Below are 108,769 nucleotides of genomic sequence, written 5' to 3'. Positions count from 1 at the left end.
CTCGCCGTCGGTGGTTCGGAGGGCGGCCCCGACGGTGTACTCGGAGTACGGAACGTGGGCGTTATCGAGTACGTCGCGGGCGAGTTCGATGAGAGAATCGGACATTGTATCCCAGATTCGGCTTCGGGTGTTTTGGTCGTTCCGTCTCTCATCGGACGGGGGAGTCCAATTCGACACCCCGGTGCGTGCCGCAAGCGACTATACGTCTCGGTCCTAACGCGCCGCTGTGAGCGATAGATTCGGTGGTCGGCGTATCCTCCTCCTCGTCGGTCTCAGCGTCGTAGCGATTTCCGGCATTCTGGGATTGTTTATCGGCGAGAACGGGAAGCAAGTCGCCACGTCGATAGACCTCTATGGAATCGTCTCCGTACCGACGACGCCGCTAGCGGTAAGCCTGTACGGAATCATTATCTCAGCCGTCGCACTCGGGGTTCTCTTCGGCCTCGTAGAGTTCGCCTCGCGCTGGGACGAAGCCTGACCAAAGACGGACTGTTTTTGCACATCGACGCCCGAGAAGAGATATGGACGCGTCTGCATCGTCGAACACGGCAACAGGAGACCCCACACCAGGGCCACTTCCAGAAGACGAGCAGAATAAGAACCGCAAGCGCGCCGCACTCGCGACAGCGCCGTTTCTTGCACTGGGGCTCGTGACCGTCGTACTCGTCTTGATGCAAGGGCTCGAACCGCTCTGGGGCTTTGCGATTCTCCCGCCGATTCTGTTCTGTAGCGTGCTGACCTACATCGTCTTCAGTACGGACTTTCTCGAAGGTCGGAGCTGAACGAGCCCGCCAGCGAACGCGGCTTCGACGCTCGAAACGCGCCCAGTCAGCGCCGTAGGTTGGTCGAGTACTTCGTCTTCGTACTCTCGTCGTAGCCGAAGTCTTCGGCGGTCAACTCTGGTTCTGCTGGCTCTCCCGATATGCTCGGCATCGCCGTCTTGAACCGTTCGCGGAGTCGTTCGGGCATCATGAAGTCGTCGGCGTCGAGACGAACTGCAATCGCATCGCCGTCGCCCTCGCGCACGCGTTCGAGGTGTTCTCGAATCCCCTCGGGGAGCGACGACGATTCGACCGGCTCGAAGCCGAACTGCCTGCAGTAGCGGTGGGCTGACGAGAAGCCGTAGACGGTGTCGAACCCTTCGATACGGGCGCGGTCGATGAGGCGTTCGATGACGTGGGCACCGACACCCTGCTTGCGCCACCGCTGTGGAACACCTACGCACGTGACTTCACAGAACGGGTCGTCACCTTTGTGGGCGCGAATGCGGCCCAATCCCGCTTTCTGGTTGGACTCCTCGTCGAGCGCGACGACGTAGTCGCGCGAACGGAACGCACCATCGTCGAATCCCAACTCCTCTAAGGTATCGAGTAACCAGACTTCGTCCCGGTTCTTAGCATCCCGGACGTACATACGATACTATACCAATTCGGGAGACAAAAACACCCCGGCGAATTGCAAGTGTACACGACTGGTCACAGTTTGGCGAGTTTGGGATGATAGAACGGTAAAGATTGATGTGTTCGGTCACGGTAGGTCGGTTATGGACGTACCCGACACCGACACCGTGGTCCACGAACCGGACCCGGCGTTCGTCGACGCCGCGAACGTCACGCAATTCATGCGCGAGTACGACATCGACACGTACGACGACCTCATCGATCGAACGACGAGCGACATTCCGGGCGTTGGAGCCTCCGGCGTCGAGTGGTTCTGGGACGAACTCGTCGAGTATCTCGGTATCGAATTCTACGAGGACTACGACAGCGTCCGCGACGACGAGCGCGGGCCACAATTTTCGGATTGGTACCCCGGCGGCGAGATTAACATCGCCCACAACGTGCTGGACCGACACGCAGCGGTCGATTCCCCCGACCGAAATCGCGTCGCGTGTATCTGGGAAGGCGAAGACGGCGAGGTCGTCGAGCAGACGTATCACGACCTGTATCGTGAAGCCAACCGCGTCGCCAACGTCCTCGAATCCTACGACGTCGAGACCGGTGATACGGTCGGTCTCTACATGCCGATGGTTCCCGAAGTTATCTCGATTCTCTACGGCTGTTTCAAGGTCGGTGCAATCGCCGTCCCCATCTTCTCCGGATTCGGCGTCGATGCGACCGCAACTCGCCTCGAAGACCCCGAATGCTCGGTTCTCTTCACTGCCGACGGCTTCTACCGCCGTGGCTCAGAACTCGGCCTGAAAGAGACGGCCGACGAAGCAATCGAACAGGCAGGATGCGTCGAGAACGTCGTCGTCTACCAGCGATTTGAAGAATCAGAAATTCCGTGGACAGACGGCCGCGACGAGTGGTGGGATGACGTTGTCGGCAACGCAAGCCCCGAGTACGAGACGAAGCACCTCCCGTCGGACGCCGAATCTATGCTTCTCTACTCGTCGGGGACGACCGGCAAGCCGAAAGGCATCGTCCACACCCACGCGGGCGTGCAGATGCAGACGGCCAAAGAGATTCACTTCGGCTTCGACCAGAAACCCTCGGACCGCTTCTTCTGGGTCTCCGATATCGGCTGGATGATGGGTCCGTGGACACTGATTGGAAACCACACCTTCGGCGGCACTATCTTCATGTACGAAGGCGCGCCAGACTACCCCGAGCCCGACCGGTTCTGGGAGATGATAGAGCGCCACAAAATAACTACCTTCGGCATCTCACCGACTGCCATTCGCGCACTCCGCAAGTACGGCGACGACTACGTGGACAAACACGACCTGTCGAGTCTTCGCCTCCTCGGCTCGACCGGCGAACCGTGGGACCCCGAATCGTGGCAATGGTTCTACGAACACGTCGGCGGGAGCGAGGCACCAATCATCAACATCTCCGGTGGCACCGAAATCTGTGGGTGCTTCCTCATGCCGATGCCGACCCAACCACTCAAACCGTGTTCGCTCGGCGGCCCCGGTCTGGGGATGGCTATCGACATCGTGGACCGAAATGGAGGCTCCATCGAAGACACCCACGAACGCGGCTTCCTCGTCGCCCGCGACTCCTGTCCGTCGATGACCAAGAGCCTCTGGTCCGGTGACGAGCGCTATCTCGACACCTACTGGTCCGAGTGGGACGACCTCTGGAACCACGGCGACTGGGCACAGAAGGATGAAGACGGCTTTTGGTTCCTCCACGGCCGCGCCGACGACGCGCTCAACGTGGCAGGCCGAAAAGTCGGCCCCGCGGAAGTCGAAGGCGCACTCATCGAACACGAGTCAGTGAATCAGGCCGCCGCGGTCGGCGTCCCCGACGACACCACGGGAACGGCCGTCGTCGCCTACGTCGTCCTCGAAGATACCGTCGAAGAGTCCGACGACCTCCGCGACCAACTCCGCGACGTGGTGGGCGAAGAACTCGGCAAACCCTTCCGCCCACGCGAGATTCTCTTCGTCGACGAGTTCCCGAAGACGCAATCGGGTAAAATCATCCGCCGCGCCATCTCCTCGATTTACGCGGGCGAAGACCTCGGTGACATGAGCAGTATCGAGAACCCCGAGGCGCTGGAGAAAATCAAGAACGCGTCGTAGAGCGGTTCGTCGTTTTTTATCTAGGCGATTCTGTTGAAATCACCAGTCGCCGATAGTTTTGTCGCGCCGTGCTGAATACAGGGCGTAAGTCGGAAGTATGTGTCAGCGATAATTCTTGAGACCCTTATCCATCAGCACACCCTATTCGCCGTACGGATGACTACCACCGAGCGCGACTACCACGGCTACACCCCGATGGACTACGATGCGGACAGCGAGGCAGACGAGGTGTACCAGATGTGTCTGTCGTCTCTCCTCGCACACGCGCCCATCGAACCCGACGACGTCGTCCTCGACATCGGTACGGGTACCGGACTCGTCGCTTTCGAGCTTGCGTCGAAGTGTGACCACGTGTTAGGACGGGACATCTACGACGAGTGGCTCCGATACGCCCGTGAGAAGGCTGAGAAACGCGGCATCGAAAACGTCTCGTTCGGCCACGGGTCGTTCCGTGAACCCAACGTTGACGAACCGATAGACGTCGTCGTCGTCAGCTATGCCCTCTACATGGCCTACGACGAAGGGGGCGAAGACGAATTACGCGCTGCTATCGATGGTCTCGCGTCGCTGAATTCGCGGTGTGTAGTGGTCGCCGACAAGATGCATTTCGGGCCGGTGCAGTCCCCAAGCGATTACGAGACACTGCCATCGATGGGGACCGTCGCAACTCTCCTCGTTGATGCAGGTTTCACGCTGACCGATATCGAGATCATCACTGAGTCAGTCGGCGTCATCATCGCCACCCGATAGCATCACGTCAGTAGCTTTCCATCCAAAGCTCAGCAGTGCGGGGGTTCTGAACCGTGAACGAATAGCATTCCATGAGTATGTGCTGAATCCATCCTCTGTCTGTTGCACGCGACTGCTGACAGTGTTTGGTGAATTTGCCACGGTCGTGCTGAATACTGTGTGTCAGAGAGTTGGAGAGTGTTTAATTACCCTCGTTCAAATTTTCTCTAAGTGATGAGCGAGGATGCGTCTACTGATGGTCTGCGCGAGATTTTCGTTCAAGAGGCGAGATACAGTTCCCCGTGGGCTGTCGTTTGTATCGTTGGCTGGGCGATAGTTGGAGCGAGTATCTCCTTGTTCAGACAACACCCCCTAATCACTGCTGGAGTTGCAATAGTTTCTTGGGGCATCCTTGTGGGCACAGTCGTCTCTGTGAGATGGGTTGTTGGGATAGATTGGGGGATTCTGAAAGCCAATCAGAGAATGGTCTGGCTGATTAGTGGGGAAATCATCATCGGCTTCGTAGTAATGCTCTCGGTACTATGGTTCGAGGTTCCCGTTTTGGTGCTGCTACTCTACGGCGTGGTCGCAGGGATTGGAAATTACTTCCTCAGCCGATGAACTAGACTTGCGACTCCTTACGTGCTGAACTCACCCTCCTATTCAGCCCGCGATACGCGTCAATCACAAAGACCATGGGCAGAGACATTCGGCTGGTTTTCAATTTCACACGGACTGCATCGCTTCCCACTCACGTCGAAGCAACCCGAAGTGGTGGGTATCGACGTACTCGCCGTCGATGAAGCGTGCCTCGCGGAACGTCCCTTCGTGCGTGAATCCGAGTTTCTCTAACACGCCGCGAGAGCCGTCGTTGAAGTCGAACAGTCGCGCGTAGAGGCCGCGGCACTCCACAGTCCGAAACAGATACTCGACCAAGCAACTCACTGCTTCCGACCCGTAGCCCTGGCCGTGATACTCGGGGATGAACCAGTAGACGAGTTCGGGGCGGGGCGGTTTGGTACTCTTGGCGGCGACGATGCCGATTCGCTCGTCGTCGGCTTCGACGATAAAGGAGACGCCGTCGCCATCTTCGATGATGTTCTCGATGAACTCCGTCGCTTGATGCGAGTTCATCGGGTCGTTGCTCCCGAGCGGGATGCGAATCTCGGGCTTGGTCATCGAAAGCTGGAGGAACTCGGCGTCGTCGCGCTCGACGGGACGAAGTGAGACACGCTCGCCAGTCACGACTGTCGTATCGACCATGGCGGAGGCGACGAAGCAGTCAGATAAATAACGACTGATTAGGTTTCCGAGAGAACGTCGTCGGGGGCGACGGTTTCGGTATCGTACTCTCCATCGCCAACGACGAGTACCGCGTCGTCTACGTTGGGGTCGCCTTCGGGAACGACGATTGTCCCACCGGCGAGGATGGGGGCGACAACTCCGGCGACGACTGCACCAGGGTGAGAAATCGGGGCGCAGAGCGCGACTTCGTCGTTCGGGCCGAGACCGAAATCGGTGACGACCTGATTGGCCGCGAAGAGGAGGTCACGGTGCGGATATTCGACTCCATCTGCGACGAGTGCCACGTCCTCTGGTGCGACGAGTTCTGGATGGACCGCCGGATTCTCGCTCCAGACTTCCTTCTCCCAGTGGGTCGTAGACGGCTGGTCCGGCGGGCCACCGTAGACGGCGAGTTTCTGTCCCGGCGGGAGGTCGAACTCGTCTTCCCGGGCGACATCAACGAGAGTGACGCGGGCCTCAGTGTTGGTGTCAAAACTCGTGACTGCCCCGAGTTGTGCGGCCCCGAAGAACGTCAACAACGTTTCGGGGAGTGCGACCGGTTCGAGCGCGACGCGGCCCGATTTTCGCACGCCGAGGTAGCGAAGGACGTTCCCGGCTTTGTACGAGGTGGTGATGAAATCGTGGTACGTGTAGGTGCGGTCTGTACTCTCGACGCGGAGCGCCAGTCTGCTGCTCCGCCGGTCGCGCGCCATGAGGTCCCCGAGTACGTCCATGTCGAGGGCTACGAAGTCGGGGTGAAAAAAGTCGCCGAGACTACAGCGAGTTCTTCAGTTTCTGGAGGAAACTCTCTTTGATTTCTTCGCCACCTGCTTCGGCGAAGTCCTTGAGCGCCTCTCGCTGTTCTTTGTTGAGGTTCTCGGGCGTGACGACGTGGACTTCGACGTGCAGTTTGCCGCTGCCCCGACCGTTGAGGTGCGGCATCCCCGCGCCCGAGAGTGTGAACGTCGAACCACTCTGGGTGCCTGCGGGAATCTCTAACTCCTCTTCACCGTCGATGGTCGGCACGTCGATTTTCGCCCCGAAGACGGCCTGCGGGAAGGAGATTGGGTGTGTGTAGAACAGGTCGTCACCCTCGCGCTCGAAGTCTTCGTGTTCACGGACGGAGACTTCGACGAACAGGTCGCCGTTCGGACCGCCGTTCTCGCCGGGTTCGCCCTCGCCACGGTAGCGGAGGCGCTGACCGTCACGGAAGCCTTCGGGGATGGTAATCGTCACTTCGCGGGTGCGTCGGACGCGACCCGACCCGCCACACTCCGAACAGTTCTCACTGTAGGTCTCGCCCTCACCGCTACAGGTGCGACACGTCGTCTGCTGTTGGATGCGACCGAACGGCGTCTGTTGAACAGACGTCTGTGCGCCACTGCCGTTACAGTCAGAACAGGTGTTCACGTCGGCGTCTTCGGGGTGGCCCTTACCGTCGCACTCGGGACACTCCTCGCGGCGACGGATTTTGACGTCGCGCTCGATGCCGTGATAGGCGTCTTCGAGGTCGATGTAGATGTGTTGGGATACGTCGCGGCCCTGCCGCGGACGGTTGCGCTGTTGGCCGCCAGCGCCACCGTTGAAGAGGTTATTGAAGAGGTCTTCGAAGCCACCGCCGCCACCGAACGGGTTGCCACCGCCGCCGAAGGGGTTTCCTCCGCCGCGGCCGCCACCCGTCGCGCCGTGTTTCTGGGCTTGTTGGAAGCGCTCGTGACCCATCTGGTCGTACATCTGACGCTTCTCGTCGTCAGTCAGCACTTCCTTGGCTTTTTGGACCTTCTTGAACTTCTCCTCCGCATCGTCTTCGTCGGAGACGTCGGGATGATACTGGGCCGCCTTCTTACGATAGGCGTTCTTGATGTCTTGCTCAGAGGCGTCCCGCGAGACCCCGAGTACGTCGTAGAAGTCCTCGCTCATCGGTTATTCACTGTTTGCCCGTCAAGGTATTTGAAAAGTGCGTCTCCGGCGGATGCTCTACAATCCAAAATGTATCCGCTCCAATCGCTGGAGGGCGTGGCGTCGCCGCCGAAAATGGAGGAAAAACTGCTCAGTAGATGTCGCTGAGCGTGTTATTCGTCGTCTTCGTCGAAGTCCGCGTCGGCATCGACGAAGTCGTCGCCGTCAGGGTCGGCACCTGCGCCTGCGCCTGGGCCTGCGCCGCCGCCCATGCCGCCTGCACCGCCCGCTTGGGCCTGTGCCTGCTGCTGGTACATGCGCTTGCCAATCTCTTGGAGTTCCTTCGAGAGGTTCTCGGTGACTTCTTCGAGTTCTTCGGTCGAAGCGTCCTCTTCGAGGGCGAGTTCGACGTCCTCGATGGCGATTTCGATGTCTTCGCGGAGTTCGTCGTCCACGTTCTCCTCGTTCTCTTCGAGGAGCGTCTCGGCGCGCTGAATTGCGCCTTCGGCCTCGTTGCGGGCCTCAACTGCGCGGCGACGTTCTTTGTCTTCTTCGGCGTGTTGCTCTGCTTCGCGCTGCATGCGGTCGATTTGGTCGTCCGAGAGACCAGCGCCACCTTCGATGGTGATGGACTCGGCGTTGCCGGAGCCTTTGTCCTCCGCAGAGACGTTCACGATACCGTTTTCGTCGATGTTGAAGCCGACTTCAATCTGCGGCGTTCCGGCAGGTGCCGGTGGGATGCCCGACAGCGTGAACTCGCCGAGGAGTTCGTTGTCGTTGGCCATCTCGCGCTCGCCCTGGAAGACGCGGACCTGCACCGTCGTCTGGTTGTCCGCGGCCGTCGTGAAGATTTTCGACTCTTCGGTCGGAATCGTCGTGTTCTTCTCGATGAGACGCTCGAAGAGACCACCCTTGACTTCGATACCGAGCGAGAGTGGCGTCACGTCGAGCAGAACGATGTCGTCTACTTCGCCGCCGAGGACGCCGCCCTGAATCGCTGCACCGAGTGCGACAGCCTCGTCGGGGTTGACCGATTTCTTGGGCTCTTCGCCGAGGATTTCGTCGACCTTCTCGACGACCTGTGGCATACGGGTCGAACCACCGACGAGGATGACTTCGTCGATGTCGTCCTTGCCGTAGCCTGCGTCTTCGAGTGCTTGCTCGGTCGGCTCGACCGTGCGCTCGATGAGGTCCTTCGTCAGCGACTCGAACTTCGCGCGGGTGAGGTCGTATTCGAGGTGGACCGGGCCGGAGTCCGTCGCCGTGATGAACGGGAGGTTGATGGTCGTCTCCTTGCGCGAGGAGAGTTCGATTTTCGCCTCTTCGGCGGCGTCCTTCAGGCGCTGGAGGGCCTGTCGGTCCTCGGTGAGGTCGATACCGTGGTCGTTCTTGAACTCCTGTGCGAGCCAGTCGATGATGGCTTCGTCCCAGTCGTCGCCACCGAGGCCGTTGTCACCGTTGGTTGCGACGACTTCGTAGACGCCGCCACCGAGGTCGAGGATGGAAACGTCGAAGGTGCCGCCACCAAGGTCGTAGACGAGAACGGTCTGGTTCGACTCGTCGTCGAGACCGTAGGCCATGGATGCGGCCGTCGGCTCGTTGACGATGCGCTCGACGTCGAGACCGGCGATTTCACCGGCGTCTTTCGTCGCCTGACGCTGTTTGTCGTTGAAGTACGCAGGGACCGTGATGACTGCTTTCTCCAGGTCGTCGCCGAGGTAGTCTTCGGCGTCGCGCTTGATTTTCTGGAGAATCATCGCCGAAATCTGCTCCGGCGTGTACTCGTCGTCGTCTACCGTAACCGTGTAACCATCTTCACCCATGTGGCGTTTGATCGAGCGAATCGTATGCTCGGGGTTCTGGATGGCCTGGTTCTTCGCCGGCTTGCCCACCAACCGCTCACCGTCGTCAGTGAACGCGACGACAGATGGGGTTGTTCGGTCGCCCTCTGCGTTCACGATAATCTCCGGGTCTCCCCCTTCCATGACCGCGAACGCGCTGTTCGTGGTACCGAGGTCGATACCCAGAATCTTGTTACTCGCCATCTTGCTCACAGATACCGCCCATTGCCGGTTAAAGGTTACTAGACAGTACAGCACACAGTAACAGCAGAAGTCTCCGCTGTCGTGCGATTTTTTGTTCAGGGTTCGAGACAGGTCGGTTGATTTATGTAGAACCGCAGAACTGGATTCGTGTCACGTTCCGAAGTGGAATTTTCGAGCGGTTACGCCCCGTCTCGTTTCGCACGTTTGAGCGAGCGAACGGCTTCGACACCGTCGTCGAGGGCGGCGAGAACTTCAGAGAGAATCGTCTCTCGTGATTCGCTTGCGAAGAACTCGTGACCGCCGTCGTACGGTCGGAGGTTCGCAGCTGGCGTTCGCGCCCCGATTGCGCGCGTGTCAACGACGCTGTCGGTCGGTGTGTAGAACACTACGTCGCGCGGACTGAACGGCGGCAACGTCTGCTGTGCGGAGTAAACCGCCTGCAAGAACGCAGGAGAGACGCGATTCGGACTGTCCTGCACCTCTGCGGCGAGTTTCAGGTCGCCAAGGTCTTCGCGCGAGATACCCGACGGAACGAGTAGATAGGTCGTCGGCAAGCGACGAATGATGGGCCACAGCAGTTTGTCGAGCGTCCCGAATCGAATACCCCACCACGGACTCAAAAAGACGTTTCGGACCGCGAGGTCGAGGTGTGCCGCCACGAGTCCGCCCGTGCTGTGACTGAGTACGAGGTCGATGTTGCGGTCGATTACGTACGCGCGAACCGGGTCAACGTACTGGCTATCGAAGTCCCACCCGTTGGTCGGCAGTTCGACCGCGTGAACGCGATAGCCCGCGTACGCGAGACGGTCGAGTAACCACTCGACACTCTTGTGTGCGGGCTTGTTTCCCCACCCGAGGACGAACAGCAAATCGTCGTCTCGGGGGTCGCCGTGTTGTGTGACTCGAACCGTCGGACGGCGGCGGCGGGGACGAAGTCGCATGTACTGGGTGACGACAGGCAAGAAGAAAAGTCCTCGCTGCAGAACGCCCGAGAGAAGGGTTATTCGTCTTTGCTGACGGTGACCTGTGCGGCGCGGATGACCTTATCGGCCATCTCGTAACCGGGTTGGAACACGTCGGCGATGGTGTCGGTGGGTTGGTCGCTCTCGACGCGCATCATGACCTCGTGACGGTTCGGGTCTACTTCCGTGCCCGGTTCGGGGTCGATGACTTCGACGTTCTCGGATTCGAGGATGCGGTCGAACTCTTTGAGCGTCGATTCGAGTCCGCCGCGGATGTCGGCGTCGTCGTCTTGGTCGAGCGCGCGAACGAGGTTGTCGCGGACGGTAACGACACGCTCGACGAAGTCCTCGGTGGCGCGGTCCTTAATCTGCTCTTGGCGCTTTTTCGCGCGCTTCTTGTAGTTCTGGAAGTCCGCTTGTGTGCGCTTGAGGCGGTTGACCAGTTCTTCGGCGGTTTCCTGTTTTTCGTCTCGCTCTGCTTCGAGTTCGGCGATGCGAGATTCGAGTGCTGCAACCTCGCTCGCAAGGTCGTCATCGTACGCCGCGACGCGGTCGGCGAGCGGTGGTTTGGCCTCTGACTCAGCCGATTCCTCCTCGCGGTCTACTGGGGTTGCGTCCTCGAAAACGTCCTCAGTTTCGACTTCTGCGGCGTCTTCAGCGGTCTCGGAGACTGTTTCGGCGTCGGCTTCTGCGTTCGGTTCCGTGACCGACTCGGCGGGGTCATCGCTCATGGACGGCAAAAGAGTCTGGTATGGCTTAAGAGTGTAGACTGCGGACGACCGATTTACTGGTACATCCGAAGTGGTCGTGCCTGCGTGCTATCTTCTTTCGATTGCTGCAACTGCTTTGCCAACTGCTCTTTCGCCTGTCTAATCTCCGCTGCGTGGTCTACGAGTTCGTCTACGGGCACGTCGATGCCAGTCAACGGCTCGATGCCCCGCTGGATGACGATACGCGCGGCTTCCGGGTCAGGGAACTGCTGGTACGACTCGACGATGAGACCGAGCGAAGAGAGTCCTGACTCGACTGCGTGGCTCAGCAACGCCCCCGTTGGCCCAGAGATGAGGCCTGCCTCGTCGGGCACGTCGATGCCTGCGTCCGCGAGACGCTTAGTGGCGTCACCGGTGCCGACACCGAACAAAGCGCGGTCGTCGTCTACCGATTCTGCCGAGATTCCAGAGAGGAAAATCGGCGTCACGTCGAAGTCTTCGAACCACGTTGCGAGACAGGTGGCGATGTCGGTTGCGGCGTCGGGTCGAACCGGAACGTCGCTCTGGAGGACGAGCAAGTCGTGGTCGGGGTCGGCGTAGAGTCGAACCGGTGAATGAAGCTCCGAATCACCGGTTAAATAGACCGCAACGTGCGGAACGCCCGTGCAGTGAACGTCACCGTAGTGGACCATGTCGAACGTCTCGATGAGGTGGTCGGCCGCAATTTTCCCGACGAGACCAACACCCGGAAACCCCTCGACCATCGTCGGCGACGATAGCTGCTCGGAGACGTCGGGGTCGAGGACGCGAATATGTGCCATGTGTGAACATATGGGACTCTCGTACCTAAATGCGCGGGGGCGTGTGTCGCTTCGGCAACTCGATTCTCTCCCCTCGCGGGCGCTCCGAAACCGACAAACGCACCGGGACAGAACCGACGAGCATGAACCCCCTAGAGCGGTATGCGCCGCTCGTGGACGACGAGGAGGCGTTCTTAGAAGCGTGTTCTCGACCGCTCCCGTCCGTCGTTCGCGTCAACACCATCAAGACGACAATCGAACGCGCCCGCGAGGCGCTCGACACCGAGGGTGTCGAATACGAACCGACCGACTGGCACCCGGGCATCCTCAAACTCGAAGATAGCACGCCGGGCACGAACTGGCCGTACTTCCACGGCTGGCTCCACGGCCAAGAAGAAGTCTCGGCGCTCCCCGCTATCGCACTCGACCCACAACCGGGCGAACGCGTCTGGGACACCTGCGCCGCACCGGGGTCGAAGACGACGCAAATCGCCGCCATGATGGAAGACAGAGGCGTCCTCGTCGGCAACGACAACAACCTCGGGCGACTCTCGGCACTTCGTCACAACGCCGAACGCCTGGGAGTAACGAACCTCGTCGTCGAAAATCAGGACGCGCGCAACTTCTCGATGAAACCCTACGGCGAGCGAACTCCCGAGAAGCCGGGAGCGTTCGAGAAGTTCGACCGCGTTCTCGTAGACGCTCCGTGTTCGTGCGAAGGCACCTGTCGAAAGAACCCGGACGTACTCGACGAGTGGACGATGAACCACGTCAGCAGCATCGCTGGCATCCAGAAGGGCATCCTTCGCCGCGCCGTGCAGGTGACCAAACCCGGTGGAACCGTCGTCTACTCCACCTGTACGTTCGCGCCCGAAGAGAACGAGGCCGTTCTCGACTTCGTACTCGAACGCGAAGAGTGCGAAGTGGTCGAGTGGGACGTGCCAGATAACTTCGAAACTGCACCCGGCGTCACCGAATGGGAAGGAGAAGAGTACGACCCATCGGTTGAAAAGGCACGACGCGTCTACCCACACCTCAACGACACGGGCGGCTTTTTCACCGCCAAATTGGAGGTCAAGGCATGAACGACGACACCGCACCCGACGAGAACTGGGGCCAGCAGTTCGACCGTCTTCCCCAATCAGCAGACGAGCGCGTCGTCGAAGGCCGACCGACCAGACAGGAACTCATCGACTGGTGGGAAGAGCGATTCGGCGTCGACCCGGAAATCTTCGAGAACTACACGTTCTGGGAGAAGGGCGCGGGGAAAATCTGGGCCTTTAGCGGCGAGGTTGTAGACCCAATCCAAGTCGAAGGCCTCGGCATGCGCATCCTCCGAACGCGCCAGCGACACTGGAAACCCTCCACGAACGCTGTCCAGCGATTCGGCCGCGAAGCGACGAAGAACGTCATCGAACTGAGTCCGGGTGAAGCGAAAGCCTTCGTCGCCGGACACGACCAGCAACTCGACTGGTGGGACGGCGACTGGGGCTACCTCATCGCCGCCCACGACATCGCAGACGAGCGTGAACCCCTCGGCGTCGGCCTGTACCTCCACGGCGAACTTCGGTCTACGGTTCCGAAAGGTCGGCAAGAAGACCTGAACAAGCGCGTCTAATCTGGCTCTCCATTTTTGTCCGAACTCACCGATTCGTCGGAATATTCACCTTATTTCAACCATATTACAATACAAGAACGATGTCCAGAGGCACCCGTTTCCTCGGTCGGTTCGACCCGGCGTGGAAGTACGCACTCGTCGGTGGTCTACTCTCGATTCCCTTCAGTCTCGGCGAGTACTGGCTTTCGGGCATGGGGACGAACTATCCGGCTGGAATGCTCGTCGTCGGAGCGGGTATCACGGGCTATCTCGCGCAACGAGGTGGCGTGGACACAGCAAAATCCGGCCTCGGTGCGGGGTTCATCGGTGGTCTGCCTGTCTATCTCGCGCTTTTCCCGCCACTGATTCAGTCGTTCGCCGCGTGGCCGTCACCACTCGGAGTGATTGTTCTTCCCTGCCTCGTAGTGGGCATCGTCGCGCTCCTCACGGTACTCGGCGGTATTGCCGGTCTCGTCGGTGGATGGGTTGCCAAGAAAGTCGGAGTACTCCAGCGACGGGCAGTCCACTCTTGAGATAGAAATCGAGTCCACTACTTGTCTCGAAGAACGCCGCCACTCAACCCTTCCCACGCGACTTCGTAGCCGCCTTTCGAGACCACTGAACTCACATCCGAGATACCTCGGTTCGACAGCATCTGAGTCGCCTCGTCGAGCGACATTCCCACTTCGAGTTGGTCGAGGAGTTCGTCCAACACGTCCGGTCGAATCAACGTCCGACCCACGAGTTCGTGGTCGGGAAACACCACGCCATCGAGTACCTCGACTGCGACGTCGTGTGCGTCTGCAACCTCACCTAAGCCAATCACGTCTTCGTCGGGCGAGAGTTCGTCAGGAACCGTCGCCGCCGATTCCGCGACGAGGTCAGCCTCGTACTCCCGAAGCAGGTCAACCACGTCTTTGACGCGAACCGAACCAGTGTACGGAATCACGCGGTGGTCGCGGGCGGCGATTTCCTCGCCGACGCCGAGCGATTCATCGACGGCTACGACGAGTTCGACATCCTCCACGTCGGCGAGTTGGCCTAGTTTCTTCTCGACGTATTCGGGCGTCCAGAAGCCCATGATTTCGAAGAAGATTCGAAAGTCGCTGTGGCGATAGTCGAAGGCAAAGTCGGGAATCATCACGCTCGTGCCCGTCTCCAACGGCTCCGGTTCTCGCACGAGTTCCCAATCCAAATCCAGTCCCCGAAACCGCGCCGCGAAGTCAGATTCGACTTCGCTGTCGAAGGCAGGTTCGGCCATCGGTTCGACGCCGGGAACGGCGATATCGTCGCTCGTGAGCGTCATCTCTCGTTCCGTTCCTCGGTCGTCGATCGTCGCCGTGAGTTGCCACTCTCCCGCCGTCGCAACCGACCGAAGGAGCCGGGCGAACGACGTTCCGTATCGTCGCGTCCGCTGAAACAGTGTATCGGGGCCGGTGACGACGAGTTCTCGGTCAGCGTCGGTCTTTCGAACCTCGTACATCAACCCGAGTCGCTTCGTCGCCGAGACGAGTGCCTTCGGGTCCGAACTTTGAATTCTGACTTCGATTGCGTCGAAGAGCGCGGTCTGGGCGAGCGAGAGATTGTACTGGCTCACGAGTTCGTCGGGTGTCCATCGTGGGTCGAATTTCGATAACACTTGCTCGATTTCACGGTCTGCCACGAGCGACGAATCGACTGCATCGGGTATCGAACCGAGCGACCTCGCGGCGTGTGTCAGTGCGTCTTGCCGCTCTTCGTCCGTCGTCACACCGCCGACCTCCATCGCCGCCTCAAATGCGGCACGGCGAGCGCGAGTCGGTGGAAGCGGTGCGTCGGTTTCGAACACAGCCTCGCGCTCGAGGAGCGACGCGAATCCGCGGGCGAGTTTGAAGTCGGCGGCGTCGGATTCAAGGTCCGACAGGGCCGCATCGAGGTCTGCACGTCGGATACCGACGTGACGTTGAAACACCCCAATCGCTTTCGCGGCGAGCGGTCGCGCCGCTCTGTCGGCGAACTTCGGTTGGTAGCGCCCGCCCGCCCGCGACACGCGAAGGAGGTCTTTCGTCAGCACACGAGAGACGACGCGTGGGTGAAACAAAAACGCCTCGTCGCGGGCGAACCGCGAGACGGCAAGGTTCATCACGTGGGAGACGGACCCAGAGCGTATGGAGCGACGTCGCCTCCTCGGGTTGGTCGCAGTCGGACTCTCGACTGGCTGTCTCGGGTCACTGCCGTCTGCCGACGGGCCGCGAAATCCGCCGAACCCACCTGCGGGTGAGCCACGCCAAACGCCCGACGTCCCTGACGTTCGGATTGCGACGTTCGACATCGAAGCGACCGACGACGACCGCCTTCGCGTCGTCGGCGAAGTCGTCAACGACGCTCCCTCAGAGCGAACGACGAACGTCCGCGTTCGCGTCGTCGTCGGAGGAGAAGAGTCCATCCAAACGGTCGAACTCACGATTCCAGCGGGAGGAACCGAACCCTTCGCAGTCGAGTTCGAGACGACCTTCGAGGCCTTCTCGAAGGGCGGTGACCTCGACGTGTCGCTCGTCTAACCGTCTCTCAGAAAATCCGCTATCGACGCCGATTTGCCACTCGTTCTTCCGCCGTTTCGACGCTCACGAGTTCGTAGAGAACTGCGGTCGAGCCGTCCGATTTCGGGCGAAGGACTCGTCCTAATCGCTGTGTGAACTCCCGTTCCGACCCTGACCCAGAGAGGAGAATCGCCACGTTCGCATCGGGCACGTCCACCCCTTCGTCGAGGACGTTTGCGGCCACCACCGTGTCGTAGGTGCCGTCGCGGAAGCGTTCGAGAATCTGCTTTCGCTCTTTCGTGCCGGTCTCGTTCGTGATTGGCGGGACTAAGTATCGAGTCGCGATTCGGTAGACGAGGTCCGTGGAGGCGGTGAAAATAATCACTCGGTCGTCGCGGTGGCGCGCGAGGAGACGCGAGAGATGGTCAATTTTCGCCTCCGACCCCATCATGATGTCCCGAGCGCGCTGTTTTGCGAGGAGTGCTTCCCGCGCTCGTGGGTCGTTACCCGAGCGCATCACGAGTTTCTGGTAATCGCTGCCCGACTGCATGGAGATACCAGACGTTCGCAGATACGAGACGAACGTCTCCTGGGCTGATTCGTACTCCTCGCGTTCTTCGGGCGTCAATTCGACTTCGAGTCGCCGAATCTCGTAGTCCGCGAGGTGGTCGCCCGCGAGGTCATCGACAGAGAGTTGGTAGATGCGTGGTCCGACTAATTCCTCGATTGCTTCGTGTGCGCCGTCGGGTCGCTCGAACGTCGCCGTGAGTCCAAGACGAGCAGGTGCGGCGAGCATGCGCGGAATGTCCTGATAGCCTTGGCCGCCGAGGTGGTGTACTTCGTCGAAGATGACGAGGCCGAAGTCGCCGCCCACGTCGTCGGCGCGGAGGTACGCCGAGTCGTACGTCGAGACGGTGATGGCTTCTTGGGTCTGTTCGCCGCCGCCGAAGCGACCGATTGGCACGTCGAACTCGGTTTCGAGTTCTCGAATCCACTGGTCTTGGAGGTCTATCGTCGGGACGACGACGAGCGTCGGAACCGAGAGCGCCGCCATCGCGCCGACTGCAAGCACGGTCTTTCCGGCCCCGGTCGGCAGTTCCACGACACCACGTGCGTCTGCATCGAGCCACGCATCGAGGGAGGCTTGCTGGTACTCACGGAGGTCGTACGTCGTCGAAAGCGAGAGGTCCGATTCGAGTGTGAGTGAGTCTTCGAACTCGATTCCCCGATTCGAAAGCTCGTCTCGAACCGCGGCATACTCCATCGCAGGGGCGCGATAGCCACCACTTCGGGGGTCGGCTTCGACGCCGGGAAGCGAGATATCGAGGTCGGTTTCGAGATGAATGGTTCCGTCCTCGAATCGGAGGGTCGTCACGACCACCGATTAGCGAGGCGTGTTCATAAATCGACGGTCGGCGAGGCGAAGATGAGTGAACCTCGAACAGTGAGTGCCGAAGGTTCAAATCGGATGGCGAGCCAACAAGCGGTATGAGCGACGAACTGGACGACGCCGTAGCGACGTTCTTGCAGAAGTACAACCAAGCGATGAAAGATTACGACCGAGGCTACGTTGACGCGGACGCGACGCTCTCGCTGATTGGGTCGCACGTCGAGAAGTTGCGAGAGGCGCGCGAGGAGTAGTTACTCGCCTATCAGGTCGCGAATCTGTTCGACGTACTCCGCAAATTCGCTCTCAGTGCGTCCGCGCGGACGGTCGATGTCGATAGAGACGATTTCGCGGACACGACCGGGGTCCGCAGCCATCACGACCACGCGGTCGGCGAGCGTGACTGCTTCCTCAACGTCGTGAGTGACGAAGAGGACGGTCTTGTCCGTCTCCGACCAGATGTCGAGGAGTTCGCCGTGGAGCATGTCTCGGGTCTGGGCGTCAACCGCGCCGAACGGTTCGTCCATGAGGAGGAGTTCGGGGTCCACGGCGAGCGCACGGGCGATGCCGACGCGCTGTTTCATCCCGCCGGAGAGTTCCTTCGGATAGGCATCCGAAAAGCCGTCGAGGCCGACGAGTTGGAGCATCTCGTCCACGCGTGCCGAGCGTGTGGGTTCTTCGATTCCCTGTTCTTCGAGGCCGAACGCGACGTTCTCGGCGACAGTTCGCCACGGGAACAAACCGTACTCTTGGAAGACCATCCCGCGGTCCGTGCCGGGTCCAGAGACGGGCGACCCGTCCAGTTTGACGACGCCTGCGGTTGCGTCTTCGAGTCCCGCGATGATGCGGAACAAGGTGGTCTTTCCACACCCGGAGGGACCGACGATACAGACAAATTCACCGTCTTCGACGGAGAAGTTCACGTCTGCGAGTGCGCGGACGGTTCGGCGGTCGGATTCGTAGGTCTTGCCGAGAGATTCGACCGAAACGACGTCGGAGAGAGTCTCATTTCGGCTCATGCGCGCCACTCCAAGACCCGCCGTTCGACCCGGCGGAAGAGGCCGTCACTCACGAGGAAAACGAGGCTGATAACGAGCATGTACGCCACAGACACGTCCATCGCGAGGTTCTGTGCGGTGTTGAGAATCTCGTAGCCGACGCCGACGCCGACGATGAGTTCGGCGGCGACAACAATCATCCAACATTGGCCGATACTCGTCCGAATGCCGGTCATAATCGACGGACTCGCCGCTGGGATGATGACCTTTCGAATCATCGTGATGTCGTCGTCGACGCCGAGTGTCGCGGCGACTTCTTTCAGGTTCTCGGAGACACCCTCGACGCCGCCGTAGGCGTTGTAGAAGTTAATCCAGAACGACCCGATAGCGACGATGAACGTCGCACCTTGGTGGTTGACGCCGAGCCAAATGACGGCAAATCCAATCCACGCGAGCGGAGGAATGGGTCGCAGAATGCGCGTGACAGGCGTGAAGACGCTATCGACACGGGAATTCCATCCCATGGCGACACCCATGACGATGCCGAGGGTTGTCCCGATGAGTAGCCCGGGGATGTAGTGGTAGAGACTCTGGATGAGTTTGACGAGCAGGCGCGTCGCCGGAATCTCGACCCCAGTAAACGGAATCGAGAGCATCGCGGGGGCGGTGAGTTCGGTGAGGAACGCGGCAAGCACTTCGACCGGCGACGGGAGGAGATAGGTCGGTTGGAAGAGCGCGGCGACGTACCAGACGACGAGGAAGCCGGCAAACCCACCGAACGCGAGCCACGTCGATTCCGAGGAGAAACCGAGAATTCGGTCGAGCAGTCGCTCGTCGGCGTCCAAGCGGGCGACGCTACTGCCGACTTCGTCGTTACTCATAGTGAGTCGTAGATACCGTAGTCGAACATCTCGTCGACTGAGAGCTGTGCTTCGGTCTTTCCGAGCGTCTGGGCGTACTCAGAGAAGATTTTCGCACCCGACTCGATTCGGTGCGGGTCGGTGATGAAGTCCGCAGCGCGTGAGTCGAGCGCGGCACGAGCGGTTTCGACCGGCAGGGCGCTCTCACCGATGACCGTACTCGCGTGTTCTGCGGCGGTGTCGGGGTTGTTTGCGACGAACTGGGTTGCTTCTTCGTGGAGTCGGATGAACTCGGAGGCGACCTCGCGGTTCTCCTCGCGGAGTCGGTCGTGCATGAGCGTGACCGCCGCGGGCTGGCCGGGCATGAAGTCACCCGCCCAGTCGATTGCCTGGAAGGGCGCGTCGTTCGCCTCGATGACGGTCGGAACGGGCTCCATGATACTCGTCCCGTCCACGTTGTTCGAGAGGAGTGCCTGCTGGACGGCGGCCGCACCGCCGAGACCCTTGATGTTCACGTCGTTCTCGGGGTCGAGGCCGAGCGTGTTCTGAATCCAGTAGCGGAGCAGAATATCGGGGACCGAACCTGGTGGGAAGGTACCGAAGGTGAACTTGCGGCCCTTCTCCTCTTCGAATCGTGCGAAGGCTTCCTTGCCGTGTTCGTCCCACATCGCGGCGAACTCGTCGGTGGCGAGAATCTCCATCGCGTTCTGGATGTTCGCCGCCGTAATCTTCGCTGGAATGCCCTTGTCCATGACAATCATCGCGGGGACGATGCCGAACATCATCACGTCGAAGTCGCCTTTCGCCGAGGCCTGGACGATGCTCGGCCCGTCAGAGAACTTCTTGCCCGAGACGGGCACAGAGAGTTCGTCGAACATGCCCTCTTCTTGCATCACGAAGTACTGCATGTCGGGGTAGATTGGCATGTACGCGACGTCGAGTTCGTCGAGGCCACTGCCGCCAGACCCGCCGAGACAGCCAGCGAGACCGGCGGTTGCCGCCAGTCCCGAGGCCTGAATGAATCGTCTTCGAGTCGTTGCTGTGCGTGATGGCTCAGTCATTACGTGTGCGTATGGAATACGGCCTTATTCGGCGCACGCACGCGGTAATCATGGGCGGCGAATCAGTCACCGCAATACTTGCACAGGCGGTGAAATAGCTCTTCTCGGAGACTGTACGTATTGATTACCAGAATATGACCCATCACAGATAGCGGAAATTATGACTGGTAATCGAGTGCTGAATCGTCAGTGGAGCAACTGTTCTCGCAAAATCGTGCGTGGGAAGAACTATCCCGAATGGCGACTCCGAGTAAAATATGACGCATTTCTCCGAACGGGTCGAGCGGATTTCCATCAGCGGTATTCGCAAGGTGTTCGAGGCGGCGAGCGAAGACGCCATCAACCTCGGACTCGGCCAACCGGACTTTCCGGCACCCGACCACGCGCGACAGGCCGCTATCGACGCCATCGAGTCGGGCGAAGCGGACGGATACACGGTGAACAAGGGCATCCTCAGTCTCCGCGAAGCTATCGCGGAAAAACACCAGCGTGACCAGGGAATCGACCTCTCGCCCGACGACATAATCGCTACCGCAGGCGGGAGCGAAGCACTTCACATCGCTATCGAGGCCCACGTCAACCAAGGCGACGAAGTCATCATTCCCGACCCTGGATTCGTCTCCTACGACGCTCTGACGAAACTCGCCGGGGGCGAACCCGTTCCCGTTCCCCTCCGCGACGACCTGACGCTCGACCCTGCCGCCGTCGAAGAAGCAATCACCGAGGACACGGCAGTCTTTATCGTCAACAGTCCCGGTAACCCGACCGGCGCAGTCTCTCCGCAGGAAGACATCGAGGAGTTCGCTCGCATCGCGGACGAACACGACATCCTCTGTATCTCCGACGAAGTCTACGAGTACACCGTCTTCGACGGCGACCACTACTCTCCAATCGAGTACGCCGAAACCGACAACGTCGTCGTCGTCAATTCGGCATCCAAACTCTTCTCGATGACTGGGTGGCGTCTCGGCTGGGTCTACGGGTCGTCCCGCCGCGTCGAGCGCATGGTTCGCGTCCATCAGTACGCGCAAGCCTGTGCATCTGCACCTGCACAGTTCGCCGCAGAAGCCGCGCTCACCGGCCCACAAGAGCGCATCGACGAGATGACCGACACCTTCCGCGAGCGCCGTGACCTCATCGTCGAGGGACTCGAAGATATCGGCCTGACCGTCCCGACGCCGAAAGGCGCATTCTACGCGATGCCCGAAGTCCCCGAAGGCTTCGTCGACGAGTGTATCGAACGCGGCGTCATCATCGTCCCCGGTGAAGCCTTCGGTGAACACGGCAACGGCTACGCTCGTCTGTCGTACGCGACGGACACCGACTCGCTGAAAGAAGCAATCGAAATCATGCGCGAGGCCTACGACGCCGTCGTCTGAAGAACAGGACTCGACTTTCTCGTTCGACTTATCCAGTTACGAATCCCGCAACCAACACTGTCGCGTATGCGAGCAAGAGCAACCCACCGAAGAGCGTCCCGGCGGTCGGTTCCATGTTCGGATAGACGACCGAAAACAGCGCCGTCGAGAGGGCGTCGATAATCATCCCCGGAACGACGAGTATCGCCGCGGCCTCGCGGCGCGCGCCACCAGTGTGACCACGCCATCGAAAGATAGCGACTGCTAACAGCCACATCGCCGGAATCGTGACGACGAACACCCCGGCGACGACGAGCGGTTGGGCCGGGTCGAGGACGAGTTGCCCGACGATTCGAAAGATGAGTCCCGCGATGAGAGCGACCGCGAGGCCGACACCGATGAGAAACCGCGACTCAGGAAAGGAGAGTCGAGGTGGTGTCAGCGAAGGTGACTCGATTGCCATAGCCACCATACGGTGGCCACCAGTATCATGTTACCTGCGAGACGTATTCCAGAATCGGGTTACGAGTCGAACACCGATGGGTCGATAGCGCGACCATCGTCCCAATACGATTCCACAGTTTGCATCGCTTGAGAGCGAACGTCGTCGTCGTCGGACTCTAAGAGTGCCCGCAAGATGCCGTCCTCGTCTCTGAGGAAGAAGTAGACCGTCTCGTCGGCGACGCCCATTGCGAAGGGAATCGGTTCGTCGGTGACGCGAAAGTCGGCAGCATCGGCACCGACCAGTTGCTCGAATCGTGTCCACGAGGTGTCGTCGCCGCGAACCATCTCGATTGTCTCCGGCGCGATGACCGCGCGAAACGACTGTGACCCCTCGACTGCCGCTTCGGAGAGCGTTTCGAGCATCTCGTAGTTGATGACGTACGAGACGATGCACTGGGTCTCAGCACGCGCGGAGAGGTCGAGTGCGCGCTTGAGCGGCCCGCTCGGGTCCGTTCGGGTTGGCCGCGTGATTCGTGCGTCGTCGAACCGACGAAGGTCCATATCGAGTTGGTCGGTCGGAAGCCATTCGGCGATTCCTCGCAGGCGCGTCTCGGTTTCGACGATAGAGATGAGGTCGGTAAAGCCGTCGGCGACGAGTTCACCGAGCGGTGTCGCCTCGTACTGGGACCCGCCTTTTTCGACCCACTGCCGCTCCTCGAAGTCACTCAAGATTCGCGCGAGCGTCGGTTGCGACGCCGCAGTCTTGGACTGCAAGTCGCGGCGAGAGTGTGGCTCGTCTGCGAGCGCCTCCAGCACACGAATCCGATTTGGCGAACGCGCGAGGAACTCGATTTCTTCGAGGGGTTCCGCCATGGCCGTACTTTTCCTAGCGGGCAGATAGTCTTTGAGGTGTTTTGTCAGAATTATTCATAGAGTGAATACTATTCACTCGTTGAAACCGGCGCACGATGTGATAGTTAGACACTGTTCGAATTATTTTCTGGACAGATATATACTATCCTGGCCATTGAGAGAAAATAATGGCAACTTCGTTTACGCAGACGGGAGATTCAACCACGGTTTCGACGACGACCGTCGCCAGCAGCCCGGCAGCGGAGACTGACAGTCCCTTCGACCGGGTTTTGCTGGCAGTTGGCGAAGAGGTGGACGAACACGTCGTCGAGGCAGGCGTTTCGCTGGCGGCCGCTCACGGCGTGCCTATCGATGTGCTGTCCATCGTCGAGATGAACTCGTCTATCGACCACTGGGATATGGTCGTCGAACAGCGCGAGTCCGAGGCCTCGTCCTCACTCGAAGCAGTCGAGACGATGGCAGACGACGCAGACGTCCGCGTCACGAAGCAACTCCGGTACGGGACTCCTGCCGAAGAGATTTCACTGTACGCCGAACACAACGACACCGACCTCATCGTCGTCGGCGAACCGAACCGCTCGGGGATTCGGAGGTTTTTCTCACCACAGAGCGTCGCCGATGGCGTAACTCAATCGGCGTCGGTTCCCGTGCTGACAGTTCCAGCACCATCCGAATAACGAATTTTCTCCCGTCTCCGTGAGAAAGGGCGAGAGCGTACGCGGCAATTACGATTCAGACTGGTTCATGGAAGTCCATTGGTCGAGACAGTCGTCGTCACAGAACGTGTACAAGATAACTGACTCTTCTTCGAGTTCCGTCACGATGGGAAACCACTGCGACGTGTCGATGTGTGAACCACAGTTCGTACAGCGTGTCGAAGTATCTACTTTGGGACCGCCGTCGTCCGGGCCGTTTCGATAGCTTTCGACCATTATGTCTGTTCAGTACAATGGGTGATCTCGACGTGTGCATCGCCGTCCTCGACAGTTACTTTGACCTCACAATCAGTCAGTTGAAACCGAACCGTCCCGCCTGGTCGGACAGACGAATCCAGTGTCGGCGCAAACAACATATCGAGTGCCTCTGGGTCGATTGCGTTGTACAATGGAGTGACTGATAGCGGGTCGGCGTCCCGCTTCGCTGCGAGTGCCTCGACGACAGCCTCACTGATTCTTGATGCCCGGGTTGTATGTGACGGCCTATTTTTCACAGGGGGAGTCATTCTCACTGGAAGATGGTGAAAACAGTGAAAAACAATTTAGCCTCAACTGGTTGGGAATCCAGTCACGCGACACTCACTATCTAGACTCTCCTGGCGATTCGTCGATGAGCATCCTGAGAAGCGTCCGTTCTCCTGCTCTGAGGTGGTAATTGAACGTTGGTTGGGTAATCGAGAGCAGCGACGCCACGTCTTGCCCATTTGTCGTTCGTGGAGAGTCGAAGTATCCAGCGAAGTACGCCGTTTCGAGGACCTCCAACTGCCGTGGCGTGATGGCCGATTTAAACGCCTCTGCGAACGACGCTTTCGTCTGTGGCGCGCGCTCGCGGTCACGTCGTGCTGTCAACTCGATATCGTTGAATCGTGGCCGAAGTGACTGGATAAACCCTCCGACGTCCGTGAGGTGCGGGAGTTCGACTATCGCAAGGGTTTCGTCCGGTGTGGACTCGACCGTCCGTGGAACCGCACCTCGGTCGGCGAGGACCGTAACGAACATCGAAGACGACGAGAGCATCTCGAAGGTGCCGCCGTCGTCCTGTTCGGAAATCACGCGAATGGATTCGATATCTGTACTCTCTTCGCCTCCAGCGACGATATCGTCCGCGCTGACGCCAGTCGCGGTGAAGAAGATACGTTGGTGTTCCGCGCCGTGGACGAGCCCATCGAATCGAATCGTCGCTCCCGTTCGCGTTGCGAGTCGTGCGAGGGGGTCGTTCGACCGTTTGGTGCGCAAGGCGAGTTCGACGACGCGGTCCGAGAGGAATCCGCGTTTCGTCTCGACGGAGTTGATAGCGTAGGCAATCGTCCCGCCGAGGTCTTCGATAACCGATCGGCTCATTCGGTCAAATGCGTCGTTGCCGGTCGCATAAACGGTCAAGACACCGTAGATTCGACCGTCGTAGACGAGTGGGACACTCATGACCGACTGATAGCCACTGGCGAGAGCCTCTTTTCGCCACGGTTCGTCTCGAATCCGGTCGGCAACTGACGAGATAACCACCGGTTCGAGTGTCTTCGCCGCAATCGTCGCGGGTTCGGTATCGTCGGCAAGCGTTTCGATAGCAGGGAGATAGCCACGCTCGGTCCCTGCCCACCGAGTCGGCGTAACCGTCCCACTATCGACCGTGCCGAACCACGCAAACGCGAATCGGTCGGGTTCGACGAAGCGTTGGCAGATGCCCTGTTCGATTTCGGTGCGGCCTTCGGCCATCACGAGGACGTGTTCGATGTTCCGCAGTTGCTCGTTGAGTTCGTGGAGGCGCTCGAGTCGCATGGCCTGCTCTTTGAGAACCGCTTCACGGTCGAGTAACGACTCCTCGCGTTCGACACGGTCCAGCGTTGCTTCGGCGGTCGTCGCGAGCAACTCGACCAATTCGACGATATCGTCGGGGTCTTGCTGCTGGTCGGCACTCTCGGCGACGAACAACCCGTGTGGGCCAAGTGGGATGCAAATTTCGTTCTCAGCGTTTTCGTCGCTCACGTCCACGGCGAAGAACTGTTTCCAGTACGACGAGTCAGGCCCGTAACTCACAGTATCTCCGTCAGTTGTCTGCGCAGAAGACGTACTGGCGGGTTTGAGACTATTCGACTGTTTGTCGAAGAGGAGAACCCTGACAGGGCTGAGGTCGAGTACATCAGTCGCGGTCTCGACGACGACGTTCGCAACTTCGGCTTTCGTCTCGGCGGTGAGGAACTGCCGACTCGAGCGGTGGAGTCCAGTGAGTGTCTGTTCGTACTGGAACCGGTCTGTGATATCGACAGAAAGTGTGATGACGTGCAGAAGAGTGCCATCATCGTCGAATATCGGTTCGAGCCACGTCTCGAAGTAGAAGTCGTCGTAGCTGAATATCGTATGGACGTGTTCACCGGCGAGTGCAGACTCTACCTGTTCGACGATGTCGGGGAAGTCGGCGTACACTTCGTACACAGACTGCCCCACGATACCACCTGGCTCTCGTCCAATGAGCGCGAGCCCTCGACCCTCGGAGAGTCTGTGTACGCCGTCAGCATCGATCATCGATTGAACGACAGGTGCGTTCTCGACGACACTCCGAAGTCGTATTTCGCTGTCTCGAAGCGCTTGTTCGCTCTGTATTCGGTCGGTGACATCGACCGAAAGGCCGATGATCTGTGTGAGCGAGCCATCGTCGTCGAACGTCGGTTCGAGCCACGTCTCGAAGTACAACTCGTCGAAATTGATGGTTGTATGTACACGCTCGCCGGAGAGGACACTCTCGATCTGTTCGAGGATATCTGGATAGTCGGCATACATATCGAACAGCGAAGAGCCAACTGCCTCACCTGGTTTTCGACCAAGCAATTCGAGCCCTCGACCCTCAGAGAGGGTGACAACTCCATCTGCATCGAACACCGTTTGCACGACAGGGGCGTTCTCGACGACACTTCGGAGACGCATTTCGCTGTCTCGAAGCGCTTGTTCGCGCGCTCGGCGTTCGGTGACATCTGTCGTGACACCAAGCATACTGACCGGTTCTCCTGTCTCGTCTGTGTAGAGTCGTGCACGAGACTCCGCCCATCGAATCTCGCCACTGGGTCGGATGAACCGGAATTCGACGATGTACGGCTTCGAATTGGATATCGAGTCAGTGATTTGTTGTTCGAGACCAGCCACATCATCGGGGTGAACTAATTCAATGAAATCGTCGAATGCTTCGCCGAACTCACCCGGTTCCAGACCAAAGACTTCGCTCGTTTTCCCATCCCAGACGACCCTCTCTTCGAGAATGTCCCACTCCCAGATGCCGGTGTTCGCGCCGTCCAGTGCGAGTTCGAGTCGAGTTTTCGTCTCTTCGAGTTCCTGTTCGTACTTCTTTCGCTCTGTGACGTTCGACGAATACACCGAGAGACCGGATTCGGAGGGATACAACGCTATTCCGTTCCAAACGTCTATCTCGTCGTGATAGATTTCGAACGTGGTGGGTTGCTGTGTCTCGAATGCGCGTTCGTATTCCGCTATCATCTCTTCTTTGAACACTTCCGGAAAGAGTTCGAGTATATTCTTCCCGAGAACCTCGTCTGCTGTGCGTCCAGTTCGCTGTTCCATCGCGGCGTTCCAGAAGACGACGCGCCACTCGTTGTCGAGAGCGTAGAATCCGTCGGTAATTCTGTCGAACATCTCGTCGAGCTCGGATTTGAGCAGTTTCTGCTCAGTCACATTTCGAACGTAGAACGTAATTCCTGATTCAGAGGGGTAGGCTCGAGTCTCGAACCAGAGGCCATCGACCAGCGAAAGTTCGAGCGATTCTGCAGACTCACGTGTCTCCATCGCTCGTTTCGCCATTGCACTGAACTCAGACTCTCTCGCTTCTGGGAATACGTCCCAGATGACCTCTCCAATGAGGTCTTCTCTGCTGCGGCCAGCGAACGCGAGCGCCGCCTCGTTAGCGAAGGCAAACTGCCAGTCGTTATCGACGCCCCACACCATATCTGACACCCTGTCGAGGACACGGTTCTTTTCGTCGTACTCTGCTTCGAGCGACACCTGTGTGGTGATGTCTCTCGCGTAGACGGTGACGCCGCTTTCAGAGGGATAGATAGTCGATTCGAACCACCGTTCGAGGTGAGGGGCGTACTCTCGGAGCGTCTGCAACTCTTGGGTTTCGAGCGCCGCGTGTGCTTTCTCGTAGAGTTCGCTCTCTTTTGCATCAGGAAACACGTCCCAAATCTGTTCACCGAGAAGTTGCATCTGCGGCGAGAAATGGTCTGGACTGAGTCGAGCCATCCGTCGCGTCACACGGTTTGCATAGGTGAATCGCCACTCTTCATCGAGCGAATAGATACTGTCGTCAACCCGGTCGAGGGCAACGTCGCGCTCTCGTTTCGTCTCCGTCGTCTCTGCTTCTAACTGCTTTCGCTGCGTCAGGTCGTGGACCACGCACACGGTACCAGTGTAGTCGTCGTCGATAGGTGACGACGAAACCAACACTTCGACTGGCATCGGAGCCTCTCGAATCTCGACAGTCGTCTCGAATCGGTGTGTCTCACCGTGGTCAAGCCCATCACGCGCTGTCATGGTCTGTTCGGCAATCTCCTCACCCAACACCAGCGACACACGTTTGTCGATGAGTGTCTCCGGTTCGGAGCCAACCATTCGGGCGAATGCATCGTTCACCAAAACGAGCGAGTTGGTCTCATCGAGAATGCAGACTCCATCCTGCATCGTCTTCGTAATCGTCTCGAATCGTTCGAGGTCTTCCCCCCGACGAACCTCTTCAGAGACGTTTCGTGAGTAGACGGTCACACTGTCTTCGGTCGGGTACACTCGTGTCTCGAACCACACGTCGAGTGGTTCGTAGTGTTCTCTGAACTCGACCGGTTCTTGGGCAGCGAGTGCTTGTGGGACTTCTGTGACGAGTTGCGATTCAGCGGCTCTCGGCGACGTGTCCCAGAAAATCTCGCCGACGAGTTCTCCGTCGTAGCCGAGCGTGCGACAGTTGTCGAGTGCGACATCGTTTGCGTAGACGACGCGAGCGTCCGTATCGAGAACCAGAACGGAGTCGCTAACGCGGTCGAGTGTCACCAACTCGTCGATGCCGGCATTTACCACACTGCCGCGCCGTCTGTTGTCTTCTCCACCAAAATTCTCAGTCGGCATACGTATTCACTTACAGACGTGTGGCGCTCAGCGGTATTGATGTGTGCTGTTGTCACTCTAGACTGTTAGTCTCCAAAACTGTCGAAACCTCACCTTTGAGTAACAGCCCATTTACCGATTCCAGTGGTGTCCGTATGTGTGGGATGAGCAACTAGCCGGATGTGGCTGTTTGGTATCCAATCACCGAGTCAGCATCAACCACCTGCTCAATTGGATGCACGCAGGAACGACTTGTTCAGGCCCACACATCGACTCAGAGGCACTCCAACCACTTTCGACTGGCACACACCGAGTCCTGTCGGAGGCACGCTGAACTATTCGGGCGGTTCAGCGATTCACACATTTTCGCGGAATTCGACCACTTCAGATGAGAGTCCTCACAACAGGTTTTGTATAGCAATATTTGGTTTATAAGTTCGAATTCAAACAGAGCTGGTCGTGCGTGAGCGATTCTCTCAGTGGGAAAAGCAGCCGAACCGGTGCTATTTCGCGGTCGAGACGATTTTCACGACGTCGCCTTCGCTGAGTTCGTGGTCTTCTGCGATTCGGCGCTTCGCTCTCGCATCGACAGCGTGGAGATAGCCATCGCCGATGTCGGAGTGAACAGCGTAGGCCAAATCGCGGGGTGTCGAGCCACGAGGGAGCAAAAAGGCGTCCGGAAGTACGTTTCCAGTCCCGTCGGTCCACTTCGACTCGTTCTGTACCGGATAGACGGTGATGTGGTCCAACAAGTCGTAGACCGCAGTGTTGAGCGCAGTCTGGATGCCGGTCCCTTCGAACTCGTCCATCAGTCCGCGAATTCGCTCCAAGCCCTTCTCTTGGGCACCGCTTACATCGCCCGTTATCTCGAAGTCGTCGTCGCCCGAGTGGTACGAGATAACTCCGGCATCCGCCGCCCGACGAAGCGCGAGTTCGCCGTCGGCAGTAGCCGAGATGACTGGCTTTCCGGTCGCTTCGAGACGTTCGAGGTTCTCGTCGGGTGCGATGTCCATCTTGTTGGCGACGAGGATGATTGGTTTCGTCCGCTGGCGAATCGCACGGGCGAGTGTCAATCGGTCGTCGTCCGTCCACTCCTGTGGGTTCGCGGAATACTCCAGTTGGCGAAGGACGACAGCGATATCGTATTCGCTCGCACCAACTCCCGTCAAGAGGTCAGAAAGCGCGTCGTCGAGGTCGAAATCCGGGGAGCGCGACTTTCGAATCACCGACTCCCAGTTGCGGTCGATGATGCCCGCAAGCCAGCGTTCGAGTTCGTCTTCGATGAAATCGACTTCTTCTACCGGGTCGAACGACCCAACTTCGACGGGTTCACCCTCGGCGTTGGTCCCGCCGGAGGCATCTACGACGTTGATGATGGCGTCGGCGTTCGTCAACTCGTCGAGAAACTGATTTCCCAGGCCTCGCCCTTCGTGTGCGCCGGGAACTAACCCCGCCACGTCCACGAGTTCGACGGCGACGTAACGAACACCACCTTCGCAGTTTTCACATCGCTCGTCGCGGTCGAGACACGGGCATCGGGTTCGAACGTAGGAGATACCGCGATTCGCGTCGATGGTCGTAAAGGGATAGTTGGCAACGTCGACGTCCGCGAGCGTCGCCGCCGTGTAGAACGTGGATTTACCGGCGTTCGGCTTACCGGCGAGTGCGAGAGAGAGCATAGCTTGACAGACGATTCGAAGGCGGAAAAACGCTCGCCGCGACGGAGAGAAAAAGTGCGACGCCGTTCAGGTGCGCAATCGACGGAGGGCGCGACGGCCAACGAAGACCACGCCACTGCCGAACAGTGCGAATAGGCCGCCGAAGACGACGAGATACGGCAAGGCGTAGGCGAGTGCGACGACGAGTGCGCGGAGGGTCACAAACACGCCGTCGATAGATTCGAGGAACGCCTGCAAGACGGGCACGTCGTACCACTGTGCCGGTCCGGGTGGTTGCTCAGAGAGGTGAACGCGAACGGTCGAGAGTGCGACACGGCTTTCGAGCGACGCCTGTTGGGCTTCGAGACGCTCGATTTCGGTCTGGACCTCCGTCAATCGCGCTTCGACTGCGAGGACGTCTTCGGTCGTATTCGCGTTCTCGTAGAGTTCGCGGAGGCGGTCACGCTGGACCCGAAGGTTGCTCAGACGCGCTTCGATATCGACCAACTGGTCGGTCACGTCTTGGGAGTTCGTCTCCACGTGTTCGACTTCGCCAACTTCCTTCATATCGGACATGAACGCTTCGAAATCCTCAGACGGAACGCGAACGGTGAGGGTTCCAGACCGGTAGGTACCGCCACTGCGTCGGTTGACGTTCTCGTTCGAGTCGCTGATGTATCCGCCGTAGGAGGAGGCAGTCGATTCGACATCAGTTTGTGACTGTGAGAAGTTCTCGACCGTCAAGTCGATAAAGCCGTTTTTGATGACCGCTCGTTGCTGTACTTGGAGGGAATCGACGCGCTCTTCTTCTGCATCGCCTCCGCTACCCGTCTCGACAGACACCGAGGTACCGTCATCGAAATCGGCGCTCTCTGCTCCCCCGCTTTGGGCGCTCCCACCGTCACCCGCACCGGCACCGGCACACCCGGCGAGAAGCACCATGAGGGCGACGAAAATAAGTTTCAATCGTTTGTCCATACATTCCTCTCTCCAAGTAAGAGATTAACCCTTGGGGAGACGCAAAAATCGATTTTCGTTATTCCTGAGTCCGCGAGAGATTCGAGCGATGGATGCGCATCTCGCCGCGAGCGCGCATCGTGCCGTCCACGAGCGCATCTTCGTCGAAGACGAGGTCTTTACACGACACGTCGCCGAGGACTCGCGCGCCGCGTTTGATGTGAACTTCGCCGTTTCGCGTCGTCACGTCGCCGTGAATCCGGGTTCCGGGGCCGACGACGATGTCGTCGCGGGCGCGGAGACTCCCGAAGACGTTGTTATCCTCGCCGAGGTCGATGCTCCGTGCGCGAACGTTCCCGTGAATCCGGCACTCGTCGCCGATAGTCGCAGGTGTCGAAACGCGCCACGAGTCGTCCGAGACGGTTGCGTTTCGCGGGATGACGAGCGGGTCGTGGGGAGATTCGCCCGACAGCGATTCTGCAAGGTCGTCTGCAGCATCCTGTTCGCCGAGACGAAGGAGCTGCGAGAGGACGATAAAGTAGAACACCAGTGTCGGAACAGGGTTCCGAATGACGATCCAGCCGTTGGCTTCGAAGCCTTCGGCGATATCCACGTCGTCACCGATATCGAGGTCGCCAGAGACCATGAGACGGCCGCCGATGCGGACGCGCTCACCGAGGTAGGCGTCTTCGCCGACGAGGACGTTTCCGGCCACGTCGTCGAGTAAGTCGAGTCGGCAGTCGCCCTCTGCTTCGATATCGCCGCCGAAGGTGACGCGCTCACCGGCGATGACGCTCCGACCGCGGACGCCAAATTCGACGGTGCTTTGTCCGCCGATTATAACATCTCCATCGGTCACGAGGTCGTGTTCTTCGACCGTCGTCCCGTCAGGGATTTCGAGCGTTTCGAGGGGGTCCGTGCCGAGTGACACGCTCCGAACCAATACGCGGGCACTAATAAACGGTCCGCAAGACACATGTCACACATGCACAGAGTTGAGTCGGGGCGACGACGTGAGTTTAAATACTCGGAGGAACGAGAGTGAGATATGACGGTTCTTTCTTTTGACGATGCAGGCGTCGATGTCGTGTACGAGGGTACCGAATTCCGTCTCGAAAAGAAACTCATCGAAGAGGCCACTGGCAAGGCCTACCCAGACGTGACGGACCACGAGGTGCTGAAAATCGTCGAGAAGAACCCCTCGCTCGGGGGAGAAGCTCGACGAATCAAAGACATTCTGAAGTCCTCGTAAGCCGAGCCTTCATAACAAATCGAATAAATGTTCGCGTAGTGACTGAGATAACGCACGTTCTTCTTACGGCGAGTACTGAGCACGAGGCAGACCAAGTTGTTCGAGCGTACGCCGTAGACGCGATTGAGAGACTTCCTCAACACGACGCTTGTGAAGGAGTCTCCTTTGCGTTCGACGACCATCCACAAACAGGAGAATCGAGCGTCGTTGCACTCGTTCTTCATGGAAATGCTGACCAGATTGTTGAGATTGAGCGAGACCGATGGGATTCACTAGTTGAGTGCGGCCGTATCGAATCGTGGGAGCAAGTTGCCGTTATCGACCTCGACGAAGCACGAGACGAGATGGGTACGGAGTACGTCGAACTGTCAACGACAGTTTCGGAACTCTCGGCGAAGATGAGCAAACACATCTACGAGACCTTTGAGACACATCTGAATGCAGTCGAGACCCTCCAAGAGACGGACGGCGACTTGCCACCTATCGGTTGGTGGTCGGTACTCCACCACCTCACGAACCAGCAGCACTACTCACTCGAAGAGGAATTACTGGCATACGAATACGGTATCGAGCATACACTTCGAAATATCGCCGAGTACGAGGGTCCAAACGAAGCAGAAGAACGGCTCCAAGATCACATCTCAACACTCGGTGCGAAGCAAGCCGAGATTCGTGACGGCCGGTTGGATTGACCGAGAGCAACTGGAGACGATAGCTCACTCCCCGTAAATCTCTGTCTCCGGATTGAAATCAGCCCACGCGAACCAGAACATCTGTGAGCGGTCGTTCGCACGCGCGAGTGTGACTCCTTCGTGAGCGCCATCGAGTGCCCGCCCGGTGAGTAAATCCCAGTTCGACCCGCCGCCGACCAATCGAGACTCGTCTCGTTCGAACTCGATATCTTCGCCATCGACGCGTCGTACGTAGGCGACGAGCGACCCGTCGGCAGATGCCGCGACGACGACCGGAAGGTCACCAACTCGGTCGTTGACGACACTTTCGTTCGAAACTGTATCGAGTGGGTACGCCCGTGCAACGCCATCGACCGAGATTCCGATGACAGACGTTTTCGGATGGAGTCGCTCGTCCACGTCGTCGTTGAATCCGATACCAATCGAACTCGATTGCTGATAGCTGGTGTAGGGATTGACTTCGTATCGCCGAGTCTGTCGCCCACGAATCGTGCCCGAGACTGGCGGCGGGACGAGAACTTCGGTATCTGGGTGTGAATCCTTCCACTCGCCCCACGTCGAGAGAGTCGCAGGTAAGAGCGACAGTCGGTCTCCGGTGCGTTCACCCCGGATTGCCGTGGCGAGAACCTGACTCCACAGTGAGTTCGTCCGGTCGTCGTACATCACGAGGTCGGACATCCACAGCAATCCAGAAACGCCGAAATAGACGGTATTGCCCGCGACGACTCTGTCGGCGACGACGGCACTGCCACAGAGCGGACAATACGTGACGACGACGGGACGGCCGTCGAAGGTGTCGTTGACGATTTCGTGCCAGTTCAGGACAGCGAGTGGGTACGCTCTGGCAATACCATCGAGTTCGACACCGACGACTTCGAACGAGTCTTCGAGTTCGACCGCAACCTCGTCGAATCCGGTCCAGTCGGTCGAAAAGGAAGGGGATGTAATCGCAGGAATCGCGTCTTTTGGGGCACCGCGTCGAAGTTCGTCTTCGGGGATTGGAAGGTCGAACGCACCCGCACGTGCGACCGATTCGTCGCCGGTCTTGCCGGTCGAACCGCCACCATTCGCCGTATTCTCTCCGGCGACTGGCGGGTCGCTCCCGAGGCACCCAGCGAGACCAGCGAGACACCCGCACGAGGCGAGAAAATGACGGCGGTGCATACAGAGAATTCGAGAGAATCACGCATGAATCGCGTGCAGTATGGTGACTCTATGCACGACCGCGAAAGTGACTGAACTTACCGGCGGGCACGCTCTTGGAGACAGACTTTGACGATGGACTTTGCAATCGCCGCGCCGCCGCTGAAGGGGTCGAGCTTCGTCTCACCGGCGCGTTCACGGTAGGGAATAGGAACCTCGGCGATTTTGTACCCGCGCATCGCGGGGCGAAGCAGAAGTTCTGCCGAGAGACCGGTATTTTCGGTCCACTCGATGTCGTGAAGAAGGTCACGGCGATAGGCACGCATGCCAGTCGTCGTATCGTGGACCGTCGCCCCCATCAGGAAACTCGCCAGTTTTGCAAAGCCGATATTGCCCCAGCGATTGAGCGTCGGCATCGTCTCGGCACCGGGCGAGATTCGGTCACCTGAGACAACGTCGTAGCCTTCGTTGAGGAGTTCGAGAAATCTCGGGAGGAACTCCATCGGGTAGGTATCGTCGCAGTCGGTCGTGACGACGACGGGGCGGTCGGGCGTCAAAACAGCCTCTTTGACCGCGACACCGTAGCCCTGTGGCTCTTGTTCGATGACGCGAGCGCCCATCTTTCGGGCGATTTCGGGTGTTCGGTCGTCAGAACCATCGACGCAAACGACTTCGGCACGGCCGTCGGTGATGCGGTCGATATCGGCGATGACCGAACCGATCGCTTGCTCTTCGTTGTAGGTCCCCATCACGACCGAGAGGTCGTCAAAGGTGTAAGCACTCATTAGGCGCGGTTATCGGCGATTACTCTTGAGCGTTTAGGTTTGCCAAAAACAAGAGAGAAACGTTAGCTCAACCCACGCGTGTCGGGGTCGTCTTCGAGTTGCTTGGCCTCCTGAATGAGAAATTCCATGAGCCCTTTCGCAGATGCTTCGACGTCGTCGAGCGAATCAGTCGATTGGCCGCTGACACGAACCGAAAGTTGGTACAAGTCGAGTTCGACGTGCGGAACCGTCTCGTCGCCGTTTGCGTCGGTATCCTCGTTCGCATCTCCACCGTCGGTCGCTTGATTGACTGCTGCGTCCTCGCCATCGACTGCCTCGACGTCCGCACCTGCAGCATCCGACGATTGTGCCGCGCCCGAAGTGGACGAAGCGGCGTCGTCGGACGCAGAATGAGTCCCCATGTGCGCCGCGATGGAGTGAAACAGCAAAAAGGCGGTGGTCCGCACTAAGTAGTTCAGTTTGAGTTAGAGGTCGGTTCCGAGGTCGCCCCACGCGCGGCGGTGCAGGCGGTCTGTCACCGTCTCCATGAGTCGCTGGAGGTTCACCGTGTCCTCGCGGTTGTAGGAAACCAGGGTTTCGAGCGACGATTCGTCGCCGCGTTCGTACTCTCGCCACAGACGAACCGCGTCACGCCCGGAGATATCTGGTCGGTCGCGTTCGATGCCGATGTCTTTCTCGATTTGCTTGAGTCCGCCGCTCAAATCAAGCGACTTGCACGGGTACATGAGGTCGATGTGCGGAATGTCGAGAGAGAGGTCGAACGACGTTTCGAGGAATGGCACGTCGAATCGCGCACCGTTGAACGTCGAGATGAGTGTCGCGTCCGCGAACTGCTCGCGGAGGGCGTCTGCAGTCAAGGTATCGCCGCGAACGAGCGTCGTCGTCTCGCCGTCTTGGTAGAACGAGACCGTCGTCACCTTGTCGCGGTCGGGCGAGAGGCCGGTAGTCTCGATGTCGAAAAAGCAGGTCTCGTCGCGGAAGTTTTCGTACAGACGCCAGCGCTCATTCGACGGAAACGACTCGCCGAAAAAGTGTGCATCACCGTCGTCGAGGTGGGTCTGTGCTTCGGCGATGTAGGATTCGATTCGGTCGCCGGTCTTCGCGCCGACGTGTCGAGGGTCGAACTCATCCCAGTGTGTCACCCCTGCTTTCCAGAGGTTTCGTTCCGTCCGCGCACCCACACCACGGACAGGGATGAAACTGTTCTCGATTCGCATATACCAGAACGCGGTCACGGCAGACCCTAAATCCGTCGCAGTCGGGCCACCTCGCGGGCGTTTATTGCCACCGAGAACCAATGTTGAGACATGTGTGGTCGCTATTCGTTGTTTACCTCTACCGGTGAACTCCGCGAACGGTTCGACGCCGAGACAACCCGCCCGATAGAGGCGCGATACAACTGCGCGCCAGGACAACACCTCCCCGTCATCACGAGCGCCGAGCCCAACAAATTCCAGTTCATGAAGTGGGGACTCGTTCCCCCGTGGTCGAACGACGCGAAAGTCGGGAGTAAACTCATCAACGCCCGCGCGGAGACGGTGCGGGAAAAGCGAAGTTTTGCAGACGCCTACGAATCGCGTCGCTGTCTGGTTCCCGCAGACGGGTTCTACGAGTGGGCCAAAGCAGGGAGTGGAAAACAACCGTATCGCGTCGCCTTCGAAGACGACCGTCCCTTCGCGATAGCAGGGTTGTGGGAGCGCTGGACACCGAGTACCAAACAGACAGGACTCAGCGAATTCGACGGTGGGAATCCCGCCCGTGAGGCGAAACCGCTGGAGACGTTTACCGTCATCACCACCGAACCGAACGACCTCATCTCAGAACTCCACAACCGAATGGCAGTCATCCTCGCGCCCGACGAGGAAGAGACGTGGCTCCACGGCGACGCCGACGACGCCCGGTCACTCCTCGATACGTATCCCGACGACGGGTTGACCGCCTATCCGGTTTCGACGCGGGTGAACAGTCCAGCGAACGACGCGCCGGACCTCGTCGAACCGGTGCATATCTAAGCGAAAGTTGGGCCGGACCTACTGCTGAACGAGCGCGTCGTCCGGGTACCCTACTCGTTTCCGTGCGGCCCGTCGCTCAGTCTGTGTCAACCGATACGGTTCGAGTTCGGCTTCGAGCGGGCCAAGTTGCTCTCGGCGTGCGTGGTGTGTGTCGAGGAAGTCGGCGATTTTCTCTGCCGCAATCTCTTTGAGTTCGCCACTCAGAAGTTCCCCGTCTCGGTACTCGCGTGCCAATCGTTCGACGCGCTCGTCGCTCTCCTCGAAGAAGTAGTACAGAAAGAGGTAGGAGACGTCGATTTCCGGATTTCCACCTTGTTCGCGATGTGCATCGAGACTGGTCTGGCCACCCGAGAAGGCGTGGGTTCGAATCTTCTCGAAGACTGTCTCGCGGTCGTCTGAGAGGAGAATGCTCGGTGCGTCGGCGGACGAACTCATCTTGCCCGGCCCAGCGAGACTGGGGAGGAATTTCGAGAGGAGAGCGCCGGGTTTGTTCACGTCGTACCGCTGTTTGGCCGCGATATCGCGGCAGACGCGAACGTGAGGGTCTTGGTCTACGGCAATCGGGACGAGCGTCGGGTGACGGCCCTCGACGAGTTGTGGGAGAAGGAGGTGGGTCGCCTGAACAGCGGGGTAGAACGAGAGGCCGATGTTCTCCGGTTCTCCGTACGTCGCGTCCACGGTGGATTGAGTCACCTCCTTCCCAAAGGCAGTTGCGAGCGGGTACACCACGTCGGCGTCCGCGGTGTCGATAACGATTCGAGTCTTTTCGGGGTCGAAGCCGACCGCAAGCACGTCCAAGAGGTTCTCGCGAGTGTAGTCGCTAACCTCCGCGATGGGCTTGTCTTTGAGGAAGTACTTCTCGTCGTCAGAGAACGGGATATAGACGAGTGCGTCGGTCTGGTCTTGGAGGTATTTTGCGAAGTAGAACGGGAAGACGTGGCCGATGTGCATCGGTCCCGATGGACCACGACCCGTGACGATAGAGTGTCGCAGTCCGTCGTTTGCGGCGTCGAGGAATGGGTCTACGTCCCGCTCTGCGTAGAACACGTCACGGCGAACGAGCGGGTGAGTAGGGGTGGGAAAGCGTGCTTTCTGTTCGGGCGTTAGGGCGTCGGCCCCGAACGTTTCGAGGAGTCGGTCGTAGTCGATGTCGCCTTCGACGGCGTAGGGTGTTACAGTGAAATCGTCTGCTGTTGGCATGGGTGTCGTTGATGGGGGTTGTCACTCGGAGGTCGGTGCAATCAGGAAAGCGAGTGAGCAACGCGGCAGAATCTGCGGGTGAGGCCCGTCACATTCTGAGCGCGAGACTGTCCACTTCCCGAGACACATGCCAACGCCAGCAAATGTGGAAAGTGGACTCCATACTGATTCAGACGGGCGTTCGCTATTTGTAGGTTCTGTTCACCTCGGTTACTTCCACCGCCACGTTGCAGTCCCTACGCATAACTCGCTCCAGGGGAAGACAGCGTCAACTCGAGGTAGCAACTATCGACTCTGACGGTCTCAGAACCACAAAATAAATTCGCTGCGTTAACCACATTCAATATAGCGACATGCAATATACAAGTCGCTGTTGCGACGAGAACAAAAACCGAAATTCTAGCGTTAGAGTAGTCATCGAGTCTGTTTTCAGCATTTAAGCAGAGATTTCTGGAGAAACCAACTCCAGAGATGAGCGCAGCGTCGAAGGCTCGATCACAGTAGTTGGAAAACCAGGTCGAGAAAAGGAGACCACCCTTTCGTCGGCAAAACCACAGGGATAGAGAGTGAGAGAACGGGCCTTCTGGAACTTGTTGTAGTGGTAGGTTCCCCAGCTGAGGTAAACTCGATAGTCCACGATTCGATACAGCAACGACAACTGCTGTTCGTGAGCAGACCCGTAGAAATCGAGATGCACAACAGGCGGCCGGAGGGGGAACCAAGCCCCAGAATGTGTATTGCTTCGCACTTCGAGGGGAGGCCGCTGAGGGCGCGCCTGAGCGCCTCTGAGCAGGGTTCGAAATACCCGCGCTGGGGCGGTGTTTTGAGTCAGATATTCCGAACCAACAGAGACCAAAATAGCGAATGAAGATTCGGCACGGTAGCACAAGTGCTGTGCAATACCGACGACAAAAATTAGCGAGAGGTTGGTTCACTCAACGATGGGTTCTGTCGAGAATACCGAGGTATTTTTTCAAGAGATTACATTCAGCATCATCCAATCTACTCTATGGAATCAATTTGATTAATTCAGCGTCGTTTATTCTAATTGAACAAGAAAATTTTACTGGATATAGTGGGCGAGAATTCGCATCGAAGCCAGACTATATTCCGCCACCTAAGAAGACGAATACATCTGCGATTATTTCGGCCAGTTTAGTACAGAATAGATTCGAGCCGAGAACTACATCACTCTCCCAAATAGTAATCATTCATACCTAAAATGAATGGAATAACGAACCCCGTGGAAGCCATTGTTGGGGCTGTTACTCCAAGGGTAATAGCCATGTAAATGACCATCTGATTACTGAGGTTGATTCCAAAAGTGAGAAGTATATGAGGCAAATGTGTCTTTTCGAAAACAACATAATTTCCAAATCTGCTCGAATCGCCACTATTCGGCACCGAGAGCGGCCAAATATATATTCTGAATTGTGCTATCAAATCTCCGATTTCACGACTGCATGTTTCCGAATAACTACCGAATTAGCATCTAAATCTGATTGTACATCTTCGTATAAGGTCACTTATCCCAAACAGTGCCAGTAGATTGAATATCGCCCCCCTTGATGCTCGACCATGAGCGACGAGGGCGACCGAACCGTGGTCCAGACCTACGTTCCCTCCTATCAGAAGGCACGTTGGAAGGAACACGCCGACCAATTGGGGATGAGCCAGAGTGAATTTGTCAGAACTATGGTACAGGCTGGTCGGAGCGAATTTACCATCCCTTCGAAGGGCGATGATGGGGCCGCAACTCCGGGGGTTGATGGGGGTGAAACAGGCCTCCAGAATGGCCGTTCAAATCAAGAAGAGAATGGGAGAAATAATGGCGAGCTTTCGTTTCGGGTTATCGACGCACTCGAAGACGAGCCTCACCTCTCGTGGGACGCCCTCGTCTCGGCGCTCACAGACGACATCGAAGACCGCCTCGAATCGACACTCCAAGAGCTGCAGTCGTCGGGGAGAGTTGTGTACAGTGGTCGCCATGGTGGGTACACCTTAGTCGGGGAAGATGGCCGCTGAACAACCCGCAGATATCGAGGATTCTGTAGGGTATTTTCTACAGGATATGACCTACCACGGGAAGTCAGACCGAACGCGGAGCGCCTACGAGCGAGTGCTTCGAGCGTTCGAATCGTTCGTCGAGAACCCCTCACAGAACCCCGCAGGGACGGCCAAATCCGTCGATGAAGCGGGCCACCGCGACTGTATGGCGTGGATTCACACCCTCCGAAACCGGGACGTTTCGTCCAGTACGATTGCGACCTACGCCTCCTATCTCCACCGGTTCTACGCCTACATGGCCCAAGTCGGCGCGTTCGACTCCAATCCGATGGCGCTCGTGATGGAAGAGATGGACGAGAAGATCGACTCCAACCCCGCACGGAGGGAGATTTCAGTCGCGCAAATGCGGGAGTTCGCCCGGCAGATACACCATCCACTGGACCACGCACTCGTTATCGCACTTCTCAAAACGGGGATGCGTGTCGGCGAACTGTGCAACCTCGACCTTCGTGACGTGTCGCTGAGCGAAGACCGAGCCCTCACTGGCGTTTCGAACAGACCGGCGCTGGATGGCCGCGGGCCGTCGATTTACGTCGATTCCGAGCCAAGCGTCGGGAGTATTTCCAACGGCGAGCAGCGAACCGCCTCGAACAAGCGAAAACGCTCGACGGTGGTTCCGGTAGACGACGAATTAGAGACTGTATTGCTCCGTTGGCTGGCGATTCGACCGGATACGACCTCTCCAGCGGACCCGCTCTTCGTCGGCACCGCATCCGGGTGGGGAGAGCGCCTCACCCCCGACGCTGTCCATCACATCGTGACTGGACACGCCGAATCAGCAGGCTGGTATCGTGCTGGTGGCGATAGAGAAGAGAACGTCACCCCGCACTACTTCCGGCACTTCTTCACGACTCACCTTCGGGACCGAACCGGTGACCGTGGTATCGTCAAGTATCTCCGTGGCGACGTCGGTGGCGACATCATCGACACCTATACCCACAATTGGGGGGATAGAGTGCGTGAAACCTACGAATCCAACATTTATTCGCTCATCTGAGACACGAAACCTGTGTTCGATGTCCAATCCATAAACTGAGTGTCGCTATATCCAATCAGTCGGCAGTGGCAAACGCTGAGCTTCCAGATTTACTGATTGCCTCAGAGAGACTCAAAGTCGTCTTTGACCCTTGCGCAGGTCTTTAGTGACTCAGACAGTAGTTCGCGCGAAGCCGTGAGTTCACTGCTCCCGTTGAAGCCAATTGCAGAATCGGTCGACGAACGCGCCCTCGACCCGCATCTCGTCGCGCTCGACGAGGCAGAGGCGGATACGCTCGTCGCAGTCTTATCCTCAGCAACAGCGAGGCAGTTGCTCTCCTCAGTCTACGACACGCCGCGTCCTGCGTCCGAATTAGCCGACGAACTAGAGACGACGCTCCAAACAGTTGGCTACCATATCGACCGGCTCACTGACGCGGGCCTTATCGAAGAAGTCACAACGTGGGTATCAGCGCAAGGCCGGGAGATGGCGGTCTACGGGCCGACGAGTTCGGCGGTCGTTCTCTTCGTCGGGGCCGAAGAAACGCAGTCGGGCCTCGAATCCGGGCTTCGAACGCTCCTCGGAGGGGTCGGGTTCGCTGCGATTGGAAGCGTCCTCGTCCAAGCACTGTGGACGAGGCGTGCGCCTCAGCCTGCGCAGTGGACAGCACCTCGGACAGTCGAACCCATCTGGCAGTCGCTCGTTTCGGGGTATCTCAACGGGCCGGGGTTGCTCGTCCTCGGTGTCGGTGTCGCACTGACGATAGCTCTCACGGCGGCCGTCGTATGGACTCAAAGAGCTGTCTGACTCTCACAGAGAGGTAAGTCAGCTTCACTGGTACGACGGATATGCACAGAAGAACCCTCCTGTCGAGTATCGGATTGGGACTGACTGCCACTCTCGCTGGTTGTACGGCGAGTGCGGGGACTGGCGACATCGATGACCCGACTACGACACCGACACCAGAGACGGTCGAGGCCGTTATCGTCGAGTCGGGAAAGCGATTGACGGCAGTCGTCGGCGGGGACGCACTCGAAGGTGACACCACACTGGGCACACACCACGTTCACCTCCAGAACGACGCCGAAACCCCCTGGGTCGTTGGTCTGGACGTGTCGCCGGAACTCGTCCCCGGCCACAGCGAAACGTACGAAATACAGGGTGATGCAGAGGTTGACCTCGTATTCCGGGTTCCTGCCGAGTACGATCTATCGGTAACCGACAGACAGTCTGGAGCCAGTACGAGAGAGACGATTACACCCGAGGATTTCGTCTGTAACCCACGGTGGACAGTGCCACAGTGGGAGACGACGATTACACCAGATGATGGCGGAATTACAGTCACAAAAGGTCCAAACGAGGAGTTCGCGTGTTCGTCTCTCATCACAGAAGAGAGACCATCGCTCGTAACACTTGGCAACGGTTCGCTGCCAGACTCTGAGGGGACGAAACCACACGCCGTGACAGTCGCGAATGTGACAGAATCGACAGCAGAGGTAGCGTTCAACCTCACGACAGAGGAGGGAACGGTGGTCTTTGGTGGCGACTACCGTATCGAGCCGAATGCACGCTTACAGGTGGTGTTGACCGAACCGCACCACGTTATCGCCGAACTCACACGCGAATCCGGTGACGGTGCATCAGTTACGATTGCCGAATCACGATTCGACTGCAACAATTCGACGACGGTGCTTGCGCTCACGGAAGACGGAATTCAGGCGCGAACGCTCTCGACGCTGGTGTTCTGCGGAACGTCGGAAGAATAAGTCTGGAGAGACCGAGCAGTTAGATTTTGAGCGCCGTCTCTAACTCCGGCCCGGCGACGATTTCCTTGACGGCTTCGGCGGCCTCTGTCGCCTCCGCGACGTTCTCCATCAGCACCGTCTCGCTCGGGAAGAGGTGTTCGCCGAGGACGAGACCGAAATCGCGCGCCGTCGAACCGGTCATCGTGAGATAGACACCGAGGCCGGTGTCCGCAATCGACGCTTCCTCTTCCGGTCCCTCTTCGGGGTAGACGAAAGAGACGTCATCGAGACAGCGCGTGCCGAGGACGGCCTCTACGAGGCGTTCGTAGCGTGGGGAGATACAGAGGTCACCCGCGTAGTCGGCGACGAAATCGCGGTCGAGATTCGACTTCGGTGGGAGAATCTCAGGGTCGGCCATCAGCGTGTGATAGACCGTATCGCCGAGACCGGAGACGACCCGGACGTCGGTGTCCATCGGGTCGATTCGGGCGTTGATGTCGGCGATACTTTCGAGTCCCTCTGGTTGGAGTTTGACGACCTCTTCGAGAACGAGGTCTGCGCTGTCGAACCCGAGGCCGAATTCATGGGTTCGAAGCGCGCGAAACGGCTCTTCGCGGCCGACGAGATGAATCGTCACCTCGTCGTATTCGAGTTCGACACTGTCGAAGACGATGCGACGTGGCATCCCCTCACGGTCGTCTCTGAGGAGTGTGTACTCCGGAGCCGCGGGGTCTGAGAGGTCACTGTATTCGGACAGACGCTGGTAGACGTCTGCGTCTGGATGGGTATGGCCCTTCGTGACGGATTTCTCGAACCGGAGTGTCGAGGTGATTTCGTCCGCCACCTCTGCGGCCTCGTCGGTCGTGGCGAACCGTTCGAGAACCGCTTCGAGGGGGCGTCCCTTACGTGGAACAGCGACGCGCACCGTCTCTGTCATCATCGGATGGTCGAACTGGTGCGCTAAACAGGTTGCGTTTCGGGAAGTTACTCGTCGCCCGGTGCGCCGCCCATGCCAGTTCCGAAGGCACCGGCGAGGCGCTCGCGGAAGGTATCGAGTTCTGCAACCGCCTCGTTCAGGTCGTCAACGTCACCTTGGAGGTCTTCGACGTCGGATTCGATTGCCGAGCGTGCCTCGTACACATCACCGTCGAGCGACGCGATGTCCTCGCGGATTTCGCCAATTTCCTCGTGGAGGTTCTCGGCGGTCTGCTGTGCCTCTTCTGCGTTGGAATCGACTGCATCGATGCGGTCGAGGACGTCCGTCACACGAGCGTCGAAGTCGTCGAGTTGCTCGCGGACTGCGTCGATATTCTCGCTGTGTTCCGAAAGTGTTTCTTCGACCGAAGCGATGCCGTCTCCGTGTTCCGAGACCGTCTCTTCGACCGAGTCGAGGCGGGTCGAACCGGCTTGAATGTGGTTCTGTGCTTCTTCGATGCGACCGTCGTGGTCGTCGATTCGTTCGACGAACTCGTCGAACATCTCGTCGTGGTCGTCCAACCGGTCGGCGTGTTCTTCGAAGTCTTCGTCGAGGTCGGTCAAGCGGTACTCGGTGCGGTCGGCGCGCGCGTCTACGTCGGCGAGCGTCTCTTCGACAGATTCGAGACGCGAGGCGGTATCATCGACCGATTCGACAGCATCTTCGACCATGGTGTCGAGCGCGTCGATATCCTCTTGGACGTCGGCGAGTTCGGCGCGGAAGCCCTCGATGAGTTCCTCGCCAGTTCCTTCTTCGTCGATGAACGCAGCGAGTGCATCGGAGTAGGCCGCAAGGTCGCTCACGCGCGACTGAAGGTGACTGATACGGACGTCCGTGGTTCGCTGTTCTTCGGTCGCAACCGCGTCGCGCAGGACTGTTAAATCGTCGTCGGCGACGTTCCCATCACGAATCTCTGCGGCGAGTGCGGCCGCGAGACTTCCTTCGACGACAGGCTGGGAGACAGGAACCGAATCGTCGCTGGATTCGTCCACGTCTGGTTCGGCGGCGACCGGTTCTGTCTCTTCGGCGTCGGATACGTCCGATTCGACTTCTTCATCATCGTCGTCGAGAAGTTCCTGTTCGGCATCGACGTAGTCGTCTTCGATTGGCGATTCTTCGGCTTCTTCCGCGGTTTCGGCTTCCTCATCTTCTTCGGCACTGCCGACGGCAATCGGTTCGTCAGCGTCGGGTGCTTCAATCTCGTCGGCATCTTCTGTATCGATGAGTTCGGCGTCGTCGTCCGCGTCGATGCCGACTGGGACGTCTTCGGTGTCTGCTTCGACGTCGGTGTCGTCTACAACCTCGTCCGTGTCTGCGGCGTCTGCAACATCGTCCGAATCCGTACTCTCGTCGAGGATTTCAGCGCCGTCGGCGTCGTTCGTGTCTTCGTCGTCTTCGACGTCACCGTCAGCGCGGCCAAATGCACTCGCGAGGTCGTCGTCAGAGGGGCCGGACGCGTCTCCGTCGCCACGGTCGAAGTTGTCGGCTTCCTCGTCGCCGCCAATCGGGTCGCGGTTGCCCGCGAGGACGTCGCGGACGAGTTGGCTCCGGTCTTCGCCCAGAATGTCGTCGATATCGTCCGGGTCGAGACCGTCGTCGACGGGGACGCGTTCGAGCGTCGGTTCGGTCAAGAAAGAGTCGGGTGATTCGCCGTCTGTCAGTCGAATACCGTAGACGGTGACGATCTCTTCACCGGGGCCGAGCGTTCGTTCGTACTCGACGCGGTGGTCCTTGTACGCGGTCCAACTCTCGCTCTCGAAGTCGGGATGGAATCCGACGCTCTCCATCGGGAACGACTCGGGGATTCGGTCGATGATTCGAATTCGGGCCTCTTCATCGAGTGTAGAGGCGATTTCGAACTTGATGGCAGGGACCGGGAATTCGTCGGCAGCGTATACTTTCTCTACCGTCACGTCGCCGTCAGAGACGGAGACGACTTCCTCAGACGAATGGCTCATGCGCGCCTTTTCCGTGACAGACATTATAAAACAACCGGGGGAGTCGTACCCACCCCGGCGTCGTCACTCGATTTTTGAATTCTCGATTTTTGGAAAATCGTGTTCGAGTGGTTAAAGGTCTACGCGGTCACCGATTTCCACGATTTCGAGCGATTTCGGCGACTCGAAGCTCTTGGCGTGGTGGTGGAGTACTTTGGGGTCGGAGGTCATGCCCTTCCACATGTCCCAGTGGGAGGGAAGGAGGCGGTCGAGTTCCAGGTCGCTCGCGGCCTCGATAATCTGGTTCTCGTCGTTGTACCACTTCGTGCGAACCGGCTCGCCCGTCTGCTTGTCCGCGATGTTACCAATCGTCCCGAAGGCGAGGGCGCCGAGGTCGATATCGTAGCGGTCGGCGATGTCGGTGAACTCCTCGGCGGGCTTGGTGTCGCCGCCGTGGAAGAACGTTCCCGACTCGTGTTCGAAGACGTAGGAGACCGGATGCGTCGCGTCGGGGTCGTACGCGGGTTCGACGTGGATGGTGAACTCGCCGATTTCGATGGTGTCACCCTCGGTAACTTCCTCGAACTGGTCTTCCGAGAGGTCGTAGTCGTCGAACCACGCTTCGTCGTCGAAGGCGACAGACAGCGAGTCGTCGGGTGCGACGAACGTCGCGCCCGTGTTCTCCAAGATGGGTGCTTGACTCGGTCCGTGAACGTGGTCAGTGTGTTCGTGCGTGGCGAGTACGGCGTCTGCTTCGGTCACGTCTTCGGGGTCGAACGGGACGGGAACCATCCGGACCGTCCGTGGCGGACTCCCGATGCCGACGTACGGGTCGATGAAAATCGTCGTTCCCTCGCTCCCTTTGAGAACGAAGCCATTACAGCCCAGATACCAGATGGCCACGGTCTCGGGGTCGGCATCCTCGACCGCTCGCGGGAGCCAGTCGCTCCAGTCGCTTACTGTCATAACGACGTGTGGACACGGGAAGGGACTAAACGTTGCGCTCTCGGCACATGCCCGTGTCCGTTTGTCCAAAATATAATGTCATTATATGCCACAATAACATTCTGAGAGCTATTGGTAATATAACCTAGTATCCAGCAAAGCTATTTAGTGTCTTACCGCATTCATTGTTCCATGTCAGCACCCCACAAGAAAACAGCGGATTTCTCTTCGATGGCTCAAACGATGCGCGCCTGTGGTGAATGGGCACCTGTTTCGCCGCTCGAAGGCGAACGGTACCCTGCAGACGACTGGTAGCCGACACATCAAGTTGTCAGCGTGGTCCCCTTTTATCCTACTTCGGATGCTGGACCGTGGTATGCCCCTGACGATAGACCAGCCCTCGCAGACGGAGGTCGGTGACAGATGCGCGTGAGTGTTATCGGCGGAAGCGTCGTCCCACAGCCAGTCGAGACACTCGCAGAAGACGTTGGTCGGTTACTCGCCCAGCGCGGCCACACCGTCGTCTGCGGCGGCCTCGGTGGTGTAATGGAAGCCGTCTGCCGCGGCGCGAAAGAAGCCGATGGAACGACCATTGGAATCCTCCCCGGTGAAGACCGAGCGGCCGCGAACGAGTACGTCGATATCACCATCGCCACCGGATTGAACCACGCGCGCAACGCGCTGGTCGTGATGAACGGCGATGCCGTCATCGCTATCGACGGTGCTGGTGGAACGCTCTCAGAAATCGGCTACGCCCAGGTGTTCGACCGTCCAATCTCCGGAATCCGAACACGCGGCATCAGTTCGAGCGACTGGCTCGAAGCGTGTGAAACGCCGGAAGAAGCCGTCGAACACATCGAATCGAACGTTTAGTCGTCGGCGCGCTCGACGCAGTCTCGAAGGAGGTCGTCGATAGCAGTTTCTCGAAGCAGTTCCTCGTCAGACGTTTCGGACCACAGACGACCTGCGGGTGCGAGTTCGAGCGCGTCACGGCCGGTTTCGCGCGCTCTCGTCTGTACGTATCCATGTGCGAACAATCCCTCGACCGCAACGTCGAACCGAGAGCGAAGGTTGCGCGCGAGTTCCGATTCGAACTCGTCACCGGTGTTCGAGTCACGTGCGATAGTGACACAGAATTCCTCGAATGCGGAGCGTTCGTCCTCTTCGCGTGCGCCTGCAACGATACCGTGGTGTTCTGCACGCTCGCGGAGCAGTGCGGCAACCGCCCGACGGGTGCGCTGGCGAGAGCGCGGCGGACTGGTCGAGAGTACGTGGAGAACTGTCGCTTCGAGGTCGCTCAATGGGGCGAGCGAGTGCGCATCGAGCGACTGGACCGTCGTCCCGACTGCCGCACCGTCAGAGTCGAGTTCAGCGAGGCGGTCGGTCGCCGCATCGACTTCCGAAGCGAGTGTTGTCGTCTTCGAGATGACTGCTTCGTGGGCCGTCCCGAGTTTGGCTCGCACCCGCAGATACGATTCGAGGTGTGCTTCGAATCGGTCGAGCGAGGCGAACAGCGAGACAGTCGCATCGTCTTCGAACTTGCCGAAGCGCGCTTCACAGCTCTCACGGAAGCGTTCGACGAGTTCGTGTGGGTCCTCATCGACCTGCGAGAGCAATCCGAGTTCGGCTTCGAGCCAATCGTCGAACGCATCGAGCAGTGCGTAGGGGTCGCGGGTGTTCTCTGGGTCGGGTGTCGGTTGGTCGGGTTCGACGAGCGTCGCGAGTTGGTCGCGTGCGCGCCCGAGATACGCGGTCATCGAGTTCAGGGCCGACCCGTTGCTCGCGGGGGGTCGGCGAGCAGTGCGTCGGTGCGAACTGGTTGACGTTCCGGTCGCCTCGTCGAGTGCGAACTGGAGGTCGTCGAGGGCGATTCGAAGTGGTTCGGCAACAGCATTCGCAACAGGGCCGTCCGCCGTCGCTTCGAACGACGAGAACGTGTCGAGTGTGTCTTCGGCGTCCGCCGCGAGGGTCCGGAGCGTGTCGATAGCCGCGAGGTCACGGTACTCGGTGGCTGGAACGGTCCACAGCGAGATTTCGTCACGCGCGACTGTGCCCTGTTCGACGAGCGCGGTTCGCGCGCCGTAGAACGCCGCGCCGACTTGCGGCGGGGCGGCGGCGAGGTTGACGCTGACAGCGCCATCTTCGGCAGTCTCGCGGAGGAGGGTGGTCGTTGCGGCGTACAGGTCGGCATAAGAGCCGTTGAACGGAAGGCGCGCTTCGTCGGGGTCGCCGATGTGGGTCGAAAGCGCGTCGATGACCTGTTGTGCCGCGTGTGCGTGTACTCGCGGTCGTCCGGGTGTGGACGCCGCTGGGTCGTGTCCCAGCTCGGGGTCGGCAACGTCGCGGACCACGCAAGCCCGGTCAGCCGTCACGCGGCCGTTTTCGAGCGGGGTGACGACCCGCTGGATATCGAGTCCGAGAACAGCTAGGTGGGTCGTCGGCATCTATGTCTCCGGTTCTCCAGAGAAGGCCGTCAATGTTGTGGTGACGTGAGTGGTGAAACCGGTCTCAACGCACGCCTTGTTTTGTTTCGACCACGATTGTTCCGATCCCCGCGAGCGAGAGAAACCACACGAACAGTTGTCCCGCAAGTGGAACGAGCCCGACTATCGTCATCACGGCTGCACCCGCGACGAACGCATGTCTGAGCGGTCGCGTCGGAAGCATTCGAATTCCGAGTGAGACTGCGGCGACCACCGCGCCGACGACGAATGCCGCGTATATGAAGACGACACCAACGCCCGCAAGAGCGTTCGATACCGTACTGAGAAGGCCAAGTACGACACCACACGCGACGAGGAAGACGAATCCGTTTCCTGCTGAGGCGAGCGAATGGTCGTTGAGATAGCTGGCCTGCTGGTCGAGCGTATTGGGAGTGACCGAGACGAGGACGAATCCAGCGACGAAAAAGATAGCAACCACCCGGGCAAGTTGGCCGAAGAGGCTGAGTACGTCGCTCAGGAGGACCACGACCGATAGAGTTCGCGGCTGACGATTCCCAGCCCGATGGTATCGACGATGAACATCACGAGCGCGCCGACGACGGGGATGACAGAGAGGATGGCGGCTGCAAGTGCGCCGATGACCAGTGACAGGCCGAGCGATGGCATCCTATCCGAAACCGGATTAGCGAGAATCGACCCGAGGAGGACGGTGGCGATTGCACCGCCCACGACGCCGAGGATGACCAACGCGAGGCCGAGTGGGATGGCGACGATGATACCGATGACAGTCAGAAACAGCGCGAGAATCAAAAGCGCGCCGCCGATGCCGATGCCCAGTCCCCAGATGAACGACCCGCCGGGGTCGTCACGAATCTTGGCGATGGAGTTTTCGGTATAGCGTGGTGCGACGGCGACGAGAATGCCACCGACGACGAGGTCAACGATGAACGTAATCGCGGCCCGAATCGTGGGCGACAGTTGGGAGGCCGTCTCGACCGACCCCATCGGGACCGATTGTGCGGAAGCGACGCCGACGAATGCGAGGACGGAAGCGAGTCCAAGCCCCGCAATCGTGGCGCTTCGTGAAGGGACCATACATCAGAAGAAAAGTCAGCCCAAATAGAAGTTTTGGCTGATACAGGACGCCCGATCAGGTTACCACGTGCCGTGGAACGTGTCGAATTCGAGCGCGTCAAGAGGTTCTTGGCCGACGGCGATGCGGTACTCTTGCGGTGTGAGCATCGGCTTGTGGAAGCGCGGGCCGTCGTCGGTGGTGATACGCGGACAGCCGGTGTTGACGAACGCGTCCATGTTGAAGTTGCGCAGGCGGTCCGGGGTCACCTCGTCCATCGTGATGAGGTAGGCGTTGTCGTTGTTTTCGAGAATTTCCTCGGCGATTTCCATGCGACCTTGGCCGATTTTGGTGCAGAAGATGACGCCCCACTTCTCGGCGTCCATCGCCTTGTGAACGGATGCATAGCGCTGTTTCATGAACTTGCGCGTGTCGGCGATGGTGACGACGTTGTTCACGGGGTCGGCAATGACGACGTTCTTCTCGGGGTGTTCCATCGCCAGCCCGAGCGGGTGGAACTTGCCGCCGCCGACGTAGAGGACGTCGTCTGCGGGGATGTCGGCAGATGCGTAGTTGCAGCCGAGTACCTGACCCTCGAAGGTGAGACGGTCGTCGCCCTTGCGCGTCTGGACGGTGTAGCCGCGCTCTTCGAGCCACTCACACATCTCTTCGAAGCGGTTCATGTGCTGGGCGGTAGTGACGAGACCAACCTCGTCGCCCTCGATTTCGTCGAGGGACTCTTCCATAATCGGGAAGGGGTCCACGTTGGAAAAGAGCGGGACGTAGATGATTTTGTCCGACTCTTTCATGGGCGAGTGGCCGAAGTGGACGAACACGTCGGTTCGGCGCATGAGGTAGGTGTCGAGGTCGCACGCGCCGTAACACGGCTGACCCGACAGGAGGAAGGTCACGTCGTCGTCACAGAGTTGGCGCAGGTCGTCGGCGACAGCCGGGCCGCGGCGCTTCAGTCCTTCGGGGAACTGGAGACCGACGCGCTTGGCGTCGCGCTCTTCGATGGCTTCGATGATTCGTTCGAGTTCGTAGTCCCACTCACGGTCGTGTTTGAGGGACATCCCAGTGTTTCTGAGGTCCCCGTCGGATAAGGCGTCCTGACTCATTGGAGCCTTGTTGCGGATGGAGAGGTTTAACGACGGCGCTTCCGGGCGAAGGGGCGTCACACGCCCACACACCGGCAAATTTCGAGGGTGTTCGAGTCAACTTCGAGACACCGAAGCGCCTTCGACGAGTGTCGAACAGGTTCGTAATGAAGACAGCGCGCTCGTGCGCGATCTCCCCCGTCCACCGCAGATGATTACTCGTTGGCACACGTACAGTATGCACATGGATACCGATACACATACTGGCGATACAGAACATATCCACGAAGCGACTGAAGAGACCGAACTGACAGAGTGTCCTGCCTGTGGAGAACCCATCAGAGGAGCAGACGACATCCTCCGCGGGAAATCGGTTCCGGAAGTGAAGACGATTCGAAAACGCGGCGTGATGGTCGGGAGAGAACGAAACGACCTCTGGATGTGCAAGAGTTGCGGCGCAGTACTCGGCGTTCGACGCCCGAAGCCGACCGACTGAGCGGGTACTCGTACCCGTCACCCGGTTACGCCGTTGTCACTCGGGTATTGAAGCCCCACGACGCCATAGCGTCGGCCATGACCGAGCTTCCGCTCGAACACGTTCACGTCGAGCCGCAATCTGAAACCGATGGCCCTGCCCCGGCCGTCGTCCTACTCCACGGGCGCGGGTCGAACGAACAGGACCTCTTGCAAATCGCACAGCAGTTCCCCGACACGCTTCACGTCGTCAGTCTCCGCGCTCCCGACACACTCCACGGTGGCTACACGTGGTACGACCTCGACCTCTCCGCAGGTGGGTTGCACGAGAGCCAACCGGACGGCGAACAGTTCGAGCGCTCGCGAAAACTCATCCGAGAGTCCATCGAGGGCGCAATCGAGGCGTACGATATCGACCCCGAGCGAGTCGGGCTTCTCGGGTTCAGCCAAGGAGCGATTACCAGTCTCTCGCTGTTGCTCGACGACCCCGACGACTACGCGTGGGTCGTTGCGCTCCACGGCTATCTCGCCGAGTCGCACGCCGACCTCGAACCCGATGGAGTCGCGGGCAAGCCCGTCTTCATCGCCGCAGGGTCGATGGACCAAATCATCCCCTCGTTCAGAGCAGAGCGCGCCGCAGAGCGACTCTCCGAACTCGGCGTGAACGTGACGTTCAACACCTACGACGCACCGCACGGCGTGAGCCCGGGCGAACTCGCAGACGCCGTCTCGTTCGTCGAAGCGCACGTCTAGTTCGCCGTTCGGCAGGTTGAAATTGCTCGCTTCCTAACTCGCGGGTATGAGCACGCAGACGACGCGGCTCGAAGAACTCGGGCGCGAACTGGGCGAAGTCATCGCCGAACATCCGACGTACAAACAGTACGAGGAAGCGAAAGCCAAGGTCGAAGACCACGAAGAAGCCCAGGAGAAAATCTCCGAGTTCAACCAACTCCGCGAGGAGTTCAACGTCGCTCGCCAACTCGGCGATGCGACACAAGAGGACCTCCAGAAGGTACAGGCCGCACAAGAGGAACTCCACTCGATTCCGGTCATGAAAGAGTACCTTCTCGCGCAAGCCGAGATGGTCGGCGAACTCGAAAAGGTCAACAAGGCAATATCTGAACCGCTCGCCGTCGATTTCGGTGGCGAAGCAGGCGGTTGCTGTAAAGACTAAGCGCGCCCATCTTCTCCTGAGATTCAAGTAGGAAGCCGGAACCAGCCCGTGCTATGTTGGCAATCGCGGGCGGCAAAGGTGGCAGTGGGAAGACGACCACGACTGTCGGAATCGCACAGGCGACAGAAGGAACAATCGTCGCCGTCGATGCCGACCGAGACATGCCCAACCTGCACTCGATGGTGGGCGTCGAACGCGACGAACGGACGTTTCCGCGTGTGAAGTCACATCCCACAGAGCCATCTATCTCAATTCTCCCCGCACCACGTGGGGCCGACGACGAGGCCTTCGAGCGATGGCTTCGGACCATTGCTGAGGACGAGGTGCCCGCCGTCGTCGATTGTCCCGCGGGTGCAGGCCCGGATGCCGCTGTCCCCCTCCGGGTCGCTGACGGCGTCCTCGTTGTCACCCAACTCTGCGCACCGACATTGCGCGACGCCGCAAAGACGGCGGCGATGGCGCGTGCAGTCGGCACCCCTGTCATCGGCGTAGTCGTCTCGCGGTCACGAATCGCACCAGACGCAATCGGCGACCTCATCGGTGCCCCGGTGCTTGGTTCCGTCCCTGAAGGGCAGTCTCCAGTACTCTCAGATGCAAGCGTCAGGGGGGCGTATAAAGAGGTTGTGGCCGAAATTCGCCCAGAAGGGCTAATATGAAAGACATTCATTGAAACCTGTATGAGACGGCTGGCAAGCGGTATCGACGTACTCGACCGGCAACTCGGGGGCGGCATCCCCGCCGGGAGCGTCGTCCTCCTCTCTGCGGACCCTGCCAGTCAATCAGAACTCTTCTTGTACGAACTCACCGCCACACGCGGGACGCTCTGGTTGACGACGCTTCGGTCAGAAATCGCAGTGCAAGACGCTATCGAACGCTTCCCTGGTCCGTCTGGCAGTCCGACCGTCCGCGACGTCGGTGGCGATGCACCGCTAGATTCGGCGCACAAACTCATTCGTGACTTGCCAGAAGGTGCGAATCTCATCATCGACGTGGTCGATATACTCGAACTCGCAGAGACCATGCGCTACCGGAAGTTCCTCAACGAGTTACAGAACCACATGGTCAACACGAAAGGGCTGACCGTACTGCACGGATTGAAAGGCGAGTCAGTTCCGGGCAATCGTGACTTGACAGAACACATGGCCGACATCGTGTTCGACCTTTCGACCTCTACCGAGGGCTCAGAAGTCGAAAATCGGATGGCAGTGCCGAAGTTCCGCGGTGGTCACGCGCTCAAGGACACTATCAAACTGCGCTTGTCCGAACGCGTCACGGTGGACACCAGTCGCGACATCGCATAGTCTGCTTCTTCCTACAGCGCGAACACGCCGAGCGTGACGAGCGAGACAGCGAAAATCAGGAGTTGCCACGCGCGTTCGGAGAGCGCCGCCCCGCGCGTGAAGACGAAGACGAAGTAGGGTGCCAGCGGTGAGAGACGGTAGATGAGCGGGACGTCCGCTCCCACGCCGTACTGAAGTGCAAGCGTCAATCCGACCGTACACGCGGCGGCGACGAGGGCGACTTTGAGGTCGCTCGAACTGCGGAGCGAAAGGTCCGGAGCGTCGTCAGACGAAGCCATAGCTACGTGGCCGTAGTGAAGTAGCAAGAAGCCGCCGATTCGAACGAATGAATCGACGGAATCGAGATTATTCTTCGTCTGCGTCGAGTTCGGCTGCGAGTTCGTCGGCGTCGATGTCGACGTCCTCGATTGCCTCTTCGATGTCTGCGCCTGCTGCGCCGCCCATCATGCCGCCGAGGCCGCCCATGCCGCCCATGCCGCCGTCGATGGTCTCTTGGACGATAACGCGGTCAACGCCCACTCGCTGGATGACGTCCTGTGCAATCTGCTGCTTCGAGAACAGCCACTGCTGGTTCATCGTCATCTGTGGCGTTGCTTCGATGTAGAGCGTCTCCTTCTCGACGGTGACCGTCTCCGTCTCAGGTTCGGCGTCTTCGTCGTCGTCGTCGGATTCGACGACCTGCTCTTCTTCGACTTCGTCGGTTTCGATCCAGACCTCAGGGGCCTGCTGGAGGTACATGCCGAGGAGACCAGCGGCCTGCTCTTCGCGGTCGTCCACGATGTCGAGGACTTCGTATTCGTATTCGAGGTCCTTGCCCGCGAGTGGGTGGTTGAAGTTGACGCGTGCGCGGCCACCGATGATGGTCTCGAGACGGCCCTGGTCGCCGTCGATTTGGACCTGTGCACCGGGGTAGCGGTCGTCTTCGTCGATCTTGTTCGCGCTGACCGTGCGAACGTCGTCCTCGTCGTACTCGCCGAAGGCTTCGGCCGCCGAAATCTCGACGGTGCCTTCGTCGCCGACTTCTGCGCCCTTCAGGGCGTCGTCGACTTCGGGGAAGACGTGGCCTGCGCCGACGATGATGACGCGAGGTTCGAACTCGTAACCATCGACGTCGATTTCGGCTTCTTCAGCCACTTCCTTGCTCGTGGTGTCGACGACGTCGCCGTCGTCAGTGGTGCGCACCGTGTATGCGAGGCGGACGAAGTCTCCGTCCTGAATACCGGACTCAACTTCTTCATCGACCTGTTCGGCCTCCGCCTGCTGTTCGTCGCTCATACACGCTACGTGATTCGTGCGACCCTTAAGAATCACGTTTCGCCGCCGCGATACGTCTCCTCCCATATCGTGCGACTAACCAACACACGAGAACCCCGAGGCGAACATCTAATATCACTGACTATGATTATAGATGGGAGAGGCACGTTCACATGGCACAAGGATTTCTCTACGCTGGATTCGTCGTCGGACTCGTGCTCTTAGCGCTCGTCGTCGCGTTTATCGGGCGTGGGCGTCGCGAATACAAAGTCGCGTTCGTGACGCGAGAAGATGAGTCACTCGGCGACGCGATGCGCCGATGGACGGACAACCCGGCGGTTCTCTCGCTTGTCTTTCTGGCTATCGCGTTCGGATTCGGTGGGGCCGCCGTACTGTTCATCGGCGGGACCGGCATCCCGGCAGAAATGGCGAGCAGTGCGGGTGCGTTCCTCATCGGGGCGACCGTGCTGGCCGTCGTCACCTACCTCTTCTACGGGTCGTACACGACGGCACGGAGTTGGGGGCTAAAACGCTCACAGGCCGTCCTCGTCGGGTCGTGGGTCCTTGGTGCGCTGTTCGTCGTCACCGTCAGCCTCCGACTGCTCGGACTCCTCTGAGATGACGACCAAACACCAGCGATTTGCCTTCGTTCCCCAGCGTTCGACCCTCGGTTGGGTTCTCGTTCTCGCGTGGTTCGAAGTACTCGCAGTCGCGGCCTACCTACTCGCAACGCCAGTTCACGTCGAGAACATTCGCTATATCCTCTATCCGTTCGTCTGGATAAACCTCGGTCTCGCCGCCGTCTTCGTGACCACCCCGCCGACTGCACCGCGACGTGTCAAACTCGTCGCTGGAGCGATTGCAGTCGCCTACTTCCTCCTGCTCGGAAGCCTCGCAGGGATGATTTCGGTGAACTTCGACGCGCTCCTCACTGGGACCACGCACGCCGCCGGACACCACCCACACGGCTGGCAGTTTACCCTCGGTGCGCCCGGCTGGGGACCACGAATCGGCTACGCTGGTGAGTTCTTCTCAGTGATGCTCGTGCCGTACCACGTCGTCGGCTATCTTTCGCTGTCGTATCTGGTCTACGCGGCGGTCCTCGATACAGCGCGCGCGGCAGTTCCGGGTGTTCTCGGACTCGTCTCGTGTGTCGGGTGTGCGTTCCCGCTCGCCGGGGCGTTCACCGCAGGAGCGGCCGGTGGAACCGGCCTCCTGAGTTCGCTTCGCATCCTGTCGGTCGATCTCTCGACGCTCGTGTTCGTCGTCGCCATCGCCGTCCTCGTGTTCCGACCGACTGCAACAGGTGAGCGATGAATCGGGGTCGCTCGAAATCGACGCGTGCTGTGCGCGTTTCCGTCCTCCTCGCAGGCTTTTTCGTACTTCTCGGTGGCGTTGCCGACCCCGTTGCCGCACACGCCGGATCACTCGCAGGGTCGCTCAACTCGGTTCCCGCACCGTTCTGGTTGGTCGTCGTCGCCGGAGGCGGCATCGTCGGCGCGTCCTTTCTCGTCTCGGTGTTCGTCACCGACGACGAGACCCTCGGCGTGTTCGTCCGCCAGGGCGTCCGTATCGCTCTTCCAGTCGATGTCGTCGAGCAAGTCCTTCGAGTGAGTGGCGTTCTCGTCCTCCTCGCCGTCGTTGGCTTCGGCCTGTTCGGCCCCAGCGTCGCGTTCGTCAACCTCGGTGTCCTGCTCGTCTGGGTGTTCTGGTGGGCCGGGTTCACGATGTTTACCTACCTCGTCATCGACGTGTGGCCGCTCGTCAATCCGTGGCGGACGCTCGTGAGCTGGATTCAGCGAACGATTTCGACACCCTCCCGGGCCTATCCCGAATCGCTCGGTGCGTGGCCCAGTGTGTTCGGCCTCCTCGGTCTCGTCTGGCTCGAAGTCGTGAGTCCGCTGGCGTCCGACCCGCGCGCACTCGCCGGTGTCGTCGTCGCCTACTCGATTGTGACGATTGTTGGGGCGACAATCTACGGCACTCTGTGGTTCGACCACGTAGACCCTGTCTCACGGGTTTTTCGTCTGTACGGACTGCTCGCACCGATTCAACGGACAGAGCGTGGGCTCTCAGTGTCGCTTCCCGGGTCGGCGCTGGCGCGATACCGCGAGGTCATGAAACCCGACGACGTGGCCTTCGTCATCGCGCTCTTGTGGGTGACGACGTTCGATGGATTGGTGGCGACGACGGCGTGGCAGGGCGTCCTCGACGCAGTTGCACCCGTTCCTGCATGGGTCGTCGCATTCGTGACCGCCATCGGTGGGTTCGCCGGGTTCTTCGTGGCCTATCGAGCTGCATCGAGATTTGCGCGACAGACCGCCGACACCTACGTCGCGGCGACGTACATCGCTGGCTGGTTCGCACCCGCACTCGTCCCAATCGCCGCCGGATACCACCTCGCGCACTTCGCAGGGTACGTGTTCGGCCTCTCGCCGGTGTTCGTCGCGGTGGCACTGAATCCGCTGTCGCCACCGGCGACCCTCCAAGTGTTCGTACTGCCCTCGTGGCTCGGAACGCTCCAGCTCGTCTTCGTCGTTCTCGGACACCTGTTGTCGGTGTGGATAGCGCACACGCGCTCGTTCGAACTCTTCCCGGGGCGACTGCAACCACTCCGAAGCCAGTATCCCTTCGTCGTCGTCACCGTCGTCTACACGATGACGAGTCTGTGGGTCGTCGCCCAGCCGACTGTGGGAGCTGGTGTGACGTGAGCGAAGAGAGTCTGAACGAACGACTCGAAAGAGAGGTCCTCCCCGAGACGGAGGTTCCAGCAGACGCGACCGACGTTGCACGCTGTCCTTACTGCGACCAGCCGTTTACGACCGCGCGGCTCAGAGACCTCCACGTCGGTGAAGAACACGACGCGACTCCCGAGGAGCAGTCTGCGTACGACGAGGCCGTCGAAGCCGAATCAGAAGACCTCTTCGTCTACCATCTGAAGGTCGCAGGCGCACTCAGTGCGTTGTATGCGGCGTTGTTCCTCCTCGGTATCGTCGGCTTCAGTTTGTGAAAGAGAAGAAAGTTCGCAGGCTCAGTGTTCTGCGCTCTTTGGGCCGCCGGGGAGGCGCATGATAGTCACCGTGAGGATAGCGACGCCGACGAGGGTAACTGCGCCCCCGACGATGACGAATAACTCGGACGCGCCGATTGCTTCGGACCCGAGCAGGATGCCAAGCCCGCCGATGACTGCGAGGAACGAGAGGCTGAGGACGAGTGAGTCTGCATTCATGACTTCTGTTACCACTGCACACGACAAGAAGGTATGGACGCCCAAGGTGTCGAAAATTGGATTTTAGGTGTGTTCTTCGCTGGCCATCGCAGATTCGGTTGGTATCGTCTCCTCGCCAGTCACCGCCGCGGCGACGACGAGTGCGAAGACGACGAGTGCGATGACCAGACCGGGACCGACGACGAGCGGTTTCGTGAGTGGGCCCGCGACAACTTTCGTCATCATCAGCGTCACGCCGACGCCGATTGGAACCGAGAACAACAGCGCGTAGCCGACCGCGACGGCTACCGACGTACCCTTGTCGGTCTCCTGGGCGGGCGTCATAGGAGCGAGTAGGACGCCGCAATCGTGAGCGCGAGCGCACCTGTGAGGCCGATTCCAATCAGGTACGTGAGCGAACGAGGCTCCCAGCGCAAGTGTTGGAAGTAGGCTGCGACGAGGATGGCTTTCGCCGCCGAAAGGGCGATGATGATGCCAAAGGCCATCCAGTAATCGAGCCCTGCGAACTCGACCAGCACCTGTACCGTCGCCGAGACGAACAATACCACGTAAATCGCCGTATAGAATTTTGTATTTACCATTGTTGTCACCTCACAGGATGTAGAACAGCGGGAAGAGGAACAGCCAGACGATATCGACGAAGTGCCAGTACAGACCGAAGTACTCCACCGTGCCGTTGTCGTCGAGGTACGCACCGTTCCACGCGCGCCACACGAGGAATAGTGTGACCAGTAACCCCGCGATGACGTGTGCGGCGTGCAGGCCCGTCGTCAGGAAGAACGTCGAGGTTCGGACGTTCGTCGAGAGCCACAGACCCTCGTGGAAGAGGTGCTGCCATTCGAGTGCCTTGTTGATGAGAAAGCCCACGCCGAGGACGAACGTCGCACTGAGACTCGTCACGAGGCCGAGTCTGTGTTTCTTCTCGGCGGCGACGAGCGCGAGGACGACGGTGAAACTACTCGTCAACAGGATGTAGGTGTTCACCAGCCCCGGAATCGGGTCCGAGGGAACCGGGTCCCATCCGGTCCATCCGAAGGCCACGCGCGTGAAGATGTACGCGCCGAGGAAGCCGCCGAAGAGGACCACGTCGGACGCGAGGAAAATCCACATGCCGACTTTTTTGTTCTCGATGCCCGCGAAGGGCCACGCCTCTCCTTCTTCGAAGACCGGGCCGTGGAAGGGTTCGAGCCCCATCGCAACGAGCGACCCGAGGGTGATGAACCCGCCAACGACGAACGACGTTGCGTACATCGTCCCGATCATTCCGTCGGGGAACGAGGCGTTTTGGACGGCCGAGAGTCCGAGGAGGACGAAGAACGACCCCAACGAGAGGATGAAGGGCCACCAACTCGCGTGACTGGGAGCCACTTCGTCGGCGGTTTCGAGTGCGGTTGTGGACTTCGCTGGAACCGTCTGTGAGGAGGTTGCGACGCCCCCGTCGGCAGAGACGGATGCACCGGACGGAAGGTCGAAACCCGGCCCGGTGTCGAGAATCACCTCGCCGTCTTCGACGAACTCCAAGTGGCCGCTCCGGTAGGTCGGCGTCCCCTCGAAGTTCTCTAACGGTGGTGGCGACGACGTTGCCCACTCCGCTGTCGTGGCGAACTCCCACGGATTCCCTGAGACTGGTTCGCCGACGAAGGCGCTCTTGAACAGGTTGTAGAACATGATGAGGAACGAGAGTCCGAGGATGAACCCGCCGACAGTGGCGAGTTGGTGCCACACCGCGAGTTCCGGCGCGTAGTCGAAGACGCGGCGTGGCGTCTCCCACGCGATGAAGAGCGGGAAGTAGAGCAGGTTGAAGCCGATGAAGTAGGCGGCGAAGTGGAGTTTCCCGAGGAACTCGTCGTACATCCGCCCGGTCATCTTCGGGAACCAGTAGTAGAGGCCGCCGACGAGTGCCGTCACCCCGCCGACCATGACGTAGTGGAAGTGAGCGACGACCCAGTAGGTGCCGCGGAACTCGTAGTCGAGGACGACAGCGCCGAGGAAGACGCCGGTGATGCCGCCGATGATGAACAGCAAGAGCGCCCCGAAGACGAACAAGAATGGCGTCTTGAAGCGTATCTTCCCTTTCAACATCGTGTAGATGAGCGCGAACACCATCAGGTCGAACGGGAGTGAGATGCCGATGGTGGTTATCATAAAGAGCGTCTTCACTTGCAGGTTGATGCTCGTCAAGAACATGTGGTGCATCCAGACGACGAACGACTGGATGGCCACGAGAACCATCGCGAGGATGAACCACTTGCGGCCGACGATACGGCGACCGGTGAACGTCTGGAACACCTCCGCCATCACGCCGAGTGCCGGGAAGAAGACGATGTACACCTCGGGGTGACCGAAGAACCAGAACAGGTGTGCCCACAGCAACGACCCTGCTGGTGAACTCATCGCAAAGTAGGTCGTTCCGAGCAGGCGGTCCGACGAGAGAACCATCAACGCCGCGAGCAACGCCGCGAAGGCGAAGAGCATCATCCAGACCGTGAGGAGAATCGTCCAGCTAAACAGCGGCATCCGCCGTAACGTGAGCCCCTCCGCTCGCATCCGATGCATCGTCGTCAAGAAGTTCACCGACGAGACGGTGACCGAGGCGGTAAACAAGACGAGCGCCAAGACGGCTGTCGATGCCCCGACGTCCGGTGTGAACGTGGGAACGTTCAACGGTGCGTACATCGTCCACCCGCCGGAGAAGGTGCCACCTTGGAAGAAGGAGACGCCGAAGAGGATACCCGAGAAGAGGTAGAGCCAGTAACTCAACGCGTTGAGTCGAGGAAACGCGAGGTCTTTCGCGCCGAGTTGGAGCGGAACCACGTAGTTCGCAAAGCCGAAAGCGAACGGTGAGAGGAACCAAAACACCATCAGCAAGCCGTGGGCCGAAACGGCTTGGTTGTAGGCGATAGGGGAGAGAATCGTCTCACCGGCCGCACGCGGTGCCCAGAGTTGAATCCGCATCAGCCACGCGAGGACGCCCCCGAGGACGAGGAAGAACAACGACGTGACGATGTAGAGAATCCCAACGTCCTTGTGGTTCGTCGTGATGAACCAGCGTTTGATACTCCCAGTGCCGGGGAAGTCGTGACCGTGGTCGTGGTCGTCAGTGTGCGTCGGCACGACATCGTCGCCGACGGCGGTCCCACCATCTGTCCGTTTCGTATCGTTCTCACTCATGCTGAGGCGTTCTCCGTCTGGTTCGCCGAGCCACTCTCGGTTTGTTCAGTCTGTTCGTACCACGATTCGTACTCCTCAGCCGACAACACGACCACGTCGGCGGTCATGTAGGAGTGTCCGGCACCGCAGAGTTCGTAGCAGTTCGCGGTGTACGTCCCCGTCTCGTCCGCGATGAACCACGTGGTGGTTTCCTGACCCGGCATCGCGTCAGATTTCACCCGTAACTCGGGGACGCCGAAATTGTGGAACACGTCGGCAGAAGTCAGCGTCAACCGAACTGACCGGTCTTCGGGAACGCGGAGCGTGTCAGTGGTGTGGCCGTTCGGATAGGTAAATCGCCAACCGAACTGGTAGCCCTCGACTTCGATTTCGAGGGCGTCGTCGCCCGGCGGCCCATCTTCGACGTACAACAACGTCAGATACGTCCACGAGATGAGCGAGACGACGATAATCATGCTCAAGAAGAACGACGTTGCGAGTTTTCGACCGCCACCGCTTCCGGTCGGAAGTTCGCCGAGAACGAGCGGGTTGTCGTCTGGTTTGTCGCCGTTCCCGGAGCCCCAACGGTACTTGTAGGCGTTGTAGAGCATATATCCGATAACGACGAGACCGACCAGCGTTCCAAGGGCGAGAAACACCTGGAAGATACTGTCGAAGACGAACGCACGCGTTCCCCTCGGGACAATTCCGGACTGCAACGGAAGCAAACTACCACACAGCCGTTCCAAGTCCATTGGTAACATCACCCATTCATGTTGATTAACGTTCATGATACTTACTGTTTCGGGGGTTGACAGGGCGCACAATTACTGACAGGCCGTGGTTCGTGCGGTCGATGTCAGTCACGGTTCACATCGAGGGGTCGAGAAAGTCGAACCGCGCTCACACCTCGTGTTGCGGGATACCTGCAACCCGGTCGAGGACGTAGCCGAGGGTCAGTCCATAGACCCAGTGGCCAAGCAGCGAGAACACGAGGAAGGACGCGGTGACGAGCGCGCTCGCCTGCGGCCAGAACGCCGGGGCGAAGCCAACCCAAAAGAGGGTGGCGAACACGACGCCACGGAGGTATTTCGGTTCTGCCGGTGGCAAGAACGCCCCGACGACGATGAACGTCAACGGCAGGACGAGGATACCACCGATACCGAACACGACGACGCCCAGTGTGAGCGTCGATTCGAGCCCGAAGAACAGTGCGAATCCGGCGAAGTCCGTAATCGGTCCGGTGACGAAGAGTCCGAGGAGTTCGGGGATGCCGACGAGGACTGGCATCATCAGAATCGTCCCGAGCAAACCGCCAGCCATAGCGGCAATCACGACGTTTTGGGTAATCGTGGGGTCGATTAGCTCCTCTTGTTGGCGTTCGATGGTCGCCGTTGGTGTCGTCGGTGTCTCTTGACTCATACCACTATCCCCGTACGCGGTAAGTCATGATAAAACATGACACACAAATACTGCCGGAATCGGTATCAGAAGTTCCCCGATACTTTTGCTCGCTGACGACACCGACCACACATGTACGAAGTCGAGGTCAAAGTCCGCGCTGACCACGCCGCAGTCCGCGAAGAACTCCACGATGCGGGCGCGAAGCGGGTAAATCGAGTCGTCCAGACAGACACCTACTACGATGCGCCACACAAGGACTTCGCAGAGACGGACGAAGCACTTCGCCTTCGAAACGAATCACGTTACGACGACAGCGAAGACGGCGACGACAACGAGAGCAGAAGCGACACAATCGTTGACGACGTGACGCGACTCACGTACAAAGGGCCGCTCGTGGACGAGCAGTCGAAGACCCGACGTGAGTACGAAACCGACGTCGCAGACGGCGAGACGATGGACGCCATTTGCGAAGCAGTGGGCTTCGCGCCCGCTGCGACTGTCGAAAAAGAGCGCGAACGGTTCGAACTCGACGGCTACACCGTCTCGCTCGATGCAGTATCGGAACTCGGTGAGTTCGTGGAAGTCGAAGTCGAAGTCGAATCAGATGTTGACTCCGCACGCGAAGGAGCGTTTTCCGTGCTTCGGACGCTCGGACTCGAACCAGACGACCAGATTCGAACGTCGTATCTCGGGATGTTACTCGGCGCTGACGAAGCGTAACCGCCACGCTCACCGTGACATAATACACCACAGTAATAGCTTCTCTCGGGAAGGTTTCCGCAAGTTATAGAAACGCCCACTGGGTACGTCAGGCTAATGAGTGACCGAAATATTCGCCTCGAATCCGCCGAGAAGCGTGCGGTCGAGGACCAAGAGGTCGAAATCGTCGAGCGGAAGGGAATTGGTCATCCTGACTCCATCTGTGACGGTATCGCCGAAAGTGTCTCTCGCGCCCTGTCGAATCTCTATCTCGACCGCGTTGGCAAAGTACTCCACTACAACACCGACGAGACGCAACTCGTCGCCGGAACCGCCGCACCGAAGTTCGGCGGCGGCGAGATTATCGAGCCGATCTATCTGCTCCTCGTCGGCCGCGCGACCAAGGAGTACGAGGGCGAAAAACTCCCCGTCGATTCGACTGCCCTCCGCGCCGCACGCGACTACCTCCGCGAGAACATCCCAGAACTCGACGTTGGCACGGAGGTCATCGTTGATGTGAAACTCGGCGAAGGCTCCGGCGACCTGCAAGACGTCTTCGGCGAAGAGGCCGAGGAAGTGCCGATGGCCAACGACACGAGTTTCGGTGTCGGCCACGCGCCACTGACCGAAACCGAGCAAATCGTCCTCGAAGCAGAACACGCACTCAACGGCGCACGCTACGGCGACGACCACCCCGAACTCGGCTCAGACATCAAAATCATGGGCAAGCGTGAAGGCGACGTTATCGACGTGACGGTCGCTGCCGCGATGATCGACGGCCACATCGACGACGTAGACGACTACGTCGAAGCAGTCGAAAACGTCCGTGAGTTCGTCACCGAACTCGCAACAGAGTACACCGACCGCGAGGTCAACGTCGATGTCAACACCGCAGACGACTACGACGACGAGTCGTACTACCTGACGACGACCGGGACCTCCGCCGAGATGGGTGACGACGGCTCTGTGGGCCGTGGCAACCGCGCAAACGGTCTCATCACGCCGAACCGACCGATGAGCATGGAAGCGAGTTCGGGCAAGAACCCCGTCAACCACATCGGAAAAATCTACAACCTCCTTTCGACCCACATCGCCGAAACCGTCGTCGCCGAAGTCGATGGCATCCGCGACCTGCAAGTTCGTCTGCTCTCGCAGATTGGCCGCCCAATCGACGAGCCGCACGTCGCCGACGCGAAGGTCATCACCGATGACGGCGTCACCATCGCTGATATCGAAGACGAAGTAGTCGCAATCATCGACCGCGAACTCGCCAACGTCACCGACATCACTCGCCGCACCATCAACGGCGAACTGACGACGTTCTAATTACTGCTGTAGAGGCGTTTTACGACGCTTGCCGCACCTTCTGCGGTCTTTCGATACACTCTGTCACCGTCTGGTGTCCGAATCGCGTAGTCGTAGTGGGCGCTGTCGGGAACGTACCACACCTCGGTGAAAGAGTCGAGGACGTGTTCTGGGTCGCTGTTCGTCGCGGGCGTGGGCGCAGTCGAATCGACAGATTCGGCCTCCGGTTCGGCGCTCTCTTCGGTCTCCTCGGTTGCAGTAGATTCGACCAATAGCGTCTCGAGAACGTGTTCGTGTTTCGCAGGAATGCCGCGAGTCACGCTGTCGTCGCTGGCGGCGACGAGCGCCTGTTCCATCAAGACCGATTGCGTTTCGATAACCGGGTCGTCGCCCGCCTCGCACCGTTCGTAGGAGCCATCCGATTGCATCTCCCACGCAGTCGTGTTGTCTGCGAGGCCGAGTTCGAGGATGAATCGGAGTTGCTCGCGGATGTCTCGGTCTTCGACGGGAGCGACGGCTTCGACGCGCTTGTCGAGGTTGCGCGTCATCCAGTCAGCAGAGCCGATGTAGTACTCGGGGTCGCCTGCATCACCGGCTTCCCCGGTTTCTTGCGAGGACGCAGACCTCGCACCGTTTTCGAAGTAGAAGATACGAGAGTGTTCGAGGAACCGAGAGACGATACTCCTGACAGAGACGTTCTCGGAGCGGCCTTCGATGCCGGGTCGGAGCCGACAGATGTCGCGGACGAGGAGGTCGATATCGACACCTGCCATCGACGCCCGATAGAGTTCTTCGACGATTTTCGGGTCTTCGAGCGCGTTCATCTTGGCGACGATTCGGGCCGGGCGACCGGCGCGGGCATGCTCGGCCTCGCGACGGATGTAGGAGGTGAGTTCGTCGCGCATCGTCACGGGAGCGATGAGCAACTTTCTGAACGCTTCGTCCAGTGCTGGGCCGGTGAAGAAGTTGAAGACCTTCACGAGGTCCTGTCCGATGTCGCGGTCGGCGGTGAGCATCCCGAGGTCCACGTACCCCTTCGCGGTTCCAGAGTGGTAGTTGCCGGTAGCGACGTGCGAGTAGAGTCGAACGCCGTCTGCTTCCTCACGGACGACGAGCGCGGTTTTCGTGTGGGTTTTGAGACCAATCGTTCCGTAGGCGACGTGAATACCTTCTTCTTCGAGTTTTCGGACCCATTCGAGGTTGTTCTGCTCGTCGAATCGGGCTTTGAGTTCGACCATCGCGGCGACTTGTTTGCCGTTCTCGGCAGCGTCGATGAGCGATTGAATCACCTTCGAATCGGAGGCCGTCCGATAGATTGCGGCCTTGATAGCCAACACGTTCGGGTCGCTGGCGGCCTCGTCGAGGAATCGCTGGACTGTATCGCCAAAGGAGTGGTATGGGTGGTGCAGAAGGACGTCTTTGCGGCGAATTACGTCGAAGATAGAGTCGCTGTCTTCGACGCCGAGGTCGCCGCCATCGAGGCCCTGGAAGCGTGAATGTGGCTGTGGAGACCACGAAGTGAGCGAGAGGTCGGGACGGTCTAGGTCCGTGAGGTCCATGAGTTCACGGTAATCGAGCGGCCCAGAGAGTCGAATTACTTCGCGCTCGTCGAGGTCGAGTTGGTCGATGAGCAGTTTTGTAACCGATTCGGGAGCATTGGCTTCGAGTTCGAGTCTGACCGCGGTTGCGAATCGGCGTTGCTCGATGACCTCTTCTATCATGTCGATGAGGTCCTCTGCGACCTCCTCGTTGCGCCGGACTTCGGCGTTGCGCGTCAGTTTGAACAGCGCCGTTTCGAGAACATCGACGTTCGGAAAGAGCAAATCGAGATTCGCACGAATTATCTCTTCGAGGAGGACGTAGACGACGTTCTCGTCGGACTCGCCGACTTCGACCAACCGAGGGCGGTTCTGCGGGATTTTGACGCGCGTGAACGTCGAATCACCACCGTTTCGAGACGTGAGTACCGCAAGCGAGAGTGAGAGATTCGAGATGAAGGGAAATGGGTGTGCTGGGTCGAACGAGAGAGGCGTGAGCGTCGGCAGGACAGAGGTTTCGAAGTACTCACGCATCTGCGCTTGTTGGTCCGCCGAGAGGTCTTCGTAGTCGGCAATCGTAATCCCTGCATCGGCGAGTGCCGGGCGGATTTCGTCTTGGTAGCACTGTGCCTGTGCCTCGAACATCGGGCGGGCCTTGTCGATGGCCTCTTCCCACTGTTCCCGAGGTGTTCGGCCATCGACGGTTCGTTCGGTGACGCCCGCTTCGATTTGCTGTTTGAGGCCGCCGATGCGTTTCATGAAGAACTCGTCGAGGTTCTTCGTGACGATGGCGAGAAACCGAACCCGTTCGAGCAGCGGTGTCCGGTCGTCGAGCGCCTGCTGGAGGACGCGCGACTGGAAGGACAGTTCGCTCAGCTCGCGATTGAGGTAGTAAGACGGGTCAGACAAGTCGTCGGCAGGTGGCTCCTCAGAGGTCATGAAATCTGGTGTGGGTCGGGGGCGAATCAGCCGAGTGACCGGCGTTGCGTATGGCGAAGGGAAGGCAAATCAGCATTAAGCGGTTTATATTGGGTGGACATCTGTCTACAGTTCGGTACGTGCCACTATGTGCCACTATATAACAAGCATATCCTTTGACAGGATTTGAGAACGTTCGAAGAGCGAGACGCTGAATACCGGGCGTGAAAAACCGACGAGTGTGACACACTGGGCGCACGTCGTTCTCGTCGGATACGGCGAGGTCGGGACGAAGAGTTCGAGCGTTCGAGCGAAGATGGAAGCACGGCTTCGTACGAACCTCCAAGCGGTACTCGACGACCGCTCACTCGCTGGAACCGTGGAGGGCGAGTGGTCACGCATTCTCGTCCGCGACGTGAACGACCCCGATGCCGTTGCGGCGGCCTGTGCAGAAGTCCCGGGCATCGTCTGGGCGCGCCCTGCGATTGCCTGCGAACCCGACCTCGACGAAATCGTCGCCGTCTGCCGGGAACTCGCTGCAGACCACCCAGCCGGTGCGTCGTTCGCCATCGATGGCAACCGAACGGGAGAGCGAGAGAGTGACGAATTCTCCGGGAGCGATATCGAGCGCGAAGCGGGGAGTGCAGTCATCGAAGAGACTAGTGCGGCCGTCGACCTCGACAACCCCGACAGAACCTATCGAATCGAGTGCCGCGAGAAAGAGGCGTACGTCTCCACCACGCGATTCGACGGTCCCGGCGGCCTTCCACTCGGCACACAAGGAAAGACAGTCGCGCTCATCTCGGGCGGTATCGACTCACCGGTTGCGACGTGGGAGATGATGCGCCGTGGCTGTGAGGTGATTCCCGTCTACATCGACCTCGGTGACTTCGGCGGGGCCGACCACCGCGCCCGTGCGGTCGAGACCGTTCGAACCCTCGCACGCCGTGCGCCGAACTTCGATATGCGCGTTCACGTCGTCCCCGCGGGCGACGCAATCGACCGTCTGGTGGAGACGATAGACGACACGCGCATGCTCACACTTCGGCGCATGATGTTCGCCATCGGTGCGGAAGTCGCCGCAGACGAGGGGGCACACTCGGTCGTGACGGGCGAAGCAATCGGGCAAAAGTCCAGTCAGACCGGTGCGAACCTCGCAGTCACCGCCGCTGCCATCGACTATCCGGTCCATCGCCCACTTTTGACGTGGGACAAGACGGACATCGTCGCGACGGCGCGCGAAATCGACACGTACACCGATTCGACACTCCCGGTCGGGTGCGAGCGAGTCGCACCGAGCTACCCCGAGACGAACGCCTCACTCGCCGCAGTCGAGCGCGCTGAATCGGCAGAGTTGTTCGACCTCGCCGCGGACGCAGCACGGAACCGAGACCGAGTGTGAATAGTCGCCTCCAAGTGACAGTGGGCCGCGGTACGTAACCGCATACGAACTGTGCGAACAGCAACCACATTCGTTCTTTAGTGAGTGTTCGAACCCCAATGTGCGTGAACAATTGTACAAAAATGGATTTATGGTGCCAGGGAGCGCACAGACAGACATGTCCCACACAGTGCGCCGTAGACGGTCCTCCCTTGGCCCGGAGTGGCGACTTCGCCACCGGGCGGCGCGAACCGATTGGAGCGACACCACAGAAGGGTGTGCCTGCTGCAATCGGACGGTCGACATGCGAAACGACCACTATCAGATGGTCCTCGACCGCGAAATCGACGGTCCCGGGAAAATCGGTATCGAGCGCGAGCGCGTCGTCTTCTGTGACGAGACGTGTGCCGATGCGTGGCTCTCCAACTGAGTACCGGAACCGCTTTACCCAACCACAACCGTCCTCCGCGACGTGACGCGCGTCTGTATCGTTGGCACGGAAGACGTTCACCTCCAGTACGAACTCTTATCGAGAGAGACGGCGCGTGCGGCGCTTTCGACCTACGAGTTGTCCGAGCCGTTCTCGAACACACTCGCGCTCGAGACCGTGAGCCTCGGCGCTGCGGTGTCGCTCTTGAACGACCTTCAGTGGTATCTCGTTCGCTTTTCTGACTTTGCACTCGTCTCTGAGCCCTCTGTCTCCGAAGACGAATGGCTCTCGCGCACCCTCGCGCGGGATATCCGCGACGGCAACGTCGAACCCGAAGAGACCGGCGAGTATCTCGCTATCTACGGCGTCGAAGACGGGCGACTCATCGAACCCATGTTCGTGACGCGAATCGACGGTGAGGTTCCCGAGTACGACCTACGAGACGTAGACGAAACCGTCGTCGTCCGGGTTTCAAAAGCAGAGTTCGGCGGCTAATTCGGGTCTCGAATCCTCAGTCGAACATCCCAGTGGACATGTAGCGTTCACCGGAGTCCCAGAACACCGTGACGATGAGCGGTTCGTCTCCCTCGTCGGCGTCGGGGTCGGCGATGCGTTCTGCGACGCGCTTTGCGGCGAGCAGTGACGCGCCCGAGGATTGGCCGACGAGAATCCCCTCTTCACGGGCGAGGCGGCGACACTCGGCTTCGGCGTCTTCGAGCGCGACGATTTCGAGTTCGTCGAGCAGGTCGGTATCGAGGTTCGGGCTCACGAAGCCCGGACCCATCCCCTGAAAGTCGTTGTTATTGATGTCGCCACCCGAGAGGACGGCGGCCGCTTCGGGTTCGACACCGACGATTTGCATGGCGGGGTGTTCCTCGCGGAGGCGACGACCGTTACCCGAAATCGTGCCGCCGGTGCCGATGCCAGCGACGAACGCCGCAATCGGTCGGTCGTCGGTCTGGTCGAGAATCTCTTCGGCCGTGGTTCGATAGTGAGCGTTCGGATTCGCCGGGTTCTCGAACTGCCGAAGTTGGTGCATCCCTTCTTCGGCTTCGAGTTCGTCGGCGCGGTCTTTCGCATCCGAGATATCGCCCTCGACGAGGTCGATGGTCGCACCGTACGCGCGCATGATTTCGCGGCGCTCTTTCGACATCGACGCCGACATGACGATAGTCAAGTCGTAGCCTTTCGCGGCCGCGACGACGGAAAGTCCGATGCCCGTGTTCCCCGAAGTTGGTTCGACGAGTTGGTCGCCGGGCGAGATTTCGCCCGCTTCTTCCGCCGCTTCGACCATGGCCTTCGCCGGTCGGTCCTTCGCCGAGCCACCGGGGTTCTTCGACTCGATTTTCGCCGCGATAGTCGCTCCCTCGGGGGAGTCGACTTTCACCAGCGGCGACCCGATGGTATCGAGGATGCTGTCGTCCATTGGAGTTCGGTATATGATGCGCAGTTAAACGAGTGGCGAATACGGAGGATACGGCCACTGTCTGTGTTTCGGTCGTGCCACGAGTGGGACGACCGAACAGTCCGTGGCAGGCGACGCCGCGAGCGCACGCGTTATATCATCGCGGGCGATAGTCGCTGACATGGCTGAATCCGAGACGCTCGAAACGATGCAACCGAATCCGGCGTGGGATGCAGCGTCCTACGAGGACGCAGTCGCCGCGCTCGGAGCCGAATCCTACACGTTCAAAATCTGGGGCGGCGACTGGTGCGGCGACTGCCGACGCCAACTGCCCGACTTCGGTGCGGCACTCGACGCCGCCGAGGTTCCGTCAGAGCGAATCGAACATTACCCGGTCGAAAAGGCCGACGACGGTTCGAAGATTGGCCCGCTCGTAGACGAGTACGATATCGAACTCATTCCGACCGTCGTGGTCGAACTCGATGGTGAGGAGGTCGCGCGATTCGTCGAAGAAGAACCAGTTCCGATTGCTGTCTTCTTGGCCGAGCAGTTGGCCTGAATTTCAGTGTCCAGTGGCCGCCATCGGCCACAATTTTAGTCACTACTCACTGTCGCCGAGCGGAGTCTGTTCCGGTGAGTGGACCAAATCGTCTCGTACACTGCGAGACCGACGAACAGGGCGGTGAGCAGGAACAACGCCACGGTCGAACGTACCTGCAACGCGACCGGAATCAGTGCGAGAGAGACGACTGAGACTACGAGACGTAAGACACTAATCGTTCGATGGTCGCGGTATCGGAACACGTTGTGGCCGATGAGATACAACGCGCCGCCACCGAAGAGTGCCACCGCGGGGATGAGTCCGAGCGGTTCGTCGATGTGGGCAAGCGTTTGCTCGATGCCGAGAGCGACGAACATGATGCTCCCGACAATCAAGAGGTGAATGTAGCTATACGAGTCGCGGGCGAGTACCGCACGCTTGGACTCCGGCTCTTTCGACAGTCGCTTCTCGGCAGCGAGGACGATGTAGTCGAAATAGAGCCACCAGAAGGCGATGACGAGGACGATTCCTAATATCGCCGCCGCAATCACGCCCGTCGTCAGTGAGAGTCCGCTGGCCCCGATACCGATAGCGACGAGCGACTCACCGAGTGCGATAATCATGATGAGTCGATGGCGTTCGACGAAGTGGCTGACAGTCACGTGGAATCCCTGCACTCCTTGGATGTACACGACACCATAGTCGATGAGCAACGCCACGACCCACAGCGCAGATTGTGTCACCCCTTGGGTGAAACTGGCGACGACGAGGAGGAGCGGGCCACCGAGAAATCCGGGAGCGATGCGAAAGACTGCCTGTCTCGTCTCGGGCGGGGCAACAATCGGGTAGAAGGCGATGTGAAGCAATCGAACGGCGAAGTAGGCCAGTCCAAACAAGAGTGCGTCGTCACCGAATGCGTCAGGCACGGCGAGCGCGACGAGTAACATCGACACCATCGCCATGAGAATCACCAATCGAGCAGGGAGTACGTCCTCGGCATCGACGGAACCAGTCAACCACGAGTAGCAGACCCACGCCCACCAGAGAGCAGCGAATATCGCCGCACCACGAGCCATTCCAGCCCACGTCAGATTTTGTGCAAGGTAGCTCGAAACCTGCGTGAACGCGAAGACGAACACTAAGTCGAAGAATAGTTCCAGTGGTGTGACCGACTGTTCTTGTTCAGCACCCAGCGTCTCCTCACCGACCTGCGACGGTGAGTGGTCTGTACTCATTCCGATTAGAGAGGTTGTGAACGTTCAAAAAGGTAGTCCGAGTGCCACTAACCGGGAGAATCTGGGGGCGATTCTGATACTCCTGAAGAAACGGGTCGAATATCCAGCTATCTAAAACTCAGCATCGACTGCCCGTTTCAGTTCTCGCCCGCCGTGAACCACGCCAGCGCCTCGTCTAACTTATGGGTCGGCGCGGAACAGGTGAAGTTCTCGCAGGCGTAGACGGTCGCTTCGCCGTCGGTCGCCTCACGACCGGCCCAAATCGGCGGTTCCTCATCGAGTTCCAACTCGTCCAGCCACGACGCTAATTCGTCAGCAGTCGCCGGACGTGGGGCCATCACGAGACCCGGCAGGTAGCGAGAGGCGAGTTCGTCGCGCCACTCGTCGGGAATCTCGTCCGCCGCAATCGTCAATTCTGGAACCCCACTCGCGGCTTTCTCCGCGGCGAGCGCGAGCGAGATATGTTCGAGGGGGCTCCCACGGATGCGGTTGGCGTGCGTCCCTAAAACCGCATCTGCGGCCTCGCCGAATTCTTCGTCTGGTGCGAAGTGTTCGAGGTCCAAGAGCAGCGACGTGGCGACACCGAGACTCGATGGCGTCGATTGGTCGGTCGGTTCCTGCGGACGGGTGACGAGGGCTTCGCCGCTCTCAGGAGTGAAATAGAGTGTGCCCGCCGCGTCGTCGTAGAACTCCCGAAGGATTGCTCGGGCGAGGTCCAGCGCAAAGGCGAGGTGGTCCACGTCGCCGGTCACTTGATACAGGTCGAACGCGCCGCGAGCGAGGAATGCGTAGTCTTCGAGGTAGCCGTCGCCTTTCACCTCGCCGTTCATCACGCGCCGCGATAGATGACTTTCAGACTCGTTCCAGAGAGTGTTGCGGACGAACGTGAGCGCGCGGGCCGCGTCTTCGGCGAGTGAGTCGTCTTGCAGCGTGAGCGCACCCTGTGCGAACGCCGAAATCATGAGGCCATTCCAGCCAGCGAGGATTTTCTCGTCGCGGGCGGGACGCACGCGGGAACTCCGTGCCTCGAAGAGAGTCTCACGAGCGTTTTCGAGTCGCTCTCTCGCTTCGGATTCGTCGAGGTCGTACTCGTCTGCGAGGTCCGCAATCGAGGAGTGGACGTTGAGAACGGTCGTTTTGTTCTCGAAGTTCCCGCTCTTTTTGACGCCGTAGCGGTCGCAAAAGAGGTCGGCGTCGAGTTCGTCGAGGTGTTCGTGGACTTGCTCGGGTGTCCAGACGTAGAAGGTGCCTTCCTCGCCACCGGATTGCGCGTCGAGGGTTGCGAAAAAGCCGCCGTCGTCGTGGGTGAGTTCGCGGCGGACGAACTCGAAGGTCTCCTCGGCGATGTCGGCGTAATCGTCGGTCCCAGTGAGTCGTGCGGCGTCGAGGTAGCGAGGGACGAGTCCCGCTTGGTCGTAGAGCATCTTCTCGAAGTGCGGGACGGTCCAATCTCTATCGACGCAGTAGCGGTGGAATCCGCCGCCGATGTGGTCTCGGAGACCACCGTTCGCCATCGCGTTGAGCGTCTCGGTAGCGACGTTCAGGGCTTCTCGTCGGCCAGTGAACGAGTACGCGCGAAGGAGCGCGTCGATTCGACCGGGTTGTGGGAACTTCGGGCCACTCGTTCCGAATCCGCCGTGGTCGCGGTCAGCACCGCGAAGAGCCGCCTGTGCGGCCGTATCGATGATCTCCGAACCGGGCGCTTCGCCGGGCGTGTCGGGAGTCGTTTCGAGGTTGTTCGTAATCGCCGCTGTCCACTGGTCGGCGCGGTTCTCGATTTCGTCGCGGTCGGTCTGCCACGACTCGGCGAAGCTTTCGACGATATCACGGAATCCGGGCGCGCCGCGCCGTGGTTCGGGCGGGAAGTAGGTGCCGACGAAGAAGGGTTTGCCCTGCGGAGTGAGCCACACAGAGAGCGGCCACCCGCCGCCGCCGGTGACGAGTTGGCAAATCGTCTGGTAGATTCGGTCGAGGTCGGGGCGCTCTTCCCTATCAACTTTGACCGGGACGAAGTGTTCGTTCAGAACCTCGGCGATTTGTGGGTCTGAGAAGCTCTCGTCGGCCATGACGTGACACCAATGGCACGCCGAATAGCCCACAGAAAGAAAGATGGGCTTGTCCTGCTCGCGGGCTGCTTCGAGGGCTTCGTCGTCCCACGGCTGCCAGTTGACTGGGTTGTCCGCGTGCTGTCGGAGGTACGGACTCTGTTCCTCGTCGAGTCGGTTACGTCCCGTGGGCGAAGTCATATCTCACTGTGGGAACTCCGGCGACTAAAGCGACGTGGAGACGGAAGCCGAGGGGTCAAGGACGAAGACTGAGAGGCGGGACGAGAATCGACCAAAGTATGCAAGCACATGAATATCAAAGCTCGTTTGAAGAGCAATCTTTACACTCCTGTGCGCAGGCTGTGAAACCATGACGGAGACAGTTCTTCTCGTTGGTGGCGGCGGACGCGAACACGCAATCGCCCGTGCGCTCGCTCCCGACTGCGACCTCTATGCATGTGCGAGCAACCGAAACCCCGGTATCGTCGCGCTCGCCGAGGAGTTCGAGACCATCTCGGAGACGGCAACCGATGACATCGTCGCGTACGCCGAGTCGGTCGAGGCGACGCTCGCTATCGTCGGCCCCGAGGCAGGACTGGCCGCCGGTGTCGCAGACGCCCTCGACGACGCTGGCGTCTACACGTTCGGACCACAGGCCGCAGACGCTCGCATCGAGACGGACAAAGCCTTCCAGCGCGAGTTCATGCGCGACAACGACATTCCGGGCAACCCGGACTTCGCAACATTCCACGACGTAGACGCCGCCTGCGACTACATCGACGAGTACGACGGTGACCTCGCGGTCAAACCCGCAGGCCTCACCGGCGGCAAGGGCGTGAAAGTCATCGGCGACCAGGTGACCGAAGAAGAAGCAAAGGAGTACCTCCGTGGCTCCGACTACGAACAGGTCGTTCTCGAAGAGCGCCTCGTCGGTGAGGAATTCACGATTCAGGCGCTCGTCGCCAACGGCGAGTTCCGCGTCAGCCCCGCCGTACAGGACCACAAACGCGCCTACGAGGGTGACGAAGGGCCCAATACCGGCGGTATGGGAAGCTACACGAACACGACGCCGTCGCTCCCATTCATGGATGATGGCGATTACGAGGCCGCCGTCGAAGTGATTGAGGCGGTTGTCGAGGCGATGCCCGACTACAAAGGCATCCTCTACGGCCAGTTCATGCTCACGAACGAGGGGCCGAAAGTCATCGAGTTCAACGCTCGCTTCGGCGACCCAGAGGCGATGAACACGCTTCCCGTCCTCGAAACGCCGTTCCTCGACGTACTCGTCGCCGCCCGCGAAGGCGACTCACTCCCCGAACTCAACTTCGCCGACAAATCTACCGTTTGCAAGTACGCCGTCCCCGAAGGCTACCCGGTCGAGCCCAAAGCAGGCGCGAAAATCGAGGTCGATGAAGAAGCCGCAGGCGACGCACTCCTCTTCTACGCCAGCGTCGATGCCCGCGACGATGGACTCTACACGACCACCTCGCGCTCCTTCGCCGTCGTCGGCGTCGCCGACAGCATCAGTGAGGCCGAAGCACTCGCAGAGGATGCGCTCGCCGCCGCTGGCGACGGATTCCACATCCGTCACGACATCGGAACTGAAGCACTCGTCCAACAGCGCATCGACCACATGACCGAGATTCGCAGCGAATAAGCCGACTCCGCGGGCGCTTTTATCCTTCCGGGCCAATCGGTAGCCGTGACTGCCGACGACGCCACTCGACACGACCGAATCGACCACCACGCGACGCCGGGGCCGCGCAACTCGCTCCAGTACTGGACCGACGCAAAGCCCGTCTGGCGGGTGATGCTCAACTACGTGTTCGTCCTCATCGCGCGTATCGCACCGTCACTTCGGATTCGAAGTTGGGCACTCAAACAGATTGGTGTCACCGTCGGTGACGGCGTTTCGTGGGGATTGGAAGCGACACCCGACGTGTTTTGGCCCGAGTTGATTACCATCGAGGACCACGCAATCGTCGGTTACGACTCGGTGATTCTGTGTCACGAGTTCCTCCAAGACGAGTACCGAACCGGCGAAGTCGTCGTCGGCGAGCGAGCGATGATTGGCGCGAAAGCGACGATTCTCCCCGGCGTTCGAATCGGTGCAGGCGCGCAAGTTGCGGCGAACTCACTCGTGACGCGCGACGTGCCACCGGGCGCGACGGTCGCAGGCGTTCCTGCTCGGCCGATGTCAGATGCAGAAACCTGAACAGGTGAAATTCGGTGTACTTCCCTTTCTGAGGAGTCGTTACTCGTCTTCGTCTTTTTCCAATTGTTCCTGCAACGCGATACAGAAACACGCGCCTTCGTCGTCGGCGTCTTCGACCCAGATATCGCCGTTGTACGTCGAAATGACATTGTCGGCGAAAAAGAGGCTAATCCCGGTTCCGTGGTGTAGTTGGTCGAACTCCTCGCGCCCGAAGATGAGGTCTCGTTGTTCGACCGGCACACCGGGACCGTTATCAGAAATCCGCACGATAGCACGCCCTTCGTCTGGTTCGCGCTCGATTTCGATTTCGACGGTCGGTTCGTCTTTGTCGTTGTGTGTGACCGCGTTCTCTAAGACGCACTCGATGGCGTTGCCCAAAAGGTCGTCAGCGACGACCTGAACTTCAGGAAACTCTTCGAAGATAAACTCCGCGTCGGGGAACTCGACCATCGCATCGACGATGCGATTTTTGAGGACGACGTCGATTCGGATCGGTCGATTCGATGCGTCGTGTGACCGTTCGAGGAGTTTGCGGAGGTCGCGCGCCCGCTGGGACTTTTGAACGAGGCCGAGAACCTTGTTTTGGACGAGTTCGAGTTCTTTCAGCGCCGTTTCGTCGTCGATTCTCGTCGCAACTTGCTGGGTATATCCGTAGACGACGTTCAACTCGTTTCGCAGGTCGTGGCGAAGCAGTCGATTGAGTACTTCCGCAGCGTTCTGATAGCGACGCTGTTTCGTCGTATCGAGGAAGAACGCGACGAATCCTTCGACGTCGCCATCGACGACGATTGGTGTTGCGAAGCCGCTTCCGTAGACAACCTGGCTGTCGTTTCGACGCGCCCTGAACTCGCCGGACCACGTCTCTCCGGCAATCATGTGCTCGACGATTTCGTAGTAAACCTCTTCGTTGGCTGCGATGACGCCGACCGACTCACCGATTATGTCGTCGTATTCGTAGCCGAGAAACGCCAGGCCAGCGTCGTTCACATCCTGGAAAACGAAGTTCGTATCTGCGATCAGCATGGGGATGTCCGTACTCCGGAAGGCTTCGCGGTACAGTTCCGGGTCGGTGTCCACCATGGTAACTGTCGGTACCAATACACCCGGCGTACTTATTTTCAGCGGTTAGATACATGTAGCGTAATATCACACTCAAAACAGCTCGAAGATTTGCTGATAATATCGTGAAACAACGTCGTAGGCCGCCGTAATGTCTTGCGATGGGTCGCTGCGCCCCCACGTGTCGTGAGCCTCGACGCCTGCAACGAAGTAACGAGCGAGGTTCGCAACCACCCGGTCCTCGGCGTTCGGAACCATCTGACGGATTTTGATGCAGTGAGCACGGAACGCAACCGTCTGCCAGTTATCTCGTTGTTGGCCGTGGTGCCACCAAAATCGCGTCTGGAGTGTGGCAAATTCGTCGTCCATATCCAACAATCGACAGACCTCCAGGAGCAACGCTCTCACGTCATCCCATCGTGGGTCGTCGTCGATGCCCTGGACGGTGACGTCGGTATCAGAACTCACAAACAGGTCTGCTGGCAGGTCTTCTTCAGGACAAGGTGAAAACTCAGGCCAATTCTCGATTTCGTCCTGTAAAAAGAGCGCACGCATGAACAGTTCTCCCGCCTTGTAGGCCCGTGATTCGGGCACCCTCGGGAACTCGAGTTGGTACGATTGGCCCATGAGTTCGATCGCATGGGTTGCCGCGTCGCGGGCGGCATCGAAATTACGTGCTTTCAGATAGTCTTCTCTCTGGTCTTGGAAGTGGAACCCGCGAAGGAGTGTCTCTGCTGCCTCTCTGGCACGAGGCGAAGGGGAGGAAGTATTCAGTGCGGGGAGGTGTCCTGTCATCGTATTCAGGGGATTCGATATGACACAATCCACGGAACACTTCTAAACTGTTGTGGTGGGAAAAGAACAGTTGCGAGCATGTTTGTCCCGATAAATGTGCTTAGGCTACCGAATTCGACCAACTCCGTGTTTGAACACACGAGCGTTCGGGAGGATGTACTCCTCACCGTCGGATTCGATGTGCGTGACGAACACGTCTAACTCTTGGACGACACCCTGGACGTCACCGACGATAACCTCGTCACCGATGGAGTACGGTTGGGTAAAGAGGAGGTACGTCCCGGCAGCACCAGACCGAAGCAGGTCCCAAAAGGCGACTGCACTCAGGATGATGACGGCCGCGAGGTACGCCGCGAGGAGGACGACGATTGGGAGCGTCGCGACGCCGATTTGCGACAGTGCGACGAGAATGGCGAGAAAGAACACCGTGTACTTCGCCAAGAGTGGGACGATATTGACCTGCGGCAGTTTGACGGCCCGAAGCCGTTCGGCAACCATGAGTTCGACTTTGTCGCCGACAACGACGCCGATGATGAGGACGACAGCGGCGACGAAGACCTGCGGTAAGATGGCGATAAAGAGACTCCAGAAGCGGTCGACGTAATCGACACCCGCAATGGAGAGCGCCGCGAGGATTGCGACGCCGAGGACGAAATAACGCGTCATCCACGCCAGAATCTCTATCGTCGAGGTGTCGAAGTCGCGGGCGGTACGCTCGAAGGCCGTGCCTTCGATAACCTCTGGAAGTCCGAGGCGGACGAGCAGGCTTTGGACGACCGAGCCTGCGGCGTAGGCGACTAACAGTCCAACGAACAGGACGACGAGGATGGCGACGAACCGAAGGCCGACGAGCTGGACGAGCCGGTCGAGGATTCCATTTCCATCTTGCAACTGCAAGAGAACGGAGACACCGACTCCACTCATCTCAGTAGTCCTCCGGGTCGATTTCGAGAATTATCTTCCCACCTTTGAACGCGCGAACGAGTCCGTCAGACTCGGAGAGAACGATAGACGTCGCGTTGCTATCGCGGGTGATTGCCCCACCGGCCATGTGGCGTGCGCCGAGGCCTTTCGGGATATCGACGCCCTCTGCCGAGGGTTCGAGATAGCGGTAGGCGGAGACGATTTTCCCCGAGTCGGAGATGACGAACGCGCCGTCGAGTCGCGAGAACTCCTTGAGCATGACGTTCACGATGGGGTCGCCCACGTAGACGTGCGACTTCTCGAAGGGGTTGTACGAGAGCGGTCGGGACTTGTTCATCACCTTGCCTGCGTCGCCGACGACGAACAGCGCGCCAACGGGTTCGCCCTTCTGGCCCTTCTTTCCTAACTCGATTGCGACTTCGAACACGTCACGGATGACGCCGGGGTCCGCCCGCGAGTTAGCGAAGAGGTCGTAAATTCCCGAGCGCATGTTCTCTTCGACGCGCACGCGAACCACGGAATCGAGGTCGCCGCCAAAGATGCCGACGTTGCAGACGACGGTGTCGCCTGCTTCGACGAGGTTCTGTTCCATCGCACCCTCGATGCCGAACCGGATGCGGTCTTTGACGTTCTGGAACTGCAACGGGAGTTCGACGAACGTCTCGGCTTCGACCGTATTGTCCGGTGCGACGACGATTGTCGGCACGTCAGTGTCTTCGAACCGCTCGTATTGCGAGTGGCTCGGGGCGAACATGAACAGGCCATCCACGTCCGCCACAGTATCGCCTAATAATTCAGATAACGCCGCCATTGGTGGAGACACACACCCAATGAGAAAAAGGGTTGTGTCGTGTCTGACGTGTGGCATGCGTTTATCAGCACCGTTAATTTGGGTTCTTCGGGCTGAAGACTCAGCCTGCGAAAATGAAGTGGTACAGGGTTCGAATTTGCTATAGAAATGTCTCGTTCTCAGACGTGGGAACTGTATATTTGTAGGGAATTGGGTGGGTTTTGGAGGCTGGAGAAGACAAGATTCGAACCGCGGTCGCAAAATTCGCTCAGTGCGTGGGACAGGATTCGAACCTCACTCGCTCACTGCGTTCGCTCCCTGATTCGAATCCTTCGACACGCAAACACGTCTCTCACGGTGTTCGAGACGGTTATGCGTGGGACAGGATTCGAACCTGCGGAGGTCTATACCACAGCGTCCTAAGCGCTGCGCCGTTGGCCACTTGGCTACCCACGCTCGTTCGGGCATCTCGCCCTGCGCTCGCACGTTTCCCGTAGCCACATATAAACATCACGAGGAGTCGCTGAAAGTCGTCAGCGACCAAACGTTCCCCGCCCCGTTTTTCCCACCCACGAGTACCGAACCTTCGGCGACCACTGGCATCGTCGCAGTCGCAGATTCGATTTCGAACGACCCGAGTACACAGCCATCCTGCTTGCCGAGCGCGTAGAGTTTCGCATTCCCGTCGTAGCATCCGGTTGGAACGTACACTGCGTTCTCTCCAATGGCTGGGCGGCCTGTACACCCACCATCCGGAATAACCGCACGCCACTTCGTGGACCAATCGTCGGTGCTTCGAGCGACGACTGCCGAATCTCGAACCCAGTACGAAACGTCACTCGCAACTGCGGGTGCGGCGTCAGCGGCAGTGTGAGAGGTGGTGTCACCGGTTTCGATATCGAGTACGTACACCTCGTCTCCAACGTGTTGATAGACGCGCCCACCGTGGACGACCGGCGGAGCGGTCCCCGAGTATCGAGCGTCCAATCGGCGACGCCACAGTTCGGCCCCGTCTCTGGGGTCGAGGACGACCAATTCCCCACCTTTGGAGATAACAAACACCCTGTCTTTGGTGGCAGTAACCGACGCCGGGACAACCCATCGGTCAGTGCCGTCTTCGACGAGTGAGACGACCCACTGCTGTGACCCATCGCTCCGGTCGAGGGCGTACAGACGGTCGTACACTGGTTTGGGGTCGGTTTGAGGCGTCGGGCGTTGTGATGCACCGACGAACACGAACTGTCCATTATCGCCGTGGTGGGGCGTGAGCGACGCGCGTTCACCGGGCGGAGAGAACGACCACCGTTCGTGGCCGTTCACCGTGTCGTAGGCGGCGACCTCGTTGTATCCGGCGTACGTGACGATTTGGTCCGACGCGATGGGAGTAGAGCCGAATCCCGTCTCGGCAGGCGTCTCCCAGTGGAACGCGCCGCTGTTTGCCGCGACTGCACGGAGGATGTCGTCTTGACTACCGACGTAGACAGTTCCGTTTTCGACGCTGGGTTGAAACGCTCGAATTTCGGTCTCGAACGACCAGCGAACGGTGGGGTTCCACGATGTATTGCAGGATGGTTCCGGTGTGGAATCGTCAGTGGCTTTCGCTGTGGTTGTTGGTGAAGCGGTTGGCGAGTGCGTGGCGGGAGTTGTCGTGGTATCGGACGAACCAGACGGCCGTTGCTGTCCATTCAAACACCCGGCAGTCGCAGAGAAGAGGGCGACGAGAAACGCGCGACGATGGACCATTTGATTCGATTTCAAACTGACAGGTGAAACCAGTTCTGCCGTGGAGATTATATCACTCCACCTACAACCCCGACCATGTACAGCGCCCGAGACCAACGAGACAACGAAGAGTGGTTGGCGAAAATCAACGCCGCCGCCGACAGTCTCGACCTCGGAAGCGAGGCGCGTTCGTACGCCTCGGACCTGTTTCTGACGCAACTACCCGACGAAGACCGCTCGAAGAAGGCAGTCGCGGCCGCAAGTCTCTACGCGGGCGCGCTCATCGCGGGCGAAGAACGCTCACAAACCGCCGTCGCAAACTCGATGGACGTCTCTCGGCTCAGTATCCAACAGCGATGGAAAGACCTCCTGCGCGAAGCGGGATTCCGCCCGCCGAGTTGGTAACTACTCTGTGGACTCTGGTTTCTGACGCCGAGTGAGCAGCGCGAACGTGATTCCGATAGCGAGGACGCCCGCGACGAGACCCGCGGGAATGCCGATAAACAGCGAGAAGAACACCCAGCGTGTGACGTACTCGGTGACGACGACACCCACGACGAGAGCGACGAGAATGCCGGTGGCGAAACTCACGGCGAGCGGATGGCGCATATGCGGGCATACACCCGCAACGTGCAAAAACTCTGCTCGCTATTCGTCGGCGTCCGGTGGGAATCGCCCGCGCCCGTCCGCGTCGGGCGTGACGTTGCCGTGACGGTCGATTTCGCCCATGACGATGCGCGTCGAAGAGATGCGCTCGCCGTCTTCGGCGGGAACGTGGTCAACGACTTTGATATCGAGTGGGTCGAGACCGCGCTCGGCACGGATTTCGTTCACCTGTTGGCCGCCCGATTGCGTCTCTGGTGAGACGATGAGGACGTCAAAGCCCGGTTCGGTCGCAATGCCGGTCGGTTCGTCGAGTTCTCTGATGTCGAACTCGCGGCCGTACTCCTCGGCGAGCGGTTCGAGTTCGGCTTCGAGCGCCGCTTTTCGCTCGTCGAAAGGTCGAACGTAGCGGTCTACGTGACGTGTTTTCGGTGCGAGTTCGTCACTCGTCAGTCCGATAGTCACGTCGCCCATTTCGAATGCGGCCTCAAAGAGTGCGAGATGGCCATCGTGGACAGGGTCGAACGTCCCGCCCAACGCGACGTGCATATTCTCGCCGTCGTCGCGGTGCAACTTAAGCGGGTCGGGTTAGGGTCACTCCTCGCGGACGGTAATCGAAACCGGCTCGATGTCGTCAGAGCCGTCAGTTCCGAGGTGTCGGTCGAGGTTGAACACCACGTTCAACTGCTCTTGGACTTCTCCAGCAACGTTTTTAACGAGTTCACTCGGTTGGATAGCGATGTACTCGTAGGGGTTGTTGCCCGCACCGGAACTCTTGCGCTTTTGTCGTTCGACAGTGCCCTCGTCGGTGAGTTCGGCGAGTGCCTCGCGGACCGTACTCGGGTACAAACCAGTTCCTTCCGCAACTTCGCCGCTCGTCGAGTTCGGGTGCGTGCGGAGGTGAACGTAGATGCGTGCCCGCGTCTCGGTGTCCAGAATCCACGCAAGTAGGTCGATTAAGCCGTCGTCAAATTCGGGGACGGCTTCGTCGATAGCACCGTTCGAAGATTCCTCGCTCTCTGACTTTGTACGTTCCTCGGAAGTCTGTTTCGCAGGCATTTGTGCTACGGGAAAGGACAAAACATATTCACTGAAAAATGTTTCCCGTGAGAGGCCGAGCGTGAATTGCTGGCGTAGCTCAATCGAGCGTCAGATGCTCACAGAGCGCGTCGAGGCCGGATTCGTCGTGGATGCGACGCTGGATCTCGGTTCCCGATTCGGCTTCGAAGAGGAACTGGAGTCCATCGACGCCGAGGCGCTCAGTCTCGGTTTCGACGAAGGAGTCGAGACTGACGACTGACTCGGAGTCGCGGCCGATAAAGGAAGCGTCGCGGCCGTAGCGTGTCGCCCGCCACTTGTTCTCGTCGAGGAGTTCGCGACGGATTTCGGTTCCGTCTTCGCCGTCTTCGTAGCGGTCGGCGAGTTCGAGGACGAGTGCGTGAATGTATTCGACGAACGCGGCGACGCGCTCGGGGTCGGTTTGGGTGTCGGGTGTTCGGACTTCGACGGTTCCGTGGCCTGTGTGGGGTCGAACGTCGTACCAGAGTTCGCCACGGTCGTCGATAGAACCGAGTTCGACCATCCGACGCTCGAACTGCTGGAACGCGTCGAAGTCTTCGAACGCGGTCGGCATGCCGGTGTTCGGAAGGTTCTCGAAGATTTTGGCGCGTGCAGAGGCGAGGCCAGTATCGAAGCCGTTCCAGAACGGAGAGTTCGCACTCAGTGCGAGAAGCGGGGCGAGATACCAGCGGAGTTCGTTCGCAATCCAGACGGCCTTGTCGGCGTCGTCGACACCGACGTGGACGTGCAGGCCAGCGGTCGTATTCCGGTGTTGTGGGTACTGAATCCGGTCGAGTTGTGCCTGATAGCGTGGTTTGGTCGCGTGGTCGAGTTCGCGCCACTTTGCGGCGGGGTGGAGTCCGGCCGCGGCGACGCGGAAGTCGTGATTCGCGGCGTGCGCGACGAGTGCGTCGCGAACAGAAGTGATAGCCGATTCGACCTCGCTCGGGTCTTCGATAAGCGGCGTCTGTGTCTCGATTGTGAACTTGAACAGTTCGTGGTCGATTCGTCCGGAGAGCGGTTCCGGTGGCTCTTCGCCGTACACGAGTTCGTCGATACCGGACGTTGGCCGACCGTCGGCGTCAACGATGTAGAACTCCTCTTCGACGCCGAGTGTCCCCATGCGGCCAAAGGCATCCGCCGACCCTAGTTCCATCGGCACGCGGTTAGATGCGCCCGATTAAAAACATCGTGAAGACGGCGAGGGAGTATGTAACTCAGTCGATGTTTTCGGAGTGGTTTTGGTTACTTCGGGCGGGCGACGATACCCAAGTGATCGGTGTGGAACCGGTCGAGGCGGGTGGTTTCGAGGACTTCGTAGCTCGATTCGAGCGATTCGAGAACGTCTTCGAAGACGTCGTCGGGGTCGGCGGTCACATCCTCACTTCGGGCTTTGACCGCCATCAACAGCCGACCATCGTCGGCGAGGAACTGCCGATTTCGGTTCGCAACGTCGGCTTGGCCGCGGGTTGCAACGTCCATGACGATACAATCCACGTCGGCTTCGACGACGTGTGCGTACGATTCGGGGTCGCGGGCGTCTTTCAGGAGCGGAAAGAGGTTGTCTCGTGCTTCGGCGACGCCAACGAGGTCACGAACGGGGCGCGGGGCGAATTCGACGGCGTAGGTCGGTCCCGAAAAGTCCGCGACGTGCGAGACGGTCGTCCCCGACGCGGCACCGAGATAGAGAACGGTTTCGCCGCCTTCGAGACTGGTATCCATCCCGAGTTCGAGCATCGCACCCAGCTTCGAGCGACCGGCGTCCCAGACGCGCCAGCCGTCTTTCGTGGGTTCGCCGTAGACCGTTTCACCCTGCGTGGCGAGGCGCTCTTGGCCGTCGAAAGAGCGGCGTTCGACGCCAGTTGGGAGGTCGTCGCTCATTGGTCGTCCTCCGTGTTGTCGTCCTCGGCGCGGGCGCGAATCGCGTCCATTCGTTTGGCGAGTTCTTCGTGCAGTACGGGCCGGTAGTCACCCGAATAGTGGTCTACACGTGCTGCGAGCGAGAGTTTCCCGGCGAGAGCGCGCGCCGCAGACCCACGGTCAGATGGGCGGGTTCCGCGAACGAACTCGTGGGTGAAGATGACGCCGTGCTTTGGCGACGAGGCGTGCCCGCGAAGGTGAGCGAAGAGCGCATCTTCGGCACCGAGGACTTGGACGGTTCCGCTCGGCACCTTTGCGAGGCGTTCGAGACTACCCGCGAGTGAGATGAGGCGCGCGGTGAGGACCGGTCCGGCCATCTCGGAGAGGTTGGGTGCGACGGTTGGAGCGCGTTCTTCGATGAACGTCCGCAGGTCGTCGCGTTCGTCGAGGAGGTCTACGGCGCGAGTCGCGTAGGAGACGACACGCTCTTCGGGGGCCGTCTCAGGCGTCCGTGCGGAGATATCGCGGACACCATCGAGCCCGCGTGGCACGTCTTCGTAGAGCGTTCCGGCCCATTCGACCACGCGCTCGGCGAGTTCGTTGGCTGTCCGTTCGGCGTCGTCCATCGCGCGAACTGCGTGGGCGAGTTGCTTGTCGTCGGCGCGTTCTCGTTCGGCGACGGCCTCACGCGCGGCAGTCAGCGTTGCCTCGCGGAGTTTCGCGTAGTAGTCGGTGTCGTCGTCGGCAAACCCGGTTTCGACGGCGACAGCGGGCCAGTCCTCAGGGGCGTCCGCACGCCCCTCTCGAACTCGCGTCGCGCCAGTCGTTGGGTCCGATGGGTCCGCCCCGACGAACCATGCGTCAGTCATGCTGACGGGTTGCGGCCGATTCGGGTAAAAAGAATCGGACTGGCGGACGAATGGTTAGAAAATGTGGTTTATGGTAACGTTTAACACGCATCATGTCTAAACATTGGTCGATGGAACGGGCATCGTACATTTGTTGTGACTGTCAGGCGACGGTCAGCCCCGGTGCATACCGAGCAACCTGTCCGGACTGTAACGGCAAACTCCGTCCCGATTCGGTGACGAACCGACGTCGGGTCGCTGAGTGAACGAACGGCCGGGTTCGCCACATCCGACAGTAATCCGTTCGCTTGCAGTAACGACTGACGACCTCGTTTCGGCGCTCGAAGCGACACAGCGTGCCGGACGCCCAGTCGTACTCCGTGTGACACCGCCGTTCACCGGACGGATGCGAGCGCGAATCCACATCGCCGGTGGCGAGTCCAAAGATTACGCAGACCCCACACCACTCCACTTCGAGCCGATGCTCTTTCTCGACGAAGGCGCTCCGTCGTACCCTGAAGTGGACGAGACTCGGCCCGACCCCTACGACGTCGAGGTGCATCACGACCAACATAGGCAGGCGGTTGCCGCATGGCGAGACGCGATTCGGTCGTTCTTTCGAACGTCGGTCTTCATCCAAACACCGGATGGCCCGCACGAAGTCAGTGTGAAGTATCTCGGCTGAGTTCGGAGCGAACGACTTTTTCGGCGACGGTGTGACGATGCAGGTATGAGTACCGACGAGTACCGGCGTGGCCGGGCAGTCGAGCGTGAACGCGCCAAAAAACGCGCCAACATCTCCGGACAGTATCGAGGTGTACTGCCGACGCTGTACGTGATTGGTCTCGTGTTGTTCGCCGTCGTCTCGCTCTTTCTCGGCCCCGAACCAGCGTTCATGGTCGTTTTCGTCAGCCACCTCTTCTACGCCGGTCTCATCCGTGCCGACATCAAATCGCTCCGTCGACAGGGCGTGAAATGGGGTGCCTCCCGTCACCTCTGGTTCGGCGCCGCGTTCGCGCTTCCGTTCGTCGTACCGGTCTACTACCTGTACAGTCGTCGTGTCATTCGCCGCGAGAACGACGCTCGGGCGAGTGTACCCGAGGAATTTGCCGAGAGCGACCCAGACCAAGCGAGCGACGAAGAACTGGAAGCTGAGTGATTGACGCCGGCGTTTTGTGGTTCACGTGAAAGCCACCGAACTTATACTAACAGACGAGAGAAATCGCGCTATGTCTTCGAAACACCTTGTTGCGACCTTCGCTGTCATTGCGCTCGTCGTGACGAGTGGCTGTCTCGGTGTCCTCACCGGCGACGAGGCACTCTCGTTCGAGTCGGAACCGGCGGCCACCGACGCGTCGGTTGCGTCGAACGCGGGGTACAGTACGAACGGCACTGAAGAACTCAAAATCAATCGTTCGTTCACTGTCGCAGGCCAAGAGCGTCAGGTCGTCGCCAGTAACCACCTGACCACCTACGAGAAGAAGGTCAACCTCGGTCTCTTCGGCGAGGCCAAACTCGGTGTGTTCAGCGTCATCTCGACGCCCGCCGTCGAAGTCGCCGGACAGACGCTCAACCCCATCGGTGACTACTCCAACGACCAACTCGTCGGACTCGTCAGAAGTCGCTACCAAGGCTTGAATAACGTCGAACAGGTGAGTTCGCGGAACGTCCAGATGCTCGGAGAGACGGCGAACGTGACGAAGTACAGTGCAACCGCACGCGTCGAAGGTGAACAAATCGACGTCTACGTTCACGTGACGAAGATTCGCCACGAAGACGACTTCATCATCGCAATCGGCGTCTACCCACAGCAACTCGATGGCGAGGAAGAGAACATCCTCGAACTGATGCGCTCTGTCGAACACCCCTCGGAAGCCTAACTCGGGGGAGTCTTTTTCACCCCACCGCGGGTCCGTGAGTGCATGACATCCGTCCGGACCGCAGGGATTCTCGTTACGGTCCTCAGCGTGGGTGGCTACGTACTCGGCATCACCGTCGCGTACCCCGGCCGTGCATTTACCGTGACGGCACTCATGATTGGACTCACGCTGTGGGCCGTCGGAGGTGACGCGTCGTGATATCCACACTCGTCTACCGAGAAGGGGAGACAACGACCTACGAGACTGATGCATTGGCGACCGCGCGTGATGCACCCGGAACGACGTGGGTGAACGCCACGGATGAAACTGATTTCGCGGCGGTCGCTGACGCCTTCGGCATTCACCCACTCTCTCTCGAAGACGTTCGAAACGATGCACGGCCCAAAACCGAGGAGTACGACGAGTACACGTTCGTTCTCGTCCGGACCGCGATGCTCAGAAAAGGTGAGCAAGTCTTCGAAGAAGAGGTTCGAACCCGCCCGGTCGGTCTCTGTTTCGGCGACGATTGGCTCGTAACGCTCACCCGGACCGATATCCCCGCGGTGAACAGCGTGTGGAGTGCAATCGAGCGGAAGGAACCGCGACTACTCAGGTTCGGCCCGGATTTCACCGCCTCACGGGTCATCGACCGCATCGTGGACAACTACTTCCAACTGCTCGACGAGGTTGGTGAAGAAATCGAGACAATCGAAGAGGGAATCTTCGAAAATCCCGACAGAGACGTATTGCAGGGCCTCAACGCCGTTCGGCGTGACTTGCTGTCGTTCCGAAAGACCGTGTGGCCGACCCGAGAGGCGGCATCGGTACTCGCACGGGGCGACCCCGACTACGTCCGCGAACCGACCGAGAAGTACTACCGGGACGTGTACGACCACCTCGTCGAACTGGTGGACCTCACCGAGACGTACCGCGACCTCGCACGCGGCGCGCGAGATATGTACCTCAACACGCTCTCGCAATCGACCAACGAGGTGATGAAGACGCTCACCGTCGTAGCGACGATTATCCTCCCGCTGACGCTCGTCGTCGGTATCTACGGGATGAACTTTGACCCCGGTGCGTCTGTGTACAACATGCCTGAACTCGGATGGCAGTACGGCTACCTCGCAACGATGCTTGGGATGAGCGCCGTCACTGGTATACTACTTGTCTACTTCCGACGTGAGGGATGGTTGTAAGCCGACGAAAGAGATATAAACCGTCATGTTTTGTTGTATGTTTACCATTCAGCCACCACTGAGGCGACATGAAGTCGCTATCTCTCGATTAATCGGGTGTAATTTGGCAAAAGATTTAAATAGTTTTCGGACTTACTGTTGGTAAGGACCACCAACCTGGGCTTTCCTTTTTTCTTCTCTCACCACGGTTGAGACGGGTCCGTATCACACCCATAATGAGCGACACCACAACCACCCGAACATACAGCAGAGACGCGACGGCCCGAGAGCGACGCGCCCGGCGCACGAAGCGAGAAAAGCAAAAAGAACAGGAACAGGAGGTCTGTCCCGAATGTAGCGGGACGCTCATCCACGACACCGAACACGGTGAGACCGTCTGCGGTGAGTGCGGCCTCGTCGTCGAAGACACTGTGGTCGACCGCGGCCCAGAGTGGCGCGCGTTCGACTCCGCAGAACGAGACAGCAAGTCCCGCGTCGGCGCACCGACGACGAAGATGATGCACGACAAGGGACTTTCGACCAACATCGGCTGGCAGAACAAAGACGCCTACGGCAAGACGCTCTCGCCACGCCAGCGCGAGCAGATGCAACGGCTCCGCACGTGGAACGAGCGCTTCCGTACTCGTGATTCGAAAGAGCGCAACCTGAAGCAGGCACTCGGCGAAATCGACCGGATGGCATCCGCACTCGGCCTCCCCGAGAACGTCCGTGAGACGGCGTCGGTCATCTACCGCCGCGCCCTCAACGACGACCTGCTCCCCGGCCGCTCCATCGAGGGCGTCGCAACGGCGTCACTGTACGCCTCCGCCCGCATGGTCGGTACACCACGTTCCCTCGACGAACTGGAGAAGGTCTCCCGCGTCGATAAGATGGAACTCACCAGAACGTACCGCTACATCGTCCGTGAACTCAAACTCGAAATCAAGCCTGCGGACCCCGAACAGTACGTTCCACGGTTCGCCTCTGAGCTTGGGCTTTCGGACGAAGCAGAACGGCAAGCCCGCACGCTCTTGCGCGATGCGAAAGAGACTGGCGTCCACTCTGGCAAGTCGCCGGTCGGCCTCGCTGCTGCGGCAGTCTACGCCGCGGCCCTACTCACGAACGAGAAGGTCACGCAGAGCCAGGTTTCGAAAGTCGCCGATATCTCGGAAGTGACGATTCGAAATCGGTACAAAGAGCTTCTCGAAGTACAGGACGAAAGCGCGTTCGCGTAATCGTCGGTGGTGGCCGTGGTGGCCGTTTTGTTTTTCGTAGTGTGGGAAGCCGTAACAAGATTTATCGGCTCGCCGAGAGAAATGTGGCTATGGTCGAAGCGTTCGTCCGACTCTTATGTCCCGAATGTGGAAAAGACTGGGAGACGACCCCAAACAACCTCCCGGCGCACCGCGATAACTACTCGTGTCAAAACTGTGGTGCCACACGCCGCACTGCGGAGTTTATGCGAACCGAACGCGACTTGCAGACGCTCAAGCAGTTCGAATAACTGCGCTGCACAACGAGGACTTTTTACACGTCAGGGATGGCCGAGAGCGCACCGCACGCATCGCACTTCAGCTTGGACGTACCCTGTTCGGTCACGAACCGTGTATCCGGTGAGCCACACTCACCACAGAGGACGAACGTCTCGACGTACTCGTCGAGCGCGTCCGCAACGCGTGTTTGCTTGAACGCGCCGGTAAAGCGTGCGCGCCCCGCTTCGTCGATAGAGGCACTCGTTGCGAACTCAGACTGTAAGAAGCTCAGGAGGTGCGAGTCGTCGCGCGCCAATCGGTCGTGCGTTTCAGCGAAGTTTTCGTAGATAGTGACGTTCCCTTCGGGCCGAACGACTGGGTCAGGGACAGAAAATCGACCATCACTTGCCTGGTCATCCGGCGTTTCAGAGACGGCCCTGTCGAGTTGTTCGGAGTAGTCCATACGACTTACAAGGCTCTGGTGGAAATAAAATATTCACGAACGATTGCGCGCGCGCTCGGCGCGCACAACGATTGAGAACTACATACCACTATGAATTGGTCAGTAGATGGGATGTAATTTGCACAAATTTCGCCGGTATTCGGAGAAGATTTGAAGCATTTCGAACAATTAATTTGCCGTCAAACCCCGATAATCGGCCGTTTAAGCGGGTTCCATGCTAACGTGACTCAAGATAATACTATATCCCTCCGTTCTCAAGACTGGGTTGCTCATGAAAAAGCAGGAGCTCATCCACCTGCACGGATTACTTGCAGAAGTACACGGACAGATTGAGGAGTGGGAAGAAAGTGAAATTGAACTCACCGAGTACAATACTCTCGGTGTACGTCCAACATCTATCCACAAATCCAAGACCGATCACAAAGCGGCTGTTTTTAAACTGGCAAAAGGTATCACTGGTTCTATGCGCGAGGCAGAGCCAGAGCCAGTTGCAGCTCAAGCTGACTGAATCGCCGTCCGAGAATCAGTTCTCTCAGACGCTTATCCCCGAGTGACGACGCTCTGTGTCTCGTGAAAGCTACAACCCGTTCGAGCGACGGGTGTGGTGAGTTCTTAGCTGCCTTCGCTGAAATCGTCGAACTCGGACAAGCCCTCTTGTTCGGTCGGTTCTTCGTCTATCGGCGTGACCGAAAGTAGTTTGAGCGGAATGTGTTCGAGTCGTTGGCCAATCTCTTTGCGAGCAATTCGAGTGGCGTGTTCTTCCTGTTCGACGTTGAACACAGTCATCTCTAGTTCGAGAGCGACGAGTGCTTCGTCCGCAGCGATAAACGCGGGAAGCAGTTCCTCACCACCGGGCGTGACGCGGGTCCCCATCCGAATTTCGACGTAGTTGAGGTCAGGATTCAACATATCTCCCGTCTTCGAGATGGCGATTCGAATCGCCTCATCCTCCGTCTCCACATCGTACACCGGGACCGCGGCCTCCACGACGACTCTGCAGTCCATAACCATCGAAAGGTTGTGCCGCAATGCGTATCAACCTTCTTGCCGGGTTCATACACAAAACGGCTTCAAACCGGCTCTAATCCCCACCAGAACGGAGATAATGGAAAACGTACGTTTGGGTGTATCCAGCAATATCGCCGCCGAGTCGCTCACGAATCGCCCGTGAGGTATCCTGGTAGTTGCCGCGGTCGCAGTCGGGGTAATACTCGTCGATTGCGGTGTGAATCCACGTGTCCAGCGGGACGGCCTCGAGATAGTCCAGAGAGAACAAGAGTACACAGTCGGCAACCTTGTCGCCGACGCCGACAAAGCGAGTCAGCGAGTCGCGTGCGTCCTCGTAGTCGAGTCCGCGGGCCTCCGACGGTGTGGCCTTATCAGAAGCGACCATCTCGGCGGTGCGTTGAACGTAGGGTGCGCGGTAGCCAAGTCTCAAGTCGCGCAGGTCATCTTCAGTCGCCTCAGCGAGGCGTTCTGGTGTCGGGTACGCGCGATAAGTTTCGCCATCGAATTCGACCGCTTCGCCGTAGGCCTCGCGGAGTCGCGCTTGCATATCGAAGATACGCGAGACGCGCATCTGCGCCGAGCAGATAAAGGAGATGAGACACCCGAATGGTGGGTCGCGGACGATTCGCATCCCCGGATAGGCCTCGTACGCGCGCTCGACAAGCGGTTCGTCCGGCATGGATTCGACAATCGCATCGAGGTCGTCGTCGAGGCGAAGCAGTGAGCGAAGAATCGGGACGGCATCGGTGTTCGATTTCCATTCGAGTCCCCCATCGACCTGCCGGGCACGAACGACCGCAGAATCGTCTGAGACGCCGTCGATAGGTGGGACAACCGTCTGATACCACGCATCGCCGCCGAACGCGCCGTCTTGGTCGTACATTTGACCGTCGAGACGGTCCCACAGATACGACTGGCCGCTTTCCAACGTCGATTGCAAGTCGAAGTCGCCGTCGATACCGGCGAGGTCGATGACACCCGTCTCCATCGCTTCGACGTTGGCCGGAGGGGATTTGCGGGTTTCGATGGCGAACGCGTGGCCCCACTTACGTTGTTGAGCGATTCTTAAAAACTTTATACAAGGAAATAATAGTTGTGTACGAAGACTGGGAACTGTCGGTTGTGTTTGTTTGTGCCACTGCAACCCAATGAGAACTCCCGTAACTCTTCTCGGTCTTCACCCCCGCTGACCGAGCGACGGTTTGGCGAGGACTCCCCCACTGTCGAAGTTTGTGGTTGGTTCCCGGCCGACCACGGCCCTCACCGACTCCGACCGACGGGGAAACTCACACGGTCTGGATGCTTGGCGAGTTCGGTCAGTACGCGCTCGTAAACCCGGTTTTTCACCTGCTGGCCACCGGTCGGGGGGACGAGTACGCGAAGGCGAAGAACGACCCAAGACTCCTCTTGGGCGATATTGACTGTCGGTCCATTAGTGACGGCGAGGTCGAGCGGAGAGTCAGCGAGTTGCGAACGGTATCGAGCGATAGCCGCACGCATGTCGGCACCGACCTCTTCTTCGGCAATTTCGACGAGTAGTTCACGCGTGAATTCGAGGTCGGTCTCGTAGGCGACTTGGACGGGAACCTCTGCCCAAACGCGATTGAACAGCGCGCCGTGATTGACGATTTCAGACGAGAGGACGAGCGAGTTTGGAACGGTCACGGTTCGGCCAGACGACTGGTTGGACGTGAGGTCGCCGCCGGACTCCCAGAGTGTCGTCACCAGAAAATCGACTTCGGCAACGTCACCCGAAAAGTCGGAGACGCTGATTCTGTCACCGACCGCGAAGGGTCGTTTGATGACGATGTAGACCCAGCCAATGAGCGAGAGAATCGGCTGTTGAAGGGCGAACGTGATGGCGAACCCGATGACGCCGAACGAGACGAGGACGCCGAGCCATTGTTCTGTAAAGGCACCGAGAACGCCCACGAGCGCAACGAGGCCGAGAGTGAGTCGTAAGATGTTGCGGATGTCGTGGGCCCGGCGACGGTCCACGATGCGCGTGATGAACACCGCCATGATGAACCGATAGATACCGTAAGTGACGAGCGCGATAGCGAGCGCCGAGAGCCCTTTCGATACCAACAGGTCGGCATCGGCTATCGGGATTTCGAACGATGCGAGCGGAAGTGTGGCTCGAACGAGTCCACTGAGAACGGCTGCGATAATCCCAGCAGCAAATGCGGCGAGACCCAAACGACGAGACATACCGTCGCCGTCGGGAGGGACGGGCAAAAAGGTGTACTCGCCAGAGGGTGCCGAACACTCACCGCCGGAGCAAGCGTGCGATAGCGAGGCCGAGACCGATACCAACTGCGAGAATTCCCGCAAGACGGGGCGCCTCGTTGAATCTGATGAATTTCGTCTCTTCGGGCGTCACCTCGACGACACCCATCGGCGTGGCGCGTGCGCCGCCACCACCACCGAATCCCTCACCGGCCGTCTCGTCGTCTTCGTCTCCACCTGAGCCACCGCCCATACCCAGACCGTAGGCGACGCGAGCGACTGGAATAACGGTCTTCTCGCCGACGGAGACCGGTGTTCCGTACACCGTGCGCGCATCCGCGCCGACGAGCGATTCGAGCGGCGACAACAGTCGTTCCTCCGGGTGGACGTCGATTTCGTGCGGCCCCGCCGCGGCCGTGTCTCTCTCGGTTGACATCGTGTTGGGTACGCTCGCAACCGAGATAACCCTCGCTGGGAACGCGGTGAAAACGCGAGAGGGTAAAAGAGACGCTAGTTCCGAATGTGGATGTCCGTGTAGCCTGCGAGGCGTTGGGCGATGTCGCTCTCGAAGCCCGCTGGGGTGACGCGCCACTCCCAGTTGCCGTTCTGCGTGCCCGGAGTGTTGAAGCGGGCGTGTGAGTCGAGGCCGAGGAGGTCCTGCATTGTCGTGAATGCGAGGACGGCCGCAGAGTTCCACACCGCGTCGATGATGGACCACTGAATCTCCGAGCCATCGGCCCCGATGTTGTAGTGGAGACAGTCGCGCTGTTCGTCGGGGAGCGACTGGTAGTAACCGACGAAGGTGTCGGTGTCGTGCGTCGAGGTGTAGGCGACGGTGTTCTCCGGATAGTGCATCGGTTGGTACATGTCTCCTTCTTGGCACCAGTTGGCGTATTGGGGAACACGCATGCCGGGGAAGGCGAACTGGTCGCGGAGGTCCACGAGCGAGGGGTCGAGGAAGCCGAGGTCTTCGACGATGAAGGGAAGGTCACCGAATTTTCGCTGGACCGTCTCGAAGAAGTCGTAGCCGGGTGCATCGCGCCATTCACCGTCGGCGGCGCTGTCAGAGGAGGCGTCGATAGCCCAGTACGAGTCGAATCCTTTGAAGTGGTCGATGCGGGTCACGTCCACGAGGTCGAAGAGGCGACGGAGGCGGTCCATCCACCACTCGTAGCCGGTTTCGCGGAGGTGGTCCCAGTCGTAGAGTGGGTTACCCCATCGCTGACCCGAATCGTGTGGGTTCGGCGGGACGCCCGCGACGACAGCGGGTTCGTGGTCTTCGTTCAGGTCGAAGGCTTCCGGTGCGGCCCACACGTCTGCGCTGTCGAGCGCGACGTAGATGGGCAGGTCGCCGACGAGTGTGATTCCCTTCTCGTCGGCGTAGTCGGCGAGGTCTCGCCACTGGAGGTCGAAACAGAACTGGGTGAACTCGCGATAGCGAATCTCCTCGGCGTACTCGTCGCGGACACGTTCGAGGGCATCTTCGTCGCGCACTTTGAGTTCGTGTGGCCAGTCGATCCACGCCTGTTCGTAGTCCTCTTTGAGCGACGCGAAGAGTGCGTAATCTTCGAGCCACGAGGACTCGCGCTCACAGAACTCGTCGAAGGCGGCGCGTTCGTCTTCGGTTGCCGACGATTCGAATCGGTCGAACGCGGTTCGGAGGCGAGCGCGTTTGTACTCACCGACGCGGCCGTACTCGACCGCGTGGTCGTCGAACTCGGGGACCGGTTCGAGGTCGTCTTCGGTGAGCCAACCGCGTGCTTCGAGGTCCGTAAGGTCGATGAGCAGCGGATTGCCAGCGAACGACGACGACGACTGATATGGCGAGTTCGCGTGCGCGGGCGAAGTCGGTCCGAGTGGGCAGAACTGCCACATCGACTGTTCGGCCTCAGTGAGGAAGTCGATAAACGCGCGGGCACCGTCACCGAGGTCACCGATGCCGTGTGGCCCGGGGAGCGACGTGAGGTGCATGAAGACACCACTCTGTCGAGATAATCTCATAACTCGGGGTGCGCGTGCCATCCAATTGGTAGTTTGGGTCCGAACATCGGCGATAGAAACGATAGCACATCGCACGAAAACCGGCGCGAGCGGGCGTCATGTCCGCCCGTGTCAACAACACTTATTCTCCCCCGTCGGTTTCGTGCGCGTATGAGTGATATCGCTGTCATCCTCCCAGACGGAACGGAATTGTCCGTCGAGGAGGGTGCGACGGTGCGAGATGCGGCGTTCGCAATCGGTCCCGGTCTCGGGAAAGACACCGTTGCGGGCGTCGTCGACGGCGACCTCGTGGACAAAGAGACGCCGCTCTCCGACGGCGCGAATCTCGTCATCGTCACCGACCAGTCGGACGAATATCTCGACGTGCTTCGCCACTCGGCGGCCCACGTCTTCGCACAAGCACTCCAGCGCCTCCACCCAGAGGCCAAACTGACCATCGGCCCGTGGACGGACGACGGGTTCTACTACGACGTCACGGACGTCGAACTCGAACAAGAGGACCTGGAGGAAATCGAAGACGAGATGCGCGATATCATCGACGAAGACCTCGATATCGAGCGTACGCTCGTCTCCCGCGAAGAGGCACTCGACAAGTACGCCGACAACGACTACAAGCGCGAAATTCTCGAAACCGAGGCCGCTGACGACGACGAACTCTCGTTCTACCAACAAGGCGAGTTCGAAGACCTCTGTAAGGGCCCGCACGTGGAATCGACCGGCGACATCGGCGCGGTTAAACTCCTCAACATTTCGGCTGCCTACTGGCGCGGCGACGAGGAGAACGACACGCTGACGCGCGTCTACGGGACGGCTTTCGAGTCCGAAAGCGAGTTAGAGGAGTTCCTCGACATGCGCGCCGAGGCCGCCGAACGCGACCACCGGAAACTCGGCCGTGAACTCGACCTGTTCTCGATTCCGAGTGTCACGGGGCCGGGCTTGCCGCTCTACCATCCGAACGGCAAGAAGGTCCTCCACGAACTCGAAACGTACGGGCGCGACCTGAACGGTGACTACGGCTACGACTACGTCGAGACGCCACACCTCTTCCGGACGGAACTCTGGAAGCAGTCAGGTCACTACGACAACTACGTGGACGACATGTTCCTCCTCGACGTGAACGACGAGGAATACGGTCTGAAGCCGATGAACTGCCCGGGTCACGCGACCATCTTCAAGCAAGGGAGCTGGAGTTACCGCGACCTCCCCGTCCGGTACGCCGAGAACGGGAAGGTCTATCGTAAAGAACAGCGCGGCGAACTCTCTGGTCTCTCGCGTGTCTGGGCCTTTACCATCGACGACGGCCACCTGTTCGTCCGCCCCGACCAAATCGAGCAGGAAGTCGAGGACATCATGGAAATCATCCTCGAAGTCCTCGAAACGTTCGACCTCGACTTCGAAGTCGCGCTCGCAACGCGCCCCGAGAAGTCCGTCGGTTCGGACGAGATTTGGGAGCAGGCAGAGTCGCAACTGAAAGCTGTCCTCGAAGACACGGAGATGGACTACTTCGTCGAGGAAGGCGACGGTGCCTTCTACGGCCCGAAAATCGACTTCGCCTTCGAAGACGCCCTCGGTCGCAAGTGGGACGGCCCGACGGTCCAACTCGACTTCAACATGCCCGAGCGCTTCGAACTCTCCTACACGGGAGAAGACAACGAAGAACACCGCCCGGTCATGATTCACCGCGCGCTCTACGGTTCGTTCGAGCGCTTCTTTATGGTCCTCATCGAACACTACAACGGCAAGTTCCCGTTCTGGCTCGCCCCCGAGCAGGTCCGTATCCTCCCGATTTCGGACGACCAACTCGATTACGCCGAATCCATCAAAGAGGAACTCGACGACTTCCGCGTCACCATCGAGGACCGCTCGTGGACGCTCGGTCGGAAGATTCGAGAAGCCCAGACGGACCGCGTCCCGTACATGATTGTCGTCGGCGGCAACGAAGAAGCCGACGGCACCATCTCCGTCCGTGACCGCAAAGAACGCGAGACGCAGGACGTGACGGTCGAAGCGTTCCGAACCCACCTCGAAGCAGAGTCCGGCGAAAAGCGGCCCGAACCGGACTTCCTCGCCGACGAATAACGTCGCGCTCGGGAGTCTCCGAGACGACGCTTACGCCGTGATTCTCTCTTTTTCTCGACTCGCATCGTCCAGTTGTCGTCTGATTTTCCGCTGGACACCGCCAGTTCGAATCATATTCGAGAGGACGCCGAAGTGTCCGCAATTCCACTCGACCTGGTTTCGAGCGGGGACACCCCACTGTTCGAGAAGCGTCCGCGTCGTCGCAACGGGAGCCATCGTGTCTTGCGTGCCGACAAAGGAGAAGACGTGCGAAGGGTCGAGCGCAGGCGTCGCCGGTGGGTTGAGAAGCGGTGCGAACTCGCGTAAGGCTTCGCCGCTCCAACCACCAGCGTCGAGTGCGCTATCGAGACCAAGCATGGGCGTGAGGTGGCTCGAAAGGACGGTCTGAGTAATCGAACCCGGTGCGCCGACAGCGAAGAGTCGGTCGGGACGCATCGAGTCGGGCCAACGGTCACACCATCCGCCGACGTGGAGTGCAATCGTTCCGCCGAGACTGGTTCCGCCGACGCCGACTGCGAGGGCACCTTCTGTTCGCGCCCAATCAGTGAGAACGGCAGTTTCGAGCGCCGCGCCTGCATAGAGCGTGAACATGCCCACGGGCGCGCGGGCGATGTAGGGTTCGCCACTATACAATCCGGGTCGCTCGCGCTGGCCGTGCCACGGGGCATCCGGAAGGATGACACGGAACCCCCGGGGTGCGAGGCTTCGTCCGAGGGCTTCTTCTTCAGGCCAGTAGGCGCTCTGGTCGTTGAACGACCCCCACCCGGAATAGTAGATGAGCGTCGGCAGTGAGTCGCCACCCTCTGCGGGTTCGTAGACCCGTGCAGTGGCCATGTCACCGAAGTGGGCCGAGGGCGACCGGAATCGAAGCAGGTACTCGGTCGTATTCGGGCCACGAACCGTCGCAGAGCGCTCGACTCGCGGGACTCGTTCAGCGGTTCGCATCTCGGAAAACCCATAGAGTCGCTCTGGTTCGGCGAGTTCGTGATGCCAACGCATGCGGGCAGCCTCGACGTCGGGCGTGTCGAACTTCACGGGCGGAACGTAGTGTTCGGTCGTGAGAAATCCGAACACGTCGGTCGGTTTCGAATGCTGCTGTGCGCGTTCGCGTCGTTCGCGTTCGAGTGCGACTCGCTCGTCGGGGAGCGATTCGTAGTCACCCCAGAACACGTCGTCCCACCGGGCCATCGTCCCGTCGTAGGCCTCACGAATGTCTGCGTACTCGGCGAGAGCGTGTGTGATTCGCCGGTCCAAACTCGGTGCGGGGGGAGCACCGACTTCCTTCAAATAGGAGTTCGGGCCAGACCCGAGTGCGACATCTGCGGCGGCGCGGGCACGAGCGACGCCAAATTCGTCGGGCAGTGAGCGCGACTTGTACGATTCGAATACCTGAGTCGAAAACACGCGACCGACCGGGGCACTGAGCAGTCGATGCACGGTGGGTGTTCGGAGGTAGTCCATGCAGTGTGATACGAGTGACACGATAATGACCCTAACCCGGGTGAAAGTGGGCCGTGTGGGACAAATAAATCAAATGGCGCTATATGAAATGGAGTTGCTGGCATCCTACAACTAACGCTCACATAGAGTCGAACGTCCACCGCGTCGCATCGGTCGGAAAGTCCGACCACGCCAGCACTCGCGCGGGGTGAATACGAAAGACGGGCGTTCCGTGTCGAATATCGTACTTCTCCTCGTAGGCGTCGTCGATTCGCTCCAACGTAGATTCGTCTGCCGTCTGCTCGTCGAGCCGTTCGGCGACGCCTTCGAGAATCACCACGTCAGTGCCGCTCTCGCGGTGAACCGTCAGGTGCGAGTTGTGTGCGAGGTTTCGAACCCAGCGCGTGTTCTCACCGCCACCGCAGTGGAACGCGCCATCGACCCAGACACCCCACACCGGCCGGGCGTGCGGATTTCCGTCGGGTCGAGTGGTCGAAATCCAGAACACACGGTCCTCGGCGAATGCATCTTCGACGATGGACCACGAGAGCAGTCCGTCTTTGTTGGTCGGGATGCCGTAACTCGATTCTGTGACGGGGCGGTCACGTGAAGAAGCGTCGTGGGCAGTCATAGCACCGATAGGGGTGCGATGTGCTTAACTCCGAAGTAGCACCCCTCAGTAGGTCGGTGAGGGTTCACGAGACGCCACGAATCGGCGAAGTCGTCCCCGAGTGTTTTTGCGGAGATATCGGACGACGTTCCGGCCTGTCGGAATCTTGTAGAGTGTCCCGAGTTCGTCGGGTGCGGCTATCGCTTCACGCTGTTTGGTGACTGTCCGAACCCCGGGCAGGAGCATTCGCTCTGCGGTATAGCACGCTTGCTGTCGAATCTCTTGCCACGTCTCCAACCCACTGATGTCGATGGTTTTCAGTTCGACAATCTCCCCACCGTCGAGCGTCTCGGTGAGTCGCTGGAGTGTGATTCCCATCTCGTCTTCGTCGTTGAGAAACTCCCAAAAACCACCAACCTGCCCGCGATACGTGCGAATATCGCCCAGATGGTAGCTGAGGACACCGTACGTTGGCGCATCGAGAACGTCGCCCTTCAGCATCCCAAAGCCAAATCGGATGGCGACATCGGTGGTGCCAACCTCGTCGACGACCCCATCCGGAAGGACGTTCCAGTAGGTGTCTTTCTTCGTTGGGTGACAGTAGATCTTTGTCGCACTCGAAACTCCGTCGAGCGATTCGATGTGAACTGGCTCCGTGTGCCGGGGGGTGGGCTGAAGTGTCCTGGCGATTCCGACGAGCGACCAAAGCGGGTATTGTCGGATTTGGTCGAAGGCATCACGGATGAACATCGTCTGTGTTCGCTCCGGTGAGAGGACGCGCACCTCGTTGTTGACGACGACGTGTGTGACTTCGATGTCGGGTTCTGCGACGAGCGAGGCGAGGGCGTTCCACTGCCAGCGCTCGACGAACTCTTCGTCGAGGAGGAGGGCGACGCGAAGAGTGTTCTGAGGAGGACCAGTCATTATTATTACCCTTTGTTCCGGATTTGTTTGACGACGATAGTCGGGAATATCTGACTTACTGGGCGATTTTGAGTATTCATAGAACGATAGTACGGACCCAACTAATGTAAAGTTGACATATATCGACTTGCGAGAATAGCAGTAATCAGATAGAGAACAGTTTACTTACCATTCGGTCAAGGCACCCGACCCGTGAGAGTACACGAGTACGCCCAAGAAGGTGAGTACGCCAGTGATAGCTGCGCCGCCGCCGATGAAGAACACCCACTCCATGCCCACGTCGGCCATCAGGTAGCCGCCGAGAAGTGGGGCGACGACACTCCCAGGTCGCCACAGGAGTTCACGGATGCCGAAACTGCTGGCGACGCCCGCACCACCAGTTCCTTCGTCCGCGAAGAGCGCCATACTCGCTGGTTCGCGGAAGCTATCGGCGATGCCGAGGAGACCGGAGAGCGCGAGGAGCGGAAGAAATGCAGGTGAAAGCGGTCCGAGAACCGGGAAGCGTGCGGGGAGGGCAAGTGCCTCACCGATAGCGGGCGAGAAGGGAACCGCGAGCGCGATGAGGCCGTAGAGACCGCCGCCGAGGAAGACGAACAGCGCGCGACCGGACTGGTCTGAGATACGGCCGGTGTGAGGCTGAAAGAGCATATTCGTGAACTTCTCGGCGATGACGGTTGCGGCGACGGCGATACCGCTGTAGGCGAGTCCACCCGATGCCGCGGAGACACCGGCGTAAATCGGCACCCACGTTCTGACGAGCGTCACCGCGACGGCGTACTGCACGCGAAACGTCGCAATCGTCATGATGCGTTCGTTGAGCGCGAGATTCGTGAAGGGAAAGCCGTGAATCGTCGTCTCGTCCGGCGGAAGCAGCACCCAGATAGCGATGGTTGCAACCGAGAGGAGCGCGACGATGATGACGAAAATCGGCGTGAAACCCAGCGTGTCGTAGAGAATGCCAGCAGCCAGACTCCCGAGAATCGAGGCACCGAACCGAGCGGCGTTGGCTTTACCGATGTGGTTCGCGCGCGTACCGTCACGAGCGAGTTCGCCGACCAGCGCGAGTGACATGAGCCCAGCGCCAGTGACGGCGATACCTTGCGCCGCGCGGGCGAAGATAAACGAGAGACTGGAATCGACGAGTGGAAACGCGGCGTAGACGAGCGCGCCGAGGCCGACCGTCCCGGCGAGGACGAGACGCTTGTCGTATCTGTCGCCCGCCCACGCGAGGGGGACGACGGCGACGGTTTGGGCGAGTGTGAACCCAGTGGTGTACATCCCGATGACGAACCCTTTCGAGAGCGTGAGTCCCCCGAGGACGAGACCGCCGATGGCGAGTTGGGGGAGTACGACGGCTTGTGGGTCGAGTTCGTTGATGTACTTCGGGAGGAGCGTGATGAGCGTGATAAATCCGAACCCGCCTGCGAAGCGAGTGAAATAGAGTGCCCAAAATCTGAGGCGGGGCCGGTCCATACCGGTGATGCGGGCAATCTGCGAAAAGTCGTTTCGAAACAGGACAGCAGTGCAGCGAATTCGTCAGGTTCTCCTGCCGAAGAGCAACTTCGCACCGACGACGAAACTCACGAAGAGGACGAGCAAGAGCGCCGCGCCGAGGACCGTCGCGTTGAACAGCGCCGCAGAATCCGGCGTCAACGAAGACACGATTTTGCCCGTGTCGATGCGACCATCGACGCCCATCGCCAGTCCGACCACGATAGCCACGAACGCGGTGATACTGAACAGGATAAGTTCCGTCCGGTCGGACTGAGGCATGGCCTACTGTCACCCTGTGTATGCTTAAGTACCGATGACTGTCTGAAAAACGAGCGTTTCGACTTGCGGTGTAATTTCGAAAGGGTGGAAGGAAGTGGGCCGGACGCGATTTGAACAACATCTCGCGCCGGATACGCTTCGCGTAGGCGCTCGATGGAACAGAGGCTCGCCGGGAGTGCTGAGCATGAGGCCCAATCATGCGACAACAACAGGAACTCAAACCCATCGAGCCGGGGGAAGCGAAAGAATGGTATCTCGAAAACCGGCGCGGTGAGATTGCCGACGCGACGTATCAAGCGCACAAGTACCGCCTCTCGCCGTTCGTTGAATGGTGCGACGGGGAAGGCATAGACAACCTGAACTACGTCAGCGGTCGGCACTTCCACAAGTACAAGAAATGGCGTCGTGAGAAAGGCGACTGCAAGAAGGTCACGATGGTGACCCAACTGAGTACCCTCAAGGTGTTCATCAAGTTCTGCGAGTCCATTGACGCCGTCCAACAGGGAATGTCGGAATACATCGACCCACCGACAATGAAGAACAAAGAGGACGTGAATGACGACTTCGTTGACGCCGAGACTGCCGAGACAATCCTCCGGTACAATCGGAAGTACAACTACTCCCACAGAGGCCACGTCATCTTTGAACTACTCTGGCACACGGGAATGCGGAACGGCGCACTCCGTTCGCTCGATGTAGGCGACTTCCACCCTGACGACCGCGCTCTCGAAGTACAGCATCGACCAGACGAAGATACGCCGTTGAAGAACGGGAAGGAAGGAGAGCGAGTGGTTTCGCTCAAACCGAAGGTAAACGAGATAGTACAAGACTATGTCGAACATCATCGAATCCCGAAGGAAGACGAATACGGACGTGAACCACTCCTAACGACTCGTCAAGGTCGAATCTCGAAGGGAGCAATCCGAAGTGCGTGCTATCGGGCAACCCGACCGTGCAAATACGGGCTTGGGTGTCCACACGACCGCGACCCCGAGACTTGTGACGCCGCGAACTCCTATCACGCCGCATCGAAGTGTCCATCCTCCCATGCCTCCCACTCACTTCGCAAGGGAGCAATAACCCACGCCCGACGAATGGACATACCCATTGACGCCGTGTCTGAGCGCATGGACGTGAGTGCTGACGTGCTGAAGAAGCACTACGACAAACGGACGAAGAAGCAAGAGATGGAAACGCGACGGGGCTACTTCGACAATATCTAAGGAGAGATTACCCCTCAACGGTTGTTCTTCTCTTCTGAATCGTGTGACCTAACGCATCGAGGCGTGGAAAGAGACACCCGACTCGATGCATCCAAATACGCGGTAAGAACATTGACCGGCGTGTGTGAGCGCGTCTTTGGTAACTCCGTCTGCGAAATTTTCTGTTTTGAGTCTGGATTTTAACGGATGGACTCAGTTTGAATCCACAGGCATAAGAGGCACATATGTCAATTAGTATAGGGTTTGCGCCTGTTCAGAGATATTCGCCACCAAATTCACCAGTACCAGATAGAGAGAAACAGAGCGTATGGAAGGTCAACCAGATTTCGAACAATCTAATTCTTTGAAAACCTCTTAACGCGGTCTTCAAAATTATACTCGTAAATTTTGGTCTTTTTGGAAATATCCTTTGGGGGAGTCGATTCGATAAGTTTGACGTGGCCGACGGAGTGATTGAGTTCGACTGGTTTCATGTAGGGTATGACTTTCGCAGTCCCTCCCATTTCGAGCGAATTGAAACCTGTACGGGAGAGGAATCCGTTGGCTGTTGTTGGGCCAGTGCTTGGGACGATGTTCACGAAGTAATCAACGTACGCAAACTGGTTGGCGAGACGTTCGTGTGTCGATTTAGAGACAAATAGTGAGCCATCTTCGATTACTTCTCGAATGATGTTTGCATAATCAATCATCACCAACTTTTGGTCTTGTGAATACGTAACGTGGGCAATAGTCAAGTCGAATGGATTACCAGACTCTCTCTGCAACCCAACATTAATTGATTTCTGCTTGACTATCCCTGTGGTCGTCTTAAGAGACGCAATCCCTGCAAAACCACCGACAAAGGCCGTCCCAAGACCCCATATGAATTGTCGTCTGGAAGGCATTATTAAATATTTTCAATGAGACAACAAATATATTCTGGCAAAATGGTTGATTCATTGAGCGGGGCCGAGTTGTTCACTCTTCGTGGTTAAATTCATAGAGTCGGTTAGACTGAACAGATTTAGTCAGAAAATGCCTCAATGCTGAGAAATCCTTGTATGTCGGTCGGCTCGTTACCTCGCCGAAAACCGACGCTCTATGTATTCAAATCCCATATTTACGTCAGGTTTTTCCCGAAAGAAGTTCCCACGACTCGATGAATCGAAACACTCCAATCGTTAACTGAGCCATACTATTCCCTCTATATGGCTGGATTAACGATTTTCACGAGAACTCAACAGCCGTCTTCAGTTCCCCTCTCTGATAGCGGTACTCATCAGCACCGTAGTCACCAGTTCCCTCCGAGACAGATGCAACCCCCTGAGTAACCATCTGCTTCAGTGTCTTCCAAGCGGTAGGCCGAGATACATCACACTCGGTTGCGACTTCTTTCTTCGTGACCGACCCTTGAGCCTCCTGAACATACTGCTCAATTTTGCTTCGAGTTTTTGTAACGGAAGTGTACGACTCATCGAGCGTCTTGTCAGTCAGTGAGTCGGGAAGAGCGGCAGACCAGACGTAAACTGTTGCACCTGTCGAATCCGTATCGGGCTTTCGAGCGTAACGGCCCACTGCTTGAGCGAGATTGTTCTCTCGTACTGATGCAAGCGATTGCTGAGCAGAATCAGCATCTTCACCCACGAAGTTCCGTCCGGGGAGTCGAATTGTCTCACCGTCATCATTCACTCCAATTTCAGGGCCAGCATCGAAGCCACAAAGTGCGAGTTGGTCAAGCACGGGGTCGTCACCGGGGTCGATGCAACCGAGTAGAAGACCAACAGATTCGCCTGAGAAGTCGTTCTTGCTCTTGAGATTGCCGTAGTAGAGAACTGTTGTGTCAGAGATTCCAGCATTCTCCATTTTGCGTTCGACTTCAGATTTCAACGCTTTCGTTGTGATACACGTTCTAAAGTCGTCGCCGTGTTTCTCCCTGAGCCACCGGATGATAGCGTCTGCTTTCTTCGATGCACCCTTGGACTTCCACCCTCTGGAATAGGAACGGTCTGCCGCACCGAGTTGGACGACTTCGAGGCCACGTTCTTCCCGTCGCCACTTTTGGCGCTCGTCGAGTGACAGTACGTGAACTGTATCGAGGTCGGGTACAGTATGCTCTCTCCAAAGATGCTCTACGGGGAATGCATCAAGACCAACGACACATCGGGCCTCAGACAGACGTGGACGCTCCTGAACGACGCTCACATCGTCTTTCTCGTTAAGCACGACCGAGAGATTATCATATCTCCCTACGCGACGCTGTCCACTACACACGGTCTGCACCTGAGATAGTGCCAGTCCGAATTTTCGTGTGAGTTTGTGGCTTTCTGAGTGTCCGAACAACTGACTGTCGGTTACTTCTTTATCGAGCGTCTGGCGAACCCGTGACAGGATATTATCGCGCCCACGACGGACTGCGTACATCAAGTCGTTTCTGTTGAGATTGCCATCAGAACGGTCATGGAGAAGGCCATTCAGCGCATCGTTGAGTTGGGTTATCTCTGCTCCAGAGAGATTGTAGGTCGGCTGTTCGTCAAAGATGACGTTAGCATCCTCGGTGAGGTCAGGAACATTCACCAACGGGGCAGTGATGTGGATAACGTCGAAACGGGCTTCTCCATCTCTCCGGATGCCGTTTGGCCACTGCGTTTTCGATGGGCACTCACCACCAGTCGAACATGGCATCTGACGTTTATTCGAGAAATGTTTGTGAGCATCCGAGAACAGGATAGATTCAACATCACACCGCTGGCGGAACCACTCTGAAGGCAGGCTTCCATCTGGAGCAGAAAATTCGCTATCGTAGTCCCCACGCGCGACAGGGCACGTCTCTTCTCTCCCCTTGATGACTTTATACTCAACACCACTCGCCTCTATGCTCCTTTCTACGGCTTCATCTCGTGCATCTCTTGTCTGGTGGACGTGGATGACCGGCTCACCACCAGTTATCTCTGGATACTCGCGCCAAGGTGTCGTTGCAATCAAGTGCGATTTGCCAAGTGAAGTAGGCGCGTCAACGAGTGTGTTCTCTGCTGATTCGAGTGCCGAAAACAAGGTGTGCTTGAGTCGGTCGCGTGCATCACCCGTACTGACTGAATCAGAACAAGCCGCCAATTCGTCGTAGCCGTTGCTAACAGTGATTGTTTCTGCCGTCATAATAGACTAAGAAGACTCTCTGCGGTTTGGTACTCCCTCGATGAAGTGAGTCAGACGATTGGAACAGAATAGTTACGACTGAGAGTGTGGTTCCCGCGAAAAGCCTTCACTCTTACAGACACGGTGTAACGTCAAATAGATACCGAAATTCGAGTGACAGCGTTGAGATAGCGGAGAAAGAAATGGAAAGA

Annotated in this window: 119 protein-coding genes and 1 tRNA gene (1 of these 120 running past the window's edge); 49 read left to right on the top strand and 71 right to left on the bottom strand. The window is 59.1% G+C overall.

Features of this window, described 5'->3' with window-relative positions; translation table 11 throughout:
* Window positions 1-105, bottom strand: partial view of a cytidine deaminase gene (gene cdd, locus ACK509_RS00830; RefSeq protein WP_410764568.1) — the 5' portion only. The gene continues 318 nt to the left of window position 1, outside the view; 105 of the gene's 423 nt are visible here — the first part of the coding sequence; its start codon is at window positions 103-105; its stop codon lies off the left edge, out of view.
* A gap of 121 nt (window positions 106-226) precedes the next feature.
* Between cdd and ACK509_RS00825 the strand changes: the two genes are divergently transcribed.
* Together ACK509_RS00825 and ACK509_RS00820 are read left to right on the top strand one after the other, a co-directional pair.
* Window positions 227-478 (top strand): hypothetical protein, encoded by a 252-nt coding sequence (locus ACK509_RS00825; RefSeq protein ID WP_410764567.1) that lies wholly within the window; start codon window positions 227-229, stop codon window positions 476-478.
* Window positions 479-521: 43 nt separating this feature from the next.
* Window positions 522-782 carry a hypothetical protein gene (locus tag ACK509_RS00820; protein ID WP_410764565.1) on the top strand — a complete coding sequence of 87 codons (261 nt, stop codon included), beginning with the start codon at window positions 522-524 and terminating at the stop codon, window positions 780-782.
* A 46-nt stretch (window positions 783-828) separates the two neighbouring features.
* Here the strand turns inward: ACK509_RS00820 and ACK509_RS00815 are convergent, their stop codons facing one another.
* Window positions 829-1,413, bottom strand: coding sequence for a GNAT family N-acetyltransferase (locus tag ACK509_RS00815; RefSeq protein ID WP_410764564.1), 585 nt, complete (start codon window positions 1,411-1,413; stop codon window positions 829-831).
* 130 nt (window positions 1,414-1,543) lie between these two features.
* On the opposite strand from ACK509_RS00815, the gene ACK509_RS00810 reads away from it, so the two are divergent.
* The 3 genes from ACK509_RS00810 to ACK509_RS00800 all read left to right on the top strand — a co-directional run bounded on the left by ACK509_RS00810 (window position 1,544) and on the right by ACK509_RS00800 (window position 4,882).
* The gene (locus tag ACK509_RS00810; RefSeq protein ID WP_410764563.1) at window positions 1,544-3,532 is read left to right on the top strand and encodes an AMP-binding protein; all 1,989 of its coding nucleotides are present in this window, start codon (window positions 1,544-1,546) and stop codon (window positions 3,530-3,532) included.
* 156 nt (window positions 3,533-3,688) lie between these two features.
* Window positions 3,689-4,282 carry a class I SAM-dependent methyltransferase gene (locus tag ACK509_RS00805; protein ID WP_410764561.1) on the top strand — a complete coding sequence of 198 codons (594 nt, stop codon included), beginning with the start codon at window positions 3,689-3,691 and terminating at the stop codon, window positions 4,280-4,282.
* A 213-nt stretch (window positions 4,283-4,495) separates the two neighbouring features.
* Window positions 4,496-4,882 carry a hypothetical protein gene (locus ACK509_RS00800; RefSeq protein WP_410764559.1) on the top strand — a complete coding sequence of 129 codons (387 nt, stop codon included), beginning with the start codon at window positions 4,496-4,498 and terminating at the stop codon, window positions 4,880-4,882.
* Window positions 4,883-4,987: 105 nt separating this feature from the next.
* Here the strand turns inward: ACK509_RS00800 and ACK509_RS00795 are convergent, their stop codons facing one another.
* The 7 genes from ACK509_RS00795 to ACK509_RS00765 form a co-directional block, all read right to left on the bottom strand.
* Entirely contained in the window at window positions 4,988-5,524 is a 537-nt protein-coding gene (locus ACK509_RS00795) for a GNAT family N-acetyltransferase (protein ID WP_410764558.1), read from the bottom strand.
* Window positions 5,525-5,562: 38 nt separating this feature from the next.
* Complete coding sequence (locus tag ACK509_RS00790; protein ID WP_410764557.1) at window positions 5,563-6,279, bottom strand: AMP-binding protein; 717 nt, start codon at window positions 6,277-6,279, stop codon at window positions 5,563-5,565.
* A gap of 40 nt (window positions 6,280-6,319) precedes the next feature.
* Window positions 6,320-7,465, bottom strand: a complete 1,146-nt coding sequence (dnaJ, locus tag ACK509_RS00785) for a molecular chaperone DnaJ (RefSeq protein WP_410764556.1) — start codon at window positions 7,463-7,465, stop codon at window positions 6,320-6,322.
* Window positions 7,466-7,617: 152 nt separating this feature from the next.
* Window positions 7,618-9,489 (bottom strand): molecular chaperone DnaK, encoded by a 1,872-nt coding sequence (gene dnaK / locus ACK509_RS00780; RefSeq protein WP_410764554.1) that lies wholly within the window; start codon window positions 9,487-9,489, stop codon window positions 7,618-7,620.
* 179 nt (window positions 9,490-9,668) lie between these two features.
* Window positions 9,669-10,430: an alpha/beta fold hydrolase gene (locus ACK509_RS00775; protein ID WP_410764552.1), complete on the bottom strand. Its 762-nt coding sequence runs from the start codon at window positions 10,428-10,430 to the stop codon at window positions 9,669-9,671.
* Window positions 10,431-10,489: 59 nt separating this feature from the next.
* Complete coding sequence (gene grpE, locus ACK509_RS00770) at window positions 10,490-11,182, bottom strand: nucleotide exchange factor GrpE (RefSeq protein WP_410764550.1); 693 nt, start codon at window positions 11,180-11,182, stop codon at window positions 10,490-10,492.
* Between the two features lie 53 nt (window positions 11,183-11,235).
* Window positions 11,236-11,982: a proteasome assembly chaperone family protein gene (locus ACK509_RS00765; protein ID WP_410764549.1), complete on the bottom strand. Its 747-nt coding sequence runs from the start codon at window positions 11,980-11,982 to the stop codon at window positions 11,236-11,238.
* Window positions 11,983-12,104: 122 nt separating this feature from the next.
* On the opposite strand from ACK509_RS00765, the gene ACK509_RS00760 reads away from it, so the two are divergent.
* The 3 genes from ACK509_RS00760 to ACK509_RS00750 all read left to right on the top strand — a co-directional run bounded on the left by ACK509_RS00760 (window position 12,105) and on the right by ACK509_RS00750 (window position 14,091).
* Window positions 12,105-13,046, top strand: a complete 942-nt coding sequence (locus ACK509_RS00760) for an RsmB/NOP family class I SAM-dependent RNA methyltransferase (RefSeq protein ID WP_410766226.1) — start codon at window positions 12,105-12,107, stop codon at window positions 13,044-13,046.
* Entirely contained in the window at window positions 13,043-13,579 is a 537-nt protein-coding gene (locus tag ACK509_RS00755; protein ID WP_410764547.1) for a hypothetical protein, read from the top strand. The genes ACK509_RS00760 and ACK509_RS00755 overlap by 4 nt, the downstream gene beginning before the upstream one ends.
* 80 nt (window positions 13,580-13,659) lie before the next feature.
* Entirely contained in the window at window positions 13,660-14,091 is a 432-nt protein-coding gene (locus ACK509_RS00750; RefSeq protein WP_410764546.1) for a DUF5518 domain-containing protein, read from the top strand.
* 17 nt (window positions 14,092-14,108) lie between these two features.
* On the opposite strand, the gene ACK509_RS00745 is transcribed toward ACK509_RS00750, so the two are convergent.
* The gene (locus ACK509_RS00745; protein ID WP_410766225.1) at window positions 14,109-15,611 is read right to left on the bottom strand and encodes a DUF790 family protein; all 1,503 of its coding nucleotides are present in this window, start codon (window positions 15,609-15,611) and stop codon (window positions 14,109-14,111) included.
* Between the two features lie 94 nt (window positions 15,612-15,705).
* Between ACK509_RS00745 and ACK509_RS00740 the strand changes: the two genes are divergently transcribed.
* Window positions 15,706-16,098 carry a transcriptional initiation protein Tat gene (locus ACK509_RS00740; RefSeq protein WP_410764544.1) on the top strand — a complete coding sequence of 131 codons (393 nt, stop codon included), beginning with the start codon at window positions 15,706-15,708 and terminating at the stop codon, window positions 16,096-16,098.
* Between the two features lie 19 nt (window positions 16,099-16,117).
* Here the strand turns inward: ACK509_RS00740 and ACK509_RS00735 are convergent, their stop codons facing one another.
* The gene (locus ACK509_RS00735) at window positions 16,118-17,452 is read right to left on the bottom strand and encodes a DEAD/DEAH box helicase family protein (protein WP_410764543.1); all 1,335 of its coding nucleotides are present in this window, start codon (window positions 17,450-17,452) and stop codon (window positions 16,118-16,120) included.
* A 113-nt stretch (window positions 17,453-17,565) separates the two neighbouring features.
* Here ACK509_RS00735 and ACK509_RS00730 point away from each other — a divergent pair, with 113 nt between their 5' ends.
* Window positions 17,566-17,718 (top strand): hypothetical protein, encoded by a 153-nt coding sequence (locus tag ACK509_RS00730; protein ID WP_410764542.1) that lies wholly within the window; start codon window positions 17,566-17,568, stop codon window positions 17,716-17,718.
* Here the strand turns inward: ACK509_RS00730 and ACK509_RS00725 are convergent, their stop codons facing one another.
* From ACK509_RS00725 to ACK509_RS00715, 3 genes are read right to left on the bottom strand one after another with little or no spacing between them, the layout of a single operon-like run.
* Window positions 17,719-18,483: an ABC transporter ATP-binding protein gene (locus ACK509_RS00725; RefSeq protein WP_410764541.1), complete on the bottom strand. Its 765-nt coding sequence runs from the start codon at window positions 18,481-18,483 to the stop codon at window positions 17,719-17,721. It abuts the gene before it with no gap.
* Window positions 18,480-19,343 carry an ABC transporter permease gene (locus ACK509_RS00720; RefSeq protein ID WP_410764540.1) on the bottom strand — a complete coding sequence of 288 codons (864 nt, stop codon included), beginning with the start codon at window positions 19,341-19,343 and terminating at the stop codon, window positions 18,480-18,482. Before ACK509_RS00720 ends, ACK509_RS00725 begins: the two co-directional genes overlap by 4 nt.
* The gene (locus tag ACK509_RS00715; RefSeq protein ID WP_410764539.1) at window positions 19,340-20,383 is read right to left on the bottom strand and encodes an ABC transporter substrate-binding protein; all 1,044 of its coding nucleotides are present in this window, start codon (window positions 20,381-20,383) and stop codon (window positions 19,340-19,342) included. The genes ACK509_RS00720 and ACK509_RS00715 overlap by 4 nt, the downstream gene beginning before the upstream one ends.
* Before the next feature lie 257 nt (window positions 20,384-20,640).
* On the opposite strand from ACK509_RS00715, the gene ACK509_RS00710 reads away from it, so the two are divergent.
* Window positions 20,641-21,762, top strand: coding sequence for a pyridoxal phosphate-dependent aminotransferase (locus tag ACK509_RS00710; RefSeq protein ID WP_410764538.1), 1,122 nt, complete (start codon window positions 20,641-20,643; stop codon window positions 21,760-21,762).
* Window positions 21,763-21,790: 28 nt separating this feature from the next.
* Here the strand turns inward: ACK509_RS00710 and ACK509_RS00705 are convergent, their stop codons facing one another.
* The gene (locus tag ACK509_RS00705; RefSeq protein ID WP_410764537.1) at window positions 21,791-22,204 is read right to left on the bottom strand and encodes a DUF5367 family protein; all 414 of its coding nucleotides are present in this window, start codon (window positions 22,202-22,204) and stop codon (window positions 21,791-21,793) included.
* A 59-nt stretch (window positions 22,205-22,263) separates the two neighbouring features.
* Complete coding sequence (locus tag ACK509_RS00700) at window positions 22,264-23,058, bottom strand: helix-turn-helix transcriptional regulator (protein ID WP_410764536.1); 795 nt, start codon at window positions 23,056-23,058, stop codon at window positions 22,264-22,266.
* 167 nt (window positions 23,059-23,225) lie between these two features.
* Here ACK509_RS00700 and ACK509_RS00695 point away from each other — a divergent pair, with 167 nt between their 5' ends.
* Window positions 23,226-23,735, top strand: coding sequence for a universal stress protein (locus ACK509_RS00695; protein ID WP_410764535.1), 510 nt, complete (start codon window positions 23,226-23,228; stop codon window positions 23,733-23,735).
* Window positions 23,736-23,783: 48 nt separating this feature from the next.
* Here the strand turns inward: ACK509_RS00695 and ACK509_RS00690 are convergent, their stop codons facing one another.
* The 6 genes from ACK509_RS00690 to ACK509_RS00665 all read right to left on the bottom strand — a co-directional run bounded on the left by ACK509_RS00690 (window position 23,784) and on the right by ACK509_RS00665 (window position 32,417).
* Window positions 23,784-23,990, bottom strand: coding sequence for a hypothetical protein (locus tag ACK509_RS00690; protein WP_410764534.1), 207 nt, complete (start codon window positions 23,988-23,990; stop codon window positions 23,784-23,786).
* On the bottom strand, window positions 23,990-24,280 hold the full coding sequence (locus tag ACK509_RS00685; protein WP_410764533.1) for a HalOD1 output domain-containing protein: 291 nt from the start codon (window positions 24,278-24,280) through the stop codon (window positions 23,990-23,992). The genes ACK509_RS00690 and ACK509_RS00685 overlap by 1 nt, the downstream gene beginning before the upstream one ends.
* 76 nt (window positions 24,281-24,356) lie before the next feature.
* Complete coding sequence (locus ACK509_RS00680; protein WP_410764531.1) at window positions 24,357-28,844, bottom strand: PAS domain-containing protein; 4,488 nt, start codon at window positions 28,842-28,844, stop codon at window positions 24,357-24,359.
* 530 nt (window positions 28,845-29,374) lie between these two features.
* A complete protein-coding gene (locus ACK509_RS00675; RefSeq protein ID WP_410764530.1) occupies window positions 29,375-30,550 on the bottom strand; it encodes a redox-regulated ATPase YchF in 1,176 nt (391 codons plus the stop codon).
* A gap of 66 nt (window positions 30,551-30,616) precedes the next feature.
* Window positions 30,617-31,507 carry a DUF4349 domain-containing protein gene (locus ACK509_RS00670; protein WP_410764528.1) on the bottom strand — a complete coding sequence of 297 codons (891 nt, stop codon included), beginning with the start codon at window positions 31,505-31,507 and terminating at the stop codon, window positions 30,617-30,619.
* A gap of 58 nt (window positions 31,508-31,565) precedes the next feature.
* Window positions 31,566-32,417, bottom strand: coding sequence for a polymer-forming cytoskeletal protein (locus tag ACK509_RS00665; protein ID WP_410764527.1), 852 nt, complete (start codon window positions 32,415-32,417; stop codon window positions 31,566-31,568).
* Window positions 32,418-32,534: 117 nt separating this feature from the next.
* Between ACK509_RS00665 and ACK509_RS00660 the strand changes: the two genes are divergently transcribed.
* A complete protein-coding gene (locus ACK509_RS00660) occupies window positions 32,535-32,738 on the top strand; it encodes a DUF5800 family protein (RefSeq protein WP_410764526.1) in 204 nt (67 codons plus the stop codon).
* Window positions 32,739-32,776: 38 nt separating this feature from the next.
* Window positions 32,777-33,430 (top strand): hypothetical protein, encoded by a 654-nt coding sequence (locus ACK509_RS00655; RefSeq protein ID WP_410764525.1) that lies wholly within the window; start codon window positions 32,777-32,779, stop codon window positions 33,428-33,430.
* A gap of 24 nt (window positions 33,431-33,454) precedes the next feature.
* Here ACK509_RS00655 and ACK509_RS00650 read toward each other — a convergent pair whose 3' ends face one another.
* The 4 genes from ACK509_RS00650 to ACK509_RS00635 form a co-directional block, all read right to left on the bottom strand.
* Window positions 33,455-34,594 (bottom strand): DUF3179 domain-containing protein, encoded by a 1,140-nt coding sequence (locus tag ACK509_RS00650; RefSeq protein ID WP_410764524.1) that lies wholly within the window; start codon window positions 34,592-34,594, stop codon window positions 33,455-33,457.
* 77 nt (window positions 34,595-34,671) lie between these two features.
* Entirely contained in the window at window positions 34,672-35,358 is a 687-nt protein-coding gene (locus tag ACK509_RS00645; protein ID WP_410764523.1) for a dolichyl-phosphate hexose transferase, read from the bottom strand.
* A 62-nt stretch (window positions 35,359-35,420) separates the two neighbouring features.
* Entirely contained in the window at window positions 35,421-35,759 is a 339-nt protein-coding gene (locus ACK509_RS00640) for a hypothetical protein (RefSeq protein WP_410764522.1), read from the bottom strand.
* 63 nt (window positions 35,760-35,822) lie between these two features.
* Entirely contained in the window at window positions 35,823-36,575 is a 753-nt protein-coding gene (locus tag ACK509_RS00635) for a ribonuclease H-like domain-containing protein (protein WP_410764520.1), read from the bottom strand.
* 90 nt (window positions 36,576-36,665) lie between these two features.
* Between ACK509_RS00635 and ACK509_RS00630 the strand changes: the two genes are divergently transcribed.
* A complete protein-coding gene (locus ACK509_RS00630) occupies window positions 36,666-37,370 on the top strand; it encodes an SOS response-associated peptidase (RefSeq protein ID WP_410764519.1) in 705 nt (234 codons plus the stop codon).
* Window positions 37,371-37,388: 18 nt separating this feature from the next.
* Here the strand turns inward: ACK509_RS00630 and ACK509_RS00625 are convergent, their stop codons facing one another.
* On the bottom strand, window positions 37,389-38,570 hold the full coding sequence (locus ACK509_RS00625) for a tryptophan--tRNA ligase (RefSeq protein ID WP_410764518.1): 1,182 nt from the start codon (window positions 38,568-38,570) through the stop codon (window positions 37,389-37,391).
* 1,578 nt (window positions 38,571-40,148) lie between these two features.
* On the opposite strand from ACK509_RS00625, the gene ACK509_RS00620 reads away from it, so the two are divergent.
* The 4 genes from ACK509_RS00620 (at window position 40,149) to ACK509_RS00605 (ending at window position 43,379) form a co-directional block, all read left to right on the top strand.
* Entirely contained in the window at window positions 40,149-40,595 is a 447-nt protein-coding gene (locus tag ACK509_RS00620; RefSeq protein ID WP_410764517.1) for a DUF5805 domain-containing protein, read from the top strand.
* Entirely contained in the window at window positions 40,585-41,634 is a 1,050-nt protein-coding gene (locus tag ACK509_RS00615) for a tyrosine-type recombinase/integrase (RefSeq protein WP_410764516.1), read from the top strand. The genes ACK509_RS00620 and ACK509_RS00615 overlap by 11 nt, the downstream gene beginning before the upstream one ends.
* A gap of 174 nt (window positions 41,635-41,808) precedes the next feature.
* Window positions 41,809-42,420, top strand: coding sequence for an ArsR/SmtB family transcription factor (locus tag ACK509_RS00610; RefSeq protein WP_410764515.1), 612 nt, complete (start codon window positions 41,809-41,811; stop codon window positions 42,418-42,420).
* A gap of 41 nt (window positions 42,421-42,461) precedes the next feature.
* A complete protein-coding gene (locus ACK509_RS00605; RefSeq protein WP_410764514.1) occupies window positions 42,462-43,379 on the top strand; it encodes a hypothetical protein in 918 nt (305 codons plus the stop codon).
* A 19-nt stretch (window positions 43,380-43,398) separates the two neighbouring features.
* Here the strand turns inward: ACK509_RS00605 and ACK509_RS00600 are convergent, their stop codons facing one another.
* From ACK509_RS00600 to ACK509_RS00590, 3 genes are all read right to left on the bottom strand, one after another.
* Window positions 43,399-44,295: a hypothetical protein gene (locus tag ACK509_RS00600; RefSeq protein ID WP_410764513.1), complete on the bottom strand. Its 897-nt coding sequence runs from the start codon at window positions 44,293-44,295 to the stop codon at window positions 43,399-43,401.
* A gap of 47 nt (window positions 44,296-44,342) precedes the next feature.
* Entirely contained in the window at window positions 44,343-46,292 is a 1,950-nt protein-coding gene (locus tag ACK509_RS00595; RefSeq protein WP_410764512.1) for a hypothetical protein, read from the bottom strand.
* A gap of 111 nt (window positions 46,293-46,403) precedes the next feature.
* Complete coding sequence (locus ACK509_RS00590) at window positions 46,404-47,237, bottom strand: MBL fold metallo-hydrolase (protein WP_410764511.1); 834 nt, start codon at window positions 47,235-47,237, stop codon at window positions 46,404-46,406.
* A gap of 171 nt (window positions 47,238-47,408) precedes the next feature.
* Between ACK509_RS00590 and ACK509_RS00585 the strand changes: the two genes are divergently transcribed.
* The gene (locus tag ACK509_RS00585; protein WP_410764510.1) at window positions 47,409-47,531 is read left to right on the top strand and encodes a hypothetical protein; all 123 of its coding nucleotides are present in this window, start codon (window positions 47,409-47,411) and stop codon (window positions 47,529-47,531) included.
* A 108-nt stretch (window positions 47,532-47,639) separates the two neighbouring features.
* Window positions 47,640-48,089: a TIGR00725 family protein gene (locus ACK509_RS00580; protein WP_410764509.1), complete on the top strand. Its 450-nt coding sequence runs from the start codon at window positions 47,640-47,642 to the stop codon at window positions 48,087-48,089.
* Here ACK509_RS00580 and ACK509_RS00575 read toward each other — a convergent pair.
* From ACK509_RS00575 to dph2, 4 genes are all read right to left on the bottom strand, one after another.
* A complete protein-coding gene (locus ACK509_RS00575; protein WP_410764508.1) occupies window positions 48,086-49,660 on the bottom strand; it encodes a hypothetical protein in 1,575 nt (524 codons plus the stop codon). The genes ACK509_RS00580 and ACK509_RS00575 overlap by 4 nt on opposite strands.
* A 64-nt stretch (window positions 49,661-49,724) precedes the next feature.
* Window positions 49,725-50,186 carry a hypothetical protein gene (locus tag ACK509_RS00570; RefSeq protein WP_410764507.1) on the bottom strand — a complete coding sequence of 154 codons (462 nt, stop codon included), beginning with the start codon at window positions 50,184-50,186 and terminating at the stop codon, window positions 49,725-49,727.
* Window positions 50,174-50,755: a hypothetical protein gene (locus ACK509_RS00565; RefSeq protein ID WP_410764506.1), complete on the bottom strand. Its 582-nt coding sequence runs from the start codon at window positions 50,753-50,755 to the stop codon at window positions 50,174-50,176. Before ACK509_RS00565 ends, ACK509_RS00570 begins: the two co-directional genes overlap by 13 nt.
* A 60-nt stretch (window positions 50,756-50,815) precedes the next feature.
* Window positions 50,816-51,850: a diphthamide biosynthesis enzyme Dph2 gene (gene dph2 / locus ACK509_RS00560; protein WP_410764505.1), complete on the bottom strand. Its 1,035-nt coding sequence runs from the start codon at window positions 51,848-51,850 to the stop codon at window positions 50,816-50,818.
* Window positions 51,851-52,073: 223 nt separating this feature from the next.
* Here dph2 and ACK509_RS00555 point away from each other — a divergent pair, with 223 nt between their 5' ends.
* From ACK509_RS00555 to ACK509_RS00535, 5 genes are all read left to right on the top strand, one after another.
* Window positions 52,074-52,325, top strand: a complete 252-nt coding sequence (locus ACK509_RS00555) for a hypothetical protein (protein ID WP_410764504.1) — start codon at window positions 52,074-52,076, stop codon at window positions 52,323-52,325.
* A 77-nt stretch (window positions 52,326-52,402) separates the two neighbouring features.
* Window positions 52,403-53,056 (top strand): alpha/beta hydrolase, encoded by a 654-nt coding sequence (locus tag ACK509_RS00550; RefSeq protein WP_410764503.1) that lies wholly within the window; start codon window positions 52,403-52,405, stop codon window positions 53,054-53,056.
* 46 nt (window positions 53,057-53,102) lie between these two features.
* The gene (locus ACK509_RS00545) at window positions 53,103-53,477 is read left to right on the top strand and encodes a YlbF family regulator (RefSeq protein ID WP_410764502.1); all 375 of its coding nucleotides are present in this window, start codon (window positions 53,103-53,105) and stop codon (window positions 53,475-53,477) included.
* Window positions 53,478-53,530: 53 nt separating this feature from the next.
* The gene (locus tag ACK509_RS00540) at window positions 53,531-54,133 is read left to right on the top strand and encodes a MinD/ParA family protein (protein ID WP_410764501.1); all 603 of its coding nucleotides are present in this window, start codon (window positions 53,531-53,533) and stop codon (window positions 54,131-54,133) included.
* Window positions 54,134-54,154: 21 nt separating this feature from the next.
* Window positions 54,155-54,778: an RAD55 family ATPase gene (locus ACK509_RS00535; RefSeq protein ID WP_410764500.1), complete on the top strand. Its 624-nt coding sequence runs from the start codon at window positions 54,155-54,157 to the stop codon at window positions 54,776-54,778.
* 11 nt (window positions 54,779-54,789) lie between these two features.
* Here the strand turns inward: ACK509_RS00535 and ACK509_RS00530 are convergent, their stop codons facing one another.
* Window positions 54,790-55,056: a hypothetical protein gene (locus tag ACK509_RS00530; protein WP_410764499.1), complete on the bottom strand. Its 267-nt coding sequence runs from the start codon at window positions 55,054-55,056 to the stop codon at window positions 54,790-54,792.
* A 67-nt stretch (window positions 55,057-55,123) separates the two neighbouring features.
* Complete coding sequence (locus ACK509_RS00525; protein WP_410764498.1) at window positions 55,124-56,053, bottom strand: FKBP-type peptidyl-prolyl cis-trans isomerase; 930 nt, start codon at window positions 56,051-56,053, stop codon at window positions 55,124-55,126.
* Between the two features lie 152 nt (window positions 56,054-56,205).
* On the opposite strand from ACK509_RS00525, the gene ACK509_RS00520 reads away from it, so the two are divergent.
* Genes ACK509_RS00520 through ACK509_RS00505 form a run of 4 tightly spaced genes read left to right on the top strand, consistent with a single transcriptional unit; the run spans window position 56,206 to window position 59,042 of the window.
* A complete protein-coding gene (locus tag ACK509_RS00520) occupies window positions 56,206-56,649 on the top strand; it encodes a hypothetical protein (protein ID WP_410764497.1) in 444 nt (147 codons plus the stop codon).
* Between the two features lies 1 nt (window position 56,650).
* Window positions 56,651-57,349, top strand: coding sequence for a hypothetical protein (locus tag ACK509_RS00515; protein ID WP_410764496.1), 699 nt, complete (start codon window positions 56,651-56,653; stop codon window positions 57,347-57,349).
* Window positions 57,346-58,743, top strand: coding sequence for a hypothetical protein (locus tag ACK509_RS00510; protein WP_410764494.1), 1,398 nt, complete (start codon window positions 57,346-57,348; stop codon window positions 58,741-58,743). The genes ACK509_RS00515 and ACK509_RS00510 overlap by 4 nt, the downstream gene beginning before the upstream one ends.
* Window positions 58,740-59,042, top strand: a complete 303-nt coding sequence (locus tag ACK509_RS00505) for a hypothetical protein (protein ID WP_410764492.1) — start codon at window positions 58,740-58,742, stop codon at window positions 59,040-59,042. The genes ACK509_RS00510 and ACK509_RS00505 overlap by 4 nt, the downstream gene beginning before the upstream one ends.
* A 21-nt stretch (window positions 59,043-59,063) precedes the next feature.
* Here ACK509_RS00505 and ACK509_RS00500 read toward each other — a convergent pair whose 3' ends face one another.
* The 6 genes from ACK509_RS00500 to ACK509_RS00475 all read right to left on the bottom strand — a co-directional run bounded on the left by ACK509_RS00500 (window position 59,064) and on the right by ACK509_RS00475 (window position 63,833).
* Window positions 59,064-59,261: a hypothetical protein gene (locus ACK509_RS00500; protein WP_410764491.1), complete on the bottom strand. Its 198-nt coding sequence runs from the start codon at window positions 59,259-59,261 to the stop codon at window positions 59,064-59,066.
* Window positions 59,262-59,324: 63 nt separating this feature from the next.
* Complete coding sequence (locus ACK509_RS00495; protein ID WP_410764490.1) at window positions 59,325-59,585, bottom strand: hypothetical protein; 261 nt, start codon at window positions 59,583-59,585, stop codon at window positions 59,325-59,327.
* Window positions 59,582-59,842 (bottom strand): cytochrome C oxidase subunit IV family protein, encoded by a 261-nt coding sequence (locus ACK509_RS00490; RefSeq protein ID WP_410764489.1) that lies wholly within the window; start codon window positions 59,840-59,842, stop codon window positions 59,582-59,584. Before ACK509_RS00490 ends, ACK509_RS00495 begins: the two co-directional genes overlap by 4 nt.
* Before the next feature lie 10 nt (window positions 59,843-59,852).
* Window positions 59,853-62,432, bottom strand: a complete 2,580-nt coding sequence (locus ACK509_RS00485) for a cbb3-type cytochrome c oxidase subunit I (RefSeq protein ID WP_410764488.1) — start codon at window positions 62,430-62,432, stop codon at window positions 59,853-59,855.
* Complete coding sequence (gene coxB, locus ACK509_RS00480) at window positions 62,429-63,166, bottom strand: cytochrome c oxidase subunit II (RefSeq protein WP_410764487.1); 738 nt, start codon at window positions 63,164-63,166, stop codon at window positions 62,429-62,431. Before coxB ends, ACK509_RS00485 begins: the two co-directional genes overlap by 4 nt.
* Before the next feature lie 148 nt (window positions 63,167-63,314).
* The gene (locus ACK509_RS00475; RefSeq protein WP_410764486.1) at window positions 63,315-63,833 is read right to left on the bottom strand and encodes a DUF6789 family protein; all 519 of its coding nucleotides are present in this window, start codon (window positions 63,831-63,833) and stop codon (window positions 63,315-63,317) included.
* 111 nt (window positions 63,834-63,944) lie between these two features.
* On the opposite strand from ACK509_RS00475, the gene cyaB reads away from it, so the two are divergent.
* The gene (gene cyaB, locus ACK509_RS00470) at window positions 63,945-64,535 is read left to right on the top strand and encodes a class IV adenylate cyclase (RefSeq protein ID WP_410764485.1); all 591 of its coding nucleotides are present in this window, start codon (window positions 63,945-63,947) and stop codon (window positions 64,533-64,535) included.
* A 96-nt stretch (window positions 64,536-64,631) separates the two neighbouring features.
* Window positions 64,632-65,840 carry a methionine adenosyltransferase gene (locus tag ACK509_RS00465; protein ID WP_410764484.1) on the top strand — a complete coding sequence of 403 codons (1,209 nt, stop codon included), beginning with the start codon at window positions 64,632-64,634 and terminating at the stop codon, window positions 65,838-65,840.
* Here the strand turns inward: ACK509_RS00465 and ppk1 are convergent.
* Complete coding sequence (ppk1, locus tag ACK509_RS00460) at window positions 65,837-68,296, bottom strand: polyphosphate kinase 1 (RefSeq protein ID WP_410764483.1); 2,460 nt, start codon at window positions 68,294-68,296, stop codon at window positions 65,837-65,839. The two genes, ACK509_RS00465 and ppk1, sit on opposite strands and share 4 nt — an antisense overlap.
* A 220-nt stretch (window positions 68,297-68,516) precedes the next feature.
* Here ppk1 and thiI point away from each other — a divergent pair, with 220 nt between their 5' ends.
* From thiI to ACK509_RS00445, 3 genes are all read left to right on the top strand, one after another.
* Window positions 68,517-69,677, top strand: a complete 1,161-nt coding sequence (thiI, locus tag ACK509_RS00455; protein ID WP_410764482.1) for a tRNA uracil 4-sulfurtransferase ThiI — start codon at window positions 68,517-68,519, stop codon at window positions 69,675-69,677.
* A gap of 283 nt (window positions 69,678-69,960) precedes the next feature.
* A complete protein-coding gene (locus tag ACK509_RS00450; RefSeq protein ID WP_410764481.1) occupies window positions 69,961-70,086 on the top strand; it encodes a hypothetical protein in 126 nt (41 codons plus the stop codon).
* Between the two features lie 42 nt (window positions 70,087-70,128).
* Window positions 70,129-70,581 (top strand): DUF5804 family protein, encoded by a 453-nt coding sequence (locus tag ACK509_RS00445; protein WP_410764480.1) that lies wholly within the window; start codon window positions 70,129-70,131, stop codon window positions 70,579-70,581.
* A 16-nt stretch (window positions 70,582-70,597) separates the two neighbouring features.
* On the opposite strand, the gene ACK509_RS00440 is transcribed toward ACK509_RS00445, so the two are convergent.
* Window positions 70,598-71,512, bottom strand: a complete 915-nt coding sequence (locus ACK509_RS00440; protein WP_410764479.1) for a PLP-dependent cysteine synthase family protein — start codon at window positions 71,510-71,512, stop codon at window positions 70,598-70,600.
* A gap of 160 nt (window positions 71,513-71,672) precedes the next feature.
* On the opposite strand from ACK509_RS00440, the gene ACK509_RS00435 reads away from it, so the two are divergent.
* On the top strand, window positions 71,673-72,050 hold the full coding sequence (locus ACK509_RS00435; RefSeq protein WP_410764478.1) for a thioredoxin family protein: 378 nt from the start codon (window positions 71,673-71,675) through the stop codon (window positions 72,048-72,050).
* Window positions 72,051-72,085: 35 nt separating this feature from the next.
* Here ACK509_RS00435 and ACK509_RS00430 read toward each other — a convergent pair whose 3' ends face one another.
* Together ACK509_RS00430 and ACK509_RS00425 are read right to left on the bottom strand one after the other, a co-directional pair.
* Complete coding sequence (locus tag ACK509_RS00430; RefSeq protein WP_410764477.1) at window positions 72,086-73,267, bottom strand: low temperature requirement protein A; 1,182 nt, start codon at window positions 73,265-73,267, stop codon at window positions 72,086-72,088.
* A gap of 137 nt (window positions 73,268-73,404) precedes the next feature.
* Window positions 73,405-75,513 carry a thioredoxin domain-containing protein gene (locus ACK509_RS00425; RefSeq protein ID WP_410764476.1) on the bottom strand — a complete coding sequence of 703 codons (2,109 nt, stop codon included), beginning with the start codon at window positions 75,511-75,513 and terminating at the stop codon, window positions 73,405-73,407.
* A 169-nt stretch (window positions 75,514-75,682) separates the two neighbouring features.
* On the opposite strand from ACK509_RS00425, the gene purD reads away from it, so the two are divergent.
* Together purD and ACK509_RS00415 are read left to right on the top strand one after the other, a co-directional pair.
* Window positions 75,683-76,969, top strand: a complete 1,287-nt coding sequence (gene purD, locus ACK509_RS00420; RefSeq protein ID WP_410764475.1) for a phosphoribosylamine--glycine ligase — start codon at window positions 75,683-75,685, stop codon at window positions 76,967-76,969.
* A 45-nt stretch (window positions 76,970-77,014) separates the two neighbouring features.
* Complete coding sequence (locus ACK509_RS00415) at window positions 77,015-77,527, top strand: acyltransferase (protein WP_410764474.1); 513 nt, start codon at window positions 77,015-77,017, stop codon at window positions 77,525-77,527.
* A 39-nt stretch (window positions 77,528-77,566) separates the two neighbouring features.
* Here the strand turns inward: ACK509_RS00415 and ACK509_RS00410 are convergent, their stop codons facing one another.
* The 6 genes from ACK509_RS00410 to ACK509_RS00385 form a co-directional block, all read right to left on the bottom strand.
* Window positions 77,567-78,607: a sensor histidine kinase gene (locus ACK509_RS00410; RefSeq protein ID WP_410764473.1), complete on the bottom strand. Its 1,041-nt coding sequence runs from the start codon at window positions 78,605-78,607 to the stop codon at window positions 77,567-77,569.
* A 72-nt stretch (window positions 78,608-78,679) separates the two neighbouring features.
* Entirely contained in the window at window positions 78,680-79,381 is a 702-nt protein-coding gene (locus tag ACK509_RS00405; protein WP_410764472.1) for a hypothetical protein, read from the bottom strand.
* 105 nt (window positions 79,382-79,486) lie between these two features.
* Window positions 79,487-80,305 carry a mechanosensitive ion channel domain-containing protein gene (locus ACK509_RS00400; RefSeq protein WP_410764471.1) on the bottom strand — a complete coding sequence of 273 codons (819 nt, stop codon included), beginning with the start codon at window positions 80,303-80,305 and terminating at the stop codon, window positions 79,487-79,489.
* A gap of 1 nt (window position 80,306) precedes the next feature.
* Window positions 80,307-81,116, bottom strand: coding sequence for a diadenylate cyclase (dacZ, locus tag ACK509_RS00395; RefSeq protein WP_410764470.1), 810 nt, complete (start codon window positions 81,114-81,116; stop codon window positions 80,307-80,309).
* Window positions 81,117-81,468: 352 nt separating this feature from the next.
* A tRNA-Leu gene (locus tag ACK509_RS00390) sits at window positions 81,469-81,551 on the bottom strand.
* A gap of 54 nt (window positions 81,552-81,605) precedes the next feature.
* On the bottom strand, window positions 81,606-82,838 hold the full coding sequence (locus tag ACK509_RS00385; protein ID WP_410764469.1) for a PQQ-binding-like beta-propeller repeat protein: 1,233 nt from the start codon (window positions 82,836-82,838) through the stop codon (window positions 81,606-81,608).
* A gap of 75 nt (window positions 82,839-82,913) precedes the next feature.
* Here ACK509_RS00385 and ACK509_RS00380 point away from each other — a divergent pair, with 75 nt between their 5' ends.
* A complete protein-coding gene (locus ACK509_RS00380) occupies window positions 82,914-83,222 on the top strand; it encodes a transcription initiation factor IIB family protein (protein WP_410764468.1) in 309 nt (102 codons plus the stop codon).
* On the opposite strand, the gene ACK509_RS00375 is transcribed toward ACK509_RS00380, so the two are convergent.
* The 6 genes from ACK509_RS00375 to ACK509_RS00350 form a co-directional block, all read right to left on the bottom strand.
* Window positions 83,223-83,426 (bottom strand): hypothetical protein, encoded by a 204-nt coding sequence (locus ACK509_RS00375; protein ID WP_410764467.1) that lies wholly within the window; start codon window positions 83,424-83,426, stop codon window positions 83,223-83,225. It lies immediately after the preceding gene.
* Between the two features lie 39 nt (window positions 83,427-83,465).
* Window positions 83,466-83,969, bottom strand: coding sequence for a phosphopantetheine adenylyltransferase (locus tag ACK509_RS00370; RefSeq protein WP_410764466.1), 504 nt, complete (start codon window positions 83,967-83,969; stop codon window positions 83,466-83,468).
* A 45-nt stretch (window positions 83,970-84,014) separates the two neighbouring features.
* On the bottom strand, window positions 84,015-84,479 hold the full coding sequence (locus ACK509_RS00365) for a helix-turn-helix domain-containing protein (RefSeq protein WP_410764465.1): 465 nt from the start codon (window positions 84,477-84,479) through the stop codon (window positions 84,015-84,017).
* Between the two features lie 79 nt (window positions 84,480-84,558).
* Window positions 84,559-85,635 carry a glutamate--cysteine ligase gene (locus tag ACK509_RS00360; RefSeq protein WP_410764464.1) on the bottom strand — a complete coding sequence of 359 codons (1,077 nt, stop codon included), beginning with the start codon at window positions 85,633-85,635 and terminating at the stop codon, window positions 84,559-84,561.
* Window positions 85,636-85,724: 89 nt separating this feature from the next.
* Window positions 85,725-86,360 (bottom strand): fibrillarin-like rRNA/tRNA 2'-O-methyltransferase, encoded by a 636-nt coding sequence (locus ACK509_RS00355; RefSeq protein WP_410764463.1) that lies wholly within the window; start codon window positions 86,358-86,360, stop codon window positions 85,725-85,727.
* Window positions 86,357-87,208, bottom strand: a complete 852-nt coding sequence (locus ACK509_RS00350) for an NOP5/NOP56 family protein (RefSeq protein WP_410764462.1) — start codon at window positions 87,206-87,208, stop codon at window positions 86,357-86,359. Before ACK509_RS00350 ends, ACK509_RS00355 begins: the two co-directional genes overlap by 4 nt.
* Window positions 87,209-87,449: 241 nt before the next feature.
* Here ACK509_RS00350 and ACK509_RS00345 point away from each other — a divergent pair, with 241 nt between their 5' ends.
* The 7 genes from ACK509_RS00345 (at window position 87,450) to ACK509_RS00315 (ending at window position 91,728) form a co-directional block, all read left to right on the top strand.
* A complete protein-coding gene (locus tag ACK509_RS00345; RefSeq protein ID WP_410764461.1) occupies window positions 87,450-87,872 on the top strand; it encodes a hypothetical protein in 423 nt (140 codons plus the stop codon).
* A gap of 45 nt (window positions 87,873-87,917) precedes the next feature.
* The gene (locus ACK509_RS00340) at window positions 87,918-88,346 is read left to right on the top strand and encodes a hypothetical protein (protein WP_410764460.1); all 429 of its coding nucleotides are present in this window, start codon (window positions 87,918-87,920) and stop codon (window positions 88,344-88,346) included.
* A 70-nt stretch (window positions 88,347-88,416) separates the two neighbouring features.
* The gene (locus ACK509_RS00335) at window positions 88,417-89,067 is read left to right on the top strand and encodes a DUF6517 family protein (RefSeq protein WP_410764459.1); all 651 of its coding nucleotides are present in this window, start codon (window positions 88,417-88,419) and stop codon (window positions 89,065-89,067) included.
* Window positions 89,068-89,109: 42 nt separating this feature from the next.
* On the top strand, window positions 89,110-89,265 hold the full coding sequence (locus ACK509_RS00330; protein WP_410764458.1) for a hypothetical protein: 156 nt from the start codon (window positions 89,110-89,112) through the stop codon (window positions 89,263-89,265).
* The gene (gene corA / locus ACK509_RS00325; protein WP_410764457.1) at window positions 89,262-90,245 is read left to right on the top strand and encodes a magnesium/cobalt transporter CorA; all 984 of its coding nucleotides are present in this window, start codon (window positions 89,262-89,264) and stop codon (window positions 90,243-90,245) included. Before ACK509_RS00330 ends, corA begins: the two co-directional genes overlap by 4 nt.
* Window positions 90,246-90,460: 215 nt before the next feature.
* Window positions 90,461-91,459 carry a transcription initiation factor IIB gene (locus tag ACK509_RS00320; RefSeq protein WP_410764456.1) on the top strand — a complete coding sequence of 333 codons (999 nt, stop codon included), beginning with the start codon at window positions 90,461-90,463 and terminating at the stop codon, window positions 91,457-91,459.
* Between the two features lie 89 nt (window positions 91,460-91,548).
* Window positions 91,549-91,728: a hypothetical protein gene (locus ACK509_RS00315; RefSeq protein ID WP_410764455.1), complete on the top strand. Its 180-nt coding sequence runs from the start codon at window positions 91,549-91,551 to the stop codon at window positions 91,726-91,728.
* 23 nt (window positions 91,729-91,751) lie between these two features.
* On the opposite strand, the gene ACK509_RS00310 is transcribed toward ACK509_RS00315, so the two are convergent.
* Complete coding sequence (locus tag ACK509_RS00310) at window positions 91,752-92,159, bottom strand: translation initiation factor IF-2 subunit beta (RefSeq protein WP_410764454.1); 408 nt, start codon at window positions 92,157-92,159, stop codon at window positions 91,752-91,754.
* Window positions 92,160-92,430: 271 nt separating this feature from the next.
* Here ACK509_RS00310 and ACK509_RS00305 point away from each other — a divergent pair, with 271 nt between their 5' ends.
* Window positions 92,431-92,667 (top strand): UPF0058 family protein, encoded by a 237-nt coding sequence (locus tag ACK509_RS00305; protein WP_410764453.1) that lies wholly within the window; start codon window positions 92,431-92,433, stop codon window positions 92,665-92,667.
* 104 nt (window positions 92,668-92,771) lie between these two features.
* Here the strand turns inward: ACK509_RS00305 and ACK509_RS00300 are convergent, their stop codons facing one another.
* The 5 genes from ACK509_RS00300 to malQ form a co-directional block, all read right to left on the bottom strand.
* Window positions 92,772-93,164: a DUF555 domain-containing protein gene (locus ACK509_RS00300; protein WP_410764452.1), complete on the bottom strand. Its 393-nt coding sequence runs from the start codon at window positions 93,162-93,164 to the stop codon at window positions 92,772-92,774.
* A gap of 76 nt (window positions 93,165-93,240) precedes the next feature.
* Window positions 93,241-94,155: a DNA-3-methyladenine glycosylase family protein gene (locus ACK509_RS00295; RefSeq protein ID WP_410764451.1), complete on the bottom strand. Its 915-nt coding sequence runs from the start codon at window positions 94,153-94,155 to the stop codon at window positions 93,241-93,243.
* A 272-nt stretch (window positions 94,156-94,427) separates the two neighbouring features.
* A complete protein-coding gene (locus ACK509_RS00290; RefSeq protein ID WP_410764450.1) occupies window positions 94,428-95,378 on the bottom strand; it encodes a mechanosensitive ion channel family protein in 951 nt (316 codons plus the stop codon).
* 58 nt (window positions 95,379-95,436) lie between these two features.
* On the bottom strand, window positions 95,437-95,832 hold the full coding sequence (locus ACK509_RS00285; protein ID WP_410764448.1) for a spore germination protein GerW family protein: 396 nt from the start codon (window positions 95,830-95,832) through the stop codon (window positions 95,437-95,439).
* A 74-nt stretch (window positions 95,833-95,906) separates the two neighbouring features.
* The gene (malQ, locus tag ACK509_RS00280) at window positions 95,907-97,418 is read right to left on the bottom strand and encodes a 4-alpha-glucanotransferase (RefSeq protein ID WP_410764447.1); all 1,512 of its coding nucleotides are present in this window, start codon (window positions 97,416-97,418) and stop codon (window positions 95,907-95,909) included.
* A gap of 129 nt (window positions 97,419-97,547) precedes the next feature.
* Here malQ and thrS point away from each other — a divergent pair, with 129 nt between their 5' ends.
* Window positions 97,548-99,476 carry a threonine--tRNA ligase gene (gene thrS, locus ACK509_RS00275; protein ID WP_410764446.1) on the top strand — a complete coding sequence of 643 codons (1,929 nt, stop codon included), beginning with the start codon at window positions 97,548-97,550 and terminating at the stop codon, window positions 99,474-99,476.
* Window positions 99,477-99,506: 30 nt separating this feature from the next.
* Here the strand turns inward: thrS and ACK509_RS00270 are convergent, their stop codons facing one another.
* From ACK509_RS00270 to ACK509_RS00250, 5 genes are all read right to left on the bottom strand, one after another.
* Window positions 99,507-100,937, bottom strand: coding sequence for an alpha/beta hydrolase (locus ACK509_RS00270; RefSeq protein WP_410764445.1), 1,431 nt, complete (start codon window positions 100,935-100,937; stop codon window positions 99,507-99,509).
* Between the two features lie 118 nt (window positions 100,938-101,055).
* The gene (locus ACK509_RS00265; RefSeq protein WP_410764444.1) at window positions 101,056-101,547 is read right to left on the bottom strand and encodes a pyridoxamine 5'-phosphate oxidase family protein; all 492 of its coding nucleotides are present in this window, start codon (window positions 101,545-101,547) and stop codon (window positions 101,056-101,058) included.
* Window positions 101,548-101,592: 45 nt separating this feature from the next.
* Window positions 101,593-102,450 (bottom strand): hypothetical protein, encoded by an 858-nt coding sequence (locus ACK509_RS00260; RefSeq protein WP_410764443.1) that lies wholly within the window; start codon window positions 102,448-102,450, stop codon window positions 101,593-101,595.
* Window positions 102,451-102,615: 165 nt separating this feature from the next.
* A complete protein-coding gene (locus tag ACK509_RS00255; protein WP_410764442.1) occupies window positions 102,616-103,923 on the bottom strand; it encodes an MFS transporter in 1,308 nt (435 codons plus the stop codon).
* A gap of 63 nt (window positions 103,924-103,986) precedes the next feature.
* Window positions 103,987-104,223, bottom strand: a complete 237-nt coding sequence (locus tag ACK509_RS00250; RefSeq protein ID WP_410764441.1) for a hypothetical protein — start codon at window positions 104,221-104,223, stop codon at window positions 103,987-103,989.
* 197 nt (window positions 104,224-104,420) lie between these two features.
* Between ACK509_RS00250 and ACK509_RS00245 the strand changes: the two genes are divergently transcribed.
* Window positions 104,421-105,446: a tyrosine-type recombinase/integrase gene (locus tag ACK509_RS00245; RefSeq protein WP_410764440.1), complete on the top strand. Its 1,026-nt coding sequence runs from the start codon at window positions 104,421-104,423 to the stop codon at window positions 105,444-105,446.
* 335 nt (window positions 105,447-105,781) lie between these two features.
* Here the strand turns inward: ACK509_RS00245 and ACK509_RS00240 are convergent, their stop codons facing one another.
* Both ACK509_RS00240 and ACK509_RS00235 read right to left on the bottom strand, forming a co-directional pair.
* Window positions 105,782-106,330 carry a hypothetical protein gene (locus ACK509_RS00240; protein WP_410764438.1) on the bottom strand — a complete coding sequence of 183 codons (549 nt, stop codon included), beginning with the start codon at window positions 106,328-106,330 and terminating at the stop codon, window positions 105,782-105,784.
* Window positions 106,331-106,652: 322 nt separating this feature from the next.
* Entirely contained in the window at window positions 106,653-108,578 is a 1,926-nt protein-coding gene (locus ACK509_RS00235; RefSeq protein WP_410764437.1) for a hypothetical protein, read from the bottom strand.
* Window positions 108,579-108,769: the final 191 nt, after the last annotated feature.

This window comes from Haloferax sp. DFSO60 (assembly GCF_046557615.1).
In the GTDB taxonomy this organism is placed as follows: Archaea; Halobacteriota; Halobacteria; order Halobacteriales; family Haloferacaceae; genus Haloferax.
The sequence above is the reverse complement of the archived record's forward strand: the minus strand, read 5'-3'. Positions and strand labels throughout refer to the sequence as shown.

What these genes read in the sequence shown, in the direction of transcription:
- ACK509_RS00820 (WP_410764565.1), top strand. Translation starts at nt 522, where the DNA reads ATGGACGCGTCTGCATCGTCGAACACGGCAACAGGAGACCCCACACCA.
- ACK509_RS00815 (WP_410764564.1), bottom strand. Translation starts at nt 1,413, where the DNA reads ATGTACGTCCGGGATGCTAAGAACCGGGACGAAGTCTGGTTACTCGAT.
- ACK509_RS00810 (WP_410764563.1), top strand. Translation starts at nt 1,544, where the DNA reads ATGGACGTACCCGACACCGACACCGTGGTCCACGAACCGGACCCGGCG.
- ACK509_RS00805 (WP_410764561.1), top strand. Translation starts at nt 3,689, where the DNA reads ATGACTACCACCGAGCGCGACTACCACGGCTACACCCCGATGGACTAC.
- ACK509_RS00800 (WP_410764559.1), top strand. Translation starts at nt 4,496, where the DNA reads ATGAGCGAGGATGCGTCTACTGATGGTCTGCGCGAGATTTTCGTTCAA.
- ACK509_RS00795 (WP_410764558.1), bottom strand. Translation starts at nt 5,524, where the DNA reads ATGGTCGATACGACAGTCGTGACTGGCGAGCGTGTCTCACTTCGTCCC.
- ACK509_RS00790 (WP_410764557.1), bottom strand. Translation starts at nt 6,279, where the DNA reads ATGGACGTACTCGGGGACCTCATGGCGCGCGACCGGCGGAGCAGCAGA.
- dnaJ (WP_410764556.1), bottom strand. Translation starts at nt 7,465, where the DNA reads ATGAGCGAGGACTTCTACGACGTACTCGGGGTCTCGCGGGACGCCTCT.
- dnaK (WP_410764554.1), bottom strand. Translation starts at nt 9,489, where the DNA reads ATGGCGAGTAACAAGATTCTGGGTATCGACCTCGGTACCACGAACAGC.
- ACK509_RS00775 (WP_410764552.1), bottom strand. Translation starts at nt 10,430, where the DNA reads ATGCGACTTCGTCCCCGCCGCCGCCGTCCGACGGTTCGAGTCACACAA.
- grpE (WP_410764550.1), bottom strand. Translation starts at nt 11,182, where the DNA reads ATGAGCGATGACCCCGCCGAGTCGGTCACGGAACCGAACGCAGAAGCC.
- ACK509_RS00765 (WP_410764549.1), bottom strand. Translation starts at nt 11,982, where the DNA reads ATGGCACATATTCGCGTCCTCGACCCCGACGTCTCCGAGCAGCTATCG.
- ACK509_RS00760 (WP_410766226.1), top strand. Translation starts at nt 12,105, where the DNA reads ATGAACCCCCTAGAGCGGTATGCGCCGCTCGTGGACGACGAGGAGGCG.
- ACK509_RS00755 (WP_410764547.1), top strand. Translation starts at nt 13,043, where the DNA reads ATGAACGACGACACCGCACCCGACGAGAACTGGGGCCAGCAGTTCGAC.
- ACK509_RS00750 (WP_410764546.1), top strand. Translation starts at nt 13,660, where the DNA reads ATGTCCAGAGGCACCCGTTTCCTCGGTCGGTTCGACCCGGCGTGGAAG.
- ACK509_RS00740 (WP_410764544.1), top strand. Translation starts at nt 15,706, where the DNA reads ATGGAGCGACGTCGCCTCCTCGGGTTGGTCGCAGTCGGACTCTCGACT.
- ACK509_RS00730 (WP_410764542.1), top strand. Translation starts at nt 17,566, where the DNA reads ATGAGCGACGAACTGGACGACGCCGTAGCGACGTTCTTGCAGAAGTAC.
- ACK509_RS00725 (WP_410764541.1), bottom strand. Translation starts at nt 18,483, where the DNA reads ATGAGCCGAAATGAGACTCTCTCCGACGTCGTTTCGGTCGAATCTCTC.
- ACK509_RS00720 (WP_410764540.1), bottom strand. Translation starts at nt 19,343, where the DNA reads ATGAGTAACGACGAAGTCGGCAGTAGCGTCGCCCGCTTGGACGCCGAC.
- ACK509_RS00715 (WP_410764539.1), bottom strand. Translation starts at nt 20,383, where the DNA reads ATGACTGAGCCATCACGCACAGCAACGACTCGAAGACGATTCATTCAG.
- ACK509_RS00710 (WP_410764538.1), top strand. Translation starts at nt 20,641, where the DNA reads ATGACGCATTTCTCCGAACGGGTCGAGCGGATTTCCATCAGCGGTATT.
- ACK509_RS00705 (WP_410764537.1), bottom strand. Translation starts at nt 22,204, where the DNA reads ATGGCAATCGAGTCACCTTCGCTGACACCACCTCGACTCTCCTTTCCT.
- ACK509_RS00700 (WP_410764536.1), bottom strand. Translation starts at nt 23,058, where the DNA reads ATGGCGGAACCCCTCGAAGAAATCGAGTTCCTCGCGCGTTCGCCAAAT.
- ACK509_RS00695 (WP_410764535.1), top strand. Translation starts at nt 23,226, where the DNA reads ATGGCAACTTCGTTTACGCAGACGGGAGATTCAACCACGGTTTCGACG.
- ACK509_RS00690 (WP_410764534.1), bottom strand. Translation starts at nt 23,990, where the DNA reads ATGGTCGAAAGCTATCGAAACGGCCCGGACGACGGCGGTCCCAAAGTA.
- ACK509_RS00685 (WP_410764533.1), bottom strand. Translation starts at nt 24,280, where the DNA reads ATGACTCCCCCTGTGAAAAATAGGCCGTCACATACAACCCGGGCATCA.
- ACK509_RS00675 (WP_410764530.1), bottom strand. Translation starts at nt 30,550, where the DNA reads ATGCTCTCTCTCGCACTCGCCGGTAAGCCGAACGCCGGTAAATCCACG.
- ACK509_RS00670 (WP_410764528.1), bottom strand. Translation starts at nt 31,507, where the DNA reads ATGGACAAACGATTGAAACTTATTTTCGTCGCCCTCATGGTGCTTCTC.
- ACK509_RS00660 (WP_410764526.1), top strand. Translation starts at nt 32,535, where the DNA reads ATGACGGTTCTTTCTTTTGACGATGCAGGCGTCGATGTCGTGTACGAG.
- ACK509_RS00650 (WP_410764524.1), bottom strand. Translation starts at nt 34,594, where the DNA reads ATGCACCGCCGTCATTTTCTCGCCTCGTGCGGGTGTCTCGCTGGTCTC.
- ACK509_RS00645 (WP_410764523.1), bottom strand. Translation starts at nt 35,358, where the DNA reads ATGAGTGCTTACACCTTTGACGACCTCTCGGTCGTGATGGGGACCTAC.
- ACK509_RS00640 (WP_410764522.1), bottom strand. Translation starts at nt 35,759, where the DNA reads ATGGGGACTCATTCTGCGTCCGACGACGCCGCTTCGTCCACTTCGGGC.
- ACK509_RS00635 (WP_410764520.1), bottom strand. Translation starts at nt 36,575, where the DNA reads ATGCGAATCGAGAACAGTTTCATCCCTGTCCGTGGTGTGGGTGCGCGG.
- ACK509_RS00630 (WP_410764519.1), top strand. Translation starts at nt 36,666, where the DNA reads ATGTGTGGTCGCTATTCGTTGTTTACCTCTACCGGTGAACTCCGCGAA.
- ACK509_RS00625 (WP_410764518.1), bottom strand. Translation starts at nt 38,570, where the DNA reads ATGCCAACAGCAGACGATTTCACTGTAACACCCTACGCCGTCGAAGGC.
- ACK509_RS00620 (WP_410764517.1), top strand. Translation starts at nt 40,149, where the DNA reads ATGAGCGACGAGGGCGACCGAACCGTGGTCCAGACCTACGTTCCCTCC.
- ACK509_RS00615 (WP_410764516.1), top strand. Translation starts at nt 40,585, where the DNA reads ATGGCCGCTGAACAACCCGCAGATATCGAGGATTCTGTAGGGTATTTT.
- ACK509_RS00605 (WP_410764514.1), top strand. Translation starts at nt 42,462, where the DNA reads ATGCACAGAAGAACCCTCCTGTCGAGTATCGGATTGGGACTGACTGCC.
- ACK509_RS00600 (WP_410764513.1), bottom strand. Translation starts at nt 44,295, where the DNA reads ATGACAGAGACGGTGCGCGTCGCTGTTCCACGTAAGGGACGCCCCCTC.
- ACK509_RS00595 (WP_410764512.1), bottom strand. Translation starts at nt 46,292, where the DNA reads ATGAGCCATTCGTCTGAGGAAGTCGTCTCCGTCTCTGACGGCGACGTG.
- ACK509_RS00590 (WP_410764511.1), bottom strand. Translation starts at nt 47,237, where the DNA reads ATGACAGTAAGCGACTGGAGCGACTGGCTCCCGCGAGCGGTCGAGGAT.
- ACK509_RS00585 (WP_410764510.1), top strand. Translation starts at nt 47,409, where the DNA reads ATGTCAGCACCCCACAAGAAAACAGCGGATTTCTCTTCGATGGCTCAA.
- ACK509_RS00580 (WP_410764509.1), top strand. Translation starts at nt 47,640, where the DNA reads ATGCGCGTGAGTGTTATCGGCGGAAGCGTCGTCCCACAGCCAGTCGAG.
- ACK509_RS00575 (WP_410764508.1), bottom strand. Translation starts at nt 49,660, where the DNA reads ATGCCGACGACCCACCTAGCTGTTCTCGGACTCGATATCCAGCGGGTC.
- ACK509_RS00565 (WP_410764506.1), bottom strand. Translation starts at nt 50,755, where the DNA reads ATGGTCCCTTCACGAAGCGCCACGATTGCGGGGCTTGGACTCGCTTCC.
- dph2 (WP_410764505.1), bottom strand. Translation starts at nt 51,850, where the DNA reads ATGAGTCAGGACGCCTTATCCGACGGGGACCTCAGAAACACTGGGATG.
- ACK509_RS00555 (WP_410764504.1), top strand. Translation starts at nt 52,074, where the DNA reads ATGGATACCGATACACATACTGGCGATACAGAACATATCCACGAAGCG.
- ACK509_RS00550 (WP_410764503.1), top strand. Translation starts at nt 52,403, where the DNA reads ATGACCGAGCTTCCGCTCGAACACGTTCACGTCGAGCCGCAATCTGAA.
- ACK509_RS00545 (WP_410764502.1), top strand. Translation starts at nt 53,103, where the DNA reads ATGAGCACGCAGACGACGCGGCTCGAAGAACTCGGGCGCGAACTGGGC.
- ACK509_RS00540 (WP_410764501.1), top strand. Translation starts at nt 53,531, where the DNA reads ATGTTGGCAATCGCGGGCGGCAAAGGTGGCAGTGGGAAGACGACCACG.
- ACK509_RS00535 (WP_410764500.1), top strand. Translation starts at nt 54,155, where the DNA reads ATGAGACGGCTGGCAAGCGGTATCGACGTACTCGACCGGCAACTCGGG.
- ACK509_RS00530 (WP_410764499.1), bottom strand. Translation starts at nt 55,056, where the DNA reads ATGGCTTCGTCTGACGACGCTCCGGACCTTTCGCTCCGCAGTTCGAGC.
- ACK509_RS00525 (WP_410764498.1), bottom strand. Translation starts at nt 56,053, where the DNA reads ATGAGCGACGAACAGCAGGCGGAGGCCGAACAGGTCGATGAAGAAGTT.
- ACK509_RS00520 (WP_410764497.1), top strand. Translation starts at nt 56,206, where the DNA reads ATGGCACAAGGATTTCTCTACGCTGGATTCGTCGTCGGACTCGTGCTC.
- ACK509_RS00515 (WP_410764496.1), top strand. Translation starts at nt 56,651, where the DNA reads ATGACGACCAAACACCAGCGATTTGCCTTCGTTCCCCAGCGTTCGACC.
- ACK509_RS00510 (WP_410764494.1), top strand. Translation starts at nt 57,346, where the DNA reads ATGAATCGGGGTCGCTCGAAATCGACGCGTGCTGTGCGCGTTTCCGTC.
- ACK509_RS00500 (WP_410764491.1), bottom strand. Translation starts at nt 59,261, where the DNA reads ATGAATGCAGACTCACTCGTCCTCAGCCTCTCGTTCCTCGCAGTCATC.
- ACK509_RS00495 (WP_410764490.1), bottom strand. Translation starts at nt 59,585, where the DNA reads ATGACGCCCGCCCAGGAGACCGACAAGGGTACGTCGGTAGCCGTCGCG.
- ACK509_RS00490 (WP_410764489.1), bottom strand. Translation starts at nt 59,842, where the DNA reads ATGGTAAATACAAAATTCTATACGGCGATTTACGTGGTATTGTTCGTC.
- ACK509_RS00485 (WP_410764488.1), bottom strand. Translation starts at nt 62,432, where the DNA reads ATGAGTGAGAACGATACGAAACGGACAGATGGTGGGACCGCCGTCGGC.
- coxB (WP_410764487.1), bottom strand. Translation starts at nt 63,166, where the DNA reads ATGGACTTGGAACGGCTGTGTGGTAGTTTGCTTCCGTTGCAGTCCGGA.
- ACK509_RS00475 (WP_410764486.1), bottom strand. Translation starts at nt 63,833, where the DNA reads ATGAGTCAAGAGACACCGACGACACCAACGGCGACCATCGAACGCCAA.
- cyaB (WP_410764485.1), top strand. Translation starts at nt 63,945, where the DNA reads ATGTACGAAGTCGAGGTCAAAGTCCGCGCTGACCACGCCGCAGTCCGC.
- ACK509_RS00465 (WP_410764484.1), top strand. Translation starts at nt 64,632, where the DNA reads ATGAGTGACCGAAATATTCGCCTCGAATCCGCCGAGAAGCGTGCGGTC.
- ppk1 (WP_410764483.1), bottom strand. Translation starts at nt 68,296, where the DNA reads ATGACCTCTGAGGAGCCACCTGCCGACGACTTGTCTGACCCGTCTTAC.
- ACK509_RS00450 (WP_410764481.1), top strand. Translation starts at nt 69,961, where the DNA reads ATGCGAAACGACCACTATCAGATGGTCCTCGACCGCGAAATCGACGGT.
- ACK509_RS00440 (WP_410764479.1), bottom strand. Translation starts at nt 71,512, where the DNA reads ATGGACGACAGCATCCTCGATACCATCGGGTCGCCGCTGGTGAAAGTC.
- ACK509_RS00435 (WP_410764478.1), top strand. Translation starts at nt 71,673, where the DNA reads ATGGCTGAATCCGAGACGCTCGAAACGATGCAACCGAATCCGGCGTGG.
- ACK509_RS00430 (WP_410764477.1), bottom strand. Translation starts at nt 73,267, where the DNA reads ATGAGTACAGACCACTCACCGTCGCAGGTCGGTGAGGAGACGCTGGGT.
- ACK509_RS00425 (WP_410764476.1), bottom strand. Translation starts at nt 75,513, where the DNA reads ATGACTTCGCCCACGGGACGTAACCGACTCGACGAGGAACAGAGTCCG.
- purD (WP_410764475.1), top strand. Translation starts at nt 75,683, where the DNA reads ATGACGGAGACAGTTCTTCTCGTTGGTGGCGGCGGACGCGAACACGCA.
- ACK509_RS00410 (WP_410764473.1), bottom strand. Translation starts at nt 78,607, where the DNA reads ATGGTGGACACCGACCCGGAACTGTACCGCGAAGCCTTCCGGAGTACG.
- ACK509_RS00405 (WP_410764472.1), bottom strand. Translation starts at nt 79,381, where the DNA reads ATGACAGGACACCTCCCCGCACTGAATACTTCCTCCCCTTCGCCTCGT.
- ACK509_RS00400 (WP_410764471.1), bottom strand. Translation starts at nt 80,305, where the DNA reads ATGAGTGGAGTCGGTGTCTCCGTTCTCTTGCAGTTGCAAGATGGAAAT.
- dacZ (WP_410764470.1), bottom strand. Translation starts at nt 81,116, where the DNA reads ATGGCGGCGTTATCTGAATTATTAGGCGATACTGTGGCGGACGTGGAT.
- ACK509_RS00385 (WP_410764469.1), bottom strand. Translation starts at nt 82,838, where the DNA reads ATGGTCCATCGTCGCGCGTTTCTCGTCGCCCTCTTCTCTGCGACTGCC.
- ACK509_RS00380 (WP_410764468.1), top strand. Translation starts at nt 82,914, where the DNA reads ATGTACAGCGCCCGAGACCAACGAGACAACGAAGAGTGGTTGGCGAAA.
- ACK509_RS00375 (WP_410764467.1), bottom strand. Translation starts at nt 83,426, where the DNA reads ATGCGCCATCCGCTCGCCGTGAGTTTCGCCACCGGCATTCTCGTCGCT.
- ACK509_RS00370 (WP_410764466.1), bottom strand. Translation starts at nt 83,969, where the DNA reads ATGCACGTCGCGTTGGGCGGGACGTTCGACCCTGTCCACGATGGCCAT.
- ACK509_RS00365 (WP_410764465.1), bottom strand. Translation starts at nt 84,479, where the DNA reads ATGCCTGCGAAACAGACTTCCGAGGAACGTACAAAGTCAGAGAGCGAG.
- ACK509_RS00360 (WP_410764464.1), bottom strand. Translation starts at nt 85,635, where the DNA reads ATGGAACTAGGGTCGGCGGATGCCTTTGGCCGCATGGGGACACTCGGC.
- ACK509_RS00355 (WP_410764463.1), bottom strand. Translation starts at nt 86,360, where the DNA reads ATGAGCGACGACCTCCCAACTGGCGTCGAACGCCGCTCTTTCGACGGC.
- ACK509_RS00350 (WP_410764462.1), bottom strand. Translation starts at nt 87,208, where the DNA reads ATGACTGACGCATGGTTCGTCGGGGCGGACCCATCGGACCCAACGACT.
- ACK509_RS00340 (WP_410764460.1), top strand. Translation starts at nt 87,918, where the DNA reads ATGAGTACCGACGAGTACCGGCGTGGCCGGGCAGTCGAGCGTGAACGC.
- ACK509_RS00335 (WP_410764459.1), top strand. Translation starts at nt 88,417, where the DNA reads ATGTCTTCGAAACACCTTGTTGCGACCTTCGCTGTCATTGCGCTCGTC.
- ACK509_RS00330 (WP_410764458.1), top strand. Translation starts at nt 89,110, where the DNA reads ATGACATCCGTCCGGACCGCAGGGATTCTCGTTACGGTCCTCAGCGTG.
- ACK509_RS00320 (WP_410764456.1), top strand. Translation starts at nt 90,461, where the DNA reads ATGAGCGACACCACAACCACCCGAACATACAGCAGAGACGCGACGGCC.
- ACK509_RS00315 (WP_410764455.1), top strand. Translation starts at nt 91,549, where the DNA reads ATGGTCGAAGCGTTCGTCCGACTCTTATGTCCCGAATGTGGAAAAGAC.
- ACK509_RS00310 (WP_410764454.1), bottom strand. Translation starts at nt 92,159, where the DNA reads ATGGACTACTCCGAACAACTCGACAGGGCCGTCTCTGAAACGCCGGAT.
- ACK509_RS00305 (WP_410764453.1), top strand. Translation starts at nt 92,431, where the DNA reads ATGAAAAAGCAGGAGCTCATCCACCTGCACGGATTACTTGCAGAAGTA.
- ACK509_RS00300 (WP_410764452.1), bottom strand. Translation starts at nt 93,164, where the DNA reads ATGGACTGCAGAGTCGTCGTGGAGGCCGCGGTCCCGGTGTACGATGTG.
- ACK509_RS00295 (WP_410764451.1), bottom strand. Translation starts at nt 94,155, where the DNA reads ATGGAGACGGGTGTCATCGACCTCGCCGGTATCGACGGCGACTTCGAC.
- ACK509_RS00290 (WP_410764450.1), bottom strand. Translation starts at nt 95,378, where the DNA reads ATGTCTCGTCGTTTGGGTCTCGCCGCATTTGCTGCTGGGATTATCGCA.
- ACK509_RS00285 (WP_410764448.1), bottom strand. Translation starts at nt 95,832, where the DNA reads ATGTCAACCGAGAGAGACACGGCCGCGGCGGGGCCGCACGAAATCGAC.
- malQ (WP_410764447.1), bottom strand. Translation starts at nt 97,418, where the DNA reads ATGGCACGCGCACCCCGAGTTATGAGATTATCTCGACAGAGTGGTGTC.
- thrS (WP_410764446.1), top strand. Translation starts at nt 97,548, where the DNA reads ATGAGTGATATCGCTGTCATCCTCCCAGACGGAACGGAATTGTCCGTC.
- ACK509_RS00270 (WP_410764445.1), bottom strand. Translation starts at nt 100,937, where the DNA reads ATGGACTACCTCCGAACACCCACCGTGCATCGACTGCTCAGTGCCCCG.
- ACK509_RS00265 (WP_410764444.1), bottom strand. Translation starts at nt 101,547, where the DNA reads ATGACTGCCCACGACGCTTCTTCACGTGACCGCCCCGTCACAGAATCG.
- ACK509_RS00260 (WP_410764443.1), bottom strand. Translation starts at nt 102,450, where the DNA reads ATGACTGGTCCTCCTCAGAACACTCTTCGCGTCGCCCTCCTCCTCGAC.
- ACK509_RS00255 (WP_410764442.1), bottom strand. Translation starts at nt 103,923, where the DNA reads ATGGACCGGCCCCGCCTCAGATTTTGGGCACTCTATTTCACTCGCTTC.
- ACK509_RS00250 (WP_410764441.1), bottom strand. Translation starts at nt 104,223, where the DNA reads ATGCCTCAGTCCGACCGGACGGAACTTATCCTGTTCAGTATCACCGCG.
- ACK509_RS00245 (WP_410764440.1), top strand. Translation starts at nt 104,421, where the DNA reads ATGCGACAACAACAGGAACTCAAACCCATCGAGCCGGGGGAAGCGAAA.
- ACK509_RS00240 (WP_410764438.1), bottom strand. Translation starts at nt 106,330, where the DNA reads ATGCCTTCCAGACGACAATTCATATGGGGTCTTGGGACGGCCTTTGTC.
- ACK509_RS00235 (WP_410764437.1), bottom strand. Translation starts at nt 108,578, where the DNA reads ATGACGGCAGAAACAATCACTGTTAGCAACGGCTACGACGAATTGGCG.